Origin of the sequence: Streptomyces griseorubiginosus, assembly GCF_001514195.1 — a bacterium.
Taxonomy (GTDB): Bacteria; Actinomycetota; Actinomycetes; order Streptomycetales; family Streptomycetaceae; genus Streptomyces; species Streptomyces griseorubiginosus.
The window spans coordinates 174186-289090 of the sequence record NZ_KQ948735.1; the positions used below are offsets into that span (position 1 = coordinate 174186).

Sequence of the window (114905 nt, forward strand, 5' to 3'; positions counted from 1 at the left end):
CTGCGGGTGGGTGCCCTGGGGCAGGGCCGCCTGAAGGGCCTCGGCGGCGGCCCGGGAGGCGGCCAGGGAGGCGTCGTCGGGGCGGGTCGCCGAGGACACGCCGTCGCAGACGACCGCGAAGGTCGCGGGCGCTCCGTCGGGCAGCACCGCGGTGCCGAGGCTGAACGCGTCCTCGTTGCGGTGGTGGCGCAGGCCGCGGTCGCTCACGGCGGCGATCGGCCCGGTCTCCTGCTCCATGTGGTCGCGCTCACGGGGCTGGGCGTGCCCGCAGTTCTCGCAGTAGCCGTCGTCGTCGACGCGGCCGGCCCGGCACGCCACGCACACCTTGGTTCCTTCGGCAGGGGTGGCCGGTCCCGCGGCCACCCGCGGGTCCGGCGCCTGGAGGGGGTACTCGTCCGGCTCCGGCGCGCGGTCGAAGCGCACCCCGGTGACGGGGGAGACGGGCGATCCCACGACCGGACCCGACTGCGGGGGCGGCGCGGGCGGTCGGTGGTCGGCCGGGCCGGGGCCGTGCGGGCCGGCCGGCCGGTGGACCTCCGCCGCGGGGTGCGCGTCCGCGGTCCAGGCGGCGCCCGGCGGGACGCCGTTCATGGCGAGCGTCGGGCTGTCGTCCGGCCGTGCCGGCACGGCGGACAGGTCGTATCCGCACGCACCGCAGAAACGGTCACCCGACTCGAGGGGCTCCTCACAGCTCGGGCAGGCGGACAGCTGGGGCATCTGCGACATCAACTACACCCACGTCCGGGGGCGGTAACGGTTTGCTCGTTCCACCAGGTCGATCCTCTCCTCGCCGCCCCGCGCCAACCGGGCCAGCGTGCGGTACGAACGCTCCAGGCCGAAGCGCAGTCCTCGCTCGTCCAGTCCGCTGCCGAGCAGCGACCGTCCCCCGGCGGCGGGGGACCCGGGATCCTGGCCACCGGAGAGTATCCAGTCCAGGGCCGAGCCCAGCACCTCCGCGGACAACTGCTCGCGCCGCGCCGGATCCAGTCCGTACGCGTCCAGCGCCTCGACCTGCCCGGCGGCGGCGGTCAGGTCGTCCAGGAAGGGTACGTCCCCCGCGGTCGCGGTGCGGCCTCGCAGCCGTGCGCGGACGGCGGCGACCCGGGCGGCGGTGTAGTGGATGGAGGACTCGGGGACCGACTCCAGCGTCCGTACGGCGCTGCGGCGGTCCCCGGTCGCGAGCTGGACGCGGGCCAGGCCGAACGCGGCGCTCACATAGCTGGGGTCGGTCGACCAGACCAGCCGGTAGTACTCGGCCGCGTTGTCGAGCTGGCCCAGCACCTCCGCGCACAGGCCGAGGGCGAGCTTGGGCGCGGGCTCGCCCGGGAAGGCGTCGTAGATCGCGTCGAAGGCCAGGGCCGCGGCCTCGTGGTCGCCGGTCACCAGGGCCGCGACGCCCCGGTACCAGACCACCCGCCAGTCGTCGGGCCGCTCGTCCTCCAGGTGCCGCAACGACTCGTCGGCGGTGTGCGCGTCGCCGTTCTCCAGCCAGGCCCGCACCTGCCGCAGCCGGGTCTCCGCGGACGGGGCCGGCGCGGCCGAGAGGGCGCCGAGGAGTTCGGCGGGCGCGGTCGTCATGAGCCCGGCGAGGAAACCGGCGTTGGGGTCGGTGGGGTCGACGTGGGGGACGGGCAGGGCCAGCGCGGCGGCGGGGGCGTCGACCGGCTTGACGAGCGCCTTGGGGGGCGGGCCGCCGGGACGCTCGGTGGCGGGGATGCCTGCGGTGCTTGCGGTGCCCCCGTTGCTCATGGAGCTTGCGGTGCTTGCGTTGCCCCCGTTGCTCGCGGTGTTCGTGGGAAGGGCAGGCCGTCCGGCGGCTGTTCTGCGACCCCAGCGGCTCTCCGGGGCCACCCGCGCCCCGAGCCGGGACACGTCCCCCTCCAGCCGCGGGCACAACTCCGTGTCCGTCACCCGCACTTCGGGACCGAAGAGGGTGGACAGGGAGGGCCTGGCCCGGCCGGTCTGGAGCGAGACGACCTCGCGCAGCACGCCCGTCAGCTGCTCCGCCATCTCCTGGGCCGAGGCGAAACGGCGGGCCGGGTCCGGGTCGGTGGCGCGGACCAGCAGCCGGTAGAAGGACTCGTACTGGCGGAAGACCTCGATGTGGTCCGGGTCGGGCAGCGAGTCGACGAAGACGTTGGTGTAGCCCTGGAAGTCGAAGGTCAGCACCGCGAGGGTGCGGCCGACGGTGTAGAGGTCGGAGGCGATGGACGGGCCGACCTCCGCCACCTCGGGGGCCTGGTAGCCGACCGTGCCGTAGATGGCCGACTCGTCGTCGTCCATCCGGCGCACCGCGCCCATGTCGATGAGCTTGAGCTGGTCCTCGGTCTGGATGGCGTTGTCGACCTTGAAGTCGCAGTACAGGAGGTTGCGGCTGTGCAGGTGGCCGAGCGCCTCCAGGGCCTCGATGCCGTACGCGCAGGCCTGCTCCACCGGCAGCGGGTCCCGCTTGCCGTCGGCCGAGCGGCGGCCGTTGGCGATCTCCTTGAGTGACTTGCCGCCGACGTACTCCATGACGATGTAGCCGTCGAGGGAGCCGGTGCGCTGGTCGAGGTGTTCGACGAAGTTGTAGATCCGCACGATGTTGGCGTGCTCGATCTCCGCGAGGAAGCGCCGCTCGGAGATCGCCGCCGCCATCGCGTCCTGGTCGCCGGTGTCCAGCAGGCCCTTGAGGACCACCCAGCGGTCGGACACCGCGCGGTCCACGGCGAGGTAGACCCAGCCGAGGCCGCCGTGCGCCAGGCAGCCCGCCACCTCGTACTGACCGTGCACGATGTCGCCGGACCGCAGCTTCGGCACGAAGGAGTACGGGTGGCCGCACTTGGTGCAGAAGCCCTCCGTGCGACCGGACCGCTCCCCGCGCGAACGGCCCACCGGTGCCCCGCAGTCGGAGCGCGAGCAGAACCGCTTGCGCTCGGGCACCTCCGGGTTCTCCAGGACCATCACACGGGGGTCGGGCCGCGGCACTCCGGGCACCTCGACCAGGCCCGCGCCGAGCCGGCCGCGCCCGGTCGAACCCGCCGACGAGCCGGAGCTGCGCACCGACACGGAACGGCCAGTGGACTTCCCCGACACCGAGCGCGACAGCCGTCCCGACACCGAGCGCCGGGACTTCGACGAGTGGGACGACGTACGCGAGGAACCGCGGCCGGTGGGGCGGGAACCGCCGCTGCTCCGGGAGTCCCTGCCCTCGCCCGTGCTGCCACTGGGCACCGAGCCGGCGCGGCCGCTCCCCGAGACCACCGGCGCGAGGCCGCAGGTGTCGCAGTACAGCTCCCCGCCGCCCATGTCCTCGTAGGTGCCGTCGCAGCCGGGCCGCTGGCAGGGCTGCTGTTCCTGACTCATGACGTCGACTCCCCCCTGCGGTCCTCGGGACCGCTCTGCTGCGGCACCCGCGGCGGGCTCAGCAGTTCCGCGGCCGCCTGCTGGTACCGCAGCACGGCCTGTTCGGCGACCCGCAGGTCGCAGGGCGCGCTCCACAGCATCCGCCGGGCCGCGTCGTAGCGCTCGATCAGGAACGGGTCCTCGGCCAGGCCGTGCCGGGCGACCTTCGCCTTGTAGGCGTCGAGCCGGCCGCGCAGCTCCGCACGGACCGCGAGCGGCGCGGTGACGGCCGTCAACGACTCGCGGGCGCGCAGCAGTTCGTCCTCCGCCTTCTGCTCCAGGGACTCCAGGAGCGGGGACAGGCGGTGCCACTGGGCGTGTCTGCGGTACTCGGCGGCGGTCGCCAACTGCTCCTGGAGCGCGGTCGGCGGTCCGCTGACCACCGGCACCTCGGTGGCGGCGATCTTGGCGAGGACCTCCCCGCGCGCGGTACGCGCCTCGGCGAGCGTGCGGTCCGCGCGGGAGAGCACGTCCCGCAGCTTGACCAGCCGGGCCTCCGCGTCCTGCCGGACGGTGAGCACGGCGTCGATCTCCCGGCGCACCTCCTCCAGAGCGCGCGCCTCACGGTCGTACGCCGTGGTGTCCGGCCGGCCGCCGCCGGGCGCCGAACTGCCCTGGGCCCGCTGCCAGAAGGCGAGCGGGTCGGAGATCACCTGCTCGCGCAGCGAGGTCAGGGTGCGGGTGATGCGCTCCAGGTCGTCGCCGGCCGGGTGTTCGCCGGGGCGGACGCCGACGGAGTGCGCGAGCCTGCGGGTGCGCTGGAGTTCGGCGGACAGCAGGTCGATACGGGCGGGCAGCGCCGACCACACCGCGTCCGCGGCGACGACCATGTCCAGGCTCGTGGCGTACAGCTCGTTCATCCGCTCCACGAGGGTGACGAGCGTGAACTGTTCGCTGAGCTTGCTCGAACTGCCCTGGAGGGTGGGCGCGTTGGCCGTGGCGGTGGCCGAGCCCGCGACCGTCACGCCCTCGCCGCGCAGCAGTTCGGTCAGCTCCACCAGGTCCTCACGGCTGGACCAGCGGCGGCGGGAGCGGATCTCTCGGGCCGCGCGCAGGACGTCCGTGTACGCGTCGAAGTACGCCCACAGCAGGGTGATCGAGGCGTCGGCGGACTCCCAGCGCTCCTTGGTCACGCCCGTGAGGGCGGCGCCTTCCAGGAGTCTGCGGCCCGCGTGGTCCTGGAGGGCGAGGAGCGAGGTCTCGATGGCCTCGTGCTCCGCGCCGAGCCGCGCCAGCGCACGGTCCACCTCGTCCCGGTCCATCACCGGCCCGGGGGGTCCCGTGACGCCCATCGATCACCTCTCGCTGCTGTGAAGGAGTGCCCAGTGGTTGTTCGTCTTCGACCGTTCGTCAGCTCGTGCGCAAGTACTTCGGGGGCGGCGGTTGCGACTCCGCCGAGTCCTTGTCCAGTGTGGCGGACAGCCACCTGTCGTACGAGGCCTGCCAGCCGTCGGCGGTGTCCTTGCGGTAGTCCACCAGGATCTGGTTGACCCGCCTCACCAGATCGTCGGCGTCGCTCTTCATCGCCACGCCGTAGTACTCCGTGGTGAACGGCGTCTCGCCCTTCAGCTCGACCGTCGGGTCCTGCGCGGCCTGGCTGGCGCCCAGCGCACCGTCGGTGACCACGGCGTCGACCTCGCCGAGCTGGAGCCGGACGAGGCAGTCGAGCTGGTTGGGGACCTTCTTGATGTCCGTGGCCGCGACGTACTTCTTCGTCTTCTCGTCGTCCTCCAGCTGGGAGAGGGCGGTCGAGCCCTGCGCCACGCAGACCTTCTTTCCGGCCAGGGTGCGGTCGTAGCCCGTGATGACCGAGGACTTGGGGGCGAGGACCTGCTGGCCGGTCTTGAAGTACGGCGCGGAGAACGCCACGTCGTCCAGGCGCTTGCAGTTGATCGTCATCGTGCGGACGACCATGTCGACCCAGCCCTTCTGTATCGCCGGGATGCGCTGGTTGGTGGGGATCGCCTTGAACAGCACGGCGTTCGGGTCGCCGAGGATGTCCTTCGCGATCCGGTGCACCAGGTCGATGTCGAAGCCCTCCAGGTCGGCGCCGGGGCCGCCGTTGGGGTTGCGGTAGCCCCAGCGGTAGCTGTTCTGGTCGACTCCGACCCACAGCTTGCGCTGCGCGCCCTTGCGGGCCCTGATCCTCTCTATGGTCGAGCCGTCCTGACTCGACGGGGACAGCGTCTGGTACTCGGGGTGCGCCTTCTTCGCCGGGTCGTCGCACGCCTTGCCGGCCGCCGCCTGCTGGGCGTGGGCCAGCTCGGAGCCGCCGGTGCCGGGGCCGCCGTCGCCCTGGGAGCGGGCCAGCGGCAGCAGCAGGGCGAGGGCGAGCACCAGGGCGCACACGGCCGCCATCGCCCCGACACCGCCCCAGCCCTTGAGACCGGTCCGCACCCGTCCACGCATCCGCATCGTCACGCCCCCTCTCACCGGTACTCCGACAGCCTGCGGCCGATGCCGAGGACCGCGCCGGCGGCGCCCAGCACGGCCAGGACGGCGGCCCCCGCGGCCAGCCCGGTCATGGCACCGAGGCCGTCACCTGCCGACCGCGTGAACTCCTTCTCCTCGTGCTTCAGGGCGAGGTCGAGGTTGTGGTCGACGCTGTCGAAGCACTCGCGTGTCGCTCCCTTGTCACCTATGACCTGGGCCAGCGCCGCTTTGTAGTTGCCGTCGTTGTCCTCGTCGCGGGCGGTTCTGTGGCGCTGCTTCCACACCACCATGTTGCCCTCGGCCTCGGTGACCGGCTTCCTTCCGACGGTGTCGTCGGCCAGCTTCGACGCCGCGGCGAGACCCTTGCCGAGAGCGTCCATGTTCTGGTTGAAGGCCCAGTCGTAGGCGTCGTAGGTGGTCTCCTTGCCCTGGGCGTCCGTCACGACCTTCGTCTCCGCGCCGCGGGCCACCAGCGTGAGGTTCTCGTTGCCGCGTGCCTTCAGGGAGGCGATCCGGGCGTCGTGCAGCACGTTGAGCGAGCGCACGCCGTGGTCGTAGGAGGCGTTCAGGCCCGCGCGCGCGAAGCTGTGGCCGACGACCAGCCACAGCAGGACCACCGTGGCCGTCGCGGTGGCGGCGACCAGGCCGTGGTTGAGGACCCGGTTGGTGCGCCGGTAGTTGCGGTGCTGGGCCCAGGCGAGGCCGGCGAGCGCGAGGACGCCGAGGCCGATCGCGGCCCACGGGTAGGGCGTGGCGTCGGCGTAGTCGGCGCGCAGCCGCTGGTTCTCGCTGGTGTAGAGGTTCTGCGCCTTCGGCAGCATCTGCTGCTGCATCTTCTCGTTGGCGTAGCGCAGATAGGCGCCGCCGACCGGGAAGCCCTGGCGGTTGTAGACACGGGCCTGCTCGACCAGCCCCTTGTACTCCGGCAGCAGGGTGTTGAGCTCGGCCACGGTCTTCGCGGCGGGGGAGCCCGGGTCGGAGTTCGAGGCCGCCTCGACCAGACCCGCCGCGGCTTTGTTGATGTCCTTCTCGTACCGGTCGCGGGAGGCGGCCGACTCCTGGCCGCCGCTGAGGAAGCCGCTGGAGGCCGTGGTGTTGGCGTCGGCCAGGTACAGGTAGATGTCGGCGGCGGCGCTGCTGAGCGGCTGGCTCTTGTGCAGCACGTCGTCCGCGGCCACGGCCCGGTCGTTGGTCTGCCAGGCGGTCACCGCGCCGAAGAGGACGACGAGCAGGGCGAGTCCGGCGCCGATGATCCGCAGCCGGCCCGGTTCGGTGGTGGCGGCCGCGCGCAGCTGGTCGAAGCCCTCCGCGAAGGCCGTACGGCGGCGCACGGGCACCTCGGCCGCCGGAACGGGCGGTGGCGGTGGCACGACGGGTGACGGCCCGGCCGGCTGCGGTGGCACGGACGGAATCGTGGGCACCCCGGAACCCGGTGGTGCCGTACTGCTCTTCGGCGGGTGTGTCACTGTTTGACCTCCCCCATGGTCATCCGTCGCCGCAAGTATCGCTGCCGGGACCGACATCCGCACCGGGCTTCACTCGATCTTGATCGGATCGCAGTGGATCGCCCGCCCGGTCACGCCCCCCGCACCACCCCTTGCCCATGAATACGCCGCCGGAATCGGTTCGGTTCCCCCTGGGGGCGCGTAGGGTCGCCGTCGTGCGCGGGGTACGAGTGGTGTTGATCGGCGGAACGTCGAATACCGGTAAGTCCACGGTCGCCGGGGCGGTCGCCGAGCGGCTCGGTTTCGAGCACCGGTCGACGGATCTGCTGGCCAGACATCCCGGGCGGCCCTGGCGCACGCCGGAGCGGGAGGTGCCGCCCCATGTGGCGGAGCACTACGCGACGCTGTCCGTCGACGAGTTGACCGACTCGGTCCTCGCCCACTACGCCCGCCTGTGGCCGCGTATCGAGGAGCTGATCGCCGAGCACGCGGCCGGTCCCGGCCTGGTGCTCGAGGGCTCCGCGCTCTGGCCGGAGCGGGTCGCTGCCCTGGATGCCCCGCATGCCACCGCCGTGTGGCTCACCGCCGACGAGGCCGTCGTACGCGCCCGGATCCGTGCGGGCGGGCGCTACGACGAGGCGTCGGGACAGGAAAGGTTCCTGATGGACAAGTTCCTGGCCCGGAGCGTGCGTTACCAGTCGCTGATGGTGGACGTCGTCGAGCGGCTGGGCCTGCCCCGCGTCGACGTCGGGACGGACCGGTCCGTCTCCGAGGTCGCCGACGCGGTGCTCGCTCAGGCCTCGTAGTACGCCCGCAGCCGGGCCTGGGCCTCCGGTGGCGCCACGACCCGGTCCAGGCCCAGCAGCGCGGCGCCGAGGACGGGGGAGGCGGTCACCACCCGCGGTACGGCCTTCGGGGCCCGTTCGGCGAGCAGTTCCCTGATGCCGTCGTCGAGCTGGGGGTGCCGGGCCGCCAGGACGCTGCCACCGAGCAGGACCGGTGTCTCCTCGTCGAGGAGGTCGAGCCGGGTCAGCGCCACCGTCGCCATGGCGACCACCTCGTCGGCGAGGCGGTCGACCAGGGAGCGGGCCACCGGGTCACCGGCCGCGGCCGTGGCGAACAGCACCGGAGTCAGTTCGTGGCGGCGGGCGGGAGCGATGTCCTCCAGGTGCAGGGCCTCGACGAGGGCGTACACGGACGGCAGCCCGAAGTGGGCCGGGAGCACGCGCGCGAGGTCGGTGTCGACGCCCCGTCCGTCCTCCGCGCGGGACGCGTGCCACAGGGCCTCCTCGGCGAGCCCCCAGCCGCCGCCCCAGTCGCCGGAGATCCGGCCGAGCGCGGGGAAGCGGGCGGTACGGCCGTCGGGGCGCATGCCGACGCAGTTGATGCCCGCCCCGCACACCACGGCGACCCCGCGCGGTTCGGTGACACCGGCCCGCAGGATCGCGAAGGTGTCGTTGCGGACCTCCACGCTTTCGCCCCACGCGCGCGCGTGCAGGGCCGCCGCCAGCCGCTCCTCCTCGACGGGGAAGTCGGCGTTGGCGAGACACGCCGAGACGTGCCCGACCGCGCTCACCCCGGCCGCGGCGAAGGCCCGCCCCACGGCGTCGGCGACAGTGTCCACGGCCGCCTCGACGCCCACCACGGGCGGCCGGAACCCGCCGCCGCGGGCCGTGGCGAGGACGTTCCCGTCGTCCGCGACGACCGCGACGTCGGTCTTGCTGTTGCCGGCGTCGACGGCGAGGACGCTTGCGGTCAGGCCCACGCGAGATGCTCCCGGTTGTGTGCGATCAGTCGGTCGGTGAGGCCCTCGGCGTACGCGTACTGGCCGACGAGGGGGTGCGCGAGCAGTGCCTTGAAGACCCGCTCGCGCCCGCCGTGCAGGGCGGCCGTCAGCGCCAGGTCCTCGTACGCGGTGACGTTGGCCATCAGGCCCGCGAACAGCGGGTCCACGGCGGGTACCGGCAGCGGGGTCGTCCCCTTCGGGCCCACCGCCGCCTGTACCTCGATCACCGCGTCGTCGGGCAGGAAGGGCAGCGTGCCCCGGTTGAGGGTGTTGACCACCTGGTAGGGGCTGCCCCCGCCGCCGAGCAGCCCGGCGGCCAGGTCGACCGCCGCCTCCGAGTAGTAGGCGCCGCCGCGCTTGGCGAGCAGTTCCGGCTTCTCGTCCAGGGCCGGATCGCCGTACATCCGCAGCAGTTCCGTCTCCATGGCGGCCACTTCGGCCGCCCGGGACGGCTTGGTGCCGAGTTCCCGTACGACCTCGTCGTGCGCGTAGAAGTAGCGCAGGTAGTACGACGGGACCACGCCGAGCCGCTCCAGGACCGGGCGCGGCAGGCGCAGGTCGGCGGCGATCGCCTCACCGTGCTCGGAGAGCAGTTTGGACAGCACGTCCTCGCCCTCGGGGCCGCCGAGCCGTACACCTGTCTCCCAGGTGAGGTGGTTGAGGCCCACGTGGTCGAGGTGGACGTCGGCCGGGCTGACGCCGAGCAGCCGGGCGAACTTGCGCTGGAAGCCGATCGCCACGTTGCACAGCCCGACCGCCTTGTGGCCGGCCTGGAGGAGGGCGCGGGTGACGATCCCGACGGGGTTGGTGAAGTCGATGATCCAGGCGTCCGGGTTGGTGCGGCGGACCCGTTCGGCGATGTCGAGGACGACCGGGACCGTGCGCAGCGCCTTGGCGAGGCCGCCCGCGCCGGTGGTCTCCTGGCCGACGCAGCCGCACTCCAGGGGCCAGGTCTCGTCCTGCTGCCGGGCCGCCTGGCCGCCGACGCGCAGTTGGAGGAGCACGGCGTCGGCGCCGTCCACGCCCGCGTCCAGGTCCTGGGTCGTGGTGATCCGGCCGGGGTGCCCCTGCTTGGCGAAGATGCGCCGGGCGAGGCCGCCGACCAGCTCCAGGCGCTCGGCGGCCGGGTCGACGAGCACGAGTTCCTCGACGGGCAGGGTGTCGCGCAGACGGGCGAAGCCGTCGATGAGTTCGGGGGTGTAGGTCGAGCCTCCGCCGACCACGGTGAGTTTCATACGTGGTTAACCCTTCACTCCGGTCAGCGTGACGCCCTCGACGAACGCCTTCTGCGCGAAGAAGAACACGAGGATCACGGGGGCCATGACCAGCACGGTCGCGGCCATGGTGAGGTTCCAGTCGGTGTGGTGCATGCCCTTGAAGGACTCCAGGCCGTAACTGAGCGTCCAGGCGTTCTGGTTCTCCGAGGCGTAGATCTGCGGGCCGAAGTAGTCGTTCCAGGCGTAGAAGAACTGGAAGAGCGCCACGGCCGCGATCCCCGGCTTGGCCATCGGCACGACGACCTTCAGCAGGGTGCGCAGATCGCCGCAGCCGTCGACCTTCGCCGCGTCCACGTACTCGTTGGGGATCGTCATCAGGAACTGCCGGAGCAGGAAGATCGAGAACGCGTCCCCGAAAGCCATTGGGACGATCAGCGGCCACAGGGTGCCCGACAGGCCCAACTGCTTCGCCCAGAAGAGGTACATCGGGATGATGACGACCTGCGGCGGCAGCATCATCATCGAGATCACCAGCATCAGGGAGAGATTGCGGCCGCGGAAGCGGAACTTGGCGAGCGCGTACGCCACCGGCACCGACGACACGACCGTAAGGACTGTTCCCAGTCCCGCGTAGACGAGCGTGTTGCGCCACCAGGTCAGGAAGCCCGGGGTGTCGAAGACGCGCTGGTAGTTGCCCCATTCCCAGGTGTGCGGGATCAGATCGCGGCTGAGGGCCTGGCTGTCGCTCATCAGCGAGGTCAGGAACACGAACACGAAGGGAAGCGTGAAGAAGAGGGCGCCGGCGATGCCGAGGGAGTGGATCGCGACCCATTCGAGGAGAGCCTTGCGGCGGGCCGTGCGTTCGGCGGGCGAGGCCGGGGTCTTCTTCAACTCCACCGGCCGGTCCAGTACTTGGGTCATGGTCAGTCACCTGCCTGGATGAGACCGCCCCGGCGCCGCATCAGGAACGCGGTGAACACCATCGACAGGGCGAAGAGGACGAGGGCGACGACGCACGCGGAGCCGTAGTCGAAGCGCTGGAAGCCGAGGTTGTAGACGAGCTGGGGGAGGGTCAGCGTGGACTTGTCCGGGTAGCCGGGCTCGAACTGGGTGCCCGCGCCCTGGATCACCCCCGAGGCGACCTTCCCGGCGATCAACGGCTGTGTGTAGTACTGCATGGTCTGGATCACGCCGGTGACCACGGCGAACATCACGATCGGCGAGATGTTGGGAAGGGTGACGAACCGGAACCGCTGCCACGCCGACGCCCCGTCCAGCTCGGCCGCCTCGTACTGCTCCTGCGGTACGTCGAGCAGCGCGGCCATGAAGATGACCATCAGGTCGCCGATGCCCCACAGGGCGAGCAGGGTGAGGGCGGGCTTGGACCAGGTGGGGTCGTTGAACCAGCCCGGTGCCGGGATGCCCACCTTCTCCAGGATCGAGTTGACCGGTCCCGTACCCGGGTTGAGCAGGAACGCGAAGGCCATGGTCGCCGCGACGGGCGGGGCCAGGTAGGGCAGGTAGAAGAGCGTGCGGAAGACGCCCGTGCCCGTCTTGATCTTCGTGATGAGCATCCCGACCCCGAGACCGAACACGACCCGGAGACTCACCATCACCACGACCAGCCACAGGGTGTTGCGCAGGGCAGGCCAGAAGAACGGGTAGTGCTCGAAGACGTAGGTCCAGTTCTTCGTCCCGCTCCAGGTCGGCGGCCGGAAGCCGTCGTAGTGCATGAACGAGAAGTAGACCGTCGAGATCAGCGGGTAGGCGAAGAAGACCGAGAAACCGATCAGCCAGGGCGACATGAAGGCGATCGTGCGCAGTGCCTGTTTCCGCCGCTTCGCGGCGAGGCCGGGACTGCGGCGCTTCGACTCCAGAGTGATCGTGGCCATCACTTCGCCTGCGCGATGTCCGTGTCGATCTGCTTGGCCGCGGCGGCGAGGCCCTTCTTCAGGTCGGTGACCTTGCCGCTCTCGTAGTCGTAGCCGAGCTCCTGGATCGTCGTGAGGTACACGCCGCCGTTGATCGATGAGGGGGCCGTCGTCGAGTGCGGGTTCGCGGCGATGTCGAGGAAGGTCTTGAAGCGCGGGTCGTACGTCAGCTTCGGGGACTTCAGGGCCGCGAGCGTCGAGGGCACGTTGTGGATGGCGTTGGAGAAGCCGACCACGGCGTCCGTGTCCGTGGTGATGTACTTCAGGAACTCCCAGGCCGCGTTCTGCTTGGTGCTGTTGGCGGCGATGCCGGCGATGGTGCCGGTGATGTAGCCCTTGCCGTACTGGTCCGCCTGGTCGTCCGGGACGGGCAGCGGGGCCACGCCGATCTCGAAGCCCGGCTTGGCGTCCACGGCCATGCCCAGCCGCCACTCCCCGTCGAGCTGCATGGCGACCTGTCCGGTCTGGAAGGGGTGCTTGGGGCCCCACTCGTCGCCGAGTCCGGAGCGGTACTTCTCCAGCTTCTTGTAGCCGCCGAGTTCGTCGACGAGCTTCTTCTGGAGGGTGAACGCGGCGGCGACGGCCGGGTCCGTGGCGATCGTCGACTTGCCCGCCTTGTCGAAGTAGGTGGGCGAGAACTGGCCCAGGTAGTGCTCGGTCGTGGTCTCCCAGCCGTGGTAGTCGGGCATGAACCCGAGCTGCTTGTACGAATCGCCCTGGGGGATCGTCAGCTTCTTGGCGTCGGCCTCGAACTCGGACCAGGTCTTGGGGGGACTGGTGATCCCGGCCTTCTGGAACGCCGTCTTGTTGTAGTAGAGCCCGTAGGCGTCGCCGAGGAGCGGTGCGGCACAGCGGTCGCCGTCGAACTGGGTGTACTGGTTCATCGCGGCCGGGAAGGTGGTGTCCGGGTCGATGCCCGACTTCTTGAAGAAGGGGTTCAGGTCGACCAGCGCGCCCGAGGAGCAGAACTTGCCCACGTTGTTCGTGGTGAACGACGAGATGACGTCCGGGGCCTTGGGGCCGCCGGTGCGCAGTGCCTGGTTGATCTTGTCGTCGGTCATGTTGCCGACGACGTTGACGTGGATGTTGGGGTGCGCCTTCTCGAAGCCCGCGACCAGTGCCTTCACCCCCGCCACCTCGGAGTCCGCGCTCCAGGCGTGCCAGAAGTTGATGGTCGTCTCCTTGGACGCGTCGTCGTCGGCCCCCGAGGAGGCCTGGCCGGTACAGGCGGTGGTGACGAGCACGGCGGACACGGTCAGGGCAAAAGCCGCTTTTCGGGCGGACGAGGGTATGGCTGAGCGCATGACGAGGTCTCCCAGGGGCGGGCGGTGAGGTGAGGGTGTGGGGGAGTCGGAGGGTCAGCGCGAGGTGTCGAAGACCTCGTCGCGGGTGGCCGCGAGCGCGCTCTCCAGCGCGCCGCGCAGTACGGGGTGTTCACGGACGTCGCCGACGACCAGCCGGGGCCGGGAGGCTGCCAGTTCCTCCAGCTCGTCCTGGACGAGGTCACGCAGGGTGTCGCCGCCGGCGGTGAGCGAGGCGCCGCTGAGGACGACGAGTTCGGGATCGAGGACGGACACGAGCGAGGCGAGACCGGTGGCGAGACGGGTGGCGTAGGTCTGGAGGAGCAGCCGGTTCAGCACGGTTTCCTCGGCGACTGCTCGCTCCACGAGGGCGGCGGCGGCCTCGGCGTACGGCCCGGAGGGGATGTCCGTCATGCCGAGCTCGCGGGCGAGGCGGGGGATGGCCTGGGAGCCGGCGAGCTCCTGGTAGCCACCGCTGTTGGCCTTGGTGACATGCCGTACCAGGGGTGCTCCGGGAACCGGCAGGAAACCTACCTCTCCCGCGCCGCCGGTCCAGCCGCGGTGCAGCCGGCCGCCGAGGACCAGGGCGGCGCCGAGGCCGCCCTCGTTCCACAGCAGCACGAAGTCCTCGTGCCCGCGGGCCGCGCCGAGCCGCTGCTCGGCCACGGCGACGAGGTTGACGTCGTTCTCGTACTCGACCGGCATCGGCAGGACGGCGGCGAGCTCGTCGAGGAGGGCCGGGGTGTGCCAGCCGGGCAGATGGGAGGCGTAGCGCAGCCGGCCCGTGTTGGGGTCGAAGGCGCCCGGGGTGCCGATGACGAGCCGGTGGAGGTCGCCGCGGGCGAGTCCGGCCGCCTTCACCGCGCCGTCCAGGGCATCGGTGACCTGGCGGACGACGGGCTGGGTGGGCCGCCGTCCCGGGGTCGGGAGTTCGTAGGAGCCCACCGTGCGGCCGGTGATGTCGGCGACCGCGGCGAGGATGCGCTCCGGGGTGACGTCGAGCCCGGCGGCGTACGCGGCGGTCGGGTCGACCTCGTACAGCTGGGCGTTGGGGCCCGGCCTGCCCTCGCTGGTGCCGGTGGCGAGGACGAGCCCCGACGCCTCCAGGCGGGCCAGGAGCTGGGACGCGGTCGGCTTGGACAGCCCGGTGAGCTTGCCGATCCGGGTGCGGGAGAGGGGGCCGTGCTCCAGCAGGAGGTCGAGCGCGGCACGGTCGTTCATGGCGCGGAGCGTGCGTGGTGTGCCTGCCATGGGTGCCCCTCTCCGTGACTACAGGGAAAAGACGACTCTAGAGAAAGATGACTGTTAGGAAGGTTTCCTATCGGATGCAGAGAACGTAGGTCTGGACCTCGGGAGAGTCAAGAGGGGGCGAACCAAGAACCCCCGCAGGAAACGGAGTCGTTACCTGCGGGGGCCGGTGGAGGGGAAGGGTTCTTACCGCACGTCGACGTAGTCGCCCGCGGCCGTCGCCGCACCGGTGGTGGCCGTGCCCGCGAAGACGTACCGGTAGTAGCCGTCCCTGGTGGCCTTCGTGGTCGTCTTCAGCGCGCCGCCGGTGCCGGAGGTCACCGACTTGAGGGTGGTGTAACCGCTCGCCCCCTTGGCACGGAACTGGAGGGTCGCCTTCTGGGAGACGTAACCCGTGTACCTGCCGCTGTCCCAGTCGGCCCGGGTCAGCTTGCCGGTGACCGTGAGGGTCGCGCCCTTCTTCACCGGCTCGGGCGCCGCGTCCGCGGTGAGCTTCGCCGCGCGCTTGATCTGGACGCCGCTGCCGAGCGGGCCCCACAGGTCCGAGTGGTAGTCGAGGCTGATGTGGCCGTCGGAACCGTCGTCGTCCTGGTCGAACCGGTTGTAGACGCCCGCCGCCTTCCAGGTGGTGGCGTCGGCGGCCTCGAACAGATTGCCCGAGGGGTCCAGGACGAGCGTCTCCGTGCAGGACTCCGTCACGGTGGTGGCCGTCGTCGCCGTGGTGGCGCACTGGGGCGCGGTGAGGAGGTCCGGCTCGATCGTGTTCTGCATCCGGCTGAGCGTGCCGCGGTAGAGGACGACGCCCGCGAACGTCTTCTTGTAGTCGATCGTCAGGTCGGACGGCCGGGTCAGCGTGTACGTGACCGGTGCCTTCACGATGCCGGTCGTCCCGGCGACGATCGCCTTCCCGTGGTTCACGGTGACGTCGGAGAAGACCAGGTCGGGGCTGGTGGTGGCCGACGCGGCGGGCGCGATCAGGCCGGTCAGGGCCAGGGCACCGGACACGCCGATGCCTATGGCGAGCTTTCTCATGTGTTTCCCCACATTCGAAACGGGCCCCTGGGCGTTGCGCTCCAGAACAAGGGCCCGTTGTGGGGGCGACGTTAGATGATCATGCTTGTGGGGGGAATGGGCCCTTCACGTGAAGATGGTGAGAATGCTGCTACTTCGCCGCCGGGCGCTGCGCCGGGGTCGACGCCAGCGGGGAGGCCGCCGCGTGCTGGGGCGACTCGGAGTTCGAGAAGACCGAGGGGGCCGCCACCGCCGCGCTCGGATCGTCGGACTCCTCCTCCGCGGGGACCGTCGCGCCGCCGACGATCCGGATGTCCGCCGCGTCGAAGGCGTGCTTGATGCGCCAGCGCAGCTCGCGCTCGACCGTCAGGGACTTGCCCGGCATCGTCTTGGCGGAGACCCGCACGACCATGGAGTCCAGCAGGACGCTGTCCAGGCCGAGAACCTCGATCGGGCTCCACAGGAGCTCGTTCCAGGGCTCCTCCTTGCTCATCTTCTCGGCGACCTCGCCCAGCACCCGCTTGACCTTGTCGAGGTCCTCCGAGGCCCGCAGGGTCACGTCCACGCCGGCCGTGGCCCAGCCCTGGGAGAGGTTGCCGATCCGCTTGACCTCGCCGTTGCGGACGTACCAGATCTCGCCCTGGTCACCGCGGAGCTTGGTCACCCGCAGTCCGACCTCGATGACCTCGCCGGAGGCCACACCCGCGTCGATGGTGTCGCCGACGCCGTACTGGTCCTCCAGGATCATGAAGACACCGGAGAGGAAGTCCGTGACGAGGTTGCGGGCGCCGAAACCGATCGCCACACCCGCGACACCGGCCGACGCCAGCAGGGGCGCCAGGTTGATCTCGAAGGCCCCCAGGACCATCAGGGCGGCCGTGCCCAGGATGATGAAGCTCGCCACCGAGCGCAGCACCGAGCCGATCGCCTGCGAGCGCTGCCGCCGCCGCTCGTTGTTGACGAGCAGCCCGCCGATCGCGGTGCCGTCGACCGCCTGGGCGGTGCGGTTCATCCGGTCGATCAGCTTGGTGATGGCCCGCCGCACGACCATTCTCAGCACCCCTGCGATCACCAGGATCAGCAGGACGCGCAGGCTGATCGCCAGCCAGGTCGACCAGTTCTGCTCGACCCAGCTGGCGGCGTTCGTCGCGCTCTCCTGGGCGTCCTGAAGGGACGGGACCGTCACGGCGGACGGCGACTCCGAGGGAGTCGGCGTCGGTGACGAACCGGCGGCCAGTAGGACGGCGGACAAGGACACGGCAGGTACCTCCAGGTGCTTGCGTCTGCCGTCCGGCAGGGCGGTCAAGGTCACGAAAAGGTCACCGGTACGGCAGAACAACCACACTAACGGTGCATCGTGTGGGGATCGTTGCCATGTACGAGGGAGAGACGGGCTTCACCTGGGGATGAAGAAATGTGTGGTCGAAAACACTCCCAGCCCGTTACCGGGACATGGTGGCGTTTCTCCCGGCCAAGAGGGGAGACTGACCTCAGATCGTCCCGGCGCGAGCCACGCGCCGCCGACGCCCAAGGAGGCATCCGTGCCGCATGTCCTGGTCCTCAACGCGTCGTACGAGCCTCTCGGCGTCGTACCGCTCCGCCGCGCGCTCGTCCTCGTCCTGGAGAACAAAGCGGTCTCCCTGGAGGAATCCGGCGCCTTCATGCACAGCGCGACCGTCACAGTCCCCGCACCCAGCGTGGTCCGGCTCAAAAGGTTCGTCAGGGTTCCTTACCGAGGTCCCGTGCCTCTCACCCGCAGGGCGCTCTTCGCGCGCGACGGGGGCCGGTGCATGTACTGCGGTGGCGTCGCAACCAGCGTCGACCACGTCATCCCGCGCAGCCGCGGGGGCAAGCACGTCTGGGACAACGTGGTGGCGTCCTGCCGCCGCTGCAACCATGTGAAGGCCGACCGACACCTGTTCGAAATCGGCTGGCGGCTGCGCCACAAACCCGCTCCACCCACCGGTCTGGCCTGGCGCATCATCGGCACCGGGCATAGGGACCCGCGCTGGTTGCCCTACTTGCAGCCGTACGGCGCGGAGGACGCCATGGCCCGGATCGACGGCATCTCAGCCTGACGACGATCCGGGCCTTTGTGCAGCCGCAGGCGCGCATGCGGCCGCAGCCGCCCACGCGCGTGCGGCCGCGCCCGCGGCCCGGATCCGGCCCCGGAGGCCCCCTGTACCTCCGGGACCGGACACTCATGCCCTCACGTGTACCGCAGCTCAGCCGGGCGGACCGAGCGGCGCAGCAGCGGCAGTGAGGTCGCGGCGGCGAGGAGACAGGCCGCGTAGACGCCGAGCGGGACCAGGAGGGCGGCGTACGGCATGACCGGGGCCCCGTCCGCGGTGAGGCGGGCGTAGCAGACGCCGATCGCCATGCCCCCGGCGCCGCCCAGCAGCAGTGCGGGCCCGAGCGGCAGGGCCGTCTCCAGGAGCAGCGCCCGGCCCAGGACCGACCGGGGCACCCCGGCGGCGGTCTGCGCGGCCAGGCCGCGGCGCCGGGCGGCCAGGGACTCGACGGTGCCGACGGCGAGGCCGCCGAGGGCGATCGCGAGCGCGACCAGGATCGCCAGCGCCGTCAGGTCGAGCCCTGTCTCGTAGTACGACATGCTCGCGCCGAGCCGGTCCGCGCGGGTCGCGTGGAGATCGGCCAGCATCGCCTGGCGGACGCCCACGTAGGCCGTTCCGACGACCGTCACCAGCAGCACCGCCGCGTGGGTGCGGGCCGCGGCCCACGGGTCCTCGCGCAGCCGTTCCGCCGCGATCAGCGTGGCCGCCGTACGGGCCCGGCGGGCGAGCACCCGGCCCGTCACCCGGGCCGTCCCGCCGACGAGCCCCACCGCGGCCGCGCCGACCACCACGAGCAGACCGGCCACGATCAGCGGCGGCCCGCCGTAGGCCGGAGTGCGCTGGGGCCCTCCTCGGGAGGTGAGGGCCACGGCGACCGGCGCAGAGGCGGCCAGGAACAGCACCGCGGCCGCGAACAGCAGCCCCGAGGCCCGCCCCGAACGCGGCCGCACCCGCCGTACCCGTCCCAGCGGGGAGGCCACCACGCGGCGCAGGGCCACCGCGCCCGCGACCGCACCCAGCACCGGCACACCGAGCCCGGTCACCACGACCCCGGCCCAGGCCAGTGCGGGCGGGTTCTGCCACCCGGTCAGCATCACGACCACGGCGGCGGACGTCGTGAGCACCGAGCCGAGCAGACAGGCCAGGCCCGTCTCCAGCGCCGAGATCCGCCGTACCTGTGCGGGCGTGGCGCCGGCCAGCCGCAGCGCGGCCAGCCGGCGGTCGCGGTGCACGGCTCCGATACGGGCGCACTGGCCCAGGAAGCCGAGCACGGGGACCAGCAGGAGCAGCAGGGTGACGATCACGCCCGAGCGGGTGCCGGGCTGGTCGAGGAGGCCGGCGCCGAGGGAGACCGCGTACTGCCCCTGGAGCGAGGCGAGCGCGGCCGCGGCCAGCGCGAACCCGGTCGCGAGCGCCGCCCCGAGCGCCGTGAGCCCCACCCGCCACCACTCCCGCCGATCGGAACCCCGGGTGAGCAGCCAGGCCAGGCGGAGGTCGGTGCCCAGGGGGCCGTTGGTGCGGGTGGCGGGGGCGGTGTTCTGTGGGTCTTTGGCGCGGGTGGCGGGGGCGGTGTTCCGTAGGTCTTTGGCGCGGGTGGCGGGGGCGGTGTTCTGGGGGTCTTTGGTGCCGGTGGCGCGGTTGGTGTTCTGTGGGTCTTCGGCGCCGGTGGCGGGATTGGTGCCCCGTGTGCCTTCGGTGCGGGTGGCGCGGGCGGTGCTCTGCGGGTCTTCCTGCCTGGCCGTGGGGTCTGTGCTCACGCGGTCACCTCCGCGCCCGCCACGGCCCCGTCGGCCATCCGGAGCTCGCGGTCGGCGTAGGCCGCCACCTGGGTGTCGTGGGTGACCAGCAGGATCGCGGTGCCGGACTCGCGGGCCGTGTGGACCAGTGCGGTCATGACCTGCTCGCTCGCCAGGGAGTCCAGCGCGCCGGTGGGCTCGTCGGCGAAGACGGCCTTCGGGCCGGTGACCAGGGCCCGGGCCAGCGCGGTCCGCTGGGCCTGGCCGCCGCTCATCTCGCCGGGCCGCAGCTCCGACTGCCCGCGCACACCGAACCGCTCCAGCCATTCACCGGCCCGGGTGTGCGCCTGGGCGCGCGAGACGCCGGCGAGCAGCAGCGGCAGCGCCACGTTGTCGAGCGCGGTCAGCTCCGGGATCAGCTGGCCGAACTGGAAGACCACGCCGAACTCGGTGCGGCGCAGCTCGCTCAGCCGCTTCTCGGGCAGCTGGTCGAGGCGCTCACCGCGGTAGGACACCGCACCGGTGTCGGGGCGGACGATCCCGGCCAGGCAGTGCAGCAGCGTCGACTTCCCGCTGCCGCTGGTGCCGGTGACGGCGAGGATCTCGCCCGCGTCCAGCCGCAGCGAGGCACCGCGCAGGGCCTCCGTCCTGCCGTGGGCCCTGCCGTACGCCTTGCCGAGGTCGCGCCCTTCGAGAAGTGGCACCGAAGTGTCCCCCTTGCTGCTCATGCCGAGTCGACCTCGGCGGTCAGAGTGGTGAGCCGGGCCGCCGTGGTGGTCATCCAGCGGAGGTCGGCGTCCAGGTGGTTGAGGGCGTAGTCCGCCGAGAGCACGGTCGCGAGGTCGGCTCCGGGGGCGGTCTTGACCGCAGTGAGCTCCCGCATCCGCGCCATGTGGGCGGCACGCTGGGCCCTCAGGTAGGCGTCCGGGTCGCCTCCGGCCAGGATCGAGACGACGACCTTGGCGAAGATCTCGTTCGCCACGAAGGGCGCGGGCGGGGCGATCTGCCTGGCCCACTCGGCCAGTTCGCGCGCCCCCTCGTCGGTCGCGCGGTACTTGGTGCGCTCCGGGCCACCGTCCGAGTCGGTGCCGTCGACCTCGGCGAGACCGTCCCGGACCAGGCGCTGGAGGGTCGTGTAGACCTGCCCGTAGGCGAGCGGACGGGCCTGCGGGAAACGGTCGTCGTGGCGTCGCTTGAGGTCGTAGCCATGGCTCGGCCCACCGGCGAGCAGCCCCAGCAGGATGTGACGGGTGCTCATGGAGCTCAGTATGCATCACGTACATGTACTGAGTGAATAGTGATCACCAGACAGGGACTCCGTGCGATCGGTGGACGGGAGCGGTCGCGGCACGGAACATGACGAACAGCACGTTCTCCCCTCCTGTACGTCTGCCTTCGCGTCCACTGGGTAGGGCTGCGGTAACCCCCGTCGTCGTACTCGACCAAGGAGGCCCCCGTGGCCGCATCGGCACACCTTCTGCTTCCGGCCCCGTCCAAACCCGGGGCGCCCGCTGACCACTTCTGTGTCTTCAGCGCCGAGGGCGCCTGCACCGAGACCCCCCTGACCAGTGAACCGCCGCTGCCCGACGCCGAGCCCCTCACCAGCGAACCGCCGCTCGCCGACGCCGCCCCCCTGACCAGCGAGGCCGACACCTACCCCGAGCCCTGCCAGGCCGGCGGGTCCTACGACCACCTGGAGCCCTAGATGGCGGCGCCCCCCGGTCCGGAGCTGACCCGGCTCGCCGAGTCCTACGGCGTCGCCGCCTCCTACCAGCCCGCCCCGGACCGTACGGTCGCCGCCTCCGCCACCGCCGTCACCCTGGTCCTGGCCGCGCTGGGCGTCGAGACGGACGACCCGGCCGCCGCCCTCGCGGCCCGCGAGCGCGAGCTGAGCGCCCGCCTGCTGCCGCCGACGGTGGTGTGCTGGAGCGGCAGCCCGCCCGCGTTCCTCGCCGGCCTGCCCGAGGGCACCCGGCTGCGCATCGCGACCGAACAGGGCGAGCTGCGGGACTCGGCCGAACAGCTCCCGCCCGGGGTCCACCGGTTGACCGTCACCGCCCCCGACGGGCGCACCGGCGACGCCCACCTGATCGTGGCGCCTCCCCGATTGCCCGCGCCGCCCGGGCGGTCGTACGGCCTCCTCGTCCAGCTCTACTCCCTGCTCTCGCACCGCTCCTGGGGCATGGGCGACCTCGGTGACCTCGCCGAACTGACCTCCTGGGCGGGCCGCGCCCTCGGTGCCGGCTTCGTCCAGGTCAACCCGCTGCACGCGGCCGTGCCCGGCCCGCCGACCGACCCCTCGCCCTACCGGCCCTCCTCGCGCCGGTTCCCCGACCCGGTGCACCTGCGGATCGAGGACATCCCCGAGTACGCCCATGTCGCCGACACCGGCCGGCTGGAGGCCCTGCGCGAGCGGGCCGAGCGGCTGCGGGAGACCGTGCTGGAGAAGGGCGCCCTGATCGACCGGGACGCCGTGTGGGAGCTCAAGCGGGAGGCGCTCGAACTCGTCCGTGAGGTCCCGCTCGGACCCGGCCGCCTCGCCGCCTACGCCGACTACCTCGCCGAGGGCGGCCAGGCGCTGGAGGACCACGCGACCTGGTACGCGCTGGCGGAGGTGCACGGCTCGGACCGGCGCGCCTGGCCGGCCGGCCTCCAGGACCCGCGGTCCGCCGAAACGGCACGCGCCCGCCGCGAGTTGATGGACCGCGTCGACTTCCACTCCCGTCTCGCCTGGCTCACCGAGAGCCAGCTCACCGCCGCACAGCGGGCCGCGCGGGAGGCGGGGATGCCGGTCGGCGTCGTGCACGACCTCGCGGTGGGCGTGCACCCCGAGGGCGCGGACGCCTGGGCCCAGCAGGCGTACTTCGCGGCCGGGATGTCCGTAGGGGCGCCCCCGGACGCCTTCAACGCGCGCGGCCAGGACTGGGGCCTGCCGCCCTGGCGCCCGGACCGGCTCGCGGAATCGGGTTACGAGCCGTACCGGCAGCTCCTGCGCGCCCTCTTCCGGTACGCGGGCGCGCTGCGCATCGACCATGTCATGGGCCTGTTCCGGCTCTGGTGGGTGCCGCAGGGGCATCCGCCGACCGAGGGGACCTACGTCCGCTACGACGCGGAGGCCATGCTCGCCGTGCTCGTCCTGGAGGCCTCGCGGGCCGGGGCGCTGGTGATCGGGGAGGACCTCGGGACCGTGGAGCCCGGCGTGCGCGAGGCCCTGCGCGAGCGGGGGGTGCTGGGGACCTCGGTGCTGTGGTTCGAACGGGACTGGGAGGGGGACGGACGGCCGCTGCCCCCGGAGCGGTGGCGCGCGGACTGCCTCGCCACCGCGACCACCCACGACCTGCCGCCAACCGCCTCCCGGCTCACCGGGGAGCACGTCGAACTCCGGGACGGCCTGGGCCTGTTGACGCGGCCACTGGACGAGGAGCGGGCGGAGGCCGCCGCCGACACGGGGGAGTGGCTGGAACTGCTGGCCCGCCTCGGTCTGCTGCACGGCACCGGCGGCGGCGCCGACCCCTCCTCCGAGGAGGCCCAGATCCAGGCGGTGCACCGGTTCCTCCAACGGACCCCGGCGCGGATGGTGGGCGTGTGGCTGCCGGACACGGTGGGAGACCGCCGGCCGCAGAACCTGCCGGGGACGTGGGACCAGTACCCGAACTGGCGGCTGCCGATCGCCGACGGCGAGGGACGGGTGGTGACGCTGGAGGACCTGGCGTCGTCGGCCCGGCTGCACGCGCTGCTGGAGGTGCTGCGGGGGTCGTAGGGGCGGGGGTGTTGGTGTCGGGGGGTTGCGGGGTGGGTGCTGTGCCCGGGGCGGCCGCCGCAGGGCCCCTGGGCGGGTGCTGTGGGTCGCAGGATGGGTGCCGCAGGGCCGCGGGCCGCGCGGTGGGTGCCGCAAGGCTGCCGGGTGGGGACAGGCCGGGACGCTTTAACGCACCCCGGACGCGCGGCCCCGTCCGACGTTCGGTACTTTTGGCCCCGTGGACAAGAAGAACGCCCTGCGCGCCGGCGCCCTGGCTGCCGGTACGACGCTGATGATGCTGCTCATGTCGGTTCCCGCCTCGGCGCTGACCCGCGACGACGGCGACGACCCGGGCACGGGTCTGAGCGTCATCGAGACGCTGGGCCTCTTCGTCGTGGCCCCGCTCGTGCTGTTCGGGGTCATCGCCGGGCTGGTGATGGTCCTGGACAAGTCCAAGAACGAGCACCGGGTGATCGCCCCGAAGACCAGGTCCAAGGCCACGACCAAGGCCTGACCGAGCTTTTCCTGGGCGCCGACCTCGCCTTCTGTACGGGATGCATCCGTACGGGGGTGGGGGCGGCGCCTTTGGCCTGTCCGGTGGTGTGTGCGGTGGTGTGAGCGGTGGTGTTTCCGGTGGCGTGATGTCGGCGGCCCACCCGCCCCCGGTCCGACAACCGCCCTCAGGGGCTCGGTGCCGTGAGGTACCTCTGGATCGTGGGGGCCAGCCACGCGAGGATCTCCTCTCGGGCGAGTGCCACGGTCGGCGGGAGGCGTAGTACGTACCGGGTCAGTGCCAGCCCCAGCAACTGCGTGGCGGCGAGTGCGGCCCGCGCCGGGGCCTGTTCCGGGTCCGGGCACACCCGTACGGCCACCGGCATCACCTGCTCCCGGAAGATGCCCTGCATCCGCTCCGCCCCCGCCTGGTTGGTCGCGCCGACCCGGAGCAGCGCGGTGAGCACCTCGTTCTCCTCCCACAGGTCGAGGAAGCGCGCCACGAGGGCCCGGCCGATGTCGTCCCGGGGCAGGGACGCGGGTTCGGGCAGCCCGAGATCGACCGAGACGGCCGCGGCGAAGAGTCCCTCCTTGTTGCCGTAGTAGCGCATGACCATGGACGGGTCGATCTGCGCGTCCTTGGCGATGGCGCGGATGGTGGCCCGCTCGTAGCCGTCGGCGGCGAAGCGCTCGCGGGCGGCGGTGAGGATCGCGTCGCGGGTGGCGTCGGAGCGGCGGCGGGGGGTGTCGTTCACGTCGTTCACGCCCACGATCCTAGGCCAACGCATGTTGGCCAACAAGTGTTGACGCGAGCTGGCGAATGGTGCCCCGGCGATCGACACCGACGTGATCGTCGTCGGATCGGCAACCTGCGGCCTGCTGGGGGCGGCGCGTGTGACTTCCTCGTCGGCGGGGCAGTGTTCGAGGGGGAGCGGCTCGGCGAGCCCGCGTTCGGCCACGGAACGGCACTGAAAAGGTGACATCTTGTGAGTCGGACGGCGGGCCGCTTCGGCGCGCAGTACATTCAGCGGGTGCTCCCCCCGTACGTGGATCTTCGTCCGATCGGCAGATGCAATCTGAGCTGCCCTTTTTGCTTCGGACCGCGCCATGAAATGCCCACCATGCGGAGTGCGGAGGCACTCCGGATCGCCGGCACGCTGCGGCAGGAGGGGGTGCAGGGAGTGGTGATCTCGGGGGGCGAGCCCACCCTGCTGCCGTATCTCGGTGACCTCGTCCAGGAGTTGAGCGGCGCGCATCCGGACGGCGGAGCCCCTCCCCGGGTCGTGCTGAGCACGAACGGACTCGCCCCGCTGAAGCTCATGGAGCGCGTCCTGCCGGGGCTGTCGTGGATCGCCCTGCCGGTGGACTCGGCGGACGAGAAGGAACACCGGGAACTCCGCAAAGGAGTCGCTCCGCACCGGGAAAGAGTGCTCGACCTGTTGCAGGAAGTCCGGAAGAACCACCAGCAGGTCAAGGTGAAACTGGGGACCGTCGTCACCCGGCGCAATGTCGCCGGAGCTCCCCGCGTGCTGGATCTCATCGAAAAGGCCTGCCTCCCCGACGTGTGGAAGGTCTACCAGATGTCCGAGACCAACTACGGCGCGGACAACGCCAGTTGGCTCTCCATCGACGACGACGAGTTCGAAGAGGTGGTGGCCCGCTGCCAGGAGGCCGCCGACGAACGCGAGGTCACCCTCCGGGTCTACCGCAACGCCGACCGGGCCGGCACCTACTTCTTCATCGACCCGGACTGCCAGGTCGTCGTCATCGAGGCGGGCGAGGAACGGCGACTCGGCGACTTCTTCGACCTGGTGCGGGACGACGCCACCGGCTCCGCCGGGCTGGTGCAGCCGTTCCGCAACGCCGCCAATTTCGTCGGAACCTATCCGCTGGACCCGAGAGGGCAGTCATGATGACGGCACACGTGCGCGTAGGAGTCCAGGCCATCGTCCGCTCCGGTGAGCGTGTGCTGCTGGGGCTGCGGGCCAATACCTTCGGGGCCGGCACCTGGGGGTTGCCCGGTGGGCATCTGGAGGTCGGGGAGACGCTGACCGGGGCCGCCTGCCGGGAGTTGGAGGAGGAGACCGGGGTCCGTGCCCGGGACGCCCGGGTCGTCTGCGTCACCGACCCGGACCCGGCGGCCAACCACCACATGCAGATCGGCGTGGAGATCCCCGACTACACCGGCGAGATCCGGGTGCGTGAACCCGACCGCTGCGAACGCTGGGAGTTCTGGCCGCTGGACGCGCTCCCCTCACCGCTGTTCGTGGGATCGGTGGACGTGCTGAACAAGGTCAGGGGCGGGGCACTTCTCCCCTCCTGACGCTCGCCCGCATCCGCACCGACGCCAGCGCCCCCATCTCCGAGCGGAGCGCGGCCTTGTGCTGTTCCTGGCTGTTCTCGAACTCCGCCCAGGTGCTGGACAGTTCCCACTGCGCCCGGAACTCCTCGAGGCTGTCCGCGTAGTACCGGCTGTCCTTGCGGAACGCCACCTCGAAGACACTCATCCCCCGGCGCGTCCGGCGCTGCGGATTCGACGTGATGTACGGCTCGAAGAAGCCGACGTTCGAGGTGAGCAGCGTGGACCCGCTGACGTCCATGGAGGTGATCCGCAGCTCGATCAGGTCCGGGTAGATCGACTTGAGCAGCTTGTACGACTCGATCACGGGCAGGAAGGTGTTGTTGTACGACGGGCTGCTCTCCACCAGCTCCACGATGTTCTGGTAGTTGCCCGGCTCGGCGCCGGCGTCGTGCGGCATGAAGGCGGCGAGGCTGTTCCAGGGGCTGCTGATGACGACGTGGAAACGGACCCCGCGTTCCAGCGCGTCCTTGACCCGGCCGTAGAAGAGCCGGGTCTCCTTGAGGAAGTAGGAGGCGCCGGCGTGGGCGATGAGCCGGATGATGCCGGTCTCCTCCTCCAGTGCCCGGCGTTTCGCGTCGTTGCGCTCGGTGTTCTGGTGCGGCTTGTACACCTTCTGGATGTGGTACGGCAGCTTGTCGTCCGGGGTGATGGCCGCCCGCATGTCCGCGAGTTCGTCCTGGAGGATGTGCGTCTGGGGATGCTCCTGGCCGAGGTGTGGAGAGGCCACGGCACGGGTCGCCGCGGTGAGGAAGGCCTGCACGGCGGCCTCGGTGCGCTCGTTCGCCTGTCCGTCCCAGCCGCCGGCCGCGGCGAACTCCGTGGCGGCGAGGGTGGCTTGGGCGATGATCGTCTCGCGGTGCTCCAGGCCCAGCGTCACCTGCGCGGTGACGTAGAGGAGTTCCAGCCGGGCGAGGTTCTCCAGGCTCGGGTCCGCTTCGTGGCGGGCCGCGGCCAGTGCGACCCGTGCGCCGATGGCCCGGGCGTGGTCGCCGCCCTCGCTCTCGACGTACCGGGCCACCGACTGGTCGAAGCTCTCCAGCGCGCTGCGGAGGTCCTGCTCGTCGCCGGAGGCCCTGGCGAGGTCGAGGCGGACCCGGTCGGCGGTCAGCCGCGTCTCCAGGTCCTTGTCCTGCTCGTACTTGAGCGAGTCGAGCGCCTTGTCGGCCCAGATGCCGGCCGCGTCGGGATCGCCGAGCTGAAGGCTCACCACGCTCAGGTTGGCGAGGATCGCCGGGACCTCGTAGGTCTCGTACTCGTGCGCGCGGGTGAGGGCGCAGTCCAGGACGGCCATGGCCCGTACCAGGTCGCCCTGTTCGGCGAGCAGGGAGCCGAGGCGGTTCCAGAGTTCCGGCTCCCGGTACACCACCTGGTCGATCTCGGAGAGCCGCATGGCACGCAGGGTGGTGTCGGTCAGGTCCGCGGCGGCCTTGTCGAGGCCGAGCGCGAGCAGCAGTTCGACGAGGCGGGCGTAGCGGGGGATCCGCTCGGGCTCGTCCTCCCACAGCGCCTGGCCACTGCGCAGGCGGTCGACGTAACCGATGAGCGCCGCCTCGGATTCCCGCGCGATTGCCTGTCCTTCGGCACTGTCGTCGTCGTGTTCCGCCTTTTCCTCGGCGACCGCTATCGCTGCGTCGAGGTCACTGATGTCGTTCATGGATCAGTTTCCTTCTGACGGTCGCCTTGTGCGCCGGTTCGGGTCGGTCCTCGTCCAGCGGGGGCGCACACTGCCGTAACCCCGGTCGTGCAGCACCTGGTTGGCCCGGGTGCGTTTCTCCGCCTTGCGGCCGCCCGTGACGTCGTCGAAGAGCCGGAGCGCTTCCGCCACCGAGATGGCGAAGGCCTCGTCGCTCTCCCGGGGAGGGGTGTCCCGCGGCTTCACCAGCAGGCCGAGGACGACCGGCGGGTCCTGGCGGGTCTCCTCGATGGGGCTGCCGGCGTAGGCCGCGGGGTCGCGCAGGACGCGCTCGCAGCGCAGCCGCAGGGCCTTCACCGTGAGGTGGGGGCCGTCGTGGTAGACGGCGTCGGGTTCGACGACGCTGCCAGTCAGGGGCTTGGGGTCGACGGAGACGGTGGCCCGCCAGGCCTGTCCCTGCTGTGCCTCGCCGTAGGTGGTCGTCGCCAACGGGCCCGTGGTGCCGTTCAGTTCGAGCCTGAGCAGGGCCAGGTCGGACGGTGTGTTGCCCCAGAGGATCTGCGCGGGGGTGCCGTCGCGCAGGTGCAGCAGCGGCTTGGTCGTGAGGACGTCCGGCCCGAGGGCGTGCGCGGTCGTCAGCGCGAAGGGCCGCGCGATACGCAGACCGGAGGCGATGCGTTTTCCGGCGAGATATAACTCGATCAAATGGTCGTCCTGCGCCATGTCCGGCCCCCGTCCGTTCCGCCACGCGTTCCAGAAGTCTCACCCGGAATGAAGAATGTTAATCGTGATCAGGTTTTCGCGGGGCATTCTTTCCGGGGGCTGTTCTCCGTGAGGCGGAGGAGCCGGATGTGGTCTTGCGCAGGCTGATTCCGCGGTTGCGGCCCTTCGGAAATCTCCTCGCGCCGCGTCGGGTGCCGTGGACGTCCGCCAGGAGCAGTTCGAGGAGTTCGCTGTCGGCCCGTTCCGCCTCCTCGACGCGGCGGGTGAACTTCTTCCACAGGCCGTCCGCCTGGCTGGGGAGCCGGACGGCCGGGCCCTGTTCGTGCCACTCCTCCCAGGCCAGCAGCCACCGCTGCACCCCGTCGAACGATCTCTCGCAGGCCTCGCGCAGCGGCTCGGAGCTGTAGAGCTCGATCCGTGCCGCGAGCGTCGCCGCGGAGTGCAGGGCCTCGCTGCGGACGCCTTCCAGTTCCGGCAGGTCGAAGGACCGTCGGGTGTGGGCCCGGAGCTGCGCGTAGGTGTGCAGGGTGCTCATCAGGTCGTCGTAGGTGGCCACCCGGCGGTCCCAGAGCCGTCGTTCCCGCTCACGCCGGGAGGTCGCCCGCTGGGTGATCCAGGCGGCGCTGAGCGTGGCCGTCGCGCCCAGTGACGTACCGATGATCGCGGCCTCTGCCGGAGTGATGTGCACGCGGTCATGATGCGGTGGCGGTGGGGCGGACGGAACTCCTCCGCCGCCCTGCGCCCGGGAACCGGAATCACTCCGGGGAGTTCTGGGTCCCCTCCAGCAACTCCCTCAGCAGGTCCGCCAGTTGGGTGGACTGGGCCGGGGTGAGGGTGGCGAGGGCCTCGGTCTGGGCGGTGAGGCCCGCTTCGACCGCCGCGTCGATGACCGTCAGGCCCTTCTCGGTCAGGGTGACCTGGAGGCCGCGGCGGTCGTGGGGGTCGGGGGAGCGGCGCAGGAGGGCGGCGCGTTCCAGCTTGTCGAGGCGGCCCGTCATCCCGCCGGTGGTGAGCATCAGCGTCGAGGAGAGCTGGCGGGGCGAGAGCGTGTAGGGCTCTCCGGCCCGGCGCAGGGTCGCGAGGACGTCGAACTCGCCGCGGGAGATGCCGTAGGGGGCGTACACCTTCTCGACGCGGTCGCCCATCGCGCGGGAGAGCCGGTAGATCCGGCCGAAGACCTCCATGGCCTTGGTGTCGAGGTCGGGCCGCACGGCCGCCCACTGGTCGATGATCGCGTCGACGGCGTCCTTGCGCTGTGCACTCATGGGTCGAGTATCCGCGGGCCCTCGCTGGCCCACAAGAAAGTGGGCCGCAAGAAAGTGGCTTGCCAAAAAGTAGCTTAGGAGTAAGCTACTTTCCGTCAAGCTAGTCGTGAGGGGGGGGGGGGAGTCGCGAGGAAGCACCCCGGCCGACCCGCCCGCCCCGCCCCGCTCCACCCGCCGAGCCCGGAAGGAACCAGCTCGTGAACCGCGTCGCCACCGTCCTCCTCACCGCCCTCGCCCCTGTCTCCTGGGGCACCACCTACGCCGTCACCACCGAGTTCCTCCCGCCCGACCGGCCGCTGTTCACCGGGATGATGCGCGCGCTGCCCGCCGGTCTCGTGCTGCTCGCCCTCGCCCGGGTGCTGCCGCGCGGGGTGTGGTGGGGCAAGGCGGCGGTGCTCGGGGCACTGAACATCGGGGCCTTCTTCCCGCTGCTGTTCCTGGCGGCCTACCGGCTCCCCGGCGGGATGGCCGCGGTGGTCGGATCGGTCGGGCCGCTGATTGTCGTCGGGCTGTCCGCGGTGCTGCTGGGGCAGCGGCCCACGGCGAGGAGCGTGCTCACCGGTCTCGTCGCCGCGTTCGGCGTCAGCCTGGTCGTGCTCAAGGCGGCCGGGGCCCTCGACGCGGTCGGCGTCGCCGCGGCCTTCGCCTCCTCCGCCTCGATGTCCGCCGGCACCGTGCTGACCAAGCGCTGGGGCCGCCCCGACGGCGTGGGCCCGCTCGCCCTCACCGCCTGGCAGCTCACCGCGGGCGGTCTGCTCATCGCGCCGCTCGCCTTCCTGGTCGAGGGCGCTCCGCCCGCGCTGGACGGCCGTGCGGTCGGCGGTTACCTCTATCTCGCGCTGGCGAACACCGCCGTCGCCTACTGGCTCTGGTTCCGTGGCATCGGCCGCCTCACCGCCACCCAGGTCACCTTCCTCGGCCCGCTCTCCCCGCTGACCGCCGCGGTCCTCGGCTGGGCGGCGCTCGGCCAGTCCCTGACCCCGGTACAGCTGGCGGGCATGGCGCTGGCGTTCGGGGCGACGGTGGCGGGACAGCTGGGGGTACGGCCGCCCGCCGCCCGGCCGCTGCGTTCCCCCGGCAGGCCCGGCGTCGCCGGGCCGGCGCCGGAAGCGCTGCGGGACGTGTCGAGGGCGCTGTAACGTCACACCGGTTCCGTGTTACGCAACTCCCGGAGGCGCATGTGGCCGCAGAGGTCTGCCCGGTGTGCGGTGAGCAGCTCGCCGCGCGAGCGGGACGCACCGGACGCGGGTCCGTCTACTGCTCCGCCGCGTGCCGCCAGAAGGCCTACCGGGAACGGCACCAACCGGGGACCCTCACCGTGCAGGGCCTCATCGACGAGATCGGGCGCCGGGCCGGGCAACTGACCCCGCAGCCCCCGGCGGCCCTCTACACCGGTGTCACCGAGCTGGCCACCGCGATCGCCCAGCTCAAGCGCGTCGCCCGCACGGCACGGGACACCGCGGCGGAACCCAGCGGTTCCGTCACGCCGGCCCCTGTGACGCAACTCGGCTCCGCACGGGACACCGCTGCTGAGCCCAGTGGTTCCGTCACGCCGGCCCCTGTGACGCAACTCGGCACCGCACGGGACACCACCGCGGAGCCCGGCGGTTCCGTCACGCCCGCCCCCGTGACGGAACTCGACGAGACCGACTTCGCCGCCCTCACCGAGCAGTACCGCCGGGAGATCCAGGTGCACTGCTACCGCATGACCGGGTCCTACGACGAGGCCGAGGATCTGGTCCAGGAGACGTTCCTGCGGGCCTGGCGGGCACGGGACGGTTTCCAGGGGCGGGCGAGCGCGCGGACCTGGCTGTACCGCATCGCCACCAACGCCTGCCTGGACCTCCTGCGGCGGACCGCGCGCCGCCCGCAACGCTATGAACCGGTGCCGGGCATGCACCACGGGGACGGCGAACCGCCCGCCCGCATCACCTGGCTCCAGCCCTACCCCGACGACGAACTGCCCGTTGCGGAGCGCGAGTTGCCGGAGTCGGCCGGCGAGTCACGGGAGACCCTGGAGCTCGTCCTGCTGGCCGCGATCCAGCACCTCCCCGCCCGGCAGCGCGCCGCACTCGTCCTGCGGGACGCCCTCGGACTGACCGCCGCCGAGACCGCCGAGGCCCTGGAGACGAGCGTGGCCTCGGTCAACAGCGCACTCCAGCGGGCCCGGCCGGCCCTGCGCGAGCACCTGCCCGGGGACCGCGCGGACTGGCGGGCCACCGAGCCCACGCGGCGGCAACAGGCCGTGCTGGAGCGGTACATGGCCGCCGTGGAACGGCTCGACCTCGACACGATGACCGCGCTGCTCACCGAGGACGTCGTCCTCACCATGCCGCCCAACCCCTTCTGGTTCACCGGCCGCGACGCGCTCGTCGACTTCGTACGGGTCAGCCTCGACCCCACCTCGCCCGCCTTCCTCGGTCACTGGCGCAGCCTGCCCGCCCGCGCCAACGGGCAGCTCGCGGTGGGCAATTACGTGCGCAGACCCGGGACCAGCGTCTTCCGCGCCCAGGTCCTCGACGTCCTGCGGTTCGAGCAGGGCGGTGACCGCATCGCGGAGATCACCTCCTTCGAGCCGCATCTCTTCCCCGCCTTCGGGCTGCCGCTGAAGCTCTGACCCGCCGACCCCGCGAGCGATGAGCATCCAGCGATGAGTATTCGGGGAGCCGTACGTCGGTATGGATGTCACGTACGAACCACTCCCAAGGAGCTCACCATGCTGCTCACCGACAAGACCGCGATCGTCTACGGCGCCGGCGGATCCATCGGCGGGGCCGTCGCCCGCGCCTTCGCCGAGCAGGGTGCGCGGGTCCACCTCGTCGGCCGGACCCGGCAGACCCTGGAGGCGGTGGCCGCCGACATCAAGGACGCCGAGGTCGCCGTCGTGGACGCGCTGGACGAGGCGGCGGTCGAGGCGCACGCCGACTCGGTCGGGGACATCGACATCTCCATCAACCTCGTCACCCGCGGGGACGTGCAGGGCGCGCCGCTGACCGACATGCCCGTCGACGACTTCATGCGGCCCGTCACCGACGGTCTGCGCGCCAACTTCCTCACCGCCCGGGCCGCCGGCCGCCGGATGGCCGCCCGCGGTTCCGGGGTGATCCTCGCCCTCAACAGCGGTTCCGCGCACGGCAGTCCGATGATGGGCGGCACCGGTTCGGCGGACGGGGCGATCGACACGCTCGTGCGCAACCTGGCGATCGAGCTGGGGCCGCGCGGGGTGCGGGCCGTCGGACTGTGGGTGGCCGGGGTGCCGGAGACGTTCACCGTCGAGAAGCTCGCCGCGGTCAACCCGGCCATCGACGCGGCCGCCGTCCAGGGCATCGTCGACAACCTGGCCGGGATGCGCATGACCCGCCGCAACCCCACCCTCGCCGAGGTGGCCGCCACCGCCGTGTTCCTCGCCTCCGACCACGCGGGCGGCATCACCGGCACGTTCGTCAACGCCACGGGCGGAATGGTCTCCCGCTGAGCGGGGGCATCGGCAGGGATCGCGATCGGCCCGCCGGACAAGGCTCGCCGGACAGGGCCCGCCGGACAGGGCCCGCCGGACAGGGCCCGCCGGACAGGGCCCGCCGGACAGGGCCCGCCGGACAGGGCCCTCCGGACAAGGCCCTCCGGACAAGGCCCTCCGGACAAGGCCCGCTGGACAAGAAAGAGCCCACTGGGGACAGTAATTCCAGGGTGCTTGATCGGACCACCAGCGTTCGGAGGACCGGCGTGCGGACTTCGCTCTATCCGGCAGTCGACGAACTGGAGCGAAGGGCACGCGCGTTGGTCCGCGCAGCCCCCGACCTGCTCCGTCTCCACGAGGTCGGACAGAGCCGGGCCGGCCGCCCGCTGTGGCTGCTGTCCGCCCGGCACACCGGCGGTGCCGCTCCCGACCGGCACATCCTCGCCGTCGCCGGAGCACACGCCAACGAACCGGTGGGCGGGGCCTCCGCACTGCGCCTGGCAGCCCTGTTCGCCGGCCGTCCCGAACTGCTCCGACGGCTCGGCTGCGCCTGGCACTTCCTGCTCTGCCTCGATCCCGACGGCGCCCGTCTCGCGCACGGCTGGCAGCCGGAGGAGCCGCATCCCTCGCTGACGGAGTGCCACCGGGTTTTCTACCGGCCCGCGTTCGCCCTCCAGCCGGAGTCCCTGCCGATGCCTCCCGGGGTGCCGCTCCCCGAGTCGGCCACGCTGGTGCGGATCCTCGACGAGCTGCGACCGGTCGCCCAGTTCACCCTGCACGGCATCGAGTTCGGCGGAGCGTTCGTGATGACGACGCGCACGGTGCCCGGTGTCGCGGACGCCTTCCGCCGGACGGCGACGCGGCTGCGCGTCCCCGTGGACCGGCACCCCGTCGACGGTCCCGACTGGCGGCTCGACCCGCCCGGCGTCCTGGTGCTGCCCGACGGCCACAGCGCGGGCGAGCGCGACCCGAGCGGGTTCGTCGCCGAGAGCACCTGGTTCCATCCGCGCCGCCACGGCACGCTGACCACCCTGATCGAGACCCCGGCCTGGGCCGTCCCCTCGGTCAGCGACGCGCGGCCGGTGACCGACCCCGACCGGGAGGTCGCACGGCTGGGCGAGGTGCTGCTCGGCCGGAGCCGGGAGCTGGCGGCCGTGCTCGGGACACGGCTCGACGACGCCGTACCGGACGACGTGGCGCCGCTGCGGGACGCGGCGCGGGAGCTTCTCGGGGTGGCTCCGTCGATCGTGGACAGCTGGGCCGCGGAGGAACCCGGCCTGTTCCGCGGGTACTTCGCGACGCGGGGCATCTCCGCGCGTCGCATCCCGCTCCGGGTGGCGGCGATGGCGAGCCGCGCCCTGGCCCGCACCGACCCGCGGACCGTGGAGGTCCTCGACGACCTGGTGCGCGAGTGGAGCCAGGAACTGGAGAAGACGTACCACCTGCGATGGGTGCCGGTGGCCACACAGACCGCACTGCACGTGCGGACCATGCTCGACACGGCCCGGCTGGTGTGCGGCGGACGGTGAAAGCGGTTTGACCGGCGGACGCTGAACGCGGCTCGACCGGGAGACGCGGGAGGCGGACGGCCGAAGTCGCCCGCCTCCCGACGCCCGGTTTCCTACTGCTCCGCCTGCGCGTCCGCCGCCTGGGCCTTCAGTGCCCGCTCCACGCCCGCGCGGGACTCGGAGACGAGCCGGCGCAGGGCCGCGTTCGGCTCCGCGGAGGCCAGCCAGGCGTCCGTCTTGTCCAGGGTCTCCTGGGAGACCTGGAGCGAGGGGTAGAGGCCGACCGCGATCTGCTGGGCGATCTCGTGCGAGCGGGACTCCCAGATGTCCTTGAGCACCTCGAAGTACCGGTCCGTGTAGGGCGCGAGCAGCTCCCGCTGGTCGGTCTGCACGAACCCGCCGATGACGGCCTCCTGGACGGCGTTCGGCAGCTTGTCGGACTCGACGACCTGCGTCCAGGCCTCCGCCTTCGCCTCCTCGGTGGGCCGTGCGGCACGGGCGGTCGCCGCGTGCCGCTCACCCGCCGCGGTCCGGTCCCGCTCGTACTCGGCGGCGATCTCCGACTCGTCGTAGCGGCCCACGGAGGCCAGCCGCTGCACGAACGCCCAGCGCAGCTCGGTGTCGACGGCCAGGCCCTCGACGGTCTGCGAGCCGTCGAGCAGCCCCTCCAGGAGGTCCAGCTGCTCCGGCGTACGGGCCGTCGCCGCGAACGCCCGTGCCCAGGCCAGCTGGTGGTCGCTGCCGGCCGCCGCGGACCGCAGGTGGGCCAGCGTGGCGTCGGTCCAGCGGGTCAGCAGGGTCTCGCGGGCGGTGGGGGCGGCGTACAGCTCGATCGCCAGCTTGACCTGCCGGTGCAGCGACTGCACGACACCGATGTCGGACTCCTTGCCGATACCGGAGAGGACGAGGGAGAGGTAGTCGCGGGTCGCGAGCTCCGCGTCCCTCGTCATGTCCCACGCCGACGCCCAGCACAGCGCGCGCGGCAGCGAGGACTCGAAGTCGCCCAGGTGCTCGGTGACGAAGGCCAGCGACTGCTCGTCGAGGCGGACCTTGGCGTACGACAGGTCGTCGTCGTTGAGGAGCACGACCGCCGGACGGCGCTTGCCGACCAGCTGCGGTACGGCCGTCAGCTCACCGTCGACGTCCAGCTCGACGCGCTCGTCACGGACCAGCTTGCCGCTGTCCTCGTCGAGTTCGTACAGGCCGACGGCGATGCGGTGGGGGCGAAGGGTCGGCTCACCCTTCGCGCCCGCCGGGAGCGCGGGGGCCTCCTGGCGGATGGCGAAGGAGGTGATGACACCGTTGCCGTCCGTCTCGATCTCCGGGCGCAGGATGTTGATGCCGGCGGTCTGGAGCCACTTCTGCGACCAGGTGCCGAGGTCACGGCCGGAGGTCTCCTCCAGCGCGCCCAGCAGGTCGGACAGCCGGGTGTTGCCGTATGCGTGGCGCTTGAAGTACGCCTGCACACCGCCGAAGAACTCGTCCATGCCGACGTAGGCGACGAGCTGCTTGAGGACGGAGGCGCCCTTGGCGTACGTGATGCCGTCGAAGTTGACGAGCACGTCGTCCAGGTCGCGGATCTCGGCCATGATCGGGTGCGTGGACGGCAGCTGGTCCTGGCGGTACGCCCACGTCTTCATGGAGTTGGCGAACGTGGTCCAGGAGTGCGGCCACCGGCTGTCCGGGGCGTACGCCTGGCAGGCGATGGAGGTGTAGGTGGCGAACGACTCGTTCAGCCACAGGTCGTTCCACCACTCCATGGTCACGAGGTCGCCGAACCACATGTGGGCCAGCTCGTGCAGGATGGTCTCGGCGCGCACCTCGTACGCGGCGTCGGTCACCTTGGACCGGAAGACGTACTGGTCGCGGATGGTCACCGCGCCCGCGTTCTCCATCGCGCCCGCGTTGAACTCCGGCACGAACAGCTGGTCGTACTTCTTGAACGGGTACGCGTAGTCGAACTTCTCCTGGAACCACTCGAAGCCCTGCCGGGTCACCTCGAAGATGGCGTCCGAGTCGAGGTGCTCGGCGAGCGAGGGCCGGCAGTAGATGCCGAGCGGCACGGACTGGCCGTCCTTCTCGTACACGCTGTGCACGGAGTGGTACGGGCCGACGATCAGGGCCGTGATGTACGACGAGATCCGCGGGGTCGGCTCGAAGACCCAGATGTCGTCCTTCGGCTCCGGCGTCGGGGAGTTGGAGATGACCGTCCAGCCGGTCGGCGCCTTCACGGTGAACTGGAAGGTGGCCTTCAGGTCGGGCTGCTCGAAGGAGGCGAAGACCCGGCGGGCGTCCGGCACCTCGAACTGGGTGTAGAGGTACGCCTGCTCGTCGACCGGGTCGACGAAGCGGTGCAGGCCCTCACCGGTGTTGGTGTACGCGGCGTCCGCGACGACCCGCAGGATGTTGCGGCCCTCCAGGAGGCCGGGAAGGGCGATCCGGGAGTCCTTGAAGACCTCGGCCGGGTCGAGCGCGTCCCCGTTCAGGGTGACCTCGTGGACCGTGGGGGCGACGAGGTCGATGAAGGACTCGGCCCCGTTCTCGGCCACGTCGAAGCGCACCGTGGTCACGGACCGGTAGGTACCGCCCTCCTGCGCGCCGGAGAGGTCGAGGTCGATCTCGTAGGACTCGACGCTGAGCAGCTTGGCCCGCTGCTGAGCCTCTTCGCGAGTCAGGTTTGTGCCAGGCACGCGGTCATCTCCTTGTTTCCTCGTTATGAGTAGGTTGGGCGGTCCGGTCATCCTTCCACGAACTGTCTCCGACGGATCGGGGGATTACCCTGCGGTTCCGGGGACGCGCCGTCCGGTTTCCGCCGGTCATCCGCGCCCGGCCGCGTCAGCCTGGTCCCATGACGACCTACCGCGCACGCCCCGTCACTCCCGCCACCCTGAGGGAACTCCGCACCACCGACGACTCCGGCCGTCCCCTGTCCCCCTTCACCGACGCGGAGGGCGGCGCTCCGCTGCGCTGCTGTCTGCGCCGCAGTGTCCCGGGCGAGCGGATCGCCCTCGTCTCCTACGCGCCCCTGCGCCGCTGGGCGGCGGGAACCGGGGCGCGTCCGGGGCCGTACGACGAACAGGGGCCGGTGTTCATCCACGCCGACGAGTGCGCGGGGCCGGACGGGCACGAGGGGTACCCCTTCCCGGGCGCCCACCGGACCGTGCGCCGCTACTCCCACGACGGCCACATCCTGGGCGGCGAACTGGTCGAGACCCCCGACGACGACGCCTTCCGAAACGCATTCGACGACCCGACCGTGGCACTGGTCCACGTCCGGGCCGTCGAGTACGGCTGTTTCCTCTACGAGGTCAGGCGACCCTGAGGGTCAGCCCTTGAGCTCCGCCGCCACCAGTTCCGCGATCTGGATCGCGTTCAGGGCTGCGCCCTTGCGGAGGTTGTCGTTGGAGATGAACAGGGCGAGGCCGTTCTCGACCGTCTCGTCGCGGCGGATGCGGCCGACGAAGGAGGCGTCCTGGCCGGCGGCCTGGAGCGGGGTCGGGATGTCCGAGAGGGTCACGCCGGGGGCGCCCGCCAGGATCTCCGTGGCGCGCTCCGGGGAGATCGGGCGGGCGAAGCGGGCGTTGACCTGGAGGGAGTGGCCGGAGAAGACCGGCACGCGCACACAGGTGCCGGAGACCTTCAGCTCGGGGAGCTCCAGGATCTTGCGGGACTCGTTGCGGAGCTTCTGCTCCTCGTCGGTCTCGTTCAGCCCGTCCTCGACGAGGTTGCCGGCGAAGGGGAGAACGTTGAAGGCGATGGGGCGCTTGTAGACCTGCGGCTCGGGGAAGTCGACCGCCGAGCCGTCGTGGGTCAGCTTGTCCGCGTCGGCGGCGACCTTCTGCACCTGCCCGTGCAGCTCGGCCACGCCCGCGAGACCGGAACCCGACACCGCCTGGTAGGTGGTGGCGATCAGCGTCTGGAGGCCCGCCTCGGTGTCCAGCACCTTCAGGACCGGCATCGCGGCCATGGTGGTGCAGTTCGGGTTGGCGATGATGCCCTTGGGGCGGTCCGCGATGGCGTGCGGGTTCACCTCGGAGACGACCAGCGGGACCTCGGGGTCCTTGCGCCAGGCGGAGGAGTTGTCGATCACGACCGCGCCCTGCGAGGCGACCTTCTCGGCCAGCGCCTTCGAGGTCGCGCCGCCCGCGGAGAACAGCACGATGTCCAGACCGGTGTAGTCGGCCGTCGCCGCGTCCTCCACCGTGACGCCGTCCAGGACCGAGCCCGCCGAGCGCGCGGAGGCGAACAGGCGCAGCTCCGTGACCGGGAAGTTCCGCTCCTTGAGGATCCCGCGCATGACCGTGCCGACCTGCCCGGTGGCTCCGACGATTCCGACCCTCACGGTGACTCCCTCTGCGTGTCCTGGATGTGTCTGCGGCTTTTCCATCATGCGGCCGACCCGGGTCAGCCTGTCCAATTCTTTGTGCTCCATGCCCGAGGACTGGGACGCCCACGGCCCACCACCCCTTGCGGAACTCGCGTGGCACCCCGCCTGAGCTGGAGAAATTCGCTCTCCTGCGGTCCCGCACCGCAAGCCGTGCGGCACGCGGCGCCCGGTGTGACGTACGCCTCGGAAAGCTGTGACGTACGCCTCCGAAAAAATTATCCGGGATCGGCCGAACGTTTCCCGCCCCACCGGCGTCGTAGGGGAAACGCGGTGAGGGGAGGGTGTCTGTGCTGCGCAGAATCGCCCGCCGTGGCCAGGGGGAACAGCAAGGGGATCCTCTGGACGCGGCGCAGGAACGCCGGGTGCGAGCGGTGCTCGCCCTGGGCGGGGTGCCGCAGGCGGACCTGCCGGACGGGGTGCAGCAGGTCCGCCTGCGGTTGCTGGAGCGGGCGGCCAAGGGGTACGAGGCGCCACGGGACGTGTCCGCGTGGGCCGCCGTGGTGGCCTCCAATCTCGCCATGGACTGGCACCGGGCCAAGAAGCGCCAGGAGCGTCTCGGCGAGCGTCTGGCCTCGCTCCGGCAGCACGAACACCCTTCCGGGGAGGACACCAGCGTGCTCTCCCTCGCCGTGGCGCAGGGCCTGGACGAGCTGCCCGACCAGCAGCGCCAGGTCCTGGTGCTGCGGTTCTTCGCCGACCTGCCGGTGCGCTCCATCGCCCACGAGCTGGGCGTTCCCGAGGGCACGGTCAAGAGCCGCCTGCACACGGCGGTCCGGGCCCTGCGCGCCCGCCTGCACGAGGACGAGGTGGTGTGACATGAGCGCCGAGAACGAGACGTACGACAGCGACGCGCTCATGGCCGCGATCACCGGCGAGGAACTCGGCGACGAGGCCCGCTCGGACTCCGCCTTCCTCGCCGAGTACCGGGCCGCCGAGGCCGACATCGCGCTGCTGAGGGAGCAGCTGGGGTTCCTCGGCGAAACATTCTCCGAGACGACCTCCGAGACGCCCTCCGAGACGCCTTCCGAGACGCCTTCCGCGACGCCTTCCGCGACGCCCTCCGCGACGCCCTCCAGGGCGCCCTCCGAGGTGCGCCCCGCCCCGAAACCCCTCCCCGCGCGACTGCGGCCGCCGTCCCGTGCCCGCCGCCGCGCCCGCACCCTGGCCTTCGGCACCCTGGCGGTGGCCGCCACGGCGGGTGTCTTCACGGGGTTCGGCTGGCTCCTCGGGCACAGCGGGGCGGACGACCGGGGCGCCGATGCCACCTCCGACTCCGCCGCCAAGGCGGAAGCGGGGGTCCAGTTCGGCGGCCCGGAGTACCTGGCCTGCGCCACCACGGTCGCCGAGGGCAAGGTCACCGCCGTCGAGGAACTGCCCGCAGGACAGGTGCGGGTCACCGTGCGGGTGAGCCACTCCTACGTGCCGACGCACGGCCCGAAGGACCTCACCTATGTGGTCGACACGTACGACCTGCCCGAACCCCTCACCCGGGGCACCGCGGTCCTGTTCGGCGTGAGCCAGGGCTCCCCGGTCCCCGACCACTGGGTCGTCGGCACCCGGCGGATCGCCCAGGAACGGGCCTGGATCACCGCTTCCCTGCCCGAGTCGCGCACGCTGCCCTGCTGAACCGCGGCACGAGAAGGGCGGGCGCCCTCACGGACGCCCGCCCCTTTGATCGCCGTACGGAGAAGTGTTACGGCGTGAGAAGTGTTACGGCGTGACCTTCTCGATCTTCACGCTGCCGAGGCCGGCGACCGTGCCGCGCGCGTTGACCAGGCTGACCTGGCCGAAGAACTCGCGGCCTTCCGGAGCGGGCGCCAGGGCGGTGACGCTGCCGGAGACGGTGGTCGAGGCGCCGTTGGCGAGCTTGACCGGGGTGTCGGCGACGGTGACGGTGCCCAGGGCGCTGGAGAAGAACACGTCCTGGTAGTCGTACGCCGTCGTGCCGGCCGGGACCGCGTAGCCCGCGACCTCGATGGTGTACGTGCCGGCGGCCGGCGAGGCGACCGAGACGGCCTCCTCCGAGTCACCGTCGGCGGAGGTGCCGACCACGGTGCCGGCCGAGTTGTAGACCGTCAGGTCCAGGTCGGCGGAGGCGTCGGAGACGTTGCCGATGGCGACGTCGAGCGACTTGGCGCCCGCGGGCACCTCGACCGTGGTGGTCTGGGTCTCGCCCTCCTTGATGGACGGGCGGGCCGACTTGGACGAGCCGAGCGGGCCGCCGGCCAGCTTGCCGTCGATCGCGGCGAACTGGTTGGTCACCTTCCAGGAGGCGGTGGCCGGGGTGCCGACCTTGGCCTCGGGCACGGTCACGGTCTCCGGGTCGAAGGCCGCGCCGTAGACGGCGACGTCCAGCTTGTACGGGTTGTCGAGCAGCGGCGAGGTGCGGCGCGACTCGACCTCGATCTCCCAGACACCGGCCTGCGGGTCGGCGTAGGAACGGACGTCCGGCTTGCAGCCGTTGCCGTCGAGGTAGTCGTTGTAGCAGTACGGGGTGCCGGTGTTGTCGACCGGGACGCCGTAGGGGTGGATCGCGATGAAGCGGGTCTGGCTCTTGTCCTTCAGCCCGCCGATCGCGACCTCCAGCGACTTGGCGCCCGCGGGCACGGTCACGAAGTACGACTGGGTGCTGTTGCGCTGCACGGTGTTCGACGCGGTGTAGGTGTACTTCACCGGCGCCGAGACGACGACCGTGCTCAGGATCTGCTGGTCGGCGCCCTCGGTCCGCGGGTCGTCGACGACCAGGATCGCGCTCTTGAGACCAGCGGACTTCGGCTGGGCCTGCACCTTGACGGTCACCGGCTGGTTCAGCGGGAGCCGGATGTCGTCCTTGCCGAGGATCCGGAAGGTGTTCCCGGCGTTGTTGTCGAAGGACAGCTCGTGGCGGAGCGCCTTGTCCGGGCCGGACGTACGGGTGATGGTGACGTCGTACGTCTTCTTCTGACCGGCCTTCAGACCGCCCTCGCGGTCGTAGATGCCGGTGCCGTAGCCCGGGGTCTTCAGGAGCTGGTCGATCGCGGTGTCGACCGGGGCCTTCACGGTGTAGGTGTTCGCGGTGGCGCCGTCCTTGATGGCGTCCCAGGCGTCCACGATGTCGATGAGGCCCGCGCCCTCCTCGTACGCCTGCACACCCTTGATGTGCTGGGCGGTCGAGGTCAGGGCGGTGCGCAGGGTGGCCGGCGTCAGCGCGATGTGCTTCTGCTTGGCGGCCGACAGGAGCAGCGCGGAGGCGCCGGTGGCCTGCGGGGAGGCCATCGAGGTGCCCTGGAGCATGGAGTAGCCGGCCGGCAGCGTGTAGCCCGACTCGGCGACCGGGGAGCCCGGCAGCCAGGTCTGCGTGGTGTTGATGGCCGCGCCCGGGGCCGACAGGGTCGGCGTGAAGCCGCCGTCCTCACGCGGACCGCGCGAGGAGAACGGCATCATGGCGTACTTCTTCTCCACGACGGAGCCGTAGTTGGCGGCCCAGGTCTCCTTGGAGATGGTCGCGCCGACCGAGATGACCTTGTCGGCCAGACCGGGGTCGCCGATGGTGTTGGCACCGGGGCCGGAGTTGCCCGCGGAGATCACCAGCTGGACGCCGTAGGTGTCGATGAGGCGCGTGTAGAGCTCGGCGCGCGCGTTGTTGCCGTCGTTCAGCGCCGGCAGGCCACCGATCGACATGTTGACGATGTCGACGCCGCGGTTGACGACGAGGTCGATCATGCCCTCGGTCAGCGCCACGTTGGTGCAGCCGCCGGTCCAGGTGCAGGCACGGGAGGAGACGAGCTTCGCGCCCGGGGCCGCGCCGTTCATCTTGCCGCCGAACAGGCCGTTGGCGGCGGTGATGCCGGCCACGTGGGTGCCGTGCTCGGACTCGATGACACCGATGTTGACGTAGTCGGCCTTGCTGCCCGCGGCGTCGTAGACGACGTCCTTGCGGATCTCGATGACGAACGGCTGACGCTCGACGACGTCGGTCGCCGGGTTGTCGGTGCCGAAGTAACCGACCTGGAAGCCGTCCTTGTACGGCTTCATCGGCGTGTCGTCGGAGAAGTCGTTGTTGTTGTTCAGGTCGACCCGGACGGTTCCGGCGGCCGCGTCGTACAGCACGCCCCAGACGTCGGTGGTGTCGCCGTCGCGGTTGGCGTCGCCCTTGGCGTCACCGCCGGCCGTGGCCGACTCGCGGAACAGGTTGAACTGGTAGGAGCCCGCCGGGGCCTTCCAGGTGGCGCCCGCGATGGTGAAGGTGGGGCCGCTGACGGGGTTGTTCATCCGCCGCCAGGTGGCGTCGGCGTCGGAGACCGGGTCGGTCGCCGTCACCCAGTCGACGATCTTCCGCTCACCGGTGGTGGTCTTCTGGAGCGCCGGGTGGCCGAGGTCCACACCCGAGTCCAGGATGCCGATGGTGACCCCGCGGCCGTCCGCCTTCGGGTGGTCCTGCACGAAGTCGACGGCGCCCGTCTCGAAGGACGGGTTGTACGGGTTCTCGGCGGGCGTCTTCGCGCTCGGCGCCGGGTAGGTCTTCGCGGCCTTGTGCGCGGCGCCCTTGGCGGTGTCGGCGCTCGGCGTCGGGTCGTCCAGCGGGATGTCCTGCTTGACGTCGATGCCGTGCACGGAGGACAGCTTCGCGGCGGCGGCGATGGCCGCGTCCGCCTTCGCGGTGGGGACGGTGGCCCGGACGTAACCGAGCTTGTCGTAGGTCTTGCCCACCAGGCCGCCCTTGACCGCGTCCAGCTCCGCGGCGACCTGCTCGGTCCTGCCGGGGGCGGTGGCGACCATCAGCGTGATGCTCTTGTCGCCGGCGGCCTTGGCCTCGGCCAGCGCGTCGGCGTCGTCCGAACCGAGCTTCTGGTCGGCGGACTTCAGGCCCGGGTCCGATGCCGCGGGGGTGGTGCCCGCGTCGGCGGAGAAGGCCATCGGTATCGGCCCCGCCGCGGAGAGTGCGGCAACCAGTCCGGCGGCCGCGGCTATGCGCGCCACACGTCTCGCGCCCGATATCCGGTCGCTCTGGGGGGTGAGGGTCATCGGCATCCCTTGTGAGTAAAGGAACGAGCAGGCGTGTGACCGGGACCGATCGGTCCTGGCCACGGTGATCCGGAATACGACCCCGGATGAGCGCCCAGCTTTACGCATGGGAAGGATGTTTAGGGAGAGTTGACCGAATCGATATGGCTGTATGGGGAAAACCCGCGATGCCCATTAGGGCATAGGTGAAGTTCCTTGACGAAGCGGTCAATTCACCCCGGCGAACCCTTGGGAAGCCTTGGGGAGCCCTGGGAAAGCCTTTTCACGCGTCCTTGACGCGGGCGTAGTGCCGGGACGCCTTCGCCCGGTTGCCGCAGGTCGCCATCGAGCACCAGCGCCGGGTGCCGTTCCTCGACGTGTCCAGGAAGTGCAGCACGCACGACTCGTGGGCGCAGGACCGGATCCGGTCGGGCGCGGTGTCGAGCAGTTCGAGGTAGTTGCGGGCGGCGAGCCAGGCGGGTGCCCAGGCGGGGTCGCTCAACTCGGGCAGCTCGACGGGGCCGTGGGGGGTCAGTGAGACCCGGACCCGGCCGTGCGCGAGGACCGCGTCCACCAGCGGGGCGCCTTCTTCCAGTGGCCCGTCCACCGCGGTCCGCAGGGCCTCGCGGGCCTGCCGCACGTTCCGCAGCATCCGGCTGTCGGGGGAGTGGTCGCCGCTCAGGCCCGCCGACGCGAGCCACACCCCGAGTCCGTCGACGTCGGTGAGCAGGTCCTGGAGGGTCCCCTCGCTCATCCAGCGGGTGTTGAGCAGGTCCAGCGCGAGCGGCTCGCCGGTGAGCGGGCGCGGGTCGCCGGTGCGCGGGCGCTGGTCGCCGGTGGCAGGCATGGGGGCTCCCTTCCGTACTAACCCCTCAAGCGTACGTGACTGGTTGCGCGCGGCCTCTCTAACCTCTAAAGTCGATGACAAGGGTTATAAGGGTTACGCAAGCTGAAGGGGACAGCCATGACCTTGCGCACCGGCCACATCGGCCTGAACGTCACCGACCTCGACCGTTCGCTCGCCTTCTACCGGGACGTCCTCGGCTTCACGGCTCTCGCCGAGGGCAAGGAGGAAGACCGTCGGTACGCCTTCCTCGGCGACGGCGACACCCTCGTCCTCACCCTCTGGCAGCAGGCCGGGCAGCCGTACGGCCCCGACCGCGCGGGCCTGCACCACCTCGCCTTCGAGGCGGACTCGATCGAGCGGGTCAGGGAGTACGAGGAGGCGTTGCGGGCCTTCGGGGCGGACTTCGCCCACGAGGGCGTGGTCGCGCACCGCGAGGGCGCGGGGTCGGGCGGCATCTTCTTCCACGACCCGGACGGCACCCGCCTGGAGATCTCCGTACCCAGCGGCGCCGAAGGGGCCCCAGCGCCCTCCGGTACGGCTCCGACCTGCGGGTTCTTCTAGTCATGGGCGTCTATCACGCGGGCTCACGGGCCGTGCAGGACCGGGTCGGGGTGCGCGAGCAGGCCGACCACGTGGGCCGCTCGGTCGGCCGGGGCATCCGGGAGATCGCCGCGGCCTTCCTGGAGCTCCAGCCCCTCCTGGTCGTCGGTGCCGCCGCGGAAGGCCGGGTCTGGGCCTCGCCGCTCACGGGATCGCCGGGCTTCGTCCGGGCGACCGGCCCGCACCGCGTCTCGGTCGCCGGCGGTCCGCTGCCCTCCGACCCCCTCGCGACCGCGTACGCCACCCCCGGCACCCCCGTCGGCACGATCGCCCTCGACCCCCGCACCCGCCGCCGGATGCGCCTCAACGGCCGACTCGCGCCCACGGCACGGGGGTTCGCGATCGAGGCCGACCAGGTGTTCTCCAACTGCCCGAAGTACCTCCAGAAGAGGCAGTCGTACGAGTTCGTGCCGGACCGCCGACCGGGCGAACCCCGGCGCACCGCCCAACTCACCGACGATCAGGCCGGATTCGTCACCGCGGCCGACACCTTCTTCCTGGCCACCGTGCACGAGGGCGGGGCCGACGCCAGCCACCGGGGCGGCAACCCCGGTTTCGTGCGCGTCGATTCACCGGGCGAGCTCAGCTGGCGCGACTACCCCGGCAACTCCATGTTCCTCACCCTCGGCAACCTCGCCGCCGACCCCCGCGCCGGTCTGCTGTTCCTCGACTGGACCACCGGCACGGCACTCCAGCTGACCGGCGAGGCGCACACCGAGTACGGCGAGGACCGCAGGGTCCGTTTCACCGTACGGGAGGTGATCGAGACCCCCTCGGCGCTCCCGCTGCGCTGGTCCGCGCCCGAATACTCACCGGCCAATCCGGACCCGGCGGGCTAACTTGCCCGTATGCGCAAGAAGTTGAGGGTGGCGGCCTACGCCATATGTGTCCGGGACGAACAGATCCTGCTGGCCCGCTGGCTCAACGACGGCCTGCCGGAGTGGACGCTGCCGGGCGGCGGCATGGAGCACGGCGAGGACCCCTACGACACGGTGCTGCGGGAGGTGGAGGAGGAGACCGGGTACCGCATCGAGGTCACCGGCCTCCTCGGTGTCAGGTCGCACCGGATCCCCCTTCGCCGCCGCGGCCGCTCCGTCGACCACCACGGCGTCGGACTCGTCTACGAGGCCAGGGTCACCGCGGGCGAACTGCGGTACGAGATCGGCGGTTCCACGGACATGGCCGCATGGCACGACCTGGACGCGGTACTCGCGTTGAAACGCGTGCCCCTGGTCGACTACGGCCTGCGGCTGTGGCGCGAGCGACCGGCGACCGGGCGGCCCGCGGACCCGGTGTCGAACCCGCCCGCGGAATAGGTGTCGTACCCCGCGAGATGAACACGGCGTGACCACTCCCCGGCCGTTCGACGAGCGCTCCTGAACGCGCGGGGTGGGCGAAGATCCACGTACGGTGATCGGCGTTGCGCGTTGCCGTCTCGTTCACGCGCAGGTCATTCCCGGTGCCAAGCATCCAGAGCGAGCGGGTCGTTCGCGAACGCGATCACCCGCGACCACTGCCGACGCAGTTCGCACTCGGGGAGATCGCGCCATGTCGCGCACACGCTCTGTCGCCAGCACCCAGCCGGCGGTCCACCGCCGGACCGTCCTCGCCACCGCGGGCGCGGCCGCCGCCTCCGCCGGCATCGGCTACGCCCTGCGGCCCACCGACAGCCAGGCCGCGACGGCCACCACCGGGGCCGCCGAGGCGCCGGTGGCCCGGACCGTCCACCAGGCCGCCGCCCCGGCCGAGGCCCCCCTCGCCCCGTACACCCGCGGCACGACCGTCGCCTCCATCGCCGCCCCGCGCACCTCCTCCGGCTACCGGCGCCTGGGCGACGGTCCCGGCTGGAGCCGCAAGGTGCGCTCCGACCTCGCCGCACCGAAGAGCGGGCGGGCCGGCCGCCGCACCTCGCTGGCCGCCTTCGTGCAGTTCACCGACCTGCACCTGATGGACAGCCAGCACCCGGCACGCCTGGAGTACCTGCGCTCCACCGACGTGCACGCCTGGCGACCCCAGGAGGCGCTCACCGTGCCCGGCGCGATCTCCCTCGTCGAGCGGGTCAACGCGCTGCGCGGCGGACCGGTCACCGGCGCCCCGCTCCAGTTCGCCATGACGACCGGCGACAACACCGACAACAACTCCCACACCGAGCTGGACTGGTTCCTCACCGTCATGAGCGGCGGCCGGATCACCCCCAACTCCGGGGACCCGCGCCACTACGAGGGCGTCCAGAACAGCGGACTCAACCAGTACTGGCAGCCCGACTCGACCACCCGCGACAACGACAAGCGGCTGGGCTTCCCGCACCTCAAGGGCTATCTCGCCGCCGCCATCCGCGAGGTCAACAGCCCCGGCCTGAACATCCCCTGGTACTCCACGGTCGGCAACCACGACAGCCTGCCGCTCGGCTGCTTCGGCCACGGCGACTCCTGGCTCGCCGAGTACGCCGTCGGCGGCAAGAAGCTCATGTCGCTGCCCGCGTCCGAGGCGAAGAAGCTCCAGGACACGATCAGGAAGGCGAGCGACCCGCAGGGCCACCACTTCCGCGACTTCCTCAAGGCGCATGCCCGCAGCATGCGCTCGGTCACCCCCGACGAGCGGCGCGCCCCCTACACCGCCCGCGACTACCTCAAGGCCCACCTCGACCCCGCGTACCGGGGCGTGGGCCCGGTCGGCCACGGCTACTCCACCGCCAACCTCGACGCGGGGACCCAGTACTACAGCTTCCGCATCGCCGACGACGTGATCGGCATCAGCCTCGACACCACCGACCCGGGCGGCCACTACCAGGGCTCCATCGGCGCCGCGCAGCTGCGCTGGCTGGACCGGACGCTGCGGGAGAACAAGGACTCGTTCGCCGTCGTCTTCAGCCACCACACCAGCGACTCGATGGACAACCTGCGGCGGGACCCGGCCCACCCGGGCGAGCGGCGGTACGGCGGCGCCGACGTCGTCGCCCTCCTCGCCAGCCACAGCAACGTCCTCGCCTGGGTCAACGGCCACATCCACCGCAATGTGATCACCGCCCACGCCGCCCCCGACGGCCGTTCCTTCTGGGAGATCTCCACCGCCTCCCACATCGACTTCCCGCACCTGGCCCGGATCATCGAGCTGGTGGACAACAAGGACGGCACGATCTCGGTCTTCACCACCCTGGTCGAGTCCGCGGCCCCCCACCGCACCGACTTCACCGACCTCTCCCAGACCGGCCTCGCCGCCCTCTACCGCGAACTGGCCTACAACGCCCCGGGTTCGAGCAACAAGCTCGGCGGCGGCGCGGTGGACCGGAACACGGAGCTGGTGCTGAAGAAGGGCTGAAATCAGCTCAACCCTCCTGATCCACCTCAACCTTCCCTCCTTGGCGGGAGTCTCTCCCGCCGATCACGCTCGCCGAGCGTGCCGGAACCAGGGGGAAGACATGACCGTACGGACGACTGTGGTGGTCGGGGCGACCGCCGTGGCCCTCGCGACCGGGCTCGCCGCTCCGGCGATGGCGGCCGGCACCGACACCGCTCCGGCGACGGCGGCCGGCACCACCCGCACCGACACCCACGAGGCCACCCGGCAGGCCGTCCGCGCCGCCGTGCAGGACGGCGTGCCCGGGGTGACGCTCACCGCGAGGAACGGCCGGAGCAGCTGGTCGACCACCGCCGGGGTGGGCAACCTGCGCACGCACGCCCCGCGTTCGGCGGACGACCGCTACCGCGTCGGTTCCATCACCAAGACCTTCGTCTCCACCGTCGTCCTCCAGCTGGAGGCGGAGGGACGGCTGTCGCTCGACGACACCGTGGACAAGTGGCTGCCCGGCGTGGTGCACGGAAACGGCCACGACGGCAGCCGGGTCACCCTGCGCCAGCTCCTCAACCACACCAGCGGCATCTTCGACTACACGTCCGACGAGACGTTCGGGCGCACGTACTTCCTCAAGGACGGCTTCTTCGAGCATCGCTACGACACCCTGGCTCCCGGACAGCTCGTCGCGATCGCCATGGCCCACGAGCCGGACTTCGCGCCGGGCACCTCCTGGAACTACTCCAACACCAACTACGTACTGGCGGGCATGGTGATCCAGAAGGTCACCGGGCGGCCGTACGGCGAGGAGATCCGGCACCGGATCATCCACCCGCTGCACCTGACCGCCACCTCCGTCCCCGGCACCCGCGTCACCGTCCCGGGGCCCAGCAGCCGTGCCTACTCCAAGCTGGCGGAGACGGCGACGGGGCCGACGTACGACGTCACGCGGCTGAACCCCTCGCTGGCCTCCTCGGCGGGCGAGATGATCTCCGACTCGGCCGACCTGGACCGGTTCTACTCGGCCCTGCTGAAGGGCAGGCTGCTGCCGCCGAAGCAGCTGAAGGAGATGAAGGCCACGGTGCCCGTCGAGGGGATCCCGAACGCCGGCTACGGCCTCGCCCTGATCGACCGGAAGCTGAGTTGCGGGGTCCATGTCTGGGGTCACGACGGCGGCATCCACGGTTCCAGCTCCGTGGCCGTGACCACGGCCGACGGCCGGCACTCCCTCGCCTTCAACTTCAACGGCGACTGGTCGGGAGACACCGACGCCGTGATCGAGGCGGAGTTCTGCGGCAAGTAGACGCCCCGACCCCGTCCCGAATTGCAGAGTTCATCCGGGCGTAACGTCCGTACCGCCTCATATCGGCTAACCCGCACTTCACGGGGATGGCTCGATTTGTGTGCAAGGCGGGTGGTCGTGTGCGTACGGGACGCGAACTGCGAGTGCTGTCGGTCTACGAGGGCTTCTTCTCCGGTGGGGCCCGGATCGTCCACAGTGACATCGTGCTGGGCCTCACCGAGGGCGGCCAGCACCATCGGGTGCTGAGCCTGTACGGCGAGGTGCACCGGGAGGCGACCCGGCAGCGGATGACGGACGACACCTGCTACCGGGCGCTGACCGCGGCCGGAGTGGGTGTCACCTCCCTCGACCGCACCTACCGCGGCACCGGCGTTCCGGACGGATTCACCGGCCCGGAGCTGGCCGAAACGGCCCGGGTGACGGCCGGCGCGGACGTCATCCTCTCCCTCAAGGAGCAGCCGCTCGCGCTGCTCAACCAGGCGGGTCTGCCGCGCCGCCCGGTCGTGGTCTGCCTGCACCGCTCCGACCCGGAGAACCAGGGCCCCGCCCTCGACGAGCTGAGGGCCGCCATCGCCGACGGCACGGTCGTGGCCTGTGTCTGCTGCGCCGAGTCGACCCGGGACGCCTACCGGGCCGCGGGCATCCCCGCCGACCTCCTCCACGTGATCCCCAACGGCGTCGACCTCGCCCGCTTCCGCCCCGACGCCTCCCGCCGCCGTACCCTGCGCGCCGAACTCGGCATCGACCCGGCGGCTCCCGTGGTCGTCTTCGCCGCCCGTTACGACGGCATGAAGAACGTCCCCCTGCTGCTCGCCGCCGCCCGCGCCTGGCTCGCGCGCGTCCCGGACGGTCAGGTGCTGCTGTGCGGGGCGGGCATGACGGCGGCGAACCCCGGTCTCACCGCCGACATCGCGACGGCGTTCGCGGGTGCCGCGGGCCTCGCCGACCGGGGGCTGCGGCTGCTCGGCGTCCGCCGTGACATGGAGTCGCTGTACGCGGCCTCCGACGTCGTCGCCCTCACCTCCGCCTGGGGCGAGGCGGCCCCGCTGTGTCTGATCGAGGGCATGATGTGCGGCGCGGTCCCGGTGGCGACGGACGTCGGCGACAGCGCGGCGATCGTCGCGGGCCTCGGCCTGGTCACCGCCCCGGACCCGGAGGTGATCGCGACGGCCTGGTCACGGGCAGTGGCCTCGCGCGCCGACCTCGCCCCGGCCCTGGCCGCGAGCCGGGAACGCTTCAGCCGCACGAGGATGATCGCCTCGTACGCGACCCTGCTGGACCGCGCGGCCGCGGGCACCACCACGCGCCTCCCCGACCCGTTCTGAGCACGGGGGCCCGCGTCCCCGCGACGAGGGCCCCGCACGCACAACGAGGAGGGGCCCCCGGTTCCCCAGTCCCGGTGGGCCCCTCCTCTCCCCTCCTGATCCCTCCCCGGTCCGTCACTACCGGGGCAGGACCACGACATAGGCGGCCGGATCCCGGTCGCCGGAGGCCATCAGGGCCGTACGGACGACCGTGGCCTGCTGCTCCATCGCGTCCCGGAGCTTGCGCGGGGTGATGTGGACGACCGTGATGCCGAGCCGCTCCAGGTGCTCGCGCTTGCGGGCGTACTCCGACCACAAGGCGTCCTCGTCCTGACGCGGGGCCCGCGTGTCCAGTTCCACCGCCACCGCCTGGTCGGGCCAGTACGCGTCCAGGCCGCCCAGGTGGGGGCCGCCCGGGAGCCGCAGGTCGACGTTCCAGACCGGGTCGGGCAGGCCGTACTCCCGGACCATGCGGTAGAGGCGGTCCTCCGCGATGGCCCGGCCCTCGGCGAGCAGGGAGTCCACCGCGTCCACCACGTGCGGGCGGCTCAGCAGCTTGGCGTTGTTCAACTCCCTGACGACGGCGGCCGGTTCGCAGTGCCCGCCGCGCACCGCCTCGGTCAGCAGCCGGCGTACCGCGCCCGCGTCCGTCAGCTCGGTGACCGCGTCCGCGAGGGCGCGCGGGACCGGGGCGACCGGGAGGCCGGTGACCTGCTCGGGGGCCGGGAGCGCCGAGGTACGGACGATCCGCGCGCCGCCCGCCGAGCGCAGCCGGCGCATCCGGGGCACCAGCACGTCGATGCGGTCCAGGGAGAGCAGCGGCGGGGTCGAGCTGAAACCGTGCAGGGTCAGTGCCGCGAGGCCCGTGATCATCGCCTCGGCGTACACAGGGCGGTGCGGGTCCTCGGCGCCCGGCTGGGACGGCACCCCGGTGCCGCGTTCCCGTGCCGCGTACATCAGTACCGCGTGCAGTCGCTCCTCGCTGGTCGGCGGGCCCGGGTGGAGCAGGAAGACGCCCGGGAGGAGCTGCTGCCAGGGGCCGCCGGGCCGGCACTGCTCGTTGGCTTCGGCGACCGAGACGCCCTGCGCGCGGAGCCGGCCGGCCGTCATGACCCGGCGGTGCACCTCGGCGAGGTGGCGGAGGGGGCGGGGGGAGAGCGGGGGGACCGGGGTGTTGTGGTTCATGCAGCGGAGATTCCCGCACCCGATCGGCCCGCTAACCGCTGTTACAGGGCCGTCGACAAATACGGACAAGACAGCACTAAAGGACGGATGTTCGGATGCCGATGGGGCACCGAAAACCCCTGGTCCATTCGGGTGGGACCAGGGGTTACGGCTGTGATGGAACGGATTTCGTAACGGCTACCCGACGCTCAAGCTCGGGCCAGAGGTCAGCCCTGGTTGACGGCCCCTGCGTCGCACGCCTGTCCCCGCAGCGCCCGCGCCAGATCGTCCCGCCCCTCGAGGACCAGCCTGCGCAGCGCCGGCGCCGCGTCCTCGTGCGCCGCGAGCCACGCGTCGGCCGCGTCCAGGGTGGCCGTCGAGTCCTGGAGCGAGGGGAACAGCCCCGAGACGATGTTCATCGCGATCTGGATCGAACGGTCCCGCCAGATCCGGGTGAGCGCCGCGAAGTACTTCTCCGTGTAGGGGGCGAGCAGCTCCCGCTGGGCCGGCCGCCCCCAGCCCGCGATCGTCGCCTCGGCCAGCGCGTTGGACAGCGCGTCCGACTCCACGACCTGCGCCCAGCCCTGCGCCTTCACCGCCGCCGACGGCCGCGCGGCCAGGCAGCGCACCTGGTGGCGCTTGCCGGACGCGGTGTCGTCCCGGGCCAGCTCCGCCTCCAGCTCCTTCTCGCCGGCGAGTCCGTGCACGACCAGCGGCTCCAGGAACGCCCACCGCAGCTCCTGGTCGACCTCCAGGCCCGGCACGGTCGTGGTGCCGTCCAGCAGCCCCCGCAGCAGGTCGAGGTCGCCCTGCTCCTCGGCGGTGCGGGCGAAGAAGCGCGCCCACGCCAGCTGGTGCTCGCTGCCCGGCCCGGTCCGCTCCAGCAGCTCGCGGCGGGCGGAATCGGCGAGCAGTGCCGCCCCGCGCGCACGCCAGTCGGGGGCCGCGTAGTGCGTGACCGCCGACTCCGCCCAGGCGTGCAGCATCTGGAGCACGCCGATGTCGGACTCCCGTCCCGCGAACCGCGTCACCAGCTCCACGAAGTCCCGCGCGGGCAGCAGCGCGTCCCGGGTCATGTTCCACAGCGCCGACCAGCACAGGGCCCGCGCGAGCGGATCGGCCACCGAACCGAGCCCGGACTTCAGGGTCTCCAGCGAGGTCGTGTCGAAGCGGATCTTGCAGTACGTCAGGTCGTCGTCGTTGACCAGGACCAGCGCCGGCGCCTCAGCGCCCGCCAGCTCGGCCACCACCGTGCGCGGCCCGTCCACGTCCACCTCGGCGCGGGCGTACCGCTCCAGCGTCCCGTCCGCCGCGGCCCGGTACAGGCCCACCGCCACCCGGTGCGGCCGCAGCTCGGGGTGGGACTCGGCGGCCTCCTGGACGACCGCGAGCTCGTCCACGAGCCCCTCCGCGGACAGCAGCACCTGCGGGGTCAGCGAGTTGACCCCGGCCGTCTGGAGCCAGGACCGCGCCCACGCGCCCATGTCGCGGCCGCTGGTCTCCTCCAGCACCGACAGCAGGTCACCGAGGCGGGTGTTGCCGTAGGCGTGCCGCTTGAAGTAGCGCCGGGCACCCTCCAGGAACGCGTCCTGGCCGACGTACGCGACGAGCTGCTTGAGGACGGAGGCGCCCTTGGCGTAGGTGATGCCGTCGAAGTTGAGCTTGGCGTCCTGGAGGTCGCGGATGTCGGCGGTGATCGGGTGCGTGGAGGGCAGCTGGTCGGCGCGGTACGCCCAGGCCTTGCGGCGGTTGGCGAAGGTGATCCAGGCGTCCTTGAAGCGGGTCGCGCCGACGTTGGCGAAGGTGCCCATGAAGTCCGCGAAGGACTCCTTCAGCCACAGGTCGTCCCACCACACCATGGTGACCAGGTCGCCGAACCACATGTGCGCCATCTCGTGCAGGATGACGTTGGCCCGGCCCTCGTAGGACGCCTGCGTGACCTTGCCGCGGAAGATGAACTCCTCGCGGAAGGTCACCAGACCCGGGTTCTCCATCGCCCCGAGGTTGTACTCCGGCACGAACGCCTGGTCGTACTTCCCGAAGGGGTACGGGTAGTCGAAGTGCTCGTGGAAGAAGTCCAGCCCCTGCTTGGTGACGAGGAACACGTCGTCGGAGTCGAAGTAGGGGGCGAGCCCCTTGCGGCACAGGGCGCCGAGGGGGATCTCCAGGCGGGTGCCGTCGTCGAGGACGCGCTCGTAGGTGTCCGTCACATAGTGGTACGGGCCCGCGGTGACACAGGTGATGTACGTCGAGATCGGCTTGGTCTCCGCGAACCGCCACACCCCGTCCGTCAGCGTCCCGGCCCCGTTGCTCCACACCGTCCACCCCTCCGGTGCCCGCACCTCGAAGCGGTACGGCGCCTTCAGGTCCGGCTGCTCGAAGTTGGCGAAGACCCGGCGGGAGTCGGCCGGCTCGTACTGCGTGTAGAGGTAGACCTCGCCGTCCTCGGGGTCGACGAAGCGGTGCATGCCCTCGCCGGTGCGGGAGTAGGCGCACTGGGCGTCGACGACCAGTTCGTTGTCGGCGGCCAGGTCCTCCAGGGCGATCCGGGAGCCGTCGAAGACCTCTCCCGGGTCGAGGTCCCGGCCGTTGAGCGACACGGCCGTCACGCTCGGCGCGATCAGGTCGGCGAAACTGGCAGCCCCCGGCTCGCTGCACCGGAAGCGGATCGTGGTCACGGACCGGAAGGTGCGCGGGCCGTCCCCGGCCTGGTCGCCGACCGCCGAGCGCAGGTCGAGGGACACGTCGTACCCGTCGACGGACAGCAGGGCGGCCCGCTCCCGGGCCTCGTCACGGGACAGATTCTCACCGGGCACGGGCGATGCTCCCTCGGATGGTGTTCAGCATGCGGACAGGCCCGATCCTGCCATGTGCCCCTGACATCGGTCAGCCGGGAATGGGGCGGGCGGCGGCCGGTGTTGCGGCAGGAAACGAACACTTCTCTAGGAGACCCATGTCCGAGACCGCGACCGCCTCCGGCAAGACCCCCGTCGACTTCTGGTTCGACCCGCTGTGCCCCTGGGCCTGGATGACCTCCCGCTGGGTCCTGGAGGTCGAGAAGGTCCGCGACATCGAGGTCCGCTGGCACATCATGAGCCTCGCCGTCCTCAACGAGCCGAAGATCGACGAGCTGCCCGAGGAGTACCGCGAGCTGCTGGAGACCAAGGCCTGGCAGCCGATCCGGGTCGTCACCGCGGCCTGGCAGAAGCACGGCTCCGACATCCTCGGCCCGCTCTACACCGCGCTCGGCACCCGGATCCACAACGAGGGCCAGGGCCCGACGCGTGCGGCCGTCGAGGGCGCCCTCGCGGACGTCGGCCTGCCCGCCGACCTGATCGAGTACTTCGACCAGAAGGACTTCGAGTTCGACGCCGAGCTGCGCGCCTCCCACAAGGAGGGCATCGACAAGGTCGGCCAGGACGTCGGCACCCCGGTCATCGCGGTCCCCGGCCCCGACGGCGAGCAGATCGCCTTCTTCGGCCCGGTCGTCACCCCCGCCCCCAAGGGCGAGGAGGCGGCCCGCCTCTGGGACGGCACCGTGGCGGTCGCCTCGGTCCCGGGCTTCTACGAGATCAAGCGCACCCGTACCAAGGGCCCGGACTTCAGCAACCTGTAGTCACTTCTCCGGCTCGGGGAACGAACCCCCGTCGTTCTGATCCCCGAGCCGCTGATACCGCAGACACCCATCACGGGCACACCGGTAGTACGAGCCCAGGCGGGTATGCCTGGGCTTGTGCTCCCGCACGAACTTCTTCTCGTCATCAGTGAGCGCGCGGAACTCCTGAAGACTCCCGCCGCAATTCGAGCACCGCATGAACACCGTGAACTGCAACCCCCTCAGGGGCGCGGGGAACTGCGCGACCAGCCACAACGAAACCTGCGGCTAACGACCGGCCCGTCCCCGAGCCACATCCAACCGTCCCAAATGCTCCTGGAACCCCTCGGAGTAGTACGCGGACCGCCCCGGATCCGGCTCGACAACAGCCGTAGGTTCGGTCCACACCCCGGCGTCCAGGGAAACCCCGAACCGCTCGGCCGCGGCCAACACCGCCCCCCGAGCCCCCACCTCCCCCTCCACAACCCTGAGCGGCCGCCCGAGCACATCCGCCAGCAACTGCATCCACGCGGAACTACGGGTCCCCCCACCGCACACAGCGAGAGCGCCCGTCAGCCCCGCCGCCTCCAGACAGTGCCGAGCCGCGTACCCGATCCCCTCACAGGTCGCCCGGACCAGATCCGCGGGCGTCGTCTCCAGCGACACCCCGCTCAACTCGGCCCGCAGACGAGGCTCGACAAAGGGAGCCCGCTCCCCGGAGGGGGCGAAGTACGGCAGCACCCGCACCCCGCGCGCCCCGGGCGGGGTCGACGCCAGCAGCCCGTCCACCTCCGCGTGCGTGACGCCGGTCGTCGACAGGACCCAGTCCAGCGCGGCCGTACCGACCATCGCCGGCATCGCCCGCAGCCGGTGCCCCGGCCGGTCCGTGGAGATGAACAGCCCGGCCGGCTCACCGCTCAGATCCAGCTCGGTCGTGGCGACCAGCGCCGCCAGACAGGTCCCGACGATCAGGAGACCGTCCCCCGGCGCGGTGACCCCAGCCCCCAGCGCACAAGCCGGCAGATCGTAGGGCCCGTTGGAGATCCGCGTCCCGGACGGCAGCCCCTCGCCGCGGGCCTCGCCGGTGGCGAGAGGGTCGCCGACCGACGGGAGCAGCCGTCGCCGACGGGTGAGCCCCAGCAGCTCCACCACCCGGTTGTCGTAGGTCCGGGTCCGTGGATCGAGGAACGGCATCGACGCGTCCGACACGTCCGTCACGGCGAGCGCCGCGCCCGTCAGCCGCTGGAAGACCATGTCCTTGCAGTACACGGCGGCCGCGGCGGCGTCCAGGGACTTCGGGTCGTACCGGTCCAGCCAGGCCAGCAGCGGTCCCGGCGAGCCCGGGAACATCGCGCCGCCGGTCCGCCGGAACACGGTCTCGAAGGTGCCGTCCGCCAGCCACTGGTCGAGCAGTTCGTGCGCCCGCCCGTCCATCCAGGACACCGCGGACCGCACCGGCCGCCCCTCCCGGTCGACCAGCCACACCCCGTCGCCCTGCCCGGTCAGCCCGGCCAGCTCCACCGGCTCCGGCACCCGCGCGGTCAGCTTGGCGAGGACGTCGACGACGGCGCCGTAGACCTCCGTCATGTCCTGCTCGACGAACCCGCCGTGCAGGGAGAGCTCCACCGGGCGTGACTCGACGGCCAGTTGGCGTCCCTCACCGTCGAAGGCGGCGGCCTTGACGACGGACGTGCCCACATCGATACCGACGTACATTCGGATTCCCTTCTACGACCGTCACGTCAGGCAGTGCGCCAGCCGCTCCCCGCGTGCCCAGCGGCCCACCTCCTCGGCCGCGATCCTCGCCGCCTTCTCGGCCACCGCCCGGCTCGCCCCGCCGAGGTGCGGGGTCAGGACGACCCGGTCGGCCAGGGCGTGCAGCCGGGAGTCCGCGGGCAGCGGTTCGAGCTCGTAGGTGTCGAGGGCGGCCGCCGACAGCCGGCCGCTCTCCAGGGCGTCGCACAGGGCGGACTCGTCGATCAGCGGGCCGCGGGCCACGTTCACCACGACCGACCCCTCGGGCAGCAGCCCCAGCTCCCGGGCGCCGATCAGACCGCGGGTCTCGGAGGTGAGCCGGGCGTGCAGGGTGATGACCCGGGACCGGGCGAGGAGATGGTCGAGGGAGTGCACCCGCAGACCGTGGATCTCGCCGCGCACATAGGGGTCGTACACCATGACCTGCGCCCCGAACGCGCACAGCACGCGTGCCACCCGGCTGCCCACGGCCCCGTAGCCGACGAGCCCGACGGGCAGGTCCTCCAGTTCGAGGCCGCTGTGCTCGTAGGTGTAGTAGGCGGCGCCGCTCTCCCACTTGCCCTGGGCGGCCAGCAGGTCGTGGGCCTGCGGGATGCGGCGCAGGGCGGCGAGCAGCATGCCGACGGTGAACTCGGCGGTGGCGGCGGCGTTGCGGCCGGGCGCGAAGCACACCCGTACGTCATGGGCCTTGGCCGCGTCCAGGTTCACGTTGACCGGGCCGCCCCGGCACACCACCACCAGCTTCAGCCGGTCGGCCGCGTCCAGGACCCGTTCGGTGACCGGGCCCATCTGGGTGACGAGGACCTCCGCGCCGTCCAGCGCCTCGATCAGCTCGTCCTCGGCGTCGCTCGCCTCCGTCACCTCGGAGACGGGCCCGAAGGGTTCGAGGGGCCAGCCGAGCGTCAACTCCTTCGTCTGCACGGCGATGCCGCCCAGCTCGGCCTCGACGGCCCCGGCGATCAGCCCCGGCAGCACGAAGTGGTCGCCGGCCGCCACGACACGTACGGGCTCGGTCCTCTGGGTCATCGTCGACCTCCGGATCGTCGCTTCACTGACACGATGTTGAGCCGCCGGTCCGGGGTACGCATAGACCCCGTGCGGGTGGGAGGTGCCGGCAGGGCGGAGATGACCGAGATGACTGACGAGAACGAGACGGCGTGGCTGGGGATCGACCTCGGCACGCAGAGCGTGCGCGCGCTGCTGGTCTCGGCCGCCGGAACCGTGCTGGGCCGGGGTTCCGCCCCGCTCGACGGCCGGCGCGAGGGCGTACGGCACGAGCAGGACCCGGGGGAGTGGTGGGAGGCGGTCCGCACGGCGACCCGTTCCGCGCTTCTCACCCGGTCGGGCGTACGCCTGGGAGGGCTCGCGGTCTGCGGCACCTCGGGGACGGTCCTGCTGACGGACGCGGCAGGCCGGCCGACGAGCCCGGCGCTCATGTACGACGACGCCCGCGCGGCGACCGAGGCGGCGGCGCTGCGTGCGGCCGGGCTCGCGGTCCAGGACACCTGGGCGCTGCCCAAGGCGCTGTGGCTCGTCGCCGGCCACGGCAAGGGCCGGGTCACCCACCAGCCCGACACCGTCACCGCCCGGCTGGTCGGCCGACCGGTGCCCACCGACTCCAGCCACGCCCTCAAGACGGGCTACGACCTGGAGCGCGACGCCTGGCCCGACGTCGACCTGGATCTCCCCGAGGTGGTCCGCCCCGGCACCCGGCTCGGCGAGGTCTGCCCGGCCGCCGCCGAGGCCACCGGCATCCCCGCCGGGACCCCGGTCGTGGCCGGGATGACCGACGGCTGCGCGGCCCAGATCGCGGCGGGCGCCCTGCGGCCCGGCTCCTGGAACTCGGTGCTCGGCACCACCCTCGTGCTCAAGGGGGCCGCCCCGGAACCGGTCCGGGACCCCACCGGCGTGGTCTACAACCACCGCGCGCCGGACGGGACCTGGCTGCCGGGCGGGGCGTCGAGCGTGGGCGCCGGGGCGCTCCCGGCGGACCTGGATCCCGCGGCCATGGACGAGCGGGCGGCCGCCTACGAGCCGTCCGGCGCGGTCGCCTACCCGCTGGTCTCGCGCGGGGAGCGGTTCCCGTTCCGCGCCCCGGACGCCACCGCCCTCACCCTCGGCACCCCGGCCGACGACGCGGACCGCTGGGCCGGCCTCCTCCAGGGCGTAGCCCTCGCCGAGCGGCTCTGCCTCGACTACCTCCACCATCTGGGCGCCCCGCTCGACGGCCCGCTCACCTTCACGGGCGGCGCGGCCCGCAGCCCGTACTGGAACCAGCTCCGCGCAGACATCCTCGGCCGCCCGGCCCGGGTCCCCGAACAGACCGAACCGGCCCTGGGCATGGCCGCGTTGGCGGCCCACGGCGTCACGGGCGAGCCCTTGGCGGACGTCGCGGAACGCATGGTCCGCATCCGCACGACGCTCGCTCCGAACCCGGAGCGCACCACCCTCTTCGCCGAGCCGTACGCCCGCCTCCTCGACGAACTCACCGAGCGAGGCTGGCTCCCAACGCCGGTCGCCGCGCATGCGCACGGTCGACTGAACTAACCCAGGGGCGCGGGGAACTGCGCGACCAGCCACGACGGCGCCGCACACGACGACGGGACCAAGCCATGAGCACAACCCTCCTCCTGGCCCGCCACGGCCAAACGATCTGGCACGCCGAGAACCGCTACGCCGGCGTCAGTGACATCGGCCTCACCGACGAAGGCCGCGCACAGGCGAACGCACTCGGACGCTGGGCCGCCACCAACCGCCCCGACGCGATCTGGACGTCACCCCTGTCGAGAGCGATCGCCACCGCGGAACCAGCCGCCCGCGCCCTCGGCAGAGAACCGCACCGCGAACCCGACCTCAGAGAGTGCGACTTCGGGGTGGTGGAGGGCCGTACCCTCAACGAGTTCGCCGCCGAAGTCCCCGACGCGGCCGAGGCGTTCCGGGCGGACCCGGTGGCGTATCCCTTCCCCGGCGCGGAGAACCCCCTGGACGCCGCCGCCCGCGGCACCGCCGCCCTGCGCCGCATCGCCGCCGCGCATCGCGGCGAGCGGGTGCTGGTCGTCGCCCACAACACCCTGCTGCGGCTGGTGCTGTGCAGCCTCCTCGGGATCCCGCTCGCGGAGTACCGCAGAGTGTTCCCGCGGTTGCGCAACGCGGCGATCACCGAACTCCGCCTCGACAAGGACGGATCCGCCGCACTTCTCTCACTCAATGTGCCGTGCGAGCAGGACCGGTCGTAGCACGATAGGAACATGACGGAGATCGACACCTCGGTGCCGCATTCGGCCCGGATCTGGAACTACTGGCTCGGCGGGAAGGACAACTACCCCGTCGACGAGGCGGCCGGCGACGCCTACACCGCCGTCTTCCCGGGGATCGTCACGATCGCCCGCAGCAGCCGCGCCTTTCTCGGCCGCAGCATCCGGTACCTGGTCGAGGAGGCGGGCGTCCGCCAGTTCCTGGACGTCGGCACCGGGCTGCCCACGGTCGACAACACCCATGAGGTCGCCCAGCGTCACGCCCCCGACGCCAAGATCGTCTATGTCGACAACGACCCGCTGGTCCTCGCCCACGCCCGCGCCCTGCTCACCTCCACCCCGGAGGGCGAGACGGCGTACGAGGACCTCACCCTCTACGAGCCGGAGAAGATCCTCGAGGCCGCCTCCCGGACCCTGGACCTGACCCGTCCGACGGCCCTGATCCTCAGCGGTCTGCTCGGTCATGTCGCCGACTACGACCTGGCCCGGGACCTGGTCCGCAGGCTGCTGGCGGGTCTGCCCTCCGGCAGCTACCTCTGCGTCAACGACGGGTCGCGCGGCACCGACCCGGACTACGAGCAGGCCCAGGACGCCTACAACGAGACCGGCGCGGTGCCCTACTTCCTGCGTCCGGTCGAGAAGATCGAGGGGTTCTTCGAGGGCCTGGAGCTGGTGGACCCCGGGGTGGTGTCGGTCCCGCTGTGGCGCCCGGACGGCGACGCGACCCCGGCCCCGATCGGCCAGCACGGCGGTGTCGGCCGCAAGCCCTGACGGCCCCCGGACACGGAAGGCCCCCGCGAGTCACGTCCTCGCGGGGGCCTTCCTTTCTCCACCCGCCCCCGTGAAGGTTGAGAAGACGATCACGAGGCGAGGCGCCTTATTGCAACTAGCTTGCAACTACACGGTAGCAACAGGAAGCCCCTTCTGTCGTGCGTATCCGGCGACCGCCAGCGCCAGCGTCATCGCACCCGTCGCGTACAGCTGCACCCGGGTGCCCGGCTCCCGAGCCATCAGGACGAGGATCGCCGCCATGCCGGCCAGGGCGACCCAGGTCAGGACGGGGAAGGCCCGGGACCGGCGCAGACGCAGGTGGGAGACGGCGACGATGATCCAGACGACGAGGACGACCGCGCCGATCATGTTGAGGAGCCAGGAGAAGACGTCGTCCGGCCGCCAGTAACTCAGCACCACACAGCCGAAGCCGAAGCCGCACGAGACCAGCACCGCGATCCGCGGCACGCCGCCGGACACCCGGCCGAGCGCCTTCGGGCCCAGACCGCGCTGCACGAGCGAGTAGGCGATGCGCGAGGAACCGTAGACGTTGGCGTTCATCGCCGAGAGCAGCGCCACCAGCACCACCACGTTCATCAGCTGCCCGGCGCCGGGGATGCCGAGGGAGTCGAGGGCGGCGACATAGGGGCCCTTCTCCACGACGGCCTTCGCGTCCCAGGGGACCAGGGTCACGATGACCGCCATCGAGCCGATGTAGAACAGCCCGATCCGCCACATCGCCGTACGGACCGCGTTCGTCACCCCGCGCACCGGGTCCTCGGACTCGGCGGCGGCGATGGTGACCGTCTCCAGACCGCCGTAGGCGAACACCGAGGCGAGCAGGCCGACGACCAGGCCCTCGCCGCCGCCGGGGAAGAACTCGGTGAGGTTCGCGGTGCCGGGGGAGTCGGTGCCGGGCAGGAGGCCGGCGATCGCCAGGACGCCCAGGACCAGGAACAGGCCGATCGCACCGACCTTCAGGGCGGCGAACCAGAACTCGAACTCGCCGAAGTTCTTCACCGCGGCCAGGTTCGTGGCGCAGAAGACCAGCATGAACAGGGCCACCCAGGCCCACTCCGGGGTCCCGGGCAGCCAGCCGGTCACGATCTTCGCGGCGCCGATGCCCTCCAGGCCCACGGCCGTGCACAGCAGCACCCAGAACGACCACCCGGCCGTGAACCCGGCCCACGGGCCGATCGCCCGTTCGGCGTGCGCGGAGAAGGAACCGGAGGAGGGGTGGGCGGCCGACATCTCGCCGAGCATCCGCATCACCAGCATCACGAGGAGGCCGGAGAGCGTGTAGGCGAGGACGATCGACGGGCCGGCGGCGGCGATCCCCGCGCCGGAGCCGACGAACAGTCCGGCGCCGATCACCCCGCCGAGGGCGATCATCGACAGATGGCGCTGCTTGAGACCGTGGGAGAGCGAGGCGGCGGACTCTTGTGGAGTCGTGACCGTGGTGCTGGGCATGGGCGCGGTTCGTCCAGTGCGTGAGACGGCAAAAACGCCCACAGTCTGGGCGGTCTCCCCTGGTCACAGGGGAGACCGCCCATCATGCGGACGTCTTCGGCACGGATCGTGACTAGGCGGCCACGGACGTGTAGTGCGAGGCGTCGCCCTCGATCGACCAGCTCTCCTTGCCCTCGATGCCCACCGGGACGTCCCCGGCGATGGTCACCCGGTGCAGCCGGCGCGGCAGGCCGTCGTAGTTGTCGACGGCGTAGTGCTGGGTGATGCGGTTGTCGAAGAGGACCAGCTGGTTCTCCGACCAGCGGTGCCGCAGCAGGTTCTCCGGGCGGGTCACGTACGACTGGAGGATGTCCAGCAGCTTGCGGGACTCGCCCGCCGACAGCCCCACGATCCGCTGCGCGAACCCGCCGATGAACAGCCCGCGTTCACCGGTCAGCGGGTGCACCCGGACCACCGGGTGGGCGGTGCGGTACTTGATCGAGGTGAACCGGGCGCGCCGGGCGGCCTGTTCCTCGTCGACGGACTCCTCCGGTACGGCGTAGTCGTAGTCGTTGGTGTGCTCGGCCCACAGTTCGTCGGCGAGGCGCCGCAGGGGCTGCGGCAGATCCCGGTACGCGGCCGCCGAGTTGGCGATCAGGGTCTCACCGCCGTACGGCGGGATCGTCAGGCTGCGCAGGGTGCTGGCCTGGGGCGGGTTGAGGACGAACGTGACGTCGGTGTGCCAGTGGTTGGCGGCCTGGCCGCCCTCGCTGTCGACGGGCAGCACGTTCGGGGCGCCGTCGACGGCGGGCACGGTCGGGTGGGCGGTGGTCAGCTCGCCGAAGTGCCGGGCGAAGGCCTGCTGGCCCTCGTCGTCGAGGTTCACGTCGCTGAAGACCAGCGCCTTGTGGACGTTGAGGGCGTCCCGCAGTGCGGTGGCCGTCTCCTCGTCGAGCGGCCGGGAGAGGTCGACACCCGAGACGTGGGCGCCGATGTGGGCGGTGACCTTGCGGATCTCGATACCGGACATGGGAGGGGTCCTTCCTAGGCGTAGACGGGCTGGACGTGCTGGTTGGCGGGGCGGGGGAGGCCGTAGCGCTCCCGCAGGGTGGTGCGCGGTCCGTACTCCGTGCGGAGCAGGCCGCGGGTGCGCAGGATCGGGACCACGTGGTCGACGAAGGCGTCCAGGCCCGAGGGCAGCACCGGGGGCATGATGTTGAAGCCGTCGGCGGCGCCCTGCGTGAACCAGGTCTCGATGGCGTCGGCGACCTGCTCGGGCGTACCGGCGAAGGTGAGGTGACCGCGCCCGCCGCCCAGCCGCCCGATCAGCTGCCGCACGGTGAGCCGGTCGCGCCGGGCCAGCTCCACGACGAGCGTGTACCGGCTCTTGGCGCCCTCGATGGCGGACTCGGGCGGCAGGTCCGCGGGCAGCTGTCGGTCCAACTCCAGCGACCCCTCGGGCAGTTGCAGCAGCCGCTCCAGATTGGCCACGCCGTGCCGGTGCACGATGTGGTCCTCCAGTTCCTGCTCCTTCGCGAGCGCCTCGGACTCCGTGGCGCCGATGACGGGCACGATGCCGGGCAGCACCTTGATGTGCTCGGGGTCGCGGCCCACCGCGGCGGTCCGTGCCTTGAGGTCGGCGTAGAAGGCCCGCGCGTCCTCGATGGTCTGCTGGGCGGTGAACACGGCCTCCGCGTACCGGGACGCGAACTCCTTGCCGTCCTCGCTCGACCCGGCCTGCACGAGCAGCGGGTAACCCTGCGGTGAGCGGGGGACGTTGAGTGCGCCCTCGACGCTGAAGTACGTCCCCTTGTGGCGGGGTGGATGGATCTTCGCGTCGTCGCCCCACACGCCGGCGGCCTTGTCGCCGACGATCGCGTCGTCCTCCCAGCTGTCCCAGAGCTTGAGGGCGACGTCGAGGAACTCACCGGCCCGGGCGTACCGCTCCGCGTGCGCGGGCTCGTGCTCCAGACCGAAGTTCCGGGCGGCCTCCCTGCCCGCCGTGGTGACGATGTTCCAGCCCGCCCGGCCCCCGCTGATGATGTCCAGCGAGGCGAACTTCCGGGCCAGGTTGTAGGGCGAGTTGTACGACGTGGAGGCGGTCGCGATCAGCCCGATGTGCTCAGTGGCCGTCGCCAGCGCGGTCAGCAGGGTCAGCGGCTCCAGCGCACCGGCGGGCCGCTGGGCGAGACTGCTCCACAACTGCGGCCCGTCGGCCAGGAAGAGCGAGTCGAAGGTACCGCGCTCGGCGATCTTCGCCAGCCGTACGTAGTGGTCGAGCGAGACATGGGCGAACGGATCACTCTCGGGCAACCGCCAGGAGGCTTCGTGGTGCCCGGTGGTCATGAGGAAGGCGTTGAGGTGGAGGTGGCGGGGCATGGTGGTTCCTTTGCTGCGGGGAGGGGTGATTCTGATCGCCGGGTCCGGAAACTCCAGCCCGTCCGGCGTTTGAGGACGAGGCCCCTTCAGGGCCGATGGGGGTCTGGGGGCGCAGCCCCCAGGGACGGTCACCCGGAACCGACGGAAACCCCCAGCGCCGCCAGCAACCGCACCCGGTACTCCTCCCGCGGCCGGTCCCGTTCGATCGTCAGGTCCAGCCCGATCCGCCCCGACTCCAGCACCAGCACCCGGTCCGCGAGGACAATCGCCTCGTCCACGTCGTGCGTGACGAGCAGTACCGACGGCTGATGCCGCTTCCACAGCTCCCGCAGCAGCGCGTGCATCTTGATCCGGGTCAGCGCGTCCAGCGCCCCGAACGGCTCGTCGGCCAGCAGGAGTTCCGGTTCCCGCACCAGCGACCGGGCCAGCGCGGCCCGCTGCTGCTCACCGCCGGACAGCTCGCTCGGCCAGGCCCTCTCCCGTCCCGCGAGGCCGACCTCGGCGAGGGCCTCGCGCCCCCGCTCCTGGCCGTCGGTGCCCAGCAGCACGTTGTCCAGCACCCGCCGCCAGGGCAGCAGCCGGGAGTCCTGGAAGACCACCGACACCCGTTCGGGAGCGGTGAGTTGCCCGCTGCCCACCACCTCGTGGTCCAGCCCCGCCACCGCCCGCAGCAGTGTGCTCTTGCCGGAGCCGCTGTGCCCGAGCAGGGCGACGAACTGTCCGGCCGGGATGTCGAGGTCGATGCCGTCGAGGACGGTGCGCCCGTCGAACGACCGGGTGAGTCCGCGCAGTCGGACGGCGGGCCGGGTCAGCTGCTCAGTGTGCGGCGCCATGACAGCACCCTCCGTTCGATGAGACGGACCGCGCTGTCGGAGACCAGGCCGAAGACGCCGTAGACGACGAGACCGACGAGGATCACATCGCTCTGGCCGTAGTTCTGGGCCTGGAACATCATGTAGCCGAGTCCGCTGGTGGCGTTGATCTGCTCCAGCACGACCAGGCCCAGCCAGGAGCCGGTGACACCGAGCCGGAGTCCCACGAAGAATCCGGGCAGCGCGCCGGGGATCACGATCTGCCGTACGAAGGCGAACCTCGAAAGACCCTGGACCTCGGCGAGTTCGACGAAGCGGTGGTCGATGCCGGCCAGCGCGGCATGGGTGTTCAGATAGATCGGGATGTAGACGACGATCGCGATGATGGCGACCTTGAAGGACTCGCCGATGCCCAGCCAGAGGATGAACAGCGGGATCAGGCCGAGGGTCGGGATCGCCCGGTTGAGGTTCACCGTCCCGTCGATCAGCGCCTCGCCGACCCGGCTGAGCCCGGCGGCCAGGGCAAGGGCGACACCGGCGACGAGCCCGATGGCGAACCCGTACCCGGCCCGCTCCAGCGAGGTCAGGATGTCGGTGGGCAGGGTCCCGGCCGTCCACAGATGGGCGCCGGTCCTGACCACCGTCCAGGGTGCGGGGATCGCGGCCGGGTCGAGCCGTCCCGCGGCGGAGGCGGCGGACCACACGGCGAGGAGCAGGACCGGTCCGACGAGCCGCGCCGCGGGCAGCCGCCTGCCGGGGGAGAGCCGGCGGCGCCTGCGCACCTGCGTGCTCACCTCGGGGGCGACGACCGGGACGGTCGTGGTGACGGCGCTCACCGCCGGTACTCCGCCGGCACGGACTTCGCGGCGATGCCCTCGAAGCGGTGGTCGAACAACTGGCCCACGTCGAACTTCTTCACGAAGCCGCCCTCCGCCAGCAGGTCCGCGGTCTCCTGCTCCCACTTGATCGCCTCTGCCCAACTCGGCGGAAAGAGCGGCTTGTTGGCGAGCGCGGTGACCGCCTTGGCCTGCGGGAGCGTCAGGTTCTGGGTCTTCACGTAGAACTCCTCGTTCCAGACGTCGGGGTTCTCGTACGTCCACACCTGGCTCCTGGCCCAGAAGGGGATGTACGCGGCGACCGCGGCGGCCTTCGCGGGGTCGGCCAGCACGGAGGTCGGCGCCCACAGCAGGTTGAGCAGGTCGACCACGTCGGTGGTGACGGCCCGGGCGCCCTTGGCCTCGTACTGCTTGAGGTAGGCGGGCGCCTGGCTGTTGGCGAGCGGGGCCACGTCCACCTGCCCGGACTGAAGGGCCGTGAGGAACTGGTTGCTGGTCAGCGGGACGAGCTTGACGTCGTCGTAGGCGAGCCCGGCCTTCTTCAGCGCCCGCAGCAGCACGACCCCCTGGGCCTGCCCCTGCGAGAACGCGAGCCTCTTCCCCTTGAAGTCCGCGACCGTCCGGATGTCGCTGCCGGGCTTGGTGGCGAAGAGGTAGTTCGGCTTACGGGTGATGTTGATCGCCACGATTTTTGTGGCGTAGCCCTGGAAATGCGCCTGGATCGGCGGGATTCCCGCGTTGTTGCCGACGTCCAGGGAGCCGGCCCGGAATGCGTTGATGACATCGGGTCCGGCCCCGATATTCGCCCAGGTACTCACCTTGAACGGCAGTGACCCCAACTTGCCGAGTTTCAGTTGGAGTTGCTGGGCGCCCAGATAGGAGGCGATCTTCAGGCTCGTGCCGGCCGGAACCTTGGCCGCGAGCGGGGCGGACAGGGCGCCCTTGGTGTCGGCGGCGGCGCTGCTGTCGGCGCAGCCGCTGAGTCCGGCGACACCGGCGGCGGCACCGAGGACGGAGGAGAGGAACAGCCGCCGGTCGATGCCGGACGTACGGGAATAGGGCATGGGAATGCTCCCTCGATCAGGGCAGGAGAAAGTCACGGAGAAATGCGTTCACGCAGGGGAAATGAGCGCGTCACACGGGGCAACGTGTCAGCAACAGAAGGCGCGACAGTGCAGGTTCGGGCTCATGAACAGGATGTTCGCCGTTCCGTGGAAGCCCTGTCAACATTCCGAGTTTCTGAATTAAATAGCCTCAGGTGAAGCGGCCAGGGGATCCCGGTAGAGCACGTCGAGAGCCACCGAACCGCCCGCCACGGCGAGGACGGAATCCGGGAAACTCGACGGGACGACGGAGGGCGCGCGGTCGCCGCCGACGCCCTCGCGCAGGGCGACGAGGCAGTCCTCGCGGTGCAGGATGCCGATCTCGGTCACCACGACCGTCTCCGGGTTCAGCACGTCGAGCAGCAGCCGGGCGGCCCGCCCGACGGCGTGCGCCCGTTCCAGCAGCAGCCGCAGCGCCGCCGGATCGCCCGCGGCCGCGGCCGTCAGCACGTGCATCGGGTTCACGCCGTCGGTGACCCCCGCCCGCCGGGCCCGCCGGCACAGGGTGCGCTCGCTCAACTCGGCCTGGAGGCAGCCGGTCCGTCCGCAGTCGCAGGGCTCGGTGCCGCCCGGCACCGGCAGATGGGCGATCGCGCCCGCCTGGGAACGCGGCCCGTGGTGCACCTCGTCGTTGGTGGCGAACGCCGCGTCCACCACGTTGCCGACGAACAGATGCAGCACGCTCCGACTGCCGCGGGCCCGCCCGAACAGCCGCTCCGCGTTGACCAACGCCCGCGCGTGGCCGTCCACATGGACCGGCAGGCCGGTGCGGGCGCCGAGCAGCTCCCGGACCGGCACCTCGTGCCAGCCCAGCAGGGGGTGCTCGACGACGGTCCCGGAGTCCCGGTCCACCCAGCCGCCGGCCGCGAAGCCGACTCCGAGGCACCGGAGCCGCGGCGACCGCTCCAGGAGCGCGGCGAGCCCGTCGGCGGCCCGCGCCAGGATCGAGGAGGCGTCGGTGCCCTCGTGCCGCAGCTCCCGTACGGCCACCACCCGGCCGCGCAGATCGAGCAGCGTGACCGTCGTATAGGGGACGGCCACATGGACGCCGCCCACCACGAACCGTGAGTCGTCCAGGTCGACGGGCACATGGGGGCGGCCCACACCCTGGGACTGCCGGGGCGCCTCCGACTCACGGATCAGGCCCAGTTCGGTGAAGCGGGAGCAGTAGTCGGTCACGGACGCCGGGGACAGCCCGGTCAGCCGGGCGATGGTGCTGCGCGCCACCGGCCCGTGCTCCAGCACGGACCGCAGGACGACGCTGGCGCTGGTCCGGCGCCGGGAGGTGGGAGTGGGGGCAGGGGGAGTCGCGGTACGGGGCATGGAGGACCGTCCTCGGGAACGGGGGCCGACACGTCTCGGAGAGCGAGGCGGGCCGGTGCCCGACTCACACCGGACGGCGACAGACGGCCGTGCCCACGCGTCGGAGGTCGACGTGGCGACGCGACGAGAAGTACCGGGACTGGGCGACCATGTCTGGAAGGGTAGGGCAGGAACGGTGAATCCGACCAGACCACTGGGATTCGTTTGGTGATTCCCCACAGCCGCCCGAACAGAGCCGCTGTCGCCCCGGCCACCCCACCTCAGTGACCGGGGTCACCCTGAACCGGGTGTAACCCACACTCTTTGTCCGGAGCCCACCAAGCCCCTGTTCCCGGCTTTGTCGACGGTTGACGGTGATCGGCCGCGGGACGCCGGGATAGCGTCACCGGAGTCCCTTGTCGTTCATCCCCGCGGAGACCCCATGAGCACCGCCGTCGCCCCCGCCCGCACCGGCCAGGTCCTCGCCGACCTGATCCCCGCCTCCCGCGTGCGGGACGTCGCGCTCGTGGTCGGCGGTGCCGCGCTCACCGGCCTCGCCGCGCAGATCGCCGTCCCCGTGCCGGGCTCCCCGGTGCCGGTGACCGGCCAGACCTTCGCCGCGCTGCTCGTCGGCACGAGCCTGGGCGCCCGCCGCGGTGTGGCCTCCCTCGCGCTCTACGCGCTGGCCGGTCTCGCGGGCCTGCCGTGGTTCGCCCAGGGCACCTCCGGGTTCTCCGTCTCCTTCGGCTACATCCTCGGCATGATCCTGGCCTCCGCCGCCGTCGGTGCCCTGGCCCGCCGCGGCGCCGACCGCAACGTCTGGCGGACGGCCGGCGCGATGCTGGTCGGCGAGGCGATCATCTACGCGGTCGGCGTGCCCTACCTCGCCTACGCGGCCGACCTGTCGCTGTCCGCCGCGGTCGCGGCCGGCCTCACCCCGTTCCTGCTCGGCGACGCCCTCAAGGCGGCCCTGGCGATGGGCCTGCTGCCCAGCGCCTGGAAGCTCCTCAAGCGCTGACGCTCCTTCGGAAGAGGCTCGCCGGGTCGTACCGCGACTCCAGCTCGGCGAGCCTCTTCCGCGTCTCCGGGTCGTGCAGCCGCTCGGTCCGGTCCCCCGCCCCGAAGGCGAAGTTGACGCTGCGGCCGAGAGTGTCGGGCGCGAGCAACTCGAAGGCGGGGTCCAGCAGCGCCCGCGCCTGCTGCCGCCCGCCCATGGTCAACAGCCGTACCAGGAAACGCCCTTCGCGGTACGGCACGGAGTTCGGCGCCGGTCGCGCCAGCGCCCCGCCCAGATGATTGATCTGTACGACCACCATGGCCCCGGCGTCGGGGCCCGTCCGCTCCAGCAGCTCACCGGCCCGCTCCACGTCCAGCGCGCTCAGCACCGCGCTGTCCCCGTAGTAGCTGTGCGGGACGTCGGGATCGCTGTGGATGGTGTGGCTGTCGGCGTACGGCATCTCCCGCAGGGAGTCCGCGAGCACCGGCCCGAACTCCCGCAGCGGGGCGAGGAGTCGGTTCCCGTCGGTGCCGGTGTACGCCACCCGCACCGAGACGACGTACCGCCCGCGCAGCTGCGGCGGCAGCGCCGGCAGATCCGGATACGGTACGGCGGCGAAGGACGAGGTCAGCGTGGACGGCACGGTCCTGGTCCACTCCTCGTACGCCCGCAGCAGGGCGCGCGGAGCGACCTCGCGGCCGTCGAAGACGAGCGAACCGCCGTACAGCGTCCGCACCGGGACGAGCCCGATCTCCAGTTCGGTGACGACGCCCAGGTGGTGGCCGCCGCCGAGAAGGCCCCAGTACAGCTCCGACCCCTCGGTGACGTGCCGGAGTTCGCCGTCCCCGGTGACCACGTCGAGGGAGCGGACGTGGTCGGCGGCGTAGCCGAACTCCCTTGCCAGGATGCCGAGTCCACCGCCGAGCGTGGAGGACACGGCACCGACGCCCGGCGCGGAGCCGTTGAGCGGCGCGAGCCCGTGCGGCACGGCGGCCGCCACCACGTCACGCCAGCGGACCCCCGCCTGGACGCGGGCGGTGCGCGCCCGGGCGTCGACGGTCACCCGGTCCATGTGCCGGGTGCCGACGAGGACGCCGCCCTCCACCGCGCCGGGCAGTCCGTGTCCGGTGGCCAGCACGGACACCGGCAGTCGCGCGTCGGCCGCCAGGCGCACGGCGGCGACCACGTCCTCGCTGGAGCGCACCGGGACCACGTGGTCGGGGCGCAGGGCGAAACCGGTCTGGAAACTGGTGACTTCGTCGTGGGTCGAGGTGTTCATGCCGGACAGGATGGAGGCATAACCTGACAGTTTCCGTCAGGTTATGCCTCCGTGCTTCTGCGGGATTCCCCTGTGTCTCAGACGGTGCGCTGCGGTCGCCGCTGGGACCACCACAGTCCGGCCGCGCCCGCCGTCAGCAGCGCCGCGCCCGCGGCCCCGAGGGGCAGCAGGTCACGTCCCACACCGGTCTTCGGGAGCTCGCGCGGGGCGTCCCCGCCGGGCCCCACCGGCTTGTTGTCGGTGCCCAGCAGCAGCGGGGTGGCCGGGGCGTTCGGCGACGGGTTCGTCGTACCGAACGGAACCGGGCCCTGCTGCCAGAACGTCTTCTTCCCGTCGCCGGTCTGCACCGGCAGGCAGATCTTTCCGGTCTTGCCGAGATCGAATGTCGCGTCCACGGCGTACGACTTCGACTTACCGGCGGCGAGATTGTCGATCGGGCAGGCGAAACCGCTGTTCGAACCCTCCGGTAGATCCTTTTCTTCGATCGGAGAGCAGCCTTGAACGTTTTTGACCGTCAGTCCGTCGAATCCGACGACCAAAAGCCTGATCTTTCCGCTGTCCTTGCTCCCGTCGTTCTTCACGGTGGCTGTGAGATCGGTCTTCTGCGACTTGTTGTCGACGGAGATCGTCCCCGGCAGTGTCGTCGTCAGCTCCACACCGGCCGGAGCCTTGTCAACGGCCTTTCCCCCCTTGCTGCTTGCGGGTCCCTCGTCCGCACTCGCGGTGAAGGGCAGGATCATCACGGTCGAGAAGGCTGCCGTGACCAGCGATCCGGCAATGGTCGTCATACGACGAGAACTCATGTTCGTCCCCCTTGGCTGCGCCTGAATTCGCAGTACTTGAAGAGGTACCACAAGATTTCTCCGCACTATGCTGGTACGGCTCGAAGTGTGACCATTGTGTTCCACTCGGGACATCGTCGAGGGGGTGCAGCGGATTGCCGGGGAATACGGGAGACACGGGAAATGCGAGGCGCGGCGGAGTTCCAGGGCTCCTGGTGACGGGCCGTTATCGCCTGGTCGAGAGCATCGGCCAGGGGGGAATGGGGCGGGTGTGGCGGGCCGCCGACGAGATGCTCGACCGGCAGGTCGCGGTCAAGGAGATGCGGATCGACGGCCTCGACGCGGAGGACACCCGCACCCGCCGTGAACGCACCCTGCGCGAGGCCCGCGCGACAGCCCGCATCGACCACCCGAACGTCGTCCGGGTCTACGACGTCGTGGACGAGGGTGAACGGCTGTGGATCGTCATGGAGTTGGTCAAGGGCCGCTCCCTGGAACGGATGATGGTGGAGGACGGCGCGCTGGACCCGCGCGCGACGGCCCTGCTGGGGCTGGGCCTGGTGGAGGCGCTGCGCCAGGTGCACGCGCGGGGCGTGCTGCACCGGGACATCAAGCCCGGGAACGTCCTGGTGGAGTCCGGCTCCCGGGCCGGCCGCCGGATCGTGCTCACGGACTTCGGCATCGCAGCGATGCAGGACGCCAAGGCGCTCACCATGGTCGGCATGCTCGTCGGCTCGCCCGACTACATGGCGCCCGAGCGGGTCTCGGGGCGTCCCCAGGGGCCGCCGTCGGACATCTGGTCCCTGGGTGCGACGCTCTGCGCGGCGCTCGGCGGCCGTTCCCCGTTCTCCCGCGACACCACCCTGGCCACGCTCCACGCGGTCCTCTACGAGGAGCCTGAACTCCCCGCGGCGGCGGGCCCGTTGACCGACATCCTCGCGGCCCTCCTGGAGAAGGACCCGTCGATACGGCCGGGGCTCGACGAGGTGGAGGCGGCACTCCACGTGGTCGCGTTCCCGGCCCCCACGCCCACGTTGCGGGTGGGGCCGCTGGAGGACCCGGGCACACCGGAGGTTCCTGGGGCTGCGGGGGCTCCAGGAACGCCGGACGCTCCGGACCCGGGGGTGGCACCGGTTCCGCCGGACGGCACGCCGCCTGCCGGACCGGAACCTGAGGGGACGCCCTCGCCGTGGGCTCCACGGGAGTCCCCGACGCCGGCCTATCTGGAGCCGGGGGTGGTACGGGCGGCCCGCGATCCCCGGGTACCGGCACCGACGACGAGGGACGAACCGGTCGTACGAGAGTCACCGGGCGCCTCTGGCCAGGCGGAGCCGTCGGACGCCGTGCCCCTCGCCTTCCTGGGCGCCGCCGGTGAGGGGGCCCTGGACACGCCACCGGGGACGGGGACACGGCCGGAGACGGACGCCGAGACCCCTCCACCGGCCGAGCCGGCACCGCGATCCGCCACCGAACCGACCGAACCGACCGAACCGACCGAACCGACCGAACCGTCCCATCGGTTCGGCGGGGCGGAACGCTCCGAGTCTGCCGAGCGCCCCTCGTCGGCCGAGCCGCATACCGCGAACGAGCACCCCACGACCACCGAACCTCCCACGCCCAGCGAGCCGTTGGGGTCTGCGGGGCGTTCTGCCCTCGCCGAGCTGTCCAGGCTCCCGGAGCAGAGCTCCGCCGAACCTCCCGCCTCCGCCGAACCTCCCGCCTCCGCCGAACCCCCGGCCCCCGCCGAACCGTTCGCGACCGGTGTCTCCGCCGGTGTCTCCACTGCTGTCTCCGTCGGTGGCGACCCTGTCAGCGTGTCCAGCGAGGCGCTCTCCGAGGAGGGGTCGGAGGTCAGGTCCGAGGCGTCGGCCGGGAACTCCATGGGGGCCGTGCTCCGGGCCGGGGCCACCACGGCCAGTACGCCCCTGGCGAGCGCCCCCACCCAGGACTCCCTCTCCGCCGGCGTCCCCACCGAGCACTACCCCATGCCGGACGCGCCGACCCGGGACACCCCGACCCGCGTGGCCTCCGCCCCCACCCGCGTCGGCCCTCGCCCCGGAGTCTCCCTGATCCGCGGCAACCCAGCCGAACCGGACACGGATGCGGGCCGCGCAGGCGGCAGCGGCAGCACATCTCCCTCCGCTCCCGACCCGGACCCCGACACCCACCCCCTCCCCGGCCGGGACCCCGGCCTCGTCCTCGGCCCCCACCCCCACCGCGTCCCCCCGGAGGAACCCCTCGACGAGGCCGAACTCCCCGGCCCCGCCCGCCCCGCCGCCACCTCTCACCGCACCCGGCGCCGCACGGCCCTCGTCGCCGCGGGCGGAGTGCTCACCGCGACCGCGGTCGTGGTCGGGATCGTCCTCGCCACCACCTCCGGCGCACCCGGAGACGACCAGGCGGGCGGGTCCTCGTCGGCTTCCGTCTCCGTCTCCGCAACTGGCGCCTCCACCCCCACCCCGTCCTCCACGGTCGAGGGCACCTCCCGCCCCCGTTCCCTCCCGCCCGGCGCCCACGAGGAGGCCGGCGGGTTCGCGTGGGCGACCCCCACCGGCTGGCGCCGGGACGTGAAGACCGGGGCGGAGGTCCACTACACCTCGCCCGACGGCAAGCAGGAGCTCGCGGCCAAGTCCTCCCTGGCGCGGGGCGACCTGATGGAGACCTGGGAGACCTCCGAGCAGAACGCCCACCAGGGCCAGGACTACCGAAAGATCCGCCTGGAGGAGACGACGTTCCGCGATCACCCCGCGGTCGTCTGGGAGTACACCTTCACCCTCGGCGGCATCCCCTGGCACGCCCAGCTGCTCGGCTTCAACGAGGGCGACAAGTCGTACCAGATCAACACCTGGTACCAGCCCGACATCGAGCAGAAGGCCCTCGACACGTACGAGAAGGTCAAGGACAGCTTCACCGTGCTGTGAACCGCACGGCACAAGGGCCCCGGGGTGTGCACACCCCGGGGCCCCGCACGCACCGTCGAAAGGTCAGACGGACACCTTGTCCGTGACGTCACCGGCCGACGCGGACGCCGTACCGCCGCGCCGCCCGACCTTCTCCCGCACCACGGCGATGACCAGCACCAACGCCGCGACGAGCAGCGACAGCAGCACGGTCTCCCGTCCGTCGTGCTCCGTGTCGGTCAGCATGTAGCCGAGGACGAACACGATCAACGCGGCCGTCGCCCAGGTCAGATACGGGTACAGCCACATGCGCACGACCAGCTTCTCCGGCGCCTCGGCCTGGATGATCCTCCGCATCCGCAGCTGCGAGAAGCAGATGACCAGCCACACGAACAGGGCGACCGCACCGGAGGAGTTGACGAGGAACAGGAAGATCTTGTCGGGGGAGAGGTAGTTGAAGAAGACGGCGACGAAGCCGAACACCACCGACGCGAGGATCGCGGCCATCGGCACACCGCGCCCGTTGACCCGCGCGAACGCCTTCGGCGCGTCGCCCCGCTCACCCAGCGAGAAGGCCATCCGGGAGGCCGTGTAGAGACCGGAGTTGAGACAGGACAGCACCGAGGTCAGCACGATGAAGTTCATGATCTGACCGGCGTGCGCGATCCCGAGGGAGTCGAGCGCGGCCACGTAGGAGCCCTTGTCCTGGATGGACTTGGAGTCCCACGGGATCAACGTGACGACGACGAAGATGGACCCGAGGTAGAAGACCGCGATCCGCCAGATGATGCTGTTGGTCGACTTGGTCACGGCCCGCTGCGGGTCCTCCGACTCACCGGCCGCCAGGGTCGCGATCTCGCTGCCCATGAAGGAGAAGACGACCAGGAGCACACCGGTGAGGATGGCGCCGGGCCCGTTCGGCAGGAAGCCGCCGTGACCGGTGAGGTTGGAGAAGCTCGCCTGGTCGGTGTCGACCCCGGGGAGCACACCGAACACCGCGAGCAGTCCGACGACGATGAACGCGCCGATGGCCACGACCTTGATCCCGGCGAACCAGAACTCGAACTCGCCGTAGGACCCCACCGAGACCAGGTTGGTGGCGGTCAGCACCACCATCACGATCAGCGCCCACCCCCACTGCGGTACGGCGGGTATCCATCCTTCGAGGATCTTGGCGCCCGCGGTCGCCTCGACGGCGAGCACCACGACCCAGAAGAACCAGTACAGCCAGCCGATGGAGAAGCCGGCCCAGCGTCCGAGCGCCCGGTCGGCGTGCGCCGAGAACGAGCCCGAGGTCGGGTTCGCCGCGGACATCTCACCGAGCATCCGCATCACGAGGACGACGAGGGTGCCGACCAGGGCGTACGACAGCAGAATGCCGGGTCCGGCGGTGGCGATACCGGAGCTGGAGCCCACGAAGAGGCCCGCGCCGATGACTCCGCCGATGGCGATCATCGAGAGGTGGCGGTTCTTGAGGCCGGCCTGGAGACCAGTCATACGGGGAATTCCTTCGTGCCGGGGTGGGGGTTCCGTACGAGCGGTGTACGGGTCGGTCCAGTGAATCGGAGGCAAAGGAATTCCTGAACCTCTGAATCCAGATCGTTACTTGAGGTTTCCTTGAGGTTCCATTGTCAGGTCCCTCGTTTCCTTGCCTGACACCCGGGGCTGCTGCCCCGAAACAGCCGTGTCACACTCGTTCCATGCGCGTGTATCTCGGCTCCGACCATGCGGGCTTCGAACTCAAGAACCACCTCGTCGACTGGCTCAAGGCGGCCGGCCACGACCCCGTCGACTGCGGGCCCCACATCTATGACGCCCAGGACGACTATCCGCCGTTCTGCCTGCGCGCCGCCGAGCGCACGGCCGCCGACCCGGACGCCCTCGGCGTCGTGATCGGCGGCTCCGGCAACGGCGAGCAGATCGCGGCGAACAAGGTCAAGGGCGTCCGCGCCTCGCTCGCCTGGAGCGAGGAGACCGCGTCGCTGGGCCGCCAGCACAACAACGCCAACGTGGTCGCCGTGGGTGCCCGGATGCACACGCAGGAGGAGGCGACGAAGTTCGTCGAGACCTTCCTCGCGACCCCGTTCTCCGGCGACGAACGCCACCAGCGCCGCATCGACATGCTGTCGAACTACGAGACGACGGGCGACCTGCCGGAGATCCCGGCACACCACCCGCAGCAGTAGCAATTCAGCCCCTCCGGCGTTTGAGGTAGTACTTCAGCCCCTCCGGCGTTTGAGGAGCGGGGGTGCGGGGGCTGGCCCCCGCGACGGGGGTCGAAGGGGGCGGCGCCCCCTGGAGGACGGGACGGGTAGGGGCGGCGGGGGCGAGAAAATCCCACCCGCACCCCACCCGCAGACGAACAAGGAGCACCGTGCCCGAGGGCCACACGATCCACCGCCTGGCCCAGGACTACGCCGCCGCCTTCCAGGGCACGAAACCCCTCGTCACCAGCCCCCAGGGCAAGTTCTCCGACGCCGCCGAACTCCTCACCGGCTCAGAGCTCACCCGCACCGAGGCCCACGGCAAGCACCTGTTCCTCGGCTTCCGAGCCACCGACTGGATCCACATCCACCTCGGCCTCTTCGGCAAGGTCACCTTCGGCGGGGCCCCCGCGCCCCCGCCCACCGACACCGTCCGCCTCCGCCTCGCGAACAGCACGGCGTACGTGGACCTCCGCGGCCCCACGACCTGCGCCCTGATCACCCCCGCCGAGAAGCAGGCGATACACGACCGCCTCGGCCCCGACCCCCTCCGCGCGGACACCGACGCCGACCCGCAGGCGGCGTACCGACGGATCTCCCGCAGCCGTACGACGATCGCCGCGCTCCTGATGGACCAGAAGGTCGTCGCCGGCGTCGGCAACGTCTACCGTGCCGAGGTCCTCTTCCGGCACCGCATCGACCCCTACCGCGCGGGCAAGGACATCGCCCCCGTCGAGTGGGACGCGATCTGGACCGACCTGGTCGGTCTCATGCGCGAGGGTGTCCGGAACAACCGCATCGACACCGTCCGCCCCGAGCACACCCCGGAGGCGATGGGCCGCCCGCCGCGCGTCGACGACCACGGCGGCGAGGTCTACGTGTACCGCAGGGCCAACCTGCCCTGTCATGTCTGTGGCGGCGAGATCCGCACCGCCGATCTCGCCGCCCGCAACCTGTTCTGGTGCCCGAACTGTCAGAAACCCTGACAACTCCGGCGGCAGCGTCTCGGAAGCCGCGCGGCGCCCAGGGGGCCACAACGTCTCAGAAACCGTGAGGCAGCCAGGGCGCCACAGGTCTCAGAAACCGTGGGGCGGCCAGGGCGCCACAGGTCTCAGAAACCGTGGGGCGGCCAGGGCCGCAGGTCTCAGAAGCCGTGCGGCAGCCAGGGCGCCACGACCGACCCGAACCCCACCGACGCCTCCGCAAGGGCCCCCTGCCGAAGCTCCCGCACCAGCCCGGCCCCGGCCAGCGAGGCGAGGCTCACCCCGCCGAGGTAGGCCGCCCCCAACTCCCGTACGGACAGCGCGAGATCGGCCGGATCCGTCGTACGCGTGCACGACGCGCCCTTGGCGTCCCCGCTGAGCCGCCAACGCCCCGCGTTCCAGGGGCAGAAGGCGTCCTCGACCTCCAACACCACGTCCACCGGCGTCTGGTAGGTCCGCGCCTCCAGCGCCGCCCCGACGTCCACCAGACGTACGTGCAGCGCGTCCCGCACCAGCGGCGAGCAGCGCCGGATGTCCGAGACGAGGTACTGCCAGGCCTCGTCCACCGGCCGCCGTCGGATGTCGATCCGCGAGGTCAGGTCGAGGTCGAACAGGAACCGCCACAGCGCGCCGTGTCCGGCCGGGTCCAGCGCCTCCAGGTCGGAGACGACCACGGTGCCCTTCGGCCCCGTCGCGTCCCAGTCCGCCTTGACCCGGTACCGGACGAACCCCACGACCTCCCCGTCCCGCTCCGCGACCACGCACTGGAGCGGCGAGGCGCCGTCGCGCGTGCTCTCCGGGTCAAGGAGCCACAGCCGCTCCCAGCCGGGGATCCGGGCGATCATCCCGGGCCGCCGCGACACCAGCCGGGCGTACACCGCCTCGCACGCGTCGAGCACCTCGGCAGGCGCCGCGTACCGCAGCCGTACGTCCTCCGTGCCGGGCGGCACCGACAGGCGGACCCGGGCGGTGTCGATGTCGGCGTTGAGCTGGTAGGTGCCGACGCCGTAGCCGAACCGGCCGTAGATCACCGGCTCGGAGGCGGTCAGCACGGCCAGCGGTTCGCCCCAGGAGCGCACGTCGTCCAGCTGGCGCCGCATCATGGAGGTCAGCACCCCGCGCCGCCGGTGCGTGGCCGCCACGCTCACCATGGTCACGCCCGCGGCGGGCACCGAGGCGCCGCCCGGCACGGTCAGCCGGAAGCTGAACGCCCCCGCCGTCCCCACGCACCGGCCGTCGTCCCAGACGCCGATGGAGCGGTCGATCTCGGTGAGTTCACGGAACGTCTCCCGTTCCTCGGCAGGCTCCGGGATCCCGCCGAAGGCGCGGAGCAGGTTGTCGTACCACTCGTCCCAGTCGTCCCGCCGAAGCACCCGCAAGTCAGTCCCCATGTCCCATGACTACCAGGGCCGCGCGGGCAGGAGCGAGGGAATTTCGGCTTGGTTGCGGCGCGGCGGCCTCCGGTGAAGTTCACTGTGAAGTTGAACCACCGACGGGGGACAAGTGGGACCTCCCGTGCCAAGCAGCCGGTTCGATGGATAGGGTCCCGAACTAATGGCAGGACGAGAGCGGCGCGCGGAAGCCGAGACGTTCACGGCCCGGTTGAGGATGCAGTGGCACCGGGCCCGCGTCGGGCTGCGCAGAAGCGCCGTGGACTACTTCCGCGGCGACGGCTCGGACTGGGTCGCGCTCGCCGGTCTGCTCCTGACCGTGCCCCTGATCGCGTCCGTCACGCTCATGAACTCCGTGTGGTGCTCCCCGGCTGCACTGGTCCTGCCGATCGTCGCGGGCGGCCTGCTGCTGCGCCCGGCGAGCCTGCTGGGCCTGTACGCGGCGGCGGCGACCGCGCTGATCGTGGAGTCGGTGCAGCTCGGGCCGTACACCGAGGGGCCGTCCCGGGTCACGCCCGGTGTGGTCCTGGTCGTGGCCGCCTGCGGTTCCTTCGGTCTGCTCATCGCCCAGTTCCGCAGCCGGGTCGGGGTGCCCTGGCGGCGCGGCGGCACCATGCTGTTCGACCTGCGCGAACGCATCCGGGTGCAGAGCAAGTTGCCGACGCTGCCGCAGGGTTGGCACCGCGAGATGGCGCTGCGGCCCGCGGGCGGCCAGTCGTTCTCCGGCGACTTCGTGGTCGCGGCCCGGACCAACGGCGGCCGGACCCTGGAGGTCGTCCTGACCGACGTGTCCGGGAAGGGCATGGACGCGGGATCGCGCGCCCTGCTGCTGTCGGGCGCCTTCGGCGGACTGCTGGGCTCCCTGCCCCCGCACGCCTTCCTGCCCGCCGCCAACGGCTATCTGCTCCGCCAGGACTGGGACGAGGGCTTCGCGACCTCGATCCACCTGGTCCTCGACCTCGACTCCGGCGACTACGAGCTCTACTCGGCCGGCCACCCGCCGGGCCTCCAGCTCAGCGCGGGCAGCGGGCGCTGGGAGGAGAAGGCCGCGGAAGGGCCCCTCCTCGGCGTGTACGACGGCGCCCAGTTCGACCCCGTGAAGGGTTCGCTGCGCCCCGGCGACGTCCTGATGCTGTTCACCGACGGCCTGGTGGAGACGTCCGACCGGGACATCGTGGAGGGAATCGACCGTCTTACCGGGGAGGCCGACCGGTATGTGGCGGGCGGTTTCCACGGCGCCGCCTGGCATCTGATCGAGGCGGTGGCGAAGGACGTGAACGACGACCGGGCCCTGCTGCTGATCTCCCGAGAGGGACCGACGGCAGCGGGGGGGCCGCGGTAGGGCTGGGGCGGCGGGGGTTCTTGGGTTCTGGCGGGTTCCTCGCGCTCCCTGGTTCCGGCACACCCTGGTGTTTCCCCGCGCTCCCTGGTTTTCCGGCGCACCCGGGTTTCCCCCGCGCTCCCGGGTTTCCCGGCGCACCCGGGTTTCCCCGTGCTCCCGGGTTTCCTCGCGCCTCGGGGTGGGTTTCCTGGTGCCCCGGATGGGATTCCTCGTGCCTCGATGGGCTGCCTCGCGCCACGAGGTGGGTTCCTCGCGCCCCCCGGTGTGGTGGGACCGCCCCAGCACGCCGGGAGACGGCGCCGGGCGCGGGGAGGGGAGCGCGGCAGGGCGACGCGTGTACTACAACTCCCGCCGCACCCCTGGGGATTCGGCGCAGCTCTCCTCGCCGCCGGGCGCGCCCATCGTGCCGTGCCTCCCCGTCGCCCCCCTCCCCGTCGCCCCCTCCCCGTCGTCGTTCTCCCCGCCCCCGCGGCCCCGCGCCGGGCCACACTGGACGGGTGAACCGACTGACGCTCGCCGAAGTAGAGGACACCGCCCGCGCCGCCCACGCCGGCCAGACCGACAAGGCGGGGCGGCCGTACGCCGAACACCTCCGGGCCGTCGCCGAGGGCGTGCGCGCGCGGGGCGGTGACGACGAGCAGATCGCGGCGGCCTGGCTGCACGACTCCGTCGAGGACGACGCCCTCTCCGCGCGCTGGCTGGAGGAGGCCGCCCTGAGCCGTCGTACCAAGGACATCGTGCTCGCCGTCACCAAGCGGGCCGGAGAGCCGCCGGAGGCGTACGCCGGGCGCATCCTCACGACGCCGGGCGCGCTGCTGGTGAAGGAGTCCGACCTGGCCCACAACGCGGACCCGGCCCGCCTCGCCGTCCTCGACGAGGACACAAGGAGGCGACTGACCGAGAAGTACGCACGGATGCGCACGCTCCTCGGTCTGAGCGGCGAGGAATCGGACTAGGCGCCTCCTCGGTCCGGCCGGGAGTTCGACTGAGTGGCCCTCCTCGGTCCGGCCGGGACTCCGGGCAAGCGGCCCCGCTCGGTCTGGTCCGGGACTCCGCCCAAGTGGCCGTCCTCGGTCTGTCCGGCCCGGGCAAGGCGGCCGTGCTCGGTTTGTCCGGCCCCGGGAAGGCGGCCGTCCTCGGTTTGTCCGGCCCCGGGAAGGCGGCCATCCCCGGTCCGCCCGGCCCCGCCCAAGCGGCCGTTCCCGGTCCAGTCCGGCCCCGGCAAGGCGGCCATTCCCCGTCCACCCGGCCCGGCCCAAGCGGCAAGCCCCGGTCCAGTCCGGCCACGGCCCCGGCCAAGCGCCCTCCCCGGTCCAGCCCGGGGCTCCGGCTAGGCGTCGACACTCTCCCGCGGTGCCGCCCGCTGCTCGGGTACCCGTGTGACCTCGGCCGCCTCCCGCCGGAACGCCCAGTTCATGTCGGGCTCCATCACGCACCGGAAGACCCGGCGCACCGGCGCGGTGCACAGGAGGGTGACGGCGACGGCGGCGAGGGCGCTCACGAAAAGCTCGCCGGCCGGCCGGTGCAGCCAGCCGTGGTCGAACCAGCCCGCGAAACCGGCGCCCTTGATCAGGAAGCCGTGCAGCAGATAGCCGTACAGCGTCCCGGCGCCGAGCGTGGTGAACCACATGCCGCGGCCCGGCACCCAGGCGAAGAAGCAGGCCGTCAGCAGCAGCGAACTGCCGAACATGGCCAGCACCATGAGCGGCCCCGTCCACCAGGGCGCGCCCATCTCCTGCGCGGCGTTGCGGTGGTAGAACCACTCGGTGTTCATCCGGGGCACCGCCCACCAGCCGACGGCGAGCGCGGCCGCGAACACCGGCACCGCGGCGATCCGCACCGAGCGCCTGCGCACCATCCGGAAGTGCTCCGGCTTCATGACCAGGCCCAGCACGAAGTACGGCAGGAACTGGAGCACCCGCTGGAGGTCCAGGTCGTCACCGATGTCCGGGGTCACGGAGGCGAGCATCGCGATGGCGAGCGCGAGCGGCAGCGGCCACCGCACCAGCTTCCAGATCGGCGTGGTCAGCCGCCAGACGAACAGCGCCACCAGGAACCAGGTCAGGAACCACGGGTCCAGGAGGCTGATCTCCATGCCGGGGTCGTGGTCGGCGTAGCGCTTGAAGAGGGAGTACGCCGTCTCGAAGACGATGTACGGCACCGCCACACCGGTGACGAGCCGCTTCAGCCGGTCCGGGCGCATGTCGAAACCGCGCGAGAAGAACCCGGAGATGACGATGAACGCCGGCATGTGGAACGAGTACACGACCGTGTACACGCCCTCCAGGATCCGGCTGTCGCCTTCGAGCGGCTCCCAGGAGTGCGCGACGGCCACCAGGACGATCGCCAGGTACTTGGCGTTGTCGAAGAAGGCGTCGCGTTGCTTGGCGGCTTGAGACATCTGAGGGACCCTAGCCCCCGCTGTGTGTTTCCGTGAAACCGGCTGTTTGATCGCCCGTTGTTCACTTCTGAGGCGATGTCAACGCGCCTGCATTGTCTTGATTAATCCCTCTCAAATGCCCCATAACCCTGCCTGTCGCACTCATGTGCCGGTCCCTTGGATTCCTTGCGAACGGGATGTGCGGACACGGCGGTTGCGGACCGAAAGGAACCGGCCAGGGGGTGCGGTGCGTGTATCGGCATGGCCAAACGTTGCCTCACCGGCCGCATATGCGGACCGCGTTGGTGGCACGATGGTTCTGGCGGGGGTCGCGGGGGTCGCGTCCCCGGGCCGGGAAGCGGACCGACCGAGGGTGTGATCAGTTGTGGCCATTTCGCTGTCAGTGGTGCTGCTGTTGGGGATCATCCTGGTGGTGTTGATGCGGGGAGGCTCCATCAAGGCCGGCCCCGCCATAGTCGCGGTGCTCTTCGGCTTCTTCCTGGCCTCGACCGGCATGGCCGACGACATCCAACGCTTCCTGGACTCGATAGCGGACACCATCAACTCGATCCAGTTCTAGACACGCCACAGGCCGCCGGCCCGGACCCTCGGAAGGGTCCGGGCCGGCGGCCTGATCAGAGCGGGCGACGGGAATCGAACCCGCGTAGCTAGTTTGGAAGACTAGGGCTCTACCATTGAGCTACGCCCGCACAGCACACGCCAGAGATCGCTCCCCGGCGGCACGCAAGCATCGTAGCGGGTCGTCACGCCTCGTCGCACATCCCTTCCGGTCAGGCCTCCACATCCCCTTCCGGTCAAGCCCCGCGCAACCTCTCCGGTCGAGCGCCGCGCATCCCCTCCGGTCGGGCCCGTACATCCCTTCCGTCCGCCCGCCCGTCGGCCGCGCCCCACGAACCACTCCTCCGCCGCGCTCGCGAAATGCGGTAACCCCGCTGCCTGCGGCCATGTACCCTACGTGTCGCACCAGACGGGGTGTGGCGCAGCTTGGTAGCGCGTCCGCTTTGGGAGCGGAAGGCCGTGGGTTCAAATCCCGCCACCCCGACCACCTGCGCGATCACCGCGCGCGCACGCTTCAGTGATCGCCTTTGGGGCGTGTCGCCGCTGCCGTTACTATGCAAGCTGCACGCCCGTGTGTCTCTCCTACTAGAAGTCCTCCGGGCGGCTATCCGCCGGAGCCGTTCTGGCCCCGGCAGAATCCGAGAAGTCAGCCACAAGGAGACCGAACCGTGAAGAGCGCCGTGGAGACCCTGAACCCGACTCGGGTTCGGCTCAGCATCGAGGTGCCCTTCGAGGAGCTCAAGGACAGCCTCGACGCGGCGTACAAGAAGATCAACCAGCAGGTCACGGTGAAGGGCTTCCGGAAGGGCAAGATCCCGGCGCGCGTCATCGACCAGCGGTTCGGCCGCGGTGCCGTGCTGGAGGAGGCCGTCAACGACGCGCTTCCGAAGTTCTACACCGAGGCGGTCAACGAGGCCGAGATCGACGTCCTGGGCCAGCCCGAGGTCGACATCACCGAGCTGAAGGACGGCGAGACGCTGAACTTCACCGCCGAGGTCGACGTCCGCCCGACCATCGAGATCCCGGACTACTCCGGCATCGAGGTCGAGGTCGACGCGGTCGAGGTCACCGACGAGGACATCGAGAAGTCGGTCGAGCAGCTCCGTGAGCGCTTCGCCTCGACCTCCCCGGTCGAGCGGGCCGCCGAGGACGGCGACGTCGTCACCATCGACCTGGAGGCCAAGGTCGACGGCGAGGTGCTGGAGGACGGCGTCGCGAGCGGCGTCTCCTACACCATCGGCTCCGGCGAGCTCCTCGACGGCATCGACGACGCCGTGAAGGGCCTGGAGGCCGGTGGCGAGGCCACCTTCACCTCCGAGCTCAAGGGCGGCTCCGCGGCCGGCAAGGAGGCCGAGGTCACCGTCAAGGTCACCCAGGTCGCCGCCCGCGAACTGCCCGCGCTGGACGACGAGTTCGCGCAGCTCGCCTCCGAGTTCGACACCCTGGAGGAGCTGAAGGCGGACAGCCGCAAGCGCCTCGAGAACATGAAGCAGTACGACCAGGCCACCCAGGCCCAGGAGCGCGTCCTGGAGAAGCTCCTGGAGCTCGTCGAGGTGCCCGTCCCCGAGAAGCTCCTCGAGGACGAGATCAACACCCGCAAGCACAACCTGGAGCACCACCAGCTCGGCCAGATGGGCCTCGACCTCGAGAAGTACCTCGAGATCCAGGGCAAGACCGCCGAGGAGTTCGACACCGAGACCAAGGACGCCGCGGTCAAGGGCATCAAGACGCAGTTCGTCCTCGACGAGCTCGTCAAGCGCGAGAAGCTGAACGTCAACCAGGAGGAGCTCACCGAGCACCTCATGCGCCGTGCGGCTTCCTCCGGCATGTCCCCCGACCAGTTCGCCCAGGCGGTCGTCGAGGGCGGCCAGGTTCCGCTGCTCGTCGGCGAGGTCGCCCGCGGCAAGGCCCTGGCCGTGGTGGTCGAGGCCGCCACCGTCAAGGACACCAACGGCGAGGTCATCGACCTGGACGACGACGAGGACGAGACGGCCGAGACCGTCCAGGCCGCTTCCGAGGAGACCCCGGCCGAGGACACCGCCGAGGACAAGACCGAGGCCTGATCGCCTACGGCGCCTCGAAGGACGCACGACGGGCCCTGGGAGCATCCGCACCCAGGGCCCGTCGGCCTACCCGCCGTGGTCTCTACGCCCCCGGCGAACAGCCCTCCATCCGGGATTCCCCGAAGGGACCAGCGCGTTAGGGTCCCTTGATAGGGAAACGTAAGACGGCCCGGCGCCGTCGTAAGACGAGCAGGTGGATACGTGACGAATCTGATGCCCTCCGCCGCCGGCGAGCCTTCCATCGGCGGTGGCCTCGGCGACCATGTCTACAACCGGCTGCTCAACGAGCGGATCATCTTCCTCGGCCAGCCGGTCGACGACGACATCGCGAACAAGATCACCGCACAGCTGCTGCTCCTTGCCGCTGACCCGGAAAAGGACATCTACCTCTACATCAACAGCCCCGGCGGATCGATCACCGCGGGCATGGCGATCTACGACACCATGCAGTACATCAAGAACGACGTGGTGACCATCGCCATGGGCCTCGCGGCCTCCATGGGCCAGTTCCTGCTCAGCGCGGGTACGCCGGGCAAGCGCTTCGCGCTGCCGAACGCCGAGATCCTGATCCACCAGCCGTCCGCCGGCCTCGCCGGTTCGGCCTCGGACATCAAGATCCACGCCGAGCGGCTGCTGCACACCAAGAAGCGCATGGCCGAGCTCACCTCGCAGCACACCGGCCAGACGATCGAGCAGATCACCCGCGACTCGGACCGCGACCGCTGGTTCGACGCCTTCGAGGCCAAGGACTACGGCCTCATCGACGACGTGATCGCCACGGCCGCCGGCATGCCGGGCGGCGGCGGCACCGGGGCCTGAGCCCCATGCGGGACCTGAGCCCCCCGCGGGGGCCCGGACGCCCCCGCACAGCCCCCAGCCGACCGTCACAGCCCCTAGGAGACAGACAGTGAACGACTTCCCCGGCAGCGGCCTCTACGCCCGCACCGAGGCCGAGTACACCGGCCCGCGGGCCGAGTCCCGGTACGTGATCCCCCGCTTCGTCGAGCGCACCTCGCAGGGCATCCGCGAGTACGACCCGTACGCGAAGCTCTTCGAGGAGCGCGTGATCTTCCTCGGCGTGCAGATCGACGACGCCTCCGCCAACGACGTCATGGCGCAGCTGCTGTGCCTGGAGTCGATGGACCCCGACCGGGACATCTCGGTCTACATCAACAGCCCCGGCGGCTCCTTCACGGCGCTCACCGCGATCTACGACACCATGCAGTTCGTGAAGCCGGACATCCAGACGGTCTGCATGGGCCAGGCGGCCTCCGCCGCCGCGATCCTGCTGGCCGCCGGTACGCCGGGCAAGCGCATGGCGCTGCCCAACGCGCGCGTGCTGATCCACCAGCCCTACAGCGAGACCGGCCGCGGTCAGGTCTCCGACCTGGAGATCGCCGCCAACGAGATCCTCCGGATGCGCGCGCAGCTGGAGGAGATGCTGGCCAAGCACTCCACCACGCCGATCGAGAAGATCCGCGAGGACATCGAGCGCGACAAGATCCTCACGGCCGAGGACGCGCTCGCGTACGGCCTGGTCGACCAGATCATCTCCACCCGGAAGATGAACAACGCCGCTGTCCGCTAGGCGGACCCCGTAGGATATGCCGCCCCTTGGCACCGTGCACGTCGAAGTGAACCCTGCCAAGGGGGGCCCGAACGGGGGGCCCGGCAAGGTACCGTCGGACATAAGGCAGCACCAGGAGCCGCTGGACCTAGGCGTCTCCCAGGCGAAGGGGAAGCACACCGTGGCACGCATCGGTGACGGCGGCGATCTGCTCAAGTGCTCGTTCTGCGGCAAGAGCCAGAAGCAGGTCAAGAAGCTCATCGCAGGGCCTGGTGTGTACATCTGCGACGAGTGCATCGATCTCTGCAACGAGATCATCGAGGAGGAGCTCGCCGAGACGAGCGAGGTGCGCTGGGAGGAACTCCCCAAGCCCCGCGAGATCTACGAGTTCCTCGAGGGCTATGTGGTGGGCCAGGAAGCGGCCAAGAAGGCGCTCTCCGTGGCGGTGTACAACCACTACAAGCGCGTCCAGGCCGGCGAGAACGGCGGCGCGAGCGGCCGTGACGACGCGATCGAGCTCGCCAAGTCCAACATCCTCCTGCTGGGCCCCACGGGCTCCGGCAAGACGCTGCTGGCCCAGACCCTGGCCCGCATGCTGAACGTCCCGTTCGCCATCGCGGACGCCACCGCGCTCACCGAGGCGGGCTACGTCGGCGAGGACGTCGAGAACATCCTGCTGAAGCTGATCCAGGCGGCCGACTACGACGTCAAGAAGGCCGAGACCGGGATCATCTACATCGACGAGATCGACAAGGTCGCGCGGAAGAGTGAAAACCCGTCGATCACGCGCGACGTGAGCGGTGAGGGCGTGCAGCAGGCCCTGCTGAAGATCCTGGAGGGCACCACCGCCTCCGTGCCGCCGCAGGGCGGACGCAAGCACCCGCACCAGGAGTTCATCCAGATCGACACGACGAACGTCCTGTTCATCGTGGGCGGTGCCTTCGCCGGCCTGGAGAAGCTCATCGAGTCCCGCGCGGGCGCCAAGGGCATCGGCTTCGGGGCCACGATCCGCTCCAAGCGCGAGCTGGAGGCCAAGGACCAGTTCGAGGACGTCATGCCCGAGGACCTGGTCAAGTTCGGCATGATCCCCGAGTTCATCGGCCGCCTCCCCGTCATCACCTCGGTCCACAACCTGGACCGCGAGGCCCTCCTCCAGATCCTGGTCGAGCCGCGCAACGCGCTGGTCAAGCAGTACCAGCGGCTCTTCGAACTCGACGGCGTGGAGCTGGACTTCGAGCGCGAGGCGCTGGAGGCCATCGCCGACCAGGCCATCCTGCGCCAGACCGGCGCCCGCGGCCTGCGCGCCATCATGGAGGAAGTCCTCCAGGGCGTGATGTATGAGATCCCGTCCCGCAAGGACGTGGCCCGTGTCGTCATCACCGCGGACGTCGTCCACTCCAACGTCAACCCGACGCTCATCCCGAGGGACGCCCGCGGGCGGGGTTCGGGCGAGCAGAAGACGGCCTAGCCGCTGTTCTCACCCTGAGGGCACTCGACGATCTGGTCGGGTGCCCTTTGGCGTACTTCCTGAGACGATCTTTGCCTGGATCTAGCCACTGGACGTCGTACGCCTTGTGTCATGGGCAATTTCTTGATCTCGTGCCTGCCGTCGGGGTGACCGCCCTACGACTCAAAAAACGGAGGGACGAGACATGAGGATGAAGCGAGCTCTTGCGGCCGCAGGTGTGACGGTGGCGGCAATGGTGGTGCCGCTCACCGTGGCGGCACCGGCACAGGCCAGCGCGGCGGATTGCCGGAACTACCTGGCGAGCCAGGGGTACATCGTCGGTCCGAAGGTCAAGGAGGCTTGTGCACAGACCGGGATCACCGGTTACCAGGGCTGTGTACAGAGGCTTCTGAACATAGGCGTCCGATCCGAGCACGCGCTCATCGCATGCAGCAAACGTTGATCTCGCATCCGGTCAGCTGACACAAGGGGTCCCGGTCGGCTACCGCCCGGGACCCCTTCGCCTGTGGTGTGTACGTCAGGCTTTGACACGAACGTCGTTGCGGAGCTTTGCCGTCAGGGCGGCCGCGTCCTCCATGGAGGTGCTCTTCCCCTCCGCCAGGCCGGCGATGTCGAACGACAGCACATAGGTGACGGTGCTGTGGTCGGCCCAGATGCAGAACGGCATCGTCACGGTCTGTCCGGACTGGGTCGTCTTGATCTCCTGGCACTTCATGACGCCGTTCTCGAAACCGGCGGGCGTGAACTTCTTCGGACTGCCGACGAGTTCGCCGCCGTCGGAGCTCTTCGACGCTTCCGACTCGGTCTGGGCGAACATCGCGTCGATGACCTTCTCCGGGTCGTCGATGGTGCCGTACACACCGGCGAACGTGAGGTTCTTCGAGGCCAGGCCCGAGCCCGCGGTGTAACTCGCGCTGACGTCCTTGGGGTTGTCCACGCCCCACGACTCCGCGTCCTGAATGTCGTCGTCGGTCATTCCTCCGGCCCCGGCGTCGGAGCCCTTCTTGTACTCCCCGTCGAGGACCGTCGCCGGCGCGGTGAGCTTGTGCGCGCCGTCGTCCGCGATGTCCGAGCCGCCGCTGCCGCTGCCGCCGATCACGAGGTACGCGCCGACCGCGATCGCGGCCACGACCGCCACCGCGCCGAGGGCGATGCCGATCTTCTTGCCGTTGCCGCCGCCGGGCGGCGGGGGCTGGGGGACACCGTAAGAGGCCTGGCCGTAGGGCGGCTGCTGCCCATAAGGGGCCTGCTGCCCGTACTGCGGCTGCTGACCGTAGGGGGCCTGGGGCTGGCCGTACGGCGGGGTCTGCGGTGCGGCACCGCCCTGCTGCGGCTGCTGCGGGTATCCGTACCCGGGCTGCGGCGGGGTCTGCGGCTGCTGCGGGGGGTAGCCGTAGCCGGGCTGGGGCGCCTGCGGCGGCTGGCCGTAGGGGCCCGGCTGGCCGTACGGCCCGGGCTGCGGCGGCTGCCCCGGCTGCTGGGGCTGCCCGTACGGGCCCGGCTGGTCGTAGCTCATCTCTGGGTTCCCCTCCAGATGCTTATGTGTTCCTCACATCCTGGCCCAGACCACGTCGGCGCAGGCCATCGGGGGCCCCACCGTTACAGAACAAACGCGTTTCGGGACACGCCCGGGACACCCCTAAACTGACCCCGTGACCGAGAACGCTCAGCAGCAGCCCACAGCGCCCCACACCGAACTGCCGACCCAGTACGCGCCGGCCGATGTAGAGGGGACGCTGTACGAGCGCTGGGTAGAGCGTGGTTACTTCGCCGCCGACGCGAAGAGCGACAAGCCGCCGTACACCATCGTCATCCCGCCGCCGAACGTCACCGGCAGCCTGCACCTCGGGCACGCCTTCCAGCACACCCTCATGGACGCCCTCACGCGCCGCAAGCGCATGCAGGGCTACGAGGCGCTGTGGCTGCCCGGCATGGACCACGCCGGTATCGCCACCCAGAACAAGGTCGAGCAGCAGCTCGCCGAGGAGGGCAAGTCCCGGCACGACCTGGGGCGCGAGGAGTTCGTCGAGCGCGTCTGGCAGTGGAAGGAGGAGTACGGCGGCCGGATCCTCGGCCAGATGCGCCGGCTCGGTGACGGCGTCGACTGGGACCGCGAGCGGTTCACCATGGACGAGGGCCTCTCCAAGGCCGTCCTCACCATCTTCAAGCGCCTGTACGAAGACGAGCTGATCTACCGCGCCGAGCGCATCATCAACTGGTGTCCGCGCTGTCTGACGGCCATCTCGGACATCGAGGTGGAATACCAGGAGGACGCGGGCGAGTTGGTCTCCATCCGCTACGGCGAGGGCGAGGACAGCCTGGTCGTCGCGACCACCCGCGCGGAGACGATGCTCGGTGACACCGCCGTCGCCGTCCACCCCGACGACGAGCGCTACCGGCACCTCATCGGCAAGCAGATCAAGCTCCCGCTGACCGACCGCACCATCCCGGTCGTCGCCGACACCCACGTCGACCCCGAGTTCGGCACCGGCGCGGTCAAGGTGACCCCGGCGCACGACCCGAACGACTTCGAGATCGGCCGCCGTCACGACCTGCCGTCCCTGACGATCATGGACGAGCACGGTGTGATCACCGTCCACGGCCCGTTCCTCGGCCTGGACCGCTTCGAGGCGCGCTCGGCCGTCGTCGGCGCCCTCAAGGAGCAGGGCCGCATCGTCGCCGAGAAGCGCCCCTACATGCACTCCGTCGGCCACTGCTCGCGCTGCAAGACCACCGTCGAGCCGCGCCTGTCGATGCAGTGGTGGGTCAAGGTCGGCCCGCTCGCCAAGGCCGCCGGCGACGCGGTCCGCGACGGCCGGGTGAAGATCCACCCCGAGGACATGTCGAAGCGCTACTTCGACTGGGTCGACAACATGCACGACTGGTGCATCTCGCGCCAGCTGTGGTGGGGCCACCGCATCCCGATCTGGTACGGCCCCGACGGCGAGGTCGTCTGCGTCGGACCGGACGAGGAGCCGCCCGGCACCGAGGCCGAGGGCTGGACCCAGGACTCCGACGTCCTGGACACCTGGTTCTCCTCCGGCCTGTGGCCCTTCTCCACCCTGGGCTGGCCCGAACAGACCGAGGACCTGCGGAAGTTCTACCCGACCGACGTCCTGCTCACCGGTCACGACATCATCTTCTTCTGGGTCGCCCGGATGATGATGTTCGGCCTCTACGCCATGGACGGCCAGGCCCCCTTCCACACCATCGCGCTGACCGGCCTGGTCCGCGACGAGTTCGGCAAGAAGATGTCGAAGTCGAACCCCAACGCGGTCGACCCGCTGGTCTGGATGGACGCCTACGGTTCCGACGCCGTCCGCTTCACCCTCGCCAACGGCGCCAACCCGGGCGCGGACGTGCCGATCGGCGAGGACTGGGTCAAGGCCTCCCGGAACTTCACCAACAAGATCTGGAACGCCACCCGCTTCGCCCTCATGAACGGCGCCACCATCGAGGGCCCGCTCCCGGACGCCTCCGAGATGTCGGCGACGGACCGCTGGATCCTCTCCCGCCTGAACACCACGGTCGCCCAGGTCGACGCCTTCTACGACGACTACCAGTTCGCCAAACTGGCCGACGCGCTCTACCACTTCGCGTGGGACGAGGTCTTCGACTGGTACGTCGAGCTGTCCAAGACCACGTTCTTCGCGGGCGGCGAGCCGGCCAAGGTCTCCGGCCGGGTCCTCGGCGAGGTCCTGGACGTGATGCTGCGCCTGCTCCACCCCGTCATCCCGTTCGTCACGGACGCCCTGTGGACCACCCTGACCGGCGGCGAGTCCCTCGTGATTGGCGAGTGGCCGGCCGACAGCGGCTTCCGCGACCAGGCCGCCGAGCAGGAGATCGAGCTGGTCCAGCGGGTCATCACCGAGGTCCGCCGCTTCCGCAAGGACCAGGGCCTCAAGGACGGCCAGAAGGTCCCGGCCCGCCTGGACCTGACCGGCACCGCCCTCGCCCCCCACGAGGCCGCCATCCGCCAGCTCCTGCGCCTCCAGCCGGAGGGCGAGGGCTTCGCGGCCACGGCCACCCTCCCGGTCGCCGGTGCCACGGTCGCGCTCGACCTCTCGGGCACGATCGACGTGGCGGCCGAGCGCAAGCGCCTCGCGAAGGACCTGGCGGCGGCGGAGAAGGAGCGCCAGCAGGCCGAGGCCAAGCTGGGCAACGAGGCGTTCCTGGCGAAGGCTCCGGACAACGTGGTGGACAAGATCCGCGGCCGCCTGGCCAAGGCGGACGAGGACATCAAGAGGATCCAGGAGCAACTGGACAGGCTTCCGCAAGCTTGAGCTACCCAGGGGCGCGGGGAACTGCGCGACCAGCCACAACGTTCCCCGCGCCCGCCAACGGCGACCGGCCACCCCACTCCGAAGGCACTCTGTCAGTCGGCCTCCGTAGACTGGGCCCCGTGAGTGAGACCGACCCCTTCGACGAGATCGTCGCCGCCGAGACCGACCGGGACCCCGACCTCGCGGTCATCGAGGCCGGCAGCCGCACCCTGCGCACCCAGGGCGCCCCGCCGGAGGCAGACGTCCCCGCGCGCCCCGAGGACCCCGAGGTCGACAAGGCCCTGCGTGAGGTCGAGGCGGACCTGGCCACCCGCTGGGGCGAGACCAAGCTGGAGCCGAGCGTCAGCCGTATCGCCGCCCTGATGGACCTCCTCGGCGAGCCGCAGCGGTCGTACCCCTCGATCCACATCACCGGCACCAACGGCAAGACCTCCACCGCCCGCATGATCGAGGCCCTTCTCGGCGCCTTCGAGCTGCGCACGGGCCGCTACACCAGCCCCCACGTCCAGTCGATCACCGAGCGGATCAGCCTGGACGGCGCCCCGATCTCCGCCGAGCGGTTCATCGAGACGTACCAGGACATCAAGCCGTACGTCGAGATGGTCGACGCCGCGCAGGAGTACCGGCTGTCCTTCTTCGAGGTGCTGACCGGCATGGCGTACGCCGCCTTCGCGGACGCCCCCGTGGACGTGGCCGTCGTCGAGGTCGGCATGGGCGGCTCCTGGGACGCGACCAACGTCATCGACGGCGATGTCGCGGTCGTGACCCCCATCGACCTGGACCACACCGACCGGCTCGGCGAGACCCCCGGGGAGATCGCCGTCGAGAAGGCCGGGATCATCAAGCAGGACGCGACCGTCATCCTGGCCCAGCAGCCGGTCGACGCGGCGCAGGTGCTGCTGAAGAAGGCCGTGGAGGTCGACGCGACCGTCGCGCGCGAGGGCCTGGAGTTCGGGGTCGTGTCCCGGCAGGTCGCCGTCGGCGGCCAGCTGCTGACCCTGCGGGGCCTGGGCGGCGAGTACGAAGAGGTCTACCTCCCGCTGCACGGCCCCTACCAGGCGCACAACGCGGCCGTGGCCCTCGCCGCCGTCGAGGCGTTCTTCGGTGTCGGCGCCCAGCGCCCCGACCCCCTCGACATCGACACCGTCCGCAAGGCGTTCGCCGCGGTGTCCTCGCCGGGCCGCCTCGAGGTCGTACGGCGGTCCCCGACCGTCGTCCTGGACGCCGCCCACAACCCCGCGGGCGCCCGTGCCACCGCGGAGGCGGTGGGTGAGGCCTTCGACTTCAGCCGGCTGATCGGCGTGGTCGGCGCGAGCGGGGAGAAGGACGTGCGGGGGCTCCTGGAGGCCTTCGAGCCGATCTTCGCCGAGATCGTCGTCACCCAGAACTCCAGCCACCGCGCCATGGACGCCGACGAGCTCGCCGCGATCGCCGTCGAGGTGTTCGGCGAGGAGCGGGTCCAGGTCGAGCCGCGGCTGCCGGACGCCCTGGAGGAGGCGATCACGCTGGCCGAGGAGGACGGCGAGTTCGCGGGCGGCGGTGTGCTCGTCACCGGGTCGGTCATCACGGTCGGCGAGGCCCGGCTGCTGCTCGGAAGGGGCTGAGCCGCGCCATGCGTACGCTCTGTGCATCGACCCTGATCGGCGAGTTCTTCGTCATCGGCTTCGCCGGACTGGTCGCGATGAAGGACCCGGATCTCGCGACCTCCACGGTGTGGACGGTCAGCGGCATCGCCATGTTCCTGTGCCTGGCACTGTGCGGGATGGTCACCCGGCCCGGCGGCATCGCCCTCGGCTGGGCCCTCCAGATCGCCCTGATCGCCTCGGGCTTCGTCCTGCCGGCCATGTTCGTCATGGGCGTGCTGTTCGCGCTGCTGTGGTGGGCCTCCGTCCACTACGGCCGGAAGATCGACGAGGCGAAGGCGCGGTTCGCGGCCCAGGCGGCGCAGGCCGACCCCTCTACACCTGACGCTGTGTGACCGGCGAGCCGACACGCCCTGTAATCTCGTCCCACCGCACATGTCAGCAGCCAAGGAGTCCCTCGTGAGCCAGCGCACCCTCGTCCTCCTCAAGCCCGACGCCGTCCGTCGTGGCCTGACCGGCGAGATCATCAGCCGTATCGAGCGCAAGGCCGGCTGGACGATCACGGCGCTGGAGCTGCGGACCCTCGACCAGGACACGCTGGAGCAGCACTACGGCGAGCACAAGGGCAAGCCCTTCTACGAGCCGCTGGTGGAGTTCATGGCCTCCGGTCCGGTCGTCGCGCTGATCGTCGAGGGCGAGCGGGTCATCGAGGGCGTACGCCAGCTGGCCGGCCCGACCGACCCGATCGCCGCCGCGCCCGGCTCCATCCGGGGCGACTTCGGTGTGATCGTCCGGGAGAACCTGATCCACGCGAGTGACTCCGTCGAGTCGGCCGAGCGTGAGGTGAAGGTGTTCTTCCCGGACCGCGCGTAGCCTCCGGAGCGCCGTCGCGGGCCGCGGGGCCGTCCTGGCTCGTCGCGCAGTTCCCCGCGCCCCTTAGGGAGTTTCGGTGGATGTTTCTGACTATGCGTCAGCTCGACCTCTCCTCTGACCTGGGACGGCCGATCTTTTTCGGCCGTCCTTCGGCATATGCGTGCCGATCGGGGGAACGAGTGGCCCTTATGGACCGTCTCCACAAGCGGGGCGGCTCCACATCTGCTGACAATGGCGAAGACCCTCGCGCAGTGTTCGTGCAGGCGCGTCTACCATGGAAGCCTTCACGTCACAGCACCCACTTCGCCGACCTGAAAAGCCCTCAAAAGCTCCCGGGAAGGCCAGACGAATCCTGATGGGGAACTCAATGTCGTTCATCGGCCGTGACATGGCTGTCGACCTCGGGACCGCCAACACGCTGGTGTACGTCAGGGGTCGCGGGATCGTACTCAACGAGCCGTCCGTCGTCGCGATCAACACGAACACCGGTGGAATTCTGGCAGTCGGTGCCGAGGCCAAGAAGATGATCGGGCGGACCCCCGGCAACATCGTTGCCGTGCGTCCGCTGAAGGACGGCGTGATCGCCGACTTCGAGATCACCGAGCGGATGCTCCGCTACTTCATCCTGAAGATCCACAAGCGGCGGTATCTCGCCAGGCCGCGCGTCGTCGTGTGTGTCCCCTCGGGCATCACCGGCGTCGAGCGCCGCGCCGTCATCGAGGCGTCGTCCCAGGCCGGCGCCCGCCAGGTGCACATCATCGAGGAGCCCATGGCGGCCGCCATCGGCTCCGGTCTGCCGGTCCACGAGGCCACGGGCAACATGGTGGTGGACATCGGCGGCGGCACCACGGAGGTCGCGGTCATCTCCCTCGGCGGCATCGTCACCGCGCAGTCCATCCGCGTCGCGGGCGACGAACTGGACAACGCGATCATCCAGCACATCAAGAAGGAGTACTCCCTCCTGCTGGGTGAGCGGACGGCCGAGCAGATCAAGATCACGATCGGTTCGGCGTACGACCTCGACGCTGACGAGCACACCGAAATCCGCGGCCGGGACCTCGTCTCCGGACTGCCCAAGACCGTCGTCATCTCGGCCGCCGAGGTCCGCAAGGCGATCGAGGAACCCGTCAACGCCATCGTCGACGCCGTCAAGACGACCCTGGACAAGTGCCCGCCGGAGCTCTCCGGCGACATCATGGACCGCGGAATCGTTCTGACCGGCGGCGGAGCCCTGCTGCGCGGCCTGGACGAGCGGCTGCGCCGGGAGACCGGCATGCCGATCCACATCGCCGAGGACCCGCTGGACAGCGTGGCGCTCGGCTCCGGCAAGTGCGTCGAGGAGTTCGAGGCACTCCAGCAGGTGCTGGACGCCCAGCCGCGCAGATGACGTAACTCTTCGATTCCGCCGTACGAGATGATCTCCTCTCGTGCGGCGGATCGTTGATATCGAGGCATAAGCTCCCATAAACGCAACTTCAATGAGAAGGGCACGGCCGCCGCACGTGAGGGACACACGAGAGAGCCGGCTGCTCCTGGTGCTGCTGATCGCCGTCGCGTTCGCGCTGATCACGGTCGACATCCGCGGCGGGGAGGACTCACCGGTCGACGGTGCCCGCCAGGCCGCGGCCGCCGTGTTCGGCCCGGTCGAGGACGGTGTGTCGTCCGCGGTGAACCCGGTCGGCAACGCGGTGTCGGCGATCCGCGACTCCGGCGAGCGGCACGACCGGCTCGCCGAGCTGGAGAAGGAGAACGCCGCCCTCAAGGCCAAGCTCGGCAGCGACGACCGCAACTCCAGCCGCCTCAAGCAGCTCGACAAGATGCTGAAGATCGCCGGCGAGGGCCAGTACGGCATCAAGGGCGCCCAGGTCATCGCCATAGGAGCGGCCCAGGGCTTCTCCTGGACCATCACCGTGGACGTCGGCGCCCACGACGGCATCCAGCGCGACATGACCGTCCTCAACGGCGACGGCCTGGTCGGCCGCGTCACCACGGTCGGCCCCGACACCGCCACCGTGCTCCTCGCCAACGACCCCGACTTCACCGTCGGCACCCGCATGGAGGCCTCCGACGAGCTCGGCTTCGCCTCCGGACAGGGCGACCGCCCGCTGCGCGTGGAACTCCTCAACGGCAAGGCCGACGTGAAGAAGGGCGACCGTCTGGTCACCTTCGGCTCCCAGGCCGACAAGCCCTTCGTGCCCGGCGTGCCGGTCGGCGTGGTCTCCCGCGTCGACCCCTCCGGCGGCGACCTCACCCGCACCCTCTACGTCACCCCGTACGTCAGCTTCACCAAGCTCGACATCGTCGGCATCGTCGTCGAGGCCCCGAAGAAGGACCCGCGCGACACGGTGCTGCCCGCCAAGCCGAAACCGACGCCCACGCCGACCGTGACGGTCACCGTCACCCCGTCCGCCAACGCGCCGCTCGACGGCGAGATCCAGCAAGAGCAGTAGGAGCTGTACCTGATGCGCGTCAACCGGATCCTGCTGTCGTCGGCCCTGATCGTCGTCGCCCTGGTCGTCCAGGTGAGCGTCCTCGCCCGCCTCCACCTCCCGGGCGCCGTCCCGGACCTGCTGCTCCTGACCGTGCTGGGCCTCGCCCTGGTCTACGGCCATGTCGGCGGCGCCCTCGTCGGCTTCGGCGCCGGCCTCCTCGCCGACCTCGCCCCGCCCGCCGACCACGCGGCCGGCCGGTACGCCCTGGTCCTGTGCGTCATCGGCTATCTCGCCGGACTCGCCAAGCCGGAGAACGGCCGCCTCAAGTCGGCCACCGGACCCATGGTCGTCGTGGTCGCCGCCGCCCTCGGCACCACCCTGCTGTACGCCGGGGTCGGCGCTCTCGTCGGCGACACCACCGCCCGCCATGTCGGCCTGCCCAGCCTGCTGTTCACGGCCGCCCTGTACGACCTGCTGCTCGCCCCGTTCGTCGTCCCCGGCATCATGGCGCTCGCCCGCAAGGCCGAGAACGACCCGCTCGCCGAGACCAGCTCCGCGGCCAAGTCCGCGGACATCTCCTCCGGCTGGCTCTCCTCCGGCACCGGCCTCAAGATCGGCGGCCAGCGCGGGGGCCTGGGCGGCCTCAAGAACAAGGCACGCACCCGTACGGCCCGCGTGGGCCGCATCAAGGGAGTCAAGCGGCTGTGACCCCACGGCAGTTGGCGGACCCCGTTCACAGGTTCGCCGTATATGACACATACACACACTGAGAGGGGGCGGCAGCCGCAGTGACCAACATCCCCGAGACCGGACGGACCCCACGGGTCCAGATCCGACTCGTCGTCATCCAGATCCTCGTGCTGTCCCTCCTCGGCACCCTCGGCGGACGCCTCTGGTACCTCCAGATCCGCGAGGGCGACGAGTACGCCAAGGAGGCCTCCGGCAACCACGTCCAGCAGGTCGTCGAGCCCGCCGTGCGCGGCTCCATCCTGGACGCGCGCGGAGTGCCCCTCGCGGACAACGAGACCCGGCTCGTGGTCTCCGCCTCGCGCACCGACCTGCTGAAGATGCGGGACGACGGCAAGGCCGTCCTCACCAAGCTGGCGGGCGTCCTCGGGATGAAGCCCGCCGAGGTGATCCAGAAGGTCCGCCTCTGCGACGCCAAGACGCCCCAGCCCTGCTGGAACGGCTCGCCCTACCAGCCGATCCCCATCACCGACGAGGCCACCGCCAAGCAGGCCCTCCAGATCCGCGAGCGCGCCGAGGACTTCCCCGGCATCACCGCCGAGCCGCAGGCCGTGCGCCGCTACGCCGCCCCCGGCAAGGCCAACACCGCCCAGGTCCTCGGCTACCTCTCCCCGGTCACCGACGAGGAGATCACCAAGGCCCAGGACACCGACTCGCCGTACCTGCGCTCCGACCAGGTCGGCCGCTCGGGCCTGGAGCGCCAGTACGACAAGCAGCTGCGCGGCAAGGCGGGCGTCACCCGCTACGAGGTCGACAACCTCGGCCGGGTCATCGGTCAGGCCGAGGCCGACGAGGCCCAGCCCGGCGCCAACCTCGTCACCAGCATCGACGCCCGCGTCCAGCGAGTCGCCGAGTACGAGCTGCACAATGCGATGAAGATCGCCCGCCAGCAGTTCGACAAGATCACCGGCGAGAACTACAAGGCCGACTCGGGCGCCGTCGTCGTGATGGAGGCCAAGACCGGCCGGATCGTCGCGATGGCGTCCGCCCCGACCTACGACCCGAACGTCTGGGTCGGCGGCATCTCCGCCAAGGACTACAAGAACCTCACCAGCAAGAACTCCGACTACCCGCTGCTCAACAGGGCCATACAGGGTCAGTCCGCGCCCGGTTCGACGTTCAAGGTGGTCTCCACGGCCGCCGCGGTCGAGGCCGGCTACGAGTGGGACGGCGGCTACCCCTGCACGAGCTCGTACTCGGTGGGCGGCCAGGTCTTCAAGAACTTCGAGGGCGAGAGCTTCGGCCCCATCTCCCTCGGCCGCGCCCTGGAGGTCTCCTGCGACACCGTCTTCTACGGTCTCGCCGACCGGGAGTGGAAGAAGGACGGCGGCATCAACCCCAAGAAGGGCGAGCCGAAGGACTACTTCTACAAGGCGGCCCACCAGTTCGGCCTCGGCAAGGAGACCGGCATCGACCTCCCCAACGAGGTCACCGGCCGCGTCCCCGACCGCCAGTGGAAGGAGTCGTACTGGAAGGCCAACAAGGACGCGTGGTGCAAGACCGGCAAGAAGGACGGCAGCTACGTCGAGAAGATCGCGTACGAGAACTGCCTCGAAGGCAACAAGATGCGCGAGGGTGACTCCATCAACTACTCCATCGGTCAGGGCGACACCCTCGTCACCCCGATCCAGGAGGCCAGGATCTACGGAGCGCTCGCCAACGGCGGCACCATGTACCAGCCGAGCATCGGCAAGGCGATCATCAGCGCCGACGGCAAGACGGTCCAGGAGATCAAGCCCAAGGCGACCGGCCGGCTCCCGGTCAGCAAGGCCACCCTCAAGGGCATGGACGCCGCCCTGGAAGGCGTCGTCACCCGCGGTACGGCCGCCTGGAAGTTCGGCGGCTGGCCGCAGGACAAGATCCCGCTGCACGCCAAGACCGGTACCGCCGAGGTCTACGGCAAGCAGACCACGTCCTGGCTGGCCACCTACTCCAAGGACTACACGGTCGTCATGACGATCGCCCAGGCCGGTACCGGCTCCGGCGCCTCGGGTGAGGCCGTGCGCCACATCTACAACGCCCTGTACGGCGTCGCGGCCGACGGCACGATCGACAAGAAGAACGCGCTGCTGCCGAGCCCGCAGACGAGCCTGCCGAAGATCCAGACCGACGGGACCATCAAGTCCCCGAAGATCTCCAAGGACCCGGCCAAGGACCAGCGGGTGAGCCAGGAGGGCGCGCCCGAGCCGGACGAGTCCCAGCCGGCCGCGACCGTGAACACCGCGACGGGCGGGAACCGTCTCACCCGTCGCCGGCGCCGTGCGCGCGGAAACCGGAGGATGCTCACATGACCGGGGCGAACAGCTTCCAGGTCTCCGGGTACGGCCCCGAGCGCGCGGGCTGGACCCGGCTGCTGGCCCGTGACTCGCTCGCCCGCCGGCTCGACTGGCCGATACTGTTCTCGGCCCTCGCGCTGTCGATGATCGGCTCGCTCCTGGTCTTCTCGGCGACCCGCAACCGCACCGAGATCAACCAGGGCGATCCGTACTACTTCCTGATCCGGCACGTCATGAACACCGGCATCGGGTTCGCCCTGATGATCGGCACGGTGTGGGTCGGCCACCGCACCCTGCGCACCGCCGTGCCCCTGCTGTACGGCGCCTCGGTCTTCCTGATCCTGCTGGTGCTCACCCCGCTGGGCTCCACGGTCAACGGCGCCCACTCCTGGATCGTGCTCGGCGGCGGCTTCTCGCTCCAGCCCTCGGAGTTCGTGAAGATCACGATCATCCTGGGCATGGCGATGCTGCTCGCGGCCCGGGTCGACGCGGGCGACAAGCCCTACCCCGACCACCGCACGGTCCTCCAGGCCCTCGGCCTCGCCGCCATCCCGATGCTGATCGTGATGCTCATGCCCGACCTCGGGTCGGTCATGGTGATGGTCATCATCGTGCTCGGTGTGCTGCTCGCCTCCGGCGCCTCCAACCGCTGGGTCTTCGGCCTGCTCGGCGCGGGCACGCTCGGCGCGGTCGCGGTGTGGCAGCTGCACATCCTGGACGAGTACCAGATCGCCCGCTTCGCCGCCTTCGCCAACCCGAGCCTCGACCCGGCCGGCGTCGGCTACAACACCAACCAAGCCCGGATCGCGATCGGTTCCGGCGGTCTGACCGGCGCGGGCCTCTTCCACGGCTCGCAGACCACCGGCCAGTTCGTCCCCGAACAGCAGACCGACTTCGTCTTCACCGTCGCCGGTGAGGAACTGGGCTTCGTCGGCGCGGGCCTGATCATCGTCCTGCTCGGCGTCGTCCTGTGGCGCGCCTGCCGGATCGCCCGCGAGACGACCGAGCTGTACGGCACGATCGTGGCCGCCGGGATCGTCGCCTGGTTCGCCTTCCAGGCCTTCGAGAACATCGGCATGACCCTCGGCATCATGCCGGTCACCGGCCTGCCCCTGCCGTTCGTGTCGTACGGCGGATCATCGATGTTCGCGGTGTGGGTGGCGGTGGGGCTGTTGCAGTCGATCAGGGTGCAGCGGCCTATGTCGGCGTAGGGGGCGCCTGGTTCGCCGTGGCTGGTGTGCCGCGGATGGTGGAGGCTGGAGTGCCGGGGTCGGCGGTTCCCTGTGTGCCGCCGTCCGCGGTGGCCGGAGTGCCCCGGCCGCCGTGGCCGGAGTGCCCCGACCGATGGTGGTCGGAGTGCCCCGACCAATGGTGGCCGGAGTGCCCCGACCGGCGGCGGCCCCCTGCCGTCACCGGCGTTTGACCACTAGATTCGGGTCATGGCGGACACAAAGCGGGAGATCGAGCGGAAGTACGAGTCCGACGACAGCGGGCTGCCGGACCTGACCGGAGTCGCCGGCGTCGAGGCCGTCGTCGACAAGGGCATGGCGAGTCTGGACGCCACCTACTACGACACAGCAGACGAACGCCTGATGGCGTCCTCGATCACCCTGCGCCGCCGCACCGGCGGGTCGGACGCGGGCTGGCACCTCAAGCTCCCCGTCTCCGAGGGCGTACGCGACGAGATCCGCGCCCCGCTCTCCGACACCCTCCCCGACGAACTCGCCGCCCTGGTCCGCTCCCGCACCCGGAACGTGGAGCTGCTGCCCGTCGTCCGGCTGCGTTCGGACCGCGATGTACGCCACCTCCTGGACGCGGACGGACAGTTGCTCGCCGAGGTCAGCGTGGACGCCGTGCACGCCGAACGGCTCAGCGGCGGCGTCGGCGACGCCCAGTGGACCGAGATCGAGGTGGAGCTCGCCGACGACGGCGACCCCGCCTTCCTCGACAAGGTGGAGAAACGGCTGCGCAAGGCGGGCGTACGACGCTCCGGGTCCTCCTCGAAACTGGCCAGGGCCCTCGCCGAGACGGCACCGAAGAAGCAGGCCGCCGGCCCCGGGGGCCCCGTGACCGCCGGCGACCACGTCCTCGCGTACATCCGGGAACAGCGGGACGCGATCGTCGCCCTCGACCCCGCCGTCCGCCAGGACACCGAGGACTCCGTGCACAGCATGCGCGTCGCCACGCGCAGGCTCCGCAGCACCCTCAAGTCGTACGGCAAGGTCCTGGACCGGACCGTCACCGACCCGATCGGCGACGAGCTGAAGTGGCTCGCCGGCGAACTGGGCGTGGACCGCGACCGCGAGGTCCTGGCCGAACGGCTGTCGACGGCCCTCGACGAGGTGCCCGGGACGCTGGTCTCGGGGCCCGTGGCCGAACGGCTGCGCGTCTGGGCGGGGGACAGCCCCGGCGGGGCGAGCGCGCGGCTGATCGGCGTCCTGGACTCGCACCGCCATCTCGCGCTGCTCGACGCCCTGGACGCGCTGATCGCCGACCCGCCGCTGCTGAAGGCCGCCGGGAAGAAGCCGCACAAGGTCATCGCCAAGGCCGTGACGAAGGACTTCAAGAAGGTGTCCAGGCTGGTCGGCCAGGCGCTGGAGCTGGAGCCCGGCACCGAGCGTGACGTGGCGATCCACGAGGCCCGCAAGAAGACCAAGCGCACCCGCTACGCGGCCGAGGCGGCCCGCCCCGTTCTCGGCAAGCCCGCCAAGTCCATGGTCAAGTCCATGAAGTCGCTCCAGAACCTGCTCGGGGAGCACCAGGACAGCGTGATGGCCCGCGGCACCCTGCGGGAGCTCTCGGCGGTCGCCCACGCGGCGGGGGAGAGCGCCTTCACGTACGGGCTGCTGTACGGCCGTGAGGAGCAGCGGGCGGCGACCGTGGAGGCGGAGCTGCCGGGATTCTGGGACGGCGTGAAGGGCGCGGCGGACGGGCTCTGAGGCATCGGGGCGTACGGGGGCGGATGTGCTCCGGACCCTCGGGGCGTACGGGGGGTGCCCATCGCCGCGTTAGGCTAGATGGTCACCCCTGTCAGCCCATGGAAGTGCGAGATGTCAGCCGAAACCGCCGCGTCGGTGTTCCCGCAGCTCGAAGCTCTGCTCCCGCATGTGCAGAAGCCGATCCAGTACGTCGGCGGAGAGCTCAACTCGACCGTCAAGCCGTGGGAGTCCTGCGACGTCCGCTGGGCGCTCATGTACCCGGACGCCTACGAGGTCGGCCTGCCCAACCAGGGCGTCATGATCCTCTACGAGGTCCTGAACGAGCAGGAGGGCGTCCTCGCCGAGCGCACCTACAGCGTGTGGCCGGACCTGGAGGCCCTGATGCGGGAGCACCACGTCCCGCAGTTCACGGTGGACAGCCACCGCCCGGTGGGCGCCTTCGACGTGTTCGGCCTGTCCTTCTCCACGGAGCTGGGCTACACGAACATGCTCACGGCGCTGGACCTGGCGGGCATCCCGCTGGAGTCCAAGGACAGGGGGCTGGACGACCCGATCGTCCTGGCCGGCGGCCATGCCGCCTTCAACCCCGAGCCGATCGCGGACTTCATCGACGCGGCGATCATCGGCGACGGCGAGCAGGCCGTGCTCGACATGACGAAGATCATCCGTGACTGGAAGGCCGAAGGCAGGCCGGGCGGCCGCGAGGAGGTCCTCTTCCGCCTCGCGAAGACCGGCTCGGTGTACATCCCGGCGTTCTACGACGTGGAGTACCTCCCGGACGGCCGTATCGCCCGCGTGGTCCCCAACAAGTCGGGCGTCCCGTGGCGCGTGTCGAAGCACACGGTCATGGACCTGGACGAGTGGCCCTACCCCAAGCAGCCCCTGGTCCCGCTGGCCGAGACGGTCCATGAGCGCATGTCGGTGGAGATCTTCCGCGGCTGCACCCGCGGCTGCCGCTTCTGCCAGGCGGGCATGATCACCCGCCCGGTCCGCGAGCGCTCCATCACGGGCATCGGCGACATGGTCGAGAAGGGCCTGAAGGCGACGGGCTTCGAGGAGGTAGGGCTCTTGTCCCTCTCCTCGGCGGACCACTCCGAGATCGGTGACATCGCGAAGGGCCTGGCGGACCGGTACGAGGAGGACAAGATCGGCCTGTCCCTCCCCTCCACCCGCGTGGACGCCTTCAACGTGGACCTGGCGAACGAGCTGACGAGGAACGGCCGCAGGTCCGGCCTGACCTTCGCCCCCGAGGGCGGCTCCGAGCGCATGCGCAAGGTCATCAACAAGATGGTCTCGGAGGAGGACCTGATCCGCACGGTCTCCACGGCGTACGGCAACGGCTGGCGCCAGGTGAAGCTGTACTTCATGTGCGGCCTGCCGACCGAGACCGACGAGGACGTCCTCCAGATCGCCGACATGGCTACCCGGGTGATCGCCGAGGGCCGCAAGGTCTCCGGCCAGAACGACATCCGCTGCACGGTGTCGATCGGCGGCTTCGTCCCCAAGCCGCACACCCCGTTCCAGTGGGCGCCCCAGCTCTCCGCCGAGGAGACGGACGCGCGCCTGGAGAAGCTCCGCGACAAGATCCGCGGCGACAAGAAGTACGGCCGCTCGATCGGCTTCCGCTACCACGACGGCAAGCCGGGCATCGTCGAGGGCCTCCTCTCCCGCGGCGACCGCCGCATCGGCGCGGTCATCCGGGCCGTGTACGAGGACGGCGGCCGCTTCGACGGCTGGCGCGAGCACTTCTCCTACGACCGCTGGATGGCCTGCGCCGACAAGACGCTGCCGGCCTTCGGCGTGGACGTCGACTGGTACACCACCCGCGAGAAGACCTACGAGGAGGTCCTCCCCTGGGACCACCTCGACTCGGGCCTCGACAAGGACTGGCTCTGGGAGGACTGGCAGGACGCCCTCGACGAGACGGAGGTCGAGGACTGCCGCTGGACACCGTGCTTCGACTGCGGGGTGTGCCCGCAGATGGACACGGCCATACAAATCGGTCCGACCGGGAAGAAGTTGCTTCCGCTGACGGTCAAGAACGCGGGTCCGGCGCCGGCGGCGAGCGGTCACTCTCATTGAGGTGAGTGAGGCGTAGCGGCGCATCGCGGGGGAGAGTCCGGGGCCGGGCTCTCCCTCTTCCGGGACGAGTGCCCCACATCCGGAATGCCGGGTCGGCGCCCGCCATTCTGGGCGGGCGCCGGCGCGAGCATGAGTGGCTGAGCGGGGCTCAGGGTGTGAGGACGACCTTTTCGCAGTGGTCCTGCTTGTTCTTGAAGAGGTCGTAGCCGGTGGGGGCCTCGGTCAGGGGGAGGCGGTGGGTGATGATCCGGGTCGGGTCGATCCTGCCCTGCTCGATCAGGTCCAGCAGCGGCTTCATGTACTTGTGGACGTGGCACTGGCCGGTGCGCAGGGTCAGGGACCTGTTCATCCAGGCGCCCGCCGGGAACTTGTCGATCAGGCCGCCGTAGACGCCGATGACCGACACCACGCCGCCGCTGCGGCAGGACATGATGGCCTGACGCAGGGCGTGCGGCCGGTCGGTCTCGGAGCGGACCGCCTGCTTGGCGCGGTCGTAGAAGGCGACATGGGAGGCGCCGTGGGTGGCCTCCAGGCCGACCGCGTCGATGCACTTGTCGGGGCCCCGGCCGCCGGTGAGGTCGAGCAGGGCCGACCGTACGTCGGTGTCCTCGAAGTTGATGGTGGCGTAGCCCTGCGCGGCGGCCATGTCGAGCCGGTAGGGCTCCTTGTCGATCGCGACGACCTTCTCCGCGCCCAGGACCCGTGCGCTGTCCATGGCGAACTGGCCGACCGGCCCCGCGCCCCAGACGGCCACGACGTCCCCGTCCTTGATGTCGCACATCTCGGCGCCCATGTACCCGGTCGGCAGGATGTCGGAGAGGAACAGCACCTGTTCGTCGGTGAGGTCCGACTCGATCTTCAGGGCGTTGGCGTCGGCGAGCACCACGCGGGCGTACTCGGCCTGGCCGCCGGCGAAGCCGCCGGTGAGGTGGGAGTAGCCGTAGATCCCGGCGGTGGGGTGGCCGAACATCTTCTCCGAGACGCCGGCGTTGGGGTTGGTGTTCTCGCAGCACGAGTACAGCTCCGCGCGGCAGGACGCGCAGGCGCCGCAGGCGATGGGGAAGGGCACCACGACCCGGTCGCCGACGCGGAGGGTGCCGTCGCCGATGCCGGGGCCGACCTCGATGACCTCTCCCATGAACTCGTGGCCCATGATGTCGCCCTTTTGCATGGTGGGGACGTAGCCGTCGAGCAGATGGAGGTCGGAGCCGCAGATCGCCGTGGAGGTGATCTTCACGATGGCGTCGCGGCTGTTGAGGATCGACGGGTCCGGCACCTCCTGCACCTCGACCGAGTTGCGTCCCGTCCAGCAGTTCGCCTTCATGCCAGGGCCTCCTTCAGTTCGTCCTCGGTCAGCGGTCGGGCGGGGTGCTGCGGGAACTCGCCGCGGGCCTTCTTGCCGCCGGGCGCGCCCTCGGATCGGACGACCTCGCCGATCTCGGCGATCTGCTTGAACCGGCGCAGGTCGTCGTCGAGTTGCTGGTGCGGTTCCTCGCCGAAGTAGCGCGCCGCGGCCTTCCCGAGTGCTCCGCCGGGCAGGTCGTAGCGCAGGGTCACCCGGACCTCCGTGCCCCGGTCGCCGGGGGCGGGTGTGAAGCGGACCTCGCCGGAGTTGTCGATGTCGGCGCCTTCCACCGACCGCCAGGCGATCACCTGGCCGGGGATGTCCTGGGTGGTCTCGGCGTCCCACGCGACCGCCTTGCCGAACGGCGCACTGGCCTGCCAGTGACTGGTGCGCGGGCCGGTGACGCGTACCTCGTCCAGGTGCGCCATGAAGTCCGGCAGCCGTTCCAGGTCCCGCCAGAGGGCGTACACCTCGTCCGGGGGCTGGGTGACGGTGGTGGCCGCGGTCAGTTCCATCCGGGTGCTCCTACGAGTTCGGGTCACGGCCGCGTAGACGTCCGTGGCGGTGAGGGCGGCGACCGCGGCGGTCGCGGCCACGGTGCGGCCGAGACCGCGCCCGTCGTGGTTCTTCAGGGCCCGGGTCAGCATCGTCAGGTCCATGAGGTCGCCGCCGACGCGGGCCCAGAGCCAGACGGGGTGCGGCCGTCCCAACAGCCCGGCGGCTGCCGTCAGTTCACGCACACCGACGGCGGTCGTGGCCGAGCGGTGCCGGAAGGCGTCGTCCACGCCGAGGGCGCGCGCGAAGCCGGCCGGGGCGGCGAGCTGGGGCACGCCCAGGAGCGCACTGGCCCAGCCGAGGCCGCGTACGAGCGGATCGTGTCGTAAGCGGGAGGTGGAGCGGGTGTGTGTCGTCATGGGTCTTCCGCGAGGGGACGTGAATCGGGGGGGGGGGAGGGAAGCGGGACCGCTGCCGGGCGCCCATGGCGCGTCCGGCAGCGGCAGGTGAGTGCCGACGGCTCCGGTCGGCTTACTTCTTACGGCCGTTGCCGTGTCCGTCGGGGTGCAGGACCACCTTGGTCCAGCCCTCGTCACGGGCGTCGAAGTGCTCGTAGGCACTGGGGGCCTCGGCCAGGTCGAGTTCGTGGGAGACGAGGAAGCTGGGCTTCGCCTTCCCGCCGGCGATCAGGTCCCGCAGCGCGCGGTTGTACCTCTTCACCGGCGCCTGCCCGGTCCCCATGCGCTGGCCCTTGAACCACATCAGTCCGAAGTCGATCGGGACCTTGCCCTGGGCTTCCAGCTCCCCCTGGGCGTCCTTGCCGCCGGGGTCCTCCGGGAGGAACACGCCCACCACGCCGATGTCGCCGGTGAACCTGACCGTGTCGATGAGTCCGTTGAGGGTGAGGCTCGCGTCCTCCTGACCCCCGGGGTCGTGCGCCTGGTAGCCGACGCATTCGCAGCCGTTGTCGGCGCCCAGGCCGAGGGTGGCTTCCTTGACGACCTCCGCCGGGTCCTGTTCGGCGGTGTTGATGGGGATGGCCCCGATCTCCTCCGCCTTGCGCAGCCGGTCGGGCTGGTGGTCGGCGACCCAGACGCGTCCTGCGCCCTTGAGGAGGGCGGAGTAGGCCGCCATCAGTCCGACGGGACCGGCGCCGAAGACGATCGTCTGGTCGCCCGGCTTGACGTTGGCCATCTCGGTGGCGTGGTACCCGGTGGGGAAGATGTCGGCGAGCATCACGTAGTCGGTCTGCCGCTCGGCGGCGTCCTCGCCGAGGCGCAGCGCGTTGAAGTCGCCGTAGGGCACGCGCAGCAGTTCCGCTTGGCCGCCCTGGTAGGGGCCCATGTCGGCGAATCCGTAGGCGGCTCCGGCGAGAGCGGGTTCCGGCTGCATGGTCAGGCAGTAGTTGGTCAGGCCCCGCTCGCACTGCTTGCAGAACCCGCAGGCGACGTTGAACGGCAGGACCACGTACTCACCGACCTGGACCTTGCGGACGGCCGGACCGACCTCCACGACCTGGCCCATGTTCTCGTGTCCCAGGGTGCGGCCGGTCTCGAACGAGGTGCGGCCCTCGTACATGTGCAGGTCGGAACCACAGATGTTGGTGGCGGTGATCTTGACGATGATGTCGCAGGGGTGTTCGATCTTGGCGTCCGGTACGTCCTTCACGGTGACCGTTCGCGGTCCTTCATATACCGCTGCTTTCATGGTGACTTCCCTCGGTGCCGCGGCATGACGGCGGCACGGCGATGATGAGACGCACAGCGAAGCCTGACTCCTGGAAGTGCTGGGCCGGTGGTGCGGTCGTGGCTCCGGCATGTCTCCGTGGGCCGTTCACCCGGATCGGGCGGAACGGTGGTTCGGCCGCCGGCCCGGCAGGTCGGTCTTCGGTGTCCCGAGGTGTCCCGAGGTGTTCCGGCGGCGTTTGGTGCGGGTCCCCAGGGTCCTCCGGCACGAAACGACATCTTTGTGATCGATCAGTTCTGTGCCGAACGGCCGAGGAGGTCCGCAGGTGGTGCTGTCGCACGTGTCGGCTGGTGGACGAGGTGGGGTGGGATGATCCCGCTGGACGACCGGCGGTTCCTCGCCGCGGTCCGGGTCGGTGACGTGTGCCGCGGGACCGTCGCCGCCGTTTCGCGGTCCGGGATGGAGGTGACGCTCGACGGGTTCCCCGCCCGGCCGCTCGGGTCGGTGGGAGTGCTGGACGCTTCCTGGCGCAGGCGATTCGCCGATGTGGCCGTGGTCGGACGAAAGGTCGCCGGTGAGGTCGTCGCCGTGGACCTGGACGCGGGGCGCGCGCTGCTGTCGACGGCGGCGACGGAGAACCCCGAGCTCTGGGCGTTCCTCAAACGGCTTCGATGCGGGGAGGTCCTGACCGGGACGGTGGCGGCGATCGAGCGGTTCGGGGTGTTCGTGGCGCTCGACGAGGGGCCCGGACATCCGATCCATCCCGGCGTAGGGTTCATCACCTACCCCGAGCTGTCGTGGCGTTGGTTCGAGGACGTCTCCGAGGTCGTCGAGGTCGGGCAGCGGGTGGCGTGCGAGTTTCTGCAGTTCGACACGACGAACGGCGAGGCCCGGCTCTCCCTGCGGGCCACTCGGCCGGACCCCTTCCAGAGCTTCGCCGACGGCGTCCGGGCGGGCCGGCGGCTGACCGGGCGGGTGACCAAGCTGGTCCCCTTCGGCTTCTTCGTGGAGGTCGCCGACGGCATCGAGGGCCTGGTGCATCTGTCCGAGCTGGGCCTGCCGCCCGAGGCGGGCCCGATGTCCTCGGTGGCCGTGGAAGAAGCCGTGCGGCCCGGGGACCGGCTGACGGTCTACGTCAAGGACGTCGACCGGGAGCGGCGCCGGCTGTCGCTGTCCCTGCGACAGCCCTGAGCGCCTGCCGCTACGACCGGTTCAGCCTGAGCGCCTGCCCCTACGACCGGTTCAGCGGGCGTCCTCCGCCTCCGGGCCGTACAGTGCCGCGATGTTCTTGGACGACGGCCAGCGGCTGTAGGTGGGGGACTGGGGCCAGTTCTCGGGGCTGTCCTGCCATTCCTCCTGGCGGCCGTAGGGGAGGAGGTCGATCAGGGGGAAGGTGTGGCTGAGCTGTTCGGTGCCGCGGCCCGCGGTGTGCCAGGTGCGGTAGACGATGTCGCCGTCGCGCAGGAAGACGTTGACCGCGAAGCCGCCGTCGGGCGGGGCGCCCATGTCGGTGCCGAAGGGGCTGCCGGCGGTCGAGTACCAGGTCATCCGGTTGCCGACCCGGTGCCGGTAGGCGAGGGCCTCCTTGATCGGGCCCTGGGTGACCACGACGAACCGCGCGTCGTAGGCGTCCAGGAACTCCAGGCGGGTGAACTGCGAGGTGAACCCCGTGCAGCCCGGGCACTGCCATTCCTTGCCGGTGAACCACATGTGGTGGTAGACGATCAGCTGCCGCTTGCCGTCGAAGACGTCCGCCAGCCGTACGGGGCCGTCCTCGCCCTCCAGGGTGTAGTCCGGCATCTCCACCATCGGCAGGCGCCGGCGCTCGGCGGCGATGGCGTCCAACTCCCGCGTGGCGGCCTTCTCACGGGCGCGGAGTTCTTCCAGGCGGTGCTGCCAGGTCTCGGTGTCGACGACGGGTGGGAGCGCGGGTGCGGTCATGGGTTCCCTCACAGGGTGTGCGCGCAGCGGTCTCTTCTGAGAGGACAGACCGCGGCGGCCACCGGAACTCATCGGTCGCCCCGCGGCAGGACCAGGGCGGCGGACTGCCCGCCGTGGCCCTCCCGCTCACGACCGGGACCGCTACTTGCTCGCCGCGAAGCGCATCAGGGCCAGTTCGTCGCCCTGCTTGATCTTGCCTGTCACGTTGATGACCTCGAGCTTCCATGCGGTGCCGACCCGGATCGCCTTGGCGACCGCGCAGCCGTTGTCCGTGGTGAGCATGCTGGGCCAGATGTCGGCGACCTGCTGGGAGCTGCCGCCGGTGGCGTCGTAGACCTTGAAGCTGATGTTGCGGGCCTTCTGGAAGGAACTGCCCTTCTTGTAGGCCGCGGCGACGAAGACGATCGACGTGATGTGCGGGGGGATCTTCGCGAACTCGACGGTGACGGTCTCGTCGTCGCCGTCCCCGTGGCCGGTCTGGTTGTCGCCGCTGTGCAGCAGGGAGCCGTTGCCGATGGGGTCGAGGGAGTCGAGGCCCGCGAGGCGTACCGGGTCGCCGTCGTGCATGGCGATGGCGATCAGGTCGAGGTCCGTGCCGGACTTGCGGCGCAGTTTGCCGATCACTCCGCCGCTGGCGCCAGCCGTGGGGTCCCAGGAGACCCCTATGGACAGGTGGGTGACGCCGTCCAGGTCGGCGGGGCCGTCTTCCTTCGTGAGCGTAATCATGGGGACATACTGCACGGGTCCTCGCCATCATGAGGAGATGCCCCGGCTGACCCCGCCCGACGCCCGGTTCCAGGCCTCCTATCTCGACGCCGTACGGGAGTTCACGGAGGCGGACCGCGATCCGGCCGCGCTGCTGGGCGAGGAGCCCGGGCCCTACGCGAAGTCCTGGCGCGAGCCGGAGGGGTTCGCCGCCTACGTGGACATGCTGCGCGCGGAGGCCGAACGCCCGCGCAGACCCGACTGGGTGCCGATGACCACCCTCTGGTACGTCCAGGGCGACACCTTCCTGGGCATGCTCTCGATACGGCACCGGCTCAACCCGTATCTGCTCGAACTCGGCGGCCACATCGGCTACGCGGTCCGCCCGAGCGCCCGGCGGCGGGGACACGCCACCGCGATGCTCCGGGCCGCGCTGCCCGTCTGTCGTCAACTCGGCATCACGCGGGCCCTGATCACGTGTGACGTCACCAACACCGCGTCTCGTAAGGTGATCGAGGCCAATGGCGGAGAATTCGAGGATCGGCGCGGTGTGAAGCTGCGGTTCTGGATCCGGACGGGGAACTGAGGCGTCTACGTCGTTATGGACCTGGAGAAGCAGCCCGCGCCGGGGCAACCGGCGCCCGAGGGGTGTCTGACCGTCGCCGTCCGCATCCCCGTACGGATCGTCGTGCTCGTGCTGGTCGTGCCCGTGCGCATGGTGTGGGACGCGCTCGTCGTGGTCGGGCGGTTCCTGCGGGACGGCGTGCTGCGGCCGTTGTGGCGGGCGCTGGTCGTGTGGCCCCTGACGGCCCTGTGGCGGTACGTCGTGGTGCCCCTCGCCAAGGCGGTCGGATGGCTCGGCAAGGTGCTCCTCGTCATCCCCCTGGTGTGGCTCTACCGGTACGTGCTGACCCCGGTCGGCCACGGCATCGCCTGGGTCGCGCGCGGGATCGCGGCCGCGCTGGAGTGGGTGTACGCGCGCGTGCTCACCCCGATCGGGCACGGGATCGTGTGGCTCCTCACGGGTGTCGGAGCCGTCCTCGCCTGGATCTTCACGCCGGTCTGGCGCGCCATCGCCTGGTGCGCCGGCGGGCTCGTGTGGCTGGCGGGCACGATCGTCAAGGGCATCGGTGTCGCCCTGTACTGGATCGCCCGCGTCCTGCTCGTGCTGCCCGCCGTCGCCCTGTGGCGCTGGGTCCTCGCACCCGTCGGACGCGTCCTCGCCGTCGTCGGACGGGAGGTGTGGGACGCGCTCGGGCACGCCTGGCGGATCGCCGGGCGCATCTCGCTCGCCGTCGGACGGTTCCTCGGGACCCTCCTGCGGTGGATCTTCGTGGAGCCGGTGCGCTGGGTGTACCGCACGGTGCTGACCCCGGTCGGGCACGTGGTCCGGGACGTGGTGCTGCGCCCGGTCGCCGAGGCCGCCCGCAGTGTGGGCCGGATCACCCGGGCCGCCCTCGCCTCCGCCCGCGAGACCGTGCGCGAGGCCCGCGCCGACTTCCGGCGCATGCTCTTCGGTGAACCCCGTGCGAGGGAAGCGGTGGCCCGGCGGGAACCGACGGGCGCCGACACACGTACTCTTGGTAGCAGTACGACCGCACTCACGAAGGACTGAGCGACACTGGGCAAGCGACAGCCCGAAGGCCCGCCGCCCGCACCGGCGGTGCAGCGCATCCGACTGCGCTACACCAAGCGCGGCCGCCTC

The 114905-nt window shown here is 70.9% G+C and carries 98 protein-coding genes and 2 tRNA genes (2 of these 100 cut by a window edge); 52 read left to right on the forward strand and 48 right to left on the reverse strand.

Going from position 1 to position 114905, the window contains the following annotated elements; translation table 11 throughout:
• The 5 genes in view from AQJ54_RS07375 to AQJ54_RS07400 are tightly spaced (at most 58 nt apart) and all read right to left on the reverse strand, a layout consistent with a single transcriptional unit that may run on beyond the window.
• Positions 1-729: the 5' portion of a PP2C family protein-serine/threonine phosphatase gene (locus AQJ54_RS07375; RefSeq protein WP_062235233.1), read on the reverse strand. The gene continues 585 nt to the left of window position 1, outside the view; the window shows 729 of its 1314 coding nt (coding positions 1-729); the start codon lies at positions 727-729; its stop codon lies off the left edge, out of view.
• The gene (locus tag AQJ54_RS07380) at positions 730-3345 is read right to left on the reverse strand and encodes a serine/threonine-protein kinase (protein WP_079069775.1); all 2616 of its coding nucleotides are present in this window, start codon (positions 3343-3345) and stop codon (positions 730-732) included.
• Positions 3342-4676, reverse strand: a complete 1335-nt coding sequence (locus AQJ54_RS07390; protein ID WP_062027431.1) for a coiled-coil domain-containing protein — start codon at positions 4674-4676, stop codon at positions 3342-3344. Before AQJ54_RS07390 ends, AQJ54_RS07380 begins: the two co-directional genes overlap by 4 nt.
• Positions 4677-4734: 58 nt before the next feature.
• The gene (locus AQJ54_RS07395) at positions 4735-5799 is read right to left on the reverse strand and encodes a glutamate ABC transporter substrate-binding protein (protein ID WP_388422083.1); all 1065 of its coding nucleotides are present in this window, start codon (positions 5797-5799) and stop codon (positions 4735-4737) included.
• 14 nt (positions 5800-5813) lie between these two features.
• On the reverse strand, positions 5814-7283 hold the full coding sequence (locus AQJ54_RS07400; RefSeq protein WP_062027433.1) for a hypothetical protein: 1470 nt from the start codon (positions 7281-7283) through the stop codon (positions 5814-5816).
• Positions 7284-7477: 194 nt separating this feature from the next.
• On the opposite strand from AQJ54_RS07400, the gene AQJ54_RS07405 reads away from it, so the two are divergent.
• Positions 7478-8068 carry an AAA family ATPase gene (locus tag AQJ54_RS07405; protein ID WP_211278506.1) on the forward strand — a complete coding sequence of 197 codons (591 nt, stop codon included), beginning with the start codon at positions 7478-7480 and terminating at the stop codon, positions 8066-8068.
• Here the strand turns inward: AQJ54_RS07405 and AQJ54_RS07410 are convergent.
• The 8 genes from AQJ54_RS07410 to AQJ54_RS07445 form a co-directional block, all read right to left on the reverse strand.
• Positions 8056-9027: an N-acetylglucosamine kinase gene (locus AQJ54_RS07410; protein WP_062235243.1), complete on the reverse strand. Its 972-nt coding sequence runs from the start codon at positions 9025-9027 to the stop codon at positions 8056-8058. The genes AQJ54_RS07405 and AQJ54_RS07410 overlap by 13 nt on opposite strands.
• A complete protein-coding gene (locus AQJ54_RS07415; protein ID WP_062235247.1) occupies positions 9018-10283 on the reverse strand; it encodes a 6-phospho-beta-glucosidase in 1266 nt (421 codons plus the stop codon). Before AQJ54_RS07415 ends, AQJ54_RS07410 begins: the two co-directional genes overlap by 10 nt.
• Positions 10284-10289: 6 nt before the next feature.
• On the reverse strand, positions 10290-11186 hold the full coding sequence (locus tag AQJ54_RS07420) for a carbohydrate ABC transporter permease (RefSeq protein ID WP_062235250.1): 897 nt from the start codon (positions 11184-11186) through the stop codon (positions 10290-10292).
• 2 nt (positions 11187-11188) lie between these two features.
• Complete coding sequence (locus AQJ54_RS07425) at positions 11189-12157, reverse strand: carbohydrate ABC transporter permease (protein ID WP_062027444.1); 969 nt, start codon at positions 12155-12157, stop codon at positions 11189-11191.
• Positions 12157-13500, reverse strand: a complete 1344-nt coding sequence (locus AQJ54_RS07430) for an ABC transporter substrate-binding protein (RefSeq protein WP_062235253.1) — start codon at positions 13498-13500, stop codon at positions 12157-12159. The genes AQJ54_RS07425 and AQJ54_RS07430 overlap by 1 nt, the downstream gene beginning before the upstream one ends.
• Before the next feature lie 54 nt (positions 13501-13554).
• Complete coding sequence (locus tag AQJ54_RS07435) at positions 13555-14748, reverse strand: ROK family transcriptional regulator (protein ID WP_062235257.1); 1194 nt, start codon at positions 14746-14748, stop codon at positions 13555-13557.
• A gap of 183 nt (positions 14749-14931) precedes the next feature.
• A complete protein-coding gene (locus AQJ54_RS07440) occupies positions 14932-15777 on the reverse strand; it encodes a hypothetical protein (protein WP_062235260.1) in 846 nt (281 codons plus the stop codon).
• Positions 15778-15907: 130 nt separating this feature from the next.
• Positions 15908-17014 (reverse strand): mechanosensitive ion channel family protein, encoded by a 1107-nt coding sequence (locus AQJ54_RS07445; protein ID WP_062028042.1) that lies wholly within the window; start codon positions 17012-17014, stop codon positions 15908-15910.
• A 283-nt stretch (positions 17015-17297) separates the two neighbouring features.
• Between AQJ54_RS07445 and AQJ54_RS07450 the strand changes: the two genes are divergently transcribed.
• Positions 17298-17834, forward strand: a complete 537-nt coding sequence (locus tag AQJ54_RS07450; RefSeq protein ID WP_020116449.1) for an HNH endonuclease — start codon at positions 17298-17300, stop codon at positions 17832-17834.
• 131 nt (positions 17835-17965) lie between these two features.
• Here the strand turns inward: AQJ54_RS07450 and AQJ54_RS07455 are convergent, their stop codons facing one another.
• The 3 genes from AQJ54_RS07455 to AQJ54_RS07465 all read right to left on the reverse strand — a co-directional run bounded on the left by AQJ54_RS07455 (position 17966) and on the right by AQJ54_RS07465 (position 20822).
• Positions 17966-19333: a hypothetical protein gene (locus AQJ54_RS07455; RefSeq protein WP_062237008.1), complete on the reverse strand. Its 1368-nt coding sequence runs from the start codon at positions 19331-19333 to the stop codon at positions 17966-17968.
• Positions 19334-19581: 248 nt separating this feature from the next.
• Positions 19582-20292: an ABC transporter ATP-binding protein gene (locus tag AQJ54_RS07460; protein ID WP_062235264.1), complete on the reverse strand. Its 711-nt coding sequence runs from the start codon at positions 20290-20292 to the stop codon at positions 19582-19584.
• Entirely contained in the window at positions 20289-20822 is a 534-nt protein-coding gene (locus tag AQJ54_RS07465) for a PadR family transcriptional regulator (protein ID WP_062235267.1), read from the reverse strand. The genes AQJ54_RS07460 and AQJ54_RS07465 overlap by 4 nt, the downstream gene beginning before the upstream one ends.
• 198 nt (positions 20823-21020) lie before the next feature.
• On the opposite strand from AQJ54_RS07465, the gene AQJ54_RS07470 reads away from it, so the two are divergent.
• From AQJ54_RS07470 to AQJ54_RS07480, 3 genes are all read left to right on the forward strand, one after another.
• Complete coding sequence (locus tag AQJ54_RS07470) at positions 21021-21269, forward strand: hypothetical protein (protein WP_079069776.1); 249 nt, start codon at positions 21021-21023, stop codon at positions 21267-21269.
• Positions 21270-23324, forward strand: coding sequence for a 4-alpha-glucanotransferase (gene malQ / locus AQJ54_RS07475; RefSeq protein WP_062235270.1), 2055 nt, complete (start codon positions 21270-21272; stop codon positions 23322-23324).
• A gap of 217 nt (positions 23325-23541) precedes the next feature.
• On the forward strand, positions 23542-23817 hold the full coding sequence (locus AQJ54_RS07480; protein WP_062027457.1) for a hypothetical protein: 276 nt from the start codon (positions 23542-23544) through the stop codon (positions 23815-23817).
• Between the two features lie 166 nt (positions 23818-23983).
• On the opposite strand, the gene AQJ54_RS07485 is transcribed toward AQJ54_RS07480, so the two are convergent.
• Positions 23984-24583: a TetR/AcrR family transcriptional regulator gene (locus AQJ54_RS07485; protein ID WP_062237011.1), complete on the reverse strand. Its 600-nt coding sequence runs from the start codon at positions 24581-24583 to the stop codon at positions 23984-23986.
• A gap of 258 nt (positions 24584-24841) precedes the next feature.
• Here AQJ54_RS07485 and AQJ54_RS07490 point away from each other — a divergent pair, with 258 nt between their 5' ends.
• Together AQJ54_RS07490 and AQJ54_RS07495 are read left to right on the forward strand one after the other, a co-directional pair.
• Positions 24842-25708: a radical SAM protein gene (locus AQJ54_RS07490; protein ID WP_282959629.1), complete on the forward strand. Its 867-nt coding sequence runs from the start codon at positions 24842-24844 to the stop codon at positions 25706-25708.
• Positions 25709-25719: 11 nt separating this feature from the next.
• Positions 25720-26118: a nucleotide triphosphate diphosphatase NUDT15 gene (locus AQJ54_RS07495; protein ID WP_159055509.1), complete on the forward strand. Its 399-nt coding sequence runs from the start codon at positions 25720-25722 to the stop codon at positions 26116-26118.
• Here AQJ54_RS07495 and AQJ54_RS07500 read toward each other — a convergent pair.
• From AQJ54_RS07500 to AQJ54_RS07515, 4 genes are all read right to left on the reverse strand, one after another.
• Positions 26090-27811: a tetratricopeptide repeat protein gene (locus AQJ54_RS07500; RefSeq protein WP_062235280.1), complete on the reverse strand. Its 1722-nt coding sequence runs from the start codon at positions 27809-27811 to the stop codon at positions 26090-26092. The genes AQJ54_RS07495 and AQJ54_RS07500 overlap by 29 nt on opposite strands.
• Before the next feature lie 3 nt (positions 27812-27814).
• Positions 27815-28513 carry a hypothetical protein gene (locus tag AQJ54_RS07505; RefSeq protein ID WP_062027464.1) on the reverse strand — a complete coding sequence of 233 codons (699 nt, stop codon included), beginning with the start codon at positions 28511-28513 and terminating at the stop codon, positions 27815-27817.
• A gap of 58 nt (positions 28514-28571) precedes the next feature.
• A complete protein-coding gene (locus AQJ54_RS07510) occupies positions 28572-29201 on the reverse strand; it encodes a hypothetical protein (RefSeq protein WP_062235284.1) in 630 nt (209 codons plus the stop codon).
• Between the two features lie 67 nt (positions 29202-29268).
• On the reverse strand, positions 29269-29778 hold the full coding sequence (locus AQJ54_RS07515) for a MarR family winged helix-turn-helix transcriptional regulator (RefSeq protein WP_062235287.1): 510 nt from the start codon (positions 29776-29778) through the stop codon (positions 29269-29271).
• Positions 29779-29975: 197 nt separating this feature from the next.
• Here AQJ54_RS07515 and AQJ54_RS07520 point away from each other — a divergent pair, with 197 nt between their 5' ends.
• The 4 genes from AQJ54_RS07520 to AQJ54_RS07535 all read left to right on the forward strand — a co-directional run bounded on the left by AQJ54_RS07520 (position 29976) and on the right by AQJ54_RS07535 (position 34764).
• Positions 29976-30917, forward strand: a complete 942-nt coding sequence (locus AQJ54_RS07520) for an EamA family transporter (RefSeq protein ID WP_062235290.1) — start codon at positions 29976-29978, stop codon at positions 30915-30917.
• 41 nt (positions 30918-30958) lie between these two features.
• The gene (locus AQJ54_RS07525; RefSeq protein WP_062235292.1) at positions 30959-32395 is read left to right on the forward strand and encodes a sigma-70 family RNA polymerase sigma factor; all 1437 of its coding nucleotides are present in this window, start codon (positions 30959-30961) and stop codon (positions 32393-32395) included.
• A gap of 99 nt (positions 32396-32494) precedes the next feature.
• Positions 32495-33253 (forward strand): SDR family NAD(P)-dependent oxidoreductase, encoded by a 759-nt coding sequence (locus AQJ54_RS07530; RefSeq protein WP_062027473.1) that lies wholly within the window; start codon positions 32495-32497, stop codon positions 33251-33253.
• A gap of 248 nt (positions 33254-33501) precedes the next feature.
• Positions 33502-34764, forward strand: coding sequence for a M14 family zinc carboxypeptidase (locus tag AQJ54_RS07535; protein WP_062235295.1), 1263 nt, complete (start codon positions 33502-33504; stop codon positions 34762-34764).
• Between the two features lie 92 nt (positions 34765-34856).
• On the opposite strand, the gene pepN (AQJ54_RS07540) is transcribed toward AQJ54_RS07535, so the two are convergent.
• The gene (pepN, locus tag AQJ54_RS07540; RefSeq protein WP_062235298.1) at positions 34857-37433 is read right to left on the reverse strand and encodes an aminopeptidase N; all 2577 of its coding nucleotides are present in this window, start codon (positions 37431-37433) and stop codon (positions 34857-34859) included.
• A 158-nt stretch (positions 37434-37591) separates the two neighbouring features.
• Between pepN (AQJ54_RS07540) and AQJ54_RS07545 the strand changes: the two genes are divergently transcribed.
• Positions 37592-38065, forward strand: a complete 474-nt coding sequence (locus tag AQJ54_RS07545; RefSeq protein WP_062027479.1) for a DUF1203 domain-containing protein — start codon at positions 37592-37594, stop codon at positions 38063-38065.
• A 3-nt stretch (positions 38066-38068) separates the two neighbouring features.
• Here the strand turns inward: AQJ54_RS07545 and AQJ54_RS07550 are convergent, their stop codons facing one another.
• Positions 38069-39085, reverse strand: a complete 1017-nt coding sequence (locus AQJ54_RS07550; RefSeq protein ID WP_062235301.1) for an aspartate-semialdehyde dehydrogenase — start codon at positions 39083-39085, stop codon at positions 38069-38071.
• Between the two features lie 326 nt (positions 39086-39411).
• Here AQJ54_RS07550 and AQJ54_RS07555 point away from each other — a divergent pair, with 326 nt between their 5' ends.
• Entirely contained in the window at positions 39412-39945 is a 534-nt protein-coding gene (locus AQJ54_RS07555) for a sigma-70 family RNA polymerase sigma factor (protein WP_174856960.1), read from the forward strand.
• A gap of 1 nt (position 39946) precedes the next feature.
• Positions 39947-40756, forward strand: coding sequence for a superantigen-like protein SSL4 (locus AQJ54_RS07560; RefSeq protein WP_062235304.1), 810 nt, complete (start codon positions 39947-39949; stop codon positions 40754-40756).
• 84 nt (positions 40757-40840) lie between these two features.
• Here AQJ54_RS07560 and AQJ54_RS07565 read toward each other — a convergent pair whose 3' ends face one another.
• Positions 40841-44134: a S8 family serine peptidase gene (locus AQJ54_RS07565; RefSeq protein WP_062235307.1), complete on the reverse strand. Its 3294-nt coding sequence runs from the start codon at positions 44132-44134 to the stop codon at positions 40841-40843.
• Positions 44135-44396: 262 nt separating this feature from the next.
• Entirely contained in the window at positions 44397-44960 is a 564-nt protein-coding gene (locus tag AQJ54_RS07570) for a CGNR zinc finger domain-containing protein (RefSeq protein ID WP_062235310.1), read from the reverse strand.
• Positions 44961-45077: 117 nt separating this feature from the next.
• Between AQJ54_RS07570 and AQJ54_RS07575 the strand changes: the two genes are divergently transcribed.
• The 6 genes from AQJ54_RS07575 (at position 45078) to AQJ54_RS07600 (ending at position 51479) form a co-directional block, all read left to right on the forward strand.
• Complete coding sequence (locus tag AQJ54_RS07575) at positions 45078-45521, forward strand: VOC family protein (protein ID WP_062235313.1); 444 nt, start codon at positions 45078-45080, stop codon at positions 45519-45521.
• Positions 45522-45523: 2 nt separating this feature from the next.
• Complete coding sequence (locus AQJ54_RS07580) at positions 45524-46399, forward strand: pyridoxamine 5'-phosphate oxidase family protein (protein WP_062235316.1); 876 nt, start codon at positions 45524-45526, stop codon at positions 46397-46399.
• Positions 46400-46408: 9 nt separating this feature from the next.
• Positions 46409-46876 carry an NUDIX hydrolase gene (locus tag AQJ54_RS07585; RefSeq protein ID WP_062235319.1) on the forward strand — a complete coding sequence of 156 codons (468 nt, stop codon included), beginning with the start codon at positions 46409-46411 and terminating at the stop codon, positions 46874-46876.
• Between the two features lie 232 nt (positions 46877-47108).
• A complete protein-coding gene (locus tag AQJ54_RS07590; RefSeq protein WP_062235322.1) occupies positions 47109-48878 on the forward strand; it encodes a TIGR03767 family metallophosphoesterase in 1770 nt (589 codons plus the stop codon).
• 100 nt (positions 48879-48978) lie between these two features.
• The gene (locus AQJ54_RS07595; protein WP_062235325.1) at positions 48979-50154 is read left to right on the forward strand and encodes a serine hydrolase domain-containing protein; all 1176 of its coding nucleotides are present in this window, start codon (positions 48979-48981) and stop codon (positions 50152-50154) included.
• A 143-nt stretch (positions 50155-50297) separates the two neighbouring features.
• Positions 50298-51479, forward strand: coding sequence for a glycosyltransferase (locus AQJ54_RS07600; protein ID WP_062235328.1), 1182 nt, complete (start codon positions 50298-50300; stop codon positions 51477-51479).
• Between the two features lie 117 nt (positions 51480-51596).
• On the opposite strand, the gene AQJ54_RS07605 is transcribed toward AQJ54_RS07600, so the two are convergent.
• Positions 51597-52643, reverse strand: coding sequence for a hypothetical protein (locus AQJ54_RS07605; protein ID WP_062027502.1), 1047 nt, complete (start codon positions 52641-52643; stop codon positions 51597-51599).
• Between the two features lie 206 nt (positions 52644-52849).
• Positions 52850-55438 (reverse strand): aminopeptidase N, encoded by a 2589-nt coding sequence (gene pepN / locus AQJ54_RS07610; RefSeq protein ID WP_062235331.1) that lies wholly within the window; start codon positions 55436-55438, stop codon positions 52850-52852.
• 137 nt (positions 55439-55575) lie between these two features.
• On the opposite strand from pepN (AQJ54_RS07610), the gene AQJ54_RS07615 reads away from it, so the two are divergent.
• Positions 55576-56238, forward strand: coding sequence for a mycothiol-dependent nitroreductase Rv2466c family protein (locus AQJ54_RS07615; protein WP_062027505.1), 663 nt, complete (start codon positions 55576-55578; stop codon positions 56236-56238).
• Positions 56239-56505: 267 nt separating this feature from the next.
• Here AQJ54_RS07615 and AQJ54_RS07625 read toward each other — a convergent pair whose 3' ends face one another.
• Positions 56506-57933 carry an FGGY-family carbohydrate kinase gene (locus AQJ54_RS07625; protein WP_062235334.1) on the reverse strand — a complete coding sequence of 476 codons (1428 nt, stop codon included), beginning with the start codon at positions 57931-57933 and terminating at the stop codon, positions 56506-56508.
• A 21-nt stretch (positions 57934-57954) separates the two neighbouring features.
• Positions 57955-58998, reverse strand: coding sequence for a 2-hydroxyacid dehydrogenase (locus AQJ54_RS07630; RefSeq protein ID WP_062027509.1), 1044 nt, complete (start codon positions 58996-58998; stop codon positions 57955-57957).
• 108 nt (positions 58999-59106) lie between these two features.
• Between AQJ54_RS07630 and AQJ54_RS07635 the strand changes: the two genes are divergently transcribed.
• The 3 genes from AQJ54_RS07635 to AQJ54_RS07645 all read left to right on the forward strand — a co-directional run bounded on the left by AQJ54_RS07635 (position 59107) and on the right by AQJ54_RS07645 (position 61997).
• On the forward strand, positions 59107-60519 hold the full coding sequence (locus AQJ54_RS07635; RefSeq protein WP_062237018.1) for an FGGY-family carbohydrate kinase: 1413 nt from the start codon (positions 59107-59109) through the stop codon (positions 60517-60519).
• A gap of 65 nt (positions 60520-60584) precedes the next feature.
• Complete coding sequence (locus AQJ54_RS07640; protein WP_062235337.1) at positions 60585-61208, forward strand: histidine phosphatase family protein; 624 nt, start codon at positions 60585-60587, stop codon at positions 61206-61208.
• A gap of 12 nt (positions 61209-61220) precedes the next feature.
• Positions 61221-61997 (forward strand): SAM-dependent methyltransferase, encoded by a 777-nt coding sequence (locus AQJ54_RS07645; RefSeq protein ID WP_062235340.1) that lies wholly within the window; start codon positions 61221-61223, stop codon positions 61995-61997.
• A 126-nt stretch (positions 61998-62123) separates the two neighbouring features.
• Here the strand turns inward: AQJ54_RS07645 and AQJ54_RS07650 are convergent, their stop codons facing one another.
• The 7 genes from AQJ54_RS07650 to AQJ54_RS07680 form a co-directional block, all read right to left on the reverse strand.
• Positions 62124-63467, reverse strand: coding sequence for an amino acid permease (locus tag AQJ54_RS07650; RefSeq protein ID WP_062235343.1), 1344 nt, complete (start codon positions 63465-63467; stop codon positions 62124-62126).
• 112 nt (positions 63468-63579) lie between these two features.
• On the reverse strand, positions 63580-64476 hold the full coding sequence (locus tag AQJ54_RS07655; RefSeq protein WP_062027518.1) for a TauD/TfdA dioxygenase family protein: 897 nt from the start codon (positions 64474-64476) through the stop codon (positions 63580-63582).
• A gap of 14 nt (positions 64477-64490) precedes the next feature.
• Positions 64491-65825 (reverse strand): LLM class flavin-dependent oxidoreductase, encoded by a 1335-nt coding sequence (locus AQJ54_RS07660; RefSeq protein ID WP_062235346.1) that lies wholly within the window; start codon positions 65823-65825, stop codon positions 64491-64493.
• Positions 65826-65953: 128 nt separating this feature from the next.
• Positions 65954-66658, reverse strand: a complete 705-nt coding sequence (locus AQJ54_RS07665; RefSeq protein ID WP_062235349.1) for an ABC transporter ATP-binding protein — start codon at positions 66656-66658, stop codon at positions 65954-65956.
• A complete protein-coding gene (locus tag AQJ54_RS07670; RefSeq protein WP_062027525.1) occupies positions 66634-67473 on the reverse strand; it encodes an ABC transporter permease in 840 nt (279 codons plus the stop codon). The genes AQJ54_RS07665 and AQJ54_RS07670 overlap by 25 nt, the downstream gene beginning before the upstream one ends.
• On the reverse strand, positions 67470-68537 hold the full coding sequence (locus AQJ54_RS07675; RefSeq protein ID WP_062235352.1) for an ABC transporter substrate-binding protein: 1068 nt from the start codon (positions 68535-68537) through the stop codon (positions 67470-67472). Before AQJ54_RS07675 ends, AQJ54_RS07670 begins: the two co-directional genes overlap by 4 nt.
• Positions 68538-68717: 180 nt before the next feature.
• The gene (locus AQJ54_RS07680) at positions 68718-69899 is read right to left on the reverse strand and encodes an ROK family transcriptional regulator (RefSeq protein ID WP_062235355.1); all 1182 of its coding nucleotides are present in this window, start codon (positions 69897-69899) and stop codon (positions 68718-68720) included.
• A gap of 421 nt (positions 69900-70320) precedes the next feature.
• On the opposite strand from AQJ54_RS07680, the gene AQJ54_RS07685 reads away from it, so the two are divergent.
• Positions 70321-70896 (forward strand): biotin transporter BioY, encoded by a 576-nt coding sequence (locus tag AQJ54_RS07685; protein WP_062235358.1) that lies wholly within the window; start codon positions 70321-70323, stop codon positions 70894-70896.
• On the opposite strand, the gene AQJ54_RS07690 is transcribed toward AQJ54_RS07685, so the two are convergent.
• Complete coding sequence (locus tag AQJ54_RS07690) at positions 70886-72154, reverse strand: FAD-binding oxidoreductase (protein WP_062235360.1); 1269 nt, start codon at positions 72152-72154, stop codon at positions 70886-70888. The two genes, AQJ54_RS07685 and AQJ54_RS07690, sit on opposite strands and share 11 nt — an antisense overlap.
• 77 nt (positions 72155-72231) lie before the next feature.
• Positions 72232-72957 (reverse strand): LPXTG cell wall anchor domain-containing protein, encoded by a 726-nt coding sequence (locus AQJ54_RS07695; protein WP_030314545.1) that lies wholly within the window; start codon positions 72955-72957, stop codon positions 72232-72234.
• Between the two features lie 194 nt (positions 72958-73151).
• Between AQJ54_RS07695 and AQJ54_RS46620 the strand changes: the two genes are divergently transcribed.
• On the forward strand, positions 73152-75857 hold the full coding sequence (locus AQJ54_RS46620; protein ID WP_428843773.1) for a serine/threonine-protein kinase: 2706 nt from the start codon (positions 73152-73154) through the stop codon (positions 75855-75857).
• A gap of 63 nt (positions 75858-75920) precedes the next feature.
• Here AQJ54_RS46620 and AQJ54_RS07705 read toward each other — a convergent pair whose 3' ends face one another.
• Entirely contained in the window at positions 75921-77333 is a 1413-nt protein-coding gene (locus AQJ54_RS07705) for an amino acid permease (protein ID WP_062235361.1), read from the reverse strand.
• A 203-nt stretch (positions 77334-77536) separates the two neighbouring features.
• On the opposite strand from AQJ54_RS07705, the gene AQJ54_RS07710 reads away from it, so the two are divergent.
• Positions 77537-78022: a ribose-5-phosphate isomerase gene (locus AQJ54_RS07710; RefSeq protein WP_062235364.1), complete on the forward strand. Its 486-nt coding sequence runs from the start codon at positions 77537-77539 to the stop codon at positions 78020-78022.
• A 188-nt stretch (positions 78023-78210) separates the two neighbouring features.
• Positions 78211-79026, forward strand: coding sequence for an Fpg/Nei family DNA glycosylase (locus tag AQJ54_RS07715; RefSeq protein ID WP_062235367.1), 816 nt, complete (start codon positions 78211-78213; stop codon positions 79024-79026).
• A 158-nt stretch (positions 79027-79184) separates the two neighbouring features.
• On the opposite strand, the gene AQJ54_RS07720 is transcribed toward AQJ54_RS07715, so the two are convergent.
• Positions 79185-80414 (reverse strand): GNAT family N-acetyltransferase, encoded by a 1230-nt coding sequence (locus AQJ54_RS07720; RefSeq protein WP_062235370.1) that lies wholly within the window; start codon positions 80412-80414, stop codon positions 79185-79187.
• Between the two features lie 163 nt (positions 80415-80577).
• Between AQJ54_RS07720 and AQJ54_RS07725 the strand changes: the two genes are divergently transcribed.
• Both AQJ54_RS07725 and AQJ54_RS07730 read left to right on the forward strand, forming a co-directional pair.
• Positions 80578-81756 carry a PP2C family protein-serine/threonine phosphatase gene (locus tag AQJ54_RS07725; protein ID WP_079069780.1) on the forward strand — a complete coding sequence of 393 codons (1179 nt, stop codon included), beginning with the start codon at positions 80578-80580 and terminating at the stop codon, positions 81754-81756.
• A 497-nt stretch (positions 81757-82253) separates the two neighbouring features.
• Positions 82254-82712 carry an HD domain-containing protein gene (locus AQJ54_RS07730; protein ID WP_062235375.1) on the forward strand — a complete coding sequence of 153 codons (459 nt, stop codon included), beginning with the start codon at positions 82254-82256 and terminating at the stop codon, positions 82710-82712.
• 374 nt (positions 82713-83086) lie between these two features.
• Here the strand turns inward: AQJ54_RS07730 and AQJ54_RS07735 are convergent, their stop codons facing one another.
• A complete protein-coding gene (locus AQJ54_RS07735; protein ID WP_062235378.1) occupies positions 83087-84157 on the reverse strand; it encodes an acyltransferase family protein in 1071 nt (356 codons plus the stop codon).
• Positions 84158-84521: 364 nt separating this feature from the next.
• Here AQJ54_RS07735 and AQJ54_RS07740 point away from each other — a divergent pair, with 364 nt between their 5' ends.
• Positions 84522-84716: a hypothetical protein gene (locus AQJ54_RS07740; RefSeq protein WP_020136157.1), complete on the forward strand. Its 195-nt coding sequence runs from the start codon at positions 84522-84524 to the stop codon at positions 84714-84716.
• A 59-nt stretch (positions 84717-84775) separates the two neighbouring features.
• Here AQJ54_RS07740 and AQJ54_RS07745 read toward each other — a convergent pair.
• Positions 84776-84846: transfer RNA gene (locus AQJ54_RS07745), tRNA-Gly, on the reverse strand.
• A 279-nt stretch (positions 84847-85125) separates the two neighbouring features.
• On the opposite strand from AQJ54_RS07745, the gene AQJ54_RS07750 reads away from it, so the two are divergent.
• From AQJ54_RS07750 to AQJ54_RS45590, 6 genes are all read left to right on the forward strand, one after another.
• Positions 85126-85202 (forward strand) — tRNA-Pro (locus AQJ54_RS07750).
• A gap of 181 nt (positions 85203-85383) precedes the next feature.
• Positions 85384-86778 carry a trigger factor gene (tig, locus tag AQJ54_RS07755; RefSeq protein WP_062235380.1) on the forward strand — a complete coding sequence of 465 codons (1395 nt, stop codon included), beginning with the start codon at positions 85384-85386 and terminating at the stop codon, positions 86776-86778.
• 213 nt (positions 86779-86991) lie between these two features.
• Positions 86992-87597: an ATP-dependent Clp protease proteolytic subunit gene (locus AQJ54_RS07760; protein ID WP_062027562.1), complete on the forward strand. Its 606-nt coding sequence runs from the start codon at positions 86992-86994 to the stop codon at positions 87595-87597.
• Between the two features lie 88 nt (positions 87598-87685).
• Positions 87686-88366 carry an ATP-dependent Clp protease proteolytic subunit gene (locus AQJ54_RS07765; RefSeq protein WP_062027564.1) on the forward strand — a complete coding sequence of 227 codons (681 nt, stop codon included), beginning with the start codon at positions 87686-87688 and terminating at the stop codon, positions 88364-88366.
• 160 nt (positions 88367-88526) lie between these two features.
• Positions 88527-89813: an ATP-dependent Clp protease ATP-binding subunit ClpX gene (gene clpX, locus AQJ54_RS07770; RefSeq protein WP_062027566.1), complete on the forward strand. Its 1287-nt coding sequence runs from the start codon at positions 88527-88529 to the stop codon at positions 89811-89813.
• A 184-nt stretch (positions 89814-89997) separates the two neighbouring features.
• Positions 89998-90255: a hypothetical protein gene (locus AQJ54_RS45590; RefSeq protein ID WP_159055510.1), complete on the forward strand. Its 258-nt coding sequence runs from the start codon at positions 89998-90000 to the stop codon at positions 90253-90255.
• 75 nt (positions 90256-90330) lie between these two features.
• On the opposite strand, the gene AQJ54_RS07775 is transcribed toward AQJ54_RS45590, so the two are convergent.
• A complete protein-coding gene (locus AQJ54_RS07775; RefSeq protein ID WP_062235383.1) occupies positions 90331-91329 on the reverse strand; it encodes a hypothetical protein in 999 nt (332 codons plus the stop codon).
• A 136-nt stretch (positions 91330-91465) separates the two neighbouring features.
• Here AQJ54_RS07775 and AQJ54_RS07780 point away from each other — a divergent pair, with 136 nt between their 5' ends.
• From AQJ54_RS07780 to AQJ54_RS07830, 11 genes are all read left to right on the forward strand, one after another.
• Complete coding sequence (locus AQJ54_RS07780) at positions 91466-94096, forward strand: valine--tRNA ligase (protein WP_062235386.1); 2631 nt, start codon at positions 91466-91468, stop codon at positions 94094-94096.
• Between the two features lie 119 nt (positions 94097-94215).
• Complete coding sequence (gene folC / locus AQJ54_RS07785; RefSeq protein ID WP_062027577.1) at positions 94216-95700, forward strand: bifunctional tetrahydrofolate synthase/dihydrofolate synthase; 1485 nt, start codon at positions 94216-94218, stop codon at positions 95698-95700.
• An 8-nt stretch (positions 95701-95708) separates the two neighbouring features.
• Positions 95709-96074 (forward strand): DUF4233 domain-containing protein, encoded by a 366-nt coding sequence (locus AQJ54_RS07790; protein ID WP_030314566.1) that lies wholly within the window; start codon positions 95709-95711, stop codon positions 96072-96074.
• A 64-nt stretch (positions 96075-96138) separates the two neighbouring features.
• Positions 96139-96552 carry a nucleoside-diphosphate kinase gene (ndk, locus tag AQJ54_RS07795; RefSeq protein ID WP_062027578.1) on the forward strand — a complete coding sequence of 138 codons (414 nt, stop codon included), beginning with the start codon at positions 96139-96141 and terminating at the stop codon, positions 96550-96552.
• 367 nt (positions 96553-96919) lie between these two features.
• The gene (locus tag AQJ54_RS07800; protein ID WP_004931372.1) at positions 96920-97939 is read left to right on the forward strand and encodes a rod shape-determining protein; all 1020 of its coding nucleotides are present in this window, start codon (positions 96920-96922) and stop codon (positions 97937-97939) included.
• A gap of 115 nt (positions 97940-98054) precedes the next feature.
• A complete protein-coding gene (gene mreC, locus AQJ54_RS07805; protein ID WP_062027580.1) occupies positions 98055-99002 on the forward strand; it encodes a rod shape-determining protein MreC in 948 nt (315 codons plus the stop codon).
• Positions 99003-99014: 12 nt separating this feature from the next.
• Entirely contained in the window at positions 99015-99692 is a 678-nt protein-coding gene (gene mreD, locus AQJ54_RS07810) for a rod shape-determining protein MreD (RefSeq protein ID WP_020136169.1), read from the forward strand.
• A gap of 80 nt (positions 99693-99772) precedes the next feature.
• A complete protein-coding gene (mrdA, locus tag AQJ54_RS07815) occupies positions 99773-102022 on the forward strand; it encodes a penicillin-binding protein 2 (protein ID WP_062235389.1) in 2250 nt (749 codons plus the stop codon).
• Positions 102019-103218, forward strand: coding sequence for a rod shape-determining protein RodA (gene rodA, locus AQJ54_RS07820; protein WP_062235392.1), 1200 nt, complete (start codon positions 102019-102021; stop codon positions 103216-103218). Before mrdA ends, rodA begins: the two co-directional genes overlap by 4 nt.
• A 228-nt stretch (positions 103219-103446) precedes the next feature.
• Positions 103447-104946, forward strand: coding sequence for a CYTH and CHAD domain-containing protein (locus tag AQJ54_RS07825; protein WP_062235394.1), 1500 nt, complete (start codon positions 103447-103449; stop codon positions 104944-104946).
• Positions 104947-105057: 111 nt separating this feature from the next.
• Positions 105058-107028 (forward strand): TIGR03960 family B12-binding radical SAM protein, encoded by a 1971-nt coding sequence (locus tag AQJ54_RS07830; protein WP_062235396.1) that lies wholly within the window; start codon positions 105058-105060, stop codon positions 107026-107028.
• Between the two features lie 148 nt (positions 107029-107176).
• Here the strand turns inward: AQJ54_RS07830 and AQJ54_RS07835 are convergent, their stop codons facing one another.
• The 3 genes from AQJ54_RS07835 to AQJ54_RS07845 form a co-directional block, all read right to left on the reverse strand.
• Positions 107177-108352, reverse strand: a complete 1176-nt coding sequence (locus tag AQJ54_RS07835; protein ID WP_062235400.1) for a zinc-dependent alcohol dehydrogenase — start codon at positions 108350-108352, stop codon at positions 107177-107179.
• Complete coding sequence (locus tag AQJ54_RS07840) at positions 108349-109287, reverse strand: SRPBCC family protein (protein ID WP_062235404.1); 939 nt, start codon at positions 109285-109287, stop codon at positions 108349-108351. The genes AQJ54_RS07835 and AQJ54_RS07840 overlap by 4 nt, the downstream gene beginning before the upstream one ends.
• Before the next feature lie 112 nt (positions 109288-109399).
• Positions 109400-110575 carry a glutathione-independent formaldehyde dehydrogenase gene (locus AQJ54_RS07845; RefSeq protein ID WP_062235407.1) on the reverse strand — a complete coding sequence of 392 codons (1176 nt, stop codon included), beginning with the start codon at positions 110573-110575 and terminating at the stop codon, positions 109400-109402.
• A gap of 348 nt (positions 110576-110923) precedes the next feature.
• Here AQJ54_RS07845 and AQJ54_RS07850 point away from each other — a divergent pair, with 348 nt between their 5' ends.
• Positions 110924-111745: a S1 RNA-binding domain-containing protein gene (locus AQJ54_RS07850; RefSeq protein ID WP_062235410.1), complete on the forward strand. Its 822-nt coding sequence runs from the start codon at positions 110924-110926 to the stop codon at positions 111743-111745.
• A gap of 51 nt (positions 111746-111796) precedes the next feature.
• On the opposite strand, the gene AQJ54_RS07855 is transcribed toward AQJ54_RS07850, so the two are convergent.
• Together AQJ54_RS07855 and AQJ54_RS07860 are read right to left on the reverse strand one after the other, a co-directional pair.
• The gene (locus AQJ54_RS07855; protein WP_062235414.1) at positions 111797-112495 is read right to left on the reverse strand and encodes a DUF899 domain-containing protein; all 699 of its coding nucleotides are present in this window, start codon (positions 112493-112495) and stop codon (positions 111797-111799) included.
• 141 nt (positions 112496-112636) lie between these two features.
• Positions 112637-113221 (reverse strand): TerD family protein, encoded by a 585-nt coding sequence (locus AQJ54_RS07860; protein WP_062027615.1) that lies wholly within the window; start codon positions 113219-113221, stop codon positions 112637-112639.
• Between the two features lie 37 nt (positions 113222-113258).
• On the opposite strand from AQJ54_RS07860, the gene AQJ54_RS07865 reads away from it, so the two are divergent.
• The 3 genes in view from AQJ54_RS07865 to AQJ54_RS07875 are tightly spaced (at most 48 nt apart) and all read left to right on the forward strand, a layout consistent with a single transcriptional unit that may run on beyond the window.
• Entirely contained in the window at positions 113259-113786 is a 528-nt protein-coding gene (locus tag AQJ54_RS07865; protein ID WP_062235417.1) for a GNAT family N-acetyltransferase, read from the forward strand.
• A 15-nt stretch (positions 113787-113801) separates the two neighbouring features.
• Complete coding sequence (locus AQJ54_RS07870; protein WP_062235419.1) at positions 113802-114815, forward strand: hypothetical protein; 1014 nt, start codon at positions 113802-113804, stop codon at positions 114813-114815.
• A 48-nt stretch (positions 114816-114863) separates the two neighbouring features.
• Positions 114864-114905 carry the 5' portion of a TIGR03936 family radical SAM-associated protein gene (locus tag AQJ54_RS07875; protein ID WP_062027621.1) on the forward strand. 723 nt of this gene lie beyond the right edge of the window, so the window shows 42 of its 765 coding nt (coding positions 1-42); the start codon lies at positions 114864-114866; its stop codon lies off the right edge, out of view.

Excerpts from the sequence above, each read along its gene's own strand:
- AQJ54_RS07380 (WP_079069775.1), bottom strand. The coding sequence starts at position 3,345 with ATGAGTCAGGAACAGCAGCCCTGCCAGCGGCCCGGCTGCGACGGCACC.
- AQJ54_RS07390 (WP_062027431.1), bottom strand. The coding sequence starts at position 4,676 with ATGGGCGTCACGGGACCCCCCGGGCCGGTGATGGACCGGGACGAGGTG.
- AQJ54_RS07395 (WP_388422083.1), bottom strand. The coding sequence starts at position 5,799 with ATGCGGATGCGTGGACGGGTGCGGACCGGTCTCAAGGGCTGGGGCGGT.
- AQJ54_RS07415 (WP_062235247.1), bottom strand. The coding sequence starts at position 10,283 with ATGAAACTCACCGTGGTCGGCGGAGGCTCGACCTACACCCCCGAACTC.
- AQJ54_RS07420 (WP_062235250.1), bottom strand. The coding sequence starts at position 11,186 with ATGACCCAAGTACTGGACCGGCCGGTGGAGTTGAAGAAGACCCCGGCC.
- AQJ54_RS07425 (WP_062027444.1), bottom strand. The coding sequence starts at position 12,157 with ATGGCCACGATCACTCTGGAGTCGAAGCGCCGCAGTCCCGGCCTCGCC.
- AQJ54_RS07430 (WP_062235253.1), bottom strand. The coding sequence starts at position 13,500 with ATGCGCTCAGCCATACCCTCGTCCGCCCGAAAAGCGGCTTTTGCCCTG.
- AQJ54_RS07435 (WP_062235257.1), bottom strand. The coding sequence starts at position 14,748 with ATGGCAGGCACACCACGCACGCTCCGCGCCATGAACGACCGTGCCGCG.
- AQJ54_RS07440 (WP_062235260.1), bottom strand. The coding sequence starts at position 15,777 with ATGAGAAAGCTCGCCATAGGCATCGGCGTGTCCGGTGCCCTGGCCCTG.
- AQJ54_RS07460 (WP_062235264.1), bottom strand. The coding sequence starts at position 20,292 with ATGAGCAGCAAGGGGGACACTTCGGTGCCACTTCTCGAAGGGCGCGAC.
- AQJ54_RS07465 (WP_062235267.1), bottom strand. The coding sequence starts at position 20,822 with ATGAGCACCCGTCACATCCTGCTGGGGCTGCTCGCCGGTGGGCCGAGC.
- malQ (WP_062235270.1), top strand. The coding sequence starts at position 21,270 with ATGGCGGCGCCCCCCGGTCCGGAGCTGACCCGGCTCGCCGAGTCCTAC.
- AQJ54_RS07485 (WP_062237011.1), bottom strand. The coding sequence starts at position 24,583 with ATGCGTTGGCCTAGGATCGTGGGCGTGAACGACGTGAACGACACCCCC.
- AQJ54_RS07500 (WP_062235280.1), bottom strand. The coding sequence starts at position 27,811 with ATGAACGACATCAGTGACCTCGACGCAGCGATAGCGGTCGCCGAGGAA.
- AQJ54_RS07505 (WP_062027464.1), bottom strand. The coding sequence starts at position 28,513 with ATGGCGCAGGACGACCATTTGATCGAGTTATATCTCGCCGGAAAACGC.
- AQJ54_RS07515 (WP_062235287.1), bottom strand. The coding sequence starts at position 29,778 with ATGAGTGCACAGCGCAAGGACGCCGTCGACGCGATCATCGACCAGTGG.
- AQJ54_RS07530 (WP_062027473.1), top strand. The coding sequence starts at position 32,495 with ATGCTGCTCACCGACAAGACCGCGATCGTCTACGGCGCCGGCGGATCC.
- AQJ54_RS07545 (WP_062027479.1), top strand. The coding sequence starts at position 37,592 with ATGACGACCTACCGCGCACGCCCCGTCACTCCCGCCACCCTGAGGGAA.
- AQJ54_RS07560 (WP_062235304.1), top strand. The coding sequence starts at position 39,947 with ATGAGCGCCGAGAACGAGACGTACGACAGCGACGCGCTCATGGCCGCG.
- AQJ54_RS07565 (WP_062235307.1), bottom strand. The coding sequence starts at position 44,134 with ATGACCCTCACCCCCCAGAGCGACCGGATATCGGGCGCGAGACGTGTG.
- AQJ54_RS07570 (WP_062235310.1), bottom strand. The coding sequence starts at position 44,960 with ATGCCTGCCACCGGCGACCAGCGCCCGCGCACCGGCGACCCGCGCCCG.
- AQJ54_RS07575 (WP_062235313.1), top strand. The coding sequence starts at position 45,078 with ATGACCTTGCGCACCGGCCACATCGGCCTGAACGTCACCGACCTCGAC.
- AQJ54_RS07580 (WP_062235316.1), top strand. The coding sequence starts at position 45,524 with ATGGGCGTCTATCACGCGGGCTCACGGGCCGTGCAGGACCGGGTCGGG.
- AQJ54_RS07585 (WP_062235319.1), top strand. The coding sequence starts at position 46,409 with ATGCGCAAGAAGTTGAGGGTGGCGGCCTACGCCATATGTGTCCGGGAC.
- AQJ54_RS07590 (WP_062235322.1), top strand. The coding sequence starts at position 47,109 with ATGTCGCGCACACGCTCTGTCGCCAGCACCCAGCCGGCGGTCCACCGC.
- AQJ54_RS07595 (WP_062235325.1), top strand. The coding sequence starts at position 48,979 with ATGACCGTACGGACGACTGTGGTGGTCGGGGCGACCGCCGTGGCCCTC.
- AQJ54_RS07605 (WP_062027502.1), bottom strand. The coding sequence starts at position 52,643 with ATGAACCACAACACCCCGGTCCCCCCGCTCTCCCCCCGCCCCCTCCGC.
- AQJ54_RS07615 (WP_062027505.1), top strand. The coding sequence starts at position 55,576 with ATGTCCGAGACCGCGACCGCCTCCGGCAAGACCCCCGTCGACTTCTGG.
- AQJ54_RS07625 (WP_062235334.1), bottom strand. The coding sequence starts at position 57,933 with ATGTACGTCGGTATCGATGTGGGCACGTCCGTCGTCAAGGCCGCCGCC.
- AQJ54_RS07630 (WP_062027509.1), bottom strand. The coding sequence starts at position 58,998 with ATGACCCAGAGGACCGAGCCCGTACGTGTCGTGGCGGCCGGCGACCAC.
- AQJ54_RS07635 (WP_062237018.1), top strand. The coding sequence starts at position 59,107 with ATGACTGACGAGAACGAGACGGCGTGGCTGGGGATCGACCTCGGCACG.
- AQJ54_RS07640 (WP_062235337.1), top strand. The coding sequence starts at position 60,585 with ATGAGCACAACCCTCCTCCTGGCCCGCCACGGCCAAACGATCTGGCAC.
- AQJ54_RS07645 (WP_062235340.1), top strand. The coding sequence starts at position 61,221 with ATGACGGAGATCGACACCTCGGTGCCGCATTCGGCCCGGATCTGGAAC.
- AQJ54_RS07650 (WP_062235343.1), bottom strand. The coding sequence starts at position 63,467 with ATGCCCAGCACCACGGTCACGACTCCACAAGAGTCCGCCGCCTCGCTC.
- AQJ54_RS07655 (WP_062027518.1), bottom strand. The coding sequence starts at position 64,476 with ATGTCCGGTATCGAGATCCGCAAGGTCACCGCCCACATCGGCGCCCAC.
- AQJ54_RS07660 (WP_062235346.1), bottom strand. The coding sequence starts at position 65,825 with ATGCCCCGCCACCTCCACCTCAACGCCTTCCTCATGACCACCGGGCAC.
- AQJ54_RS07665 (WP_062235349.1), bottom strand. The coding sequence starts at position 66,658 with ATGGCGCCGCACACTGAGCAGCTGACCCGGCCCGCCGTCCGACTGCGC.
- AQJ54_RS07675 (WP_062235352.1), bottom strand. The coding sequence starts at position 68,537 with ATGCCCTATTCCCGTACGTCCGGCATCGACCGGCGGCTGTTCCTCTCC.
- AQJ54_RS07680 (WP_062235355.1), bottom strand. The coding sequence starts at position 69,899 with ATGCCCCGTACCGCGACTCCCCCTGCCCCCACTCCCACCTCCCGGCGC.
- AQJ54_RS07685 (WP_062235358.1), top strand. The coding sequence starts at position 70,321 with ATGAGCACCGCCGTCGCCCCCGCCCGCACCGGCCAGGTCCTCGCCGAC.
- AQJ54_RS07690 (WP_062235360.1), bottom strand. The coding sequence starts at position 72,154 with ATGAACACCTCGACCCACGACGAAGTCACCAGTTTCCAGACCGGTTTC.
- AQJ54_RS07695 (WP_030314545.1), bottom strand. The coding sequence starts at position 72,957 with ATGAGTTCTCGTCGTATGACGACCATTGCCGGATCGCTGGTCACGGCA.
- AQJ54_RS07705 (WP_062235361.1), bottom strand. The coding sequence starts at position 77,333 with ATGACTGGTCTCCAGGCCGGCCTCAAGAACCGCCACCTCTCGATGATC.
- AQJ54_RS07710 (WP_062235364.1), top strand. The coding sequence starts at position 77,537 with ATGCGCGTGTATCTCGGCTCCGACCATGCGGGCTTCGAACTCAAGAAC.
- AQJ54_RS07720 (WP_062235370.1), bottom strand. The coding sequence starts at position 80,414 with ATGGGGACTGACTTGCGGGTGCTTCGGCGGGACGACTGGGACGAGTGG.
- AQJ54_RS07725 (WP_079069780.1), top strand. The coding sequence starts at position 80,578 with ATGGCAGGACGAGAGCGGCGCGCGGAAGCCGAGACGTTCACGGCCCGG.
- AQJ54_RS07735 (WP_062235378.1), bottom strand. The coding sequence starts at position 84,157 with ATGTCTCAAGCCGCCAAGCAACGCGACGCCTTCTTCGACAACGCCAAG.
- AQJ54_RS07760 (WP_062027562.1), top strand. The coding sequence starts at position 86,992 with ATGCCCTCCGCCGCCGGCGAGCCTTCCATCGGCGGTGGCCTCGGCGAC.
- AQJ54_RS45590 (WP_159055510.1), top strand. The coding sequence starts at position 89,998 with ATGAGGATGAAGCGAGCTCTTGCGGCCGCAGGTGTGACGGTGGCGGCA.
- AQJ54_RS07775 (WP_062235383.1), bottom strand. The coding sequence starts at position 91,329 with ATGAGCTACGACCAGCCGGGCCCGTACGGGCAGCCCCAGCAGCCGGGG.
- AQJ54_RS07790 (WP_030314566.1), top strand. The coding sequence starts at position 95,709 with ATGCGTACGCTCTGTGCATCGACCCTGATCGGCGAGTTCTTCGTCATC.
- AQJ54_RS07800 (WP_004931372.1), top strand. The coding sequence starts at position 96,920 with ATGTCGTTCATCGGCCGTGACATGGCTGTCGACCTCGGGACCGCCAAC.
- mreD (WP_020136169.1), top strand. The coding sequence starts at position 99,015 with ATGCGCGTCAACCGGATCCTGCTGTCGTCGGCCCTGATCGTCGTCGCC.
- rodA (WP_062235392.1), top strand. The coding sequence starts at position 102,019 with ATGACCGGGGCGAACAGCTTCCAGGTCTCCGGGTACGGCCCCGAGCGC.
- AQJ54_RS07825 (WP_062235394.1), top strand. The coding sequence starts at position 103,447 with ATGGCGGACACAAAGCGGGAGATCGAGCGGAAGTACGAGTCCGACGAC.
- AQJ54_RS07830 (WP_062235396.1), top strand. The coding sequence starts at position 105,058 with ATGTCAGCCGAAACCGCCGCGTCGGTGTTCCCGCAGCTCGAAGCTCTG.
- AQJ54_RS07835 (WP_062235400.1), bottom strand. The coding sequence starts at position 108,352 with ATGAAGGCGAACTGCTGGACGGGACGCAACTCGGTCGAGGTGCAGGAG.
- AQJ54_RS07840 (WP_062235404.1), bottom strand. The coding sequence starts at position 109,287 with ATGACGACACACACCCGCTCCACCTCCCGCTTACGACACGATCCGCTC.
- AQJ54_RS07845 (WP_062235407.1), bottom strand. The coding sequence starts at position 110,575 with ATGAAAGCAGCGGTATATGAAGGACCGCGAACGGTCACCGTGAAGGAC.
- AQJ54_RS07850 (WP_062235410.1), top strand. The coding sequence starts at position 110,924 with ATGATCCCGCTGGACGACCGGCGGTTCCTCGCCGCGGTCCGGGTCGGT.
- AQJ54_RS07855 (WP_062235414.1), bottom strand. The coding sequence starts at position 112,495 with ATGACCGCACCCGCGCTCCCACCCGTCGTCGACACCGAGACCTGGCAG.
- AQJ54_RS07860 (WP_062027615.1), bottom strand. The coding sequence starts at position 113,221 with ATGATTACGCTCACGAAGGAAGACGGCCCCGCCGACCTGGACGGCGTC.
- AQJ54_RS07865 (WP_062235417.1), top strand. The coding sequence starts at position 113,259 with ATGCCCCGGCTGACCCCGCCCGACGCCCGGTTCCAGGCCTCCTATCTC.
- AQJ54_RS07870 (WP_062235419.1), top strand. The coding sequence starts at position 113,802 with ATGGACCTGGAGAAGCAGCCCGCGCCGGGGCAACCGGCGCCCGAGGGG.